The following is a 115,343-nucleotide window of genomic DNA, read 5'->3' on the forward strand; positions in this document are numbered from 1 at the left end:
AGATGAGCGTAGGCTATGCCACGCTCTATGGCGATATGGCCGGCGGCTTTGCCGTCATCAAAGATGTGCCGAAGACGATGGTGTATGAATTGGCGGCGCGACGCAACTGTCGCGGCACGGAGGCCGCGATACCCAAACGTATACTGGAACGGCCCCCTACGGCAGAGTTGCGCCCGAACCAAAAAGACGAAGACAGTCTGCCGCCCTATCCGGTGCTGGACCCGATCCTGAAAGCGTACGTGGAGGACGACCGGTCCGTCGACGACATGGTCGGGATGGGTTTTCCCAAGAAATCAGTCTTACGCGTCGTGTCCCTTGTTGATCGGAGCGAGTACAAGCGCCGGCAGGCTCCGGTTGGAATCAAGATCACGCACCGGGGATTGGGAAAAGACCGACGAATGCCGATTACAAACAGGTACCGGGGCATTGAATCGAGCGGATCATGAGGAGGTTCATGATGGGAGGTGCAAGCCGGTTACGGCTGTCGATGGCCGCATTGCTCATAGGGATCTGCGGCCGCGCGGCCGACCTGTGCGCTGAGGAGTTGCCTCCGGGGGCGGCGGGTGCAGTCAACAGCGGCGATACGGCCTGGATGCTCGCGGCGACGGCGTTGGTGCTCGGGATGGTCGTGCCGGGCATGGCATTTTTCTATGGCGGGCTTGTCCGAAGCAAGAACGTGATCGGCACGATGGTGCAGACGTTCGCGATCCTCTGCGTGGTGAGCGCCATCTGGGTCATCTGTGGTTACAGCCTGGCGTTTGGTCCCGATCGCGGCGGCGTGATCGGCGGTCTGGATTGGGTCGGATTATCCGGCGTGGGTGGCGCGCCCCATCCCGTCTACGCTCCGACGGTACCGCATGAAGCCTTCATGCTGTTTCAGATGCTGTTTGCGGCATTCACTCCTGTGCTGATTGCGGGGGCCTTCGCTGAGCGGATGCGCTTTGGCCCGGCGGTGGTGTTCGCCGCTTTATGGTCGCTCTTCGTGTATGTTCCGCTGGCGCATTGGGTCTGGGGAGGTGGATGGCTCAACAAGTTGGGCGTACTGGATTTTGCCGGCGGCACGGTCGTGCATATCAGCTCCGGGCTGAGTGCGCTGGCATGCGCCATGGTTCTCGGCAAACGCCGTGGTTGGCGCACCGACTACATGGCCCCGCACAATCTTCCGTTCGTCCTGCTGGGGACCGGTCTGCTGTGGGTCGGATGGTTTGGCTTCAATGGTGGAAGCGCGCGAGGGGCCAACGCCGTTGCGGTTGGCGCGATGACGGTCACACACGTGACGGCCATCTCTGCCGCGCTGGCTTGGATGGTCGTGGAGTGGCAGCACCGCGGAAAACCGACGGTGCTGGGAATCGCGAGTGGCGCATTGGCGGGCCTGGCGACATCGACGGCCGGTGCCGGCTATCTTCGTCCCGGATCCGCCCTGGTCGTGGGCATTGCTGCGGGCGTGTGTTCGTATGCCGCAATTGTTTGGAAGGGTAAGATCGGCTATGATGACAGCCTCGACGTCATGGGAACCCATGGCGTGGGTGGGATTCTTGGAACTCTGGCCGTTGGGCTCTTCGCCTCGAAAGCCGTAAATCCGTCCGCCGCGGACGGGTTGTTCTTCGGCAATTCCGGTCAGTTCGTCGTGCAGTGCATCGCCGTGGCGGCGTCTGTCATTTTTTCGTTTGTGGGCACGTACCTGATTTTGAAATTGGTCGAAGGAGCCGTCGGCCTGCGTGTCTCGCCTGAAGAAGAGGCGACTGGGTTGGATATCACGCAACATAATGAACGTGCCTATTCATGAGCGGGCGGTGCCGTCAATGCCTTTTCAACGTGTCGCAATGAGATCTCGTACCGCCGCCGGTTTCGGATTGCTCGTCTGGTTCAACAATGTCCCCAGCGCCATCTGACTTGCTAGGAGGCAGATATGAAATTGGTTGAAGCTATTATCAAACCGTTCAAACTAGACGAGGTCAAAGACGCGTTGCTGGAAATCGGCGTCCAGGGGATGACCGTCACCGAGGTCAAAGGGTTCGGCCGGCAGAAGGGACATAAGGAAACCTACCGGGGACAGGAATACACGATCGAGTTCGTGCCCAAGGTGAAATTGGAAGTCGCGATCCAAGACGCCCAAGTGGCCAAGGTGCTCGAGACCATCTCGCGGGCCGCGAAAACCGGCAGCATCGGTGACGGAAAGATCTTCGTGCGCGATCTGAGCGCGGCCGTCCGCATTCGGACCGGCGAAACCGGTGAAACCGCATTGTAAGTAGTTCCATGGAACACAATATGACATCAACAACGGCCGGTGCCGTCGCTTCGGGTGAATTTGCCATACTCTTGGAAGAGCACCGCCGGACTATTGCTGATCGGGTGCTGTCCGGAGCATCCGGGGCAGACACGCTGGCGGCGATGACGGAGTTTGTCGACAACTTGATCGTGGGGCGGTATCGAGATGCCATACGGCAGGCCGGCGGCGAACTGTCGGCCGTGGGAATGCGAAAGTGTTGCGTCATGGCGTTGGGCGGATACGGGCGGCGGGAGCTGGCGCCTCATTCCGATATCGACTTGATGTTCCTGTTTCGTCCGGGGTCTGAGAAACAGGTCGAAGCATTGATTCGCGCGATTCTGCACCCGCTCTGGGATTGCGGTTTTCAGGTCGGACATAGCATGAGGACGGTCGCCGACAGCATGGAGTTGGCCGAAACTGATTGCACCGTGAAGACCTCGATGATGGAAGCCAGGTTTCTGGCCGGCAGTTCGGACCTGTTTCAGGACTTCCATCGGCGGTACCTCAGGCGTGTGGTTTCAAAGAATACCGACCTCTATCTCGATCAGAAATTGGAAGAACGCCGTCGTGAATATGAAAAGTTTGGCGAGACGGTCTATCTGCTCGAACCGAACGTGAAGAAAAGCAAGGGCGGCTTGCGCGATCTGCACCTGTTGCAGTGGGCGGGGATAGCCCGATTTCAGGCTCCGACCATCCGGGAACTGTCCGACCGCGGCATTCTCTCCCGCGCAGACTCGCTCGCGCTGACCGACGCCCGTGATTTTTTGTGGCGGGTGCGGGCGCTCCTTCACGTCCATGCCGGGACCGCGCAGGAAATTCTGAATTTTGACGAGCAGGTCTGGCTCGCTCGGCATTTTGGGTTTCATGATCAGCCGCACCTCTTGGCCGTCGAGCAGTTCATGCAGCAGTACTATCAACATACGATGGGACTGCATGAACGCTGTTTGCGGTTCGTCGAACGGTGCCGCAGCGTCCCGTTCTGGCAGCGTGTGACGGGATTGCTGCCGGCTCCGCGAGTCGAGGAGTATTTCGTCATCCGTGGGGGTGTCCTGGGGGTGGCGGAGGAGCATCGAGTCAAGGTGCTGGACAGTCCGGCGCTGCTGGTCCGTCTGTTCGACGTGGCGAGAGCACAGCACGTACGCATTGCACCGCCGCTCCTGGAGGACATCCATCGCCATGTGGAGCAGGTGCCGGACGATGCGTACCGAACCCCTGACGTGAGCAAGACGTTCCTGAAAATCCTGGCGGGCCCGGGAACCACGGCGACGCTGGAAGCGATGCACCGCGCGCATCTGCTGGAAAAAATTGTCCCGGCGATGGGCACGGTGCGCGGGCTGATGCAATTCAATCAGTATCATAAGTACACCGTCGATGAGCACAGCCTGCTGGCGGTCGGGCGCGCCGAAGCGTTGGGCAAGGAATCTACGGTCTTGGGCGAGGTGTACCGAAGCATCAAGCGCAAGGACATTCTGCACCTGGCGGTGCTCATGCACGACTTGGGCAAGGGCCGTGAGGAAGACCACAGCGAAGTGGGAAAACGGTTGGCCGAGGAGGTGGCAGCACGGCTAAGCCTCGATGAACAGGAAACACGCACGCTCAGCTTTCTCGTGTACCGCCACCTGCTGATGGCGCATACCGCGTTCCGGCGGGACCCCAACGACGAAAAGGTCGTGTTGCCGTTTGCACGGGAGGTTGCCACCCCCGAAGTCCTGAAAAAGCTGCTCGCCTTGACCGCCGCCGACATTGCCGCGGTCGGGCCGGGCGTGCTGACCAAATGGAAAGAGTCGCTGCTCGTCGAGCTCTATGTCAGAACGATGCCGGAGGTTTCAGGAGACCGCGACACGGCGCAGGGTCCGGAGCGTTTGGGGCAGATTGTCGATGAGGTGACGCGCCAGCCGATGTTAGGCGGGAATCGCCTGGATCGGGCCTGGATCGAAGACCAGCTCACGCAGTTTCCGGATCGGTATGTCTACGGAACGGCTCCCGCAAGGATTGCCGCGCATATGGCGGCCGTCCAGCACCTGCACCTGGGCGACGTGCTGGTCGAATCAGATTTCAACGACGACCTGGCCATTTGCGAGTATTCCGTTATCACCAGGAATGATTTGACCCCGGGGATTTTTTCGAAGATCGCGGGGGTCATGACGGGCAGCGGGCTGCAGATTCTTGATGCCCAGATTCTGACCAGGCGCGATGGTGTGGTGGTCGACACGTTTCAGGTCACCGATCCGGACTATCTGGGAAAGCCTCCGGAAGACCGTCGAAAGACCGTCGGTGATCGAATCGCGGCAGTGTTGAAGGGATGGGACCACGTGGATGACGTATTGCGCCGCGGCGCCAGGCTGAGGACGACCAGGCCGTTGCCGAAGGCGCGCGAAGCGACCGAGGTCCGCATCGACAATGAAACGTCGGACGGCTTCACGATCATCGATGTCTTTGCCGATGATCGTCAGGGATTGCTGTACGTCATCACCAATGCAATTTTTCAGCTCGGGCTCTCCATTCATGCCGCGCGTATTTCGACCCGTTTGGACCAGGCCGCCGACGTCTTCTATGTGGCGGACCACGCGGGCAGGAAACTTCAAGATCACGCGCAGCTGGAGCGGGTGCGGGCAGGTGTCGAACAGGCGATCGAGCAGTTTCTCGAAGCGAAGGCGGCGTGAGGCCGACCGGGCACTTCCGTCAGGATGTCTGAAAGGAGGAGGGGAATGAACGTTCGTGAGGCGTTGGAGTTTGCGAAGAAGCAGAAGGTGCAGGCGGTGGATTTGAAGTTCGTCGATCTGATGGGGACGTGGCAGCACTTCACGATTCCGACCAGCGAACTGACCGAAGATCTGTTCAAGGACGGCAGCGGCCTGGACGGTTCGTCGATCCGCGGGTGGAAGGCGATCAACAACAGCGACATGCTGGTCATCCCCGATCCGGCGACGGCGTGCCTCGACCCCTTTACCGCCGTACCGACGCTCAGCCTGACCGGTAACGTGGTGGATCCGATTTCCCGAGAAAATTACGAGCGCGATCCGCGTTTCATTGCGCAGAAAGCCGAGAAATATCTACAGAGCACCAAGATCGGCGACACCTCGTTCTGGGGTCCGGAAGCGGAATTCTTTATTTTCGATCATGCCCGCTACGATCAGACCGGCCACAGCGGGTACTACTTCATCGATTCCGATGAAGGGGTGTGGAACATGGGCCAGGAGGGAGTCAATCTGGGCGCCAAGATTCGCCACAAAGAAGGGTATTTCCCGGTGGCGCCGACCGATACGCAGCAGGACATCCGGACCGAGATGATTCTCGAGATGGAAAAGGTCGGCATTGCGGTGGAGAAGCACCACCATGAAGTCGCGACGGCCGGACAAGCCGAAATCGACGTTCGCTTCGATACGCTGCTCAAGATGGCCGACAAAATGATGATGTACAAGTACATCGTCAAGAACGTCGCGCGCCGTCACGGCAAGACCGTCACATTCATGCCGAAACCGATCTTCGGAGACAACGGATCCGGGATGCATACGCATCAGAGCATTTGGAAGGACGGGAAACCGTTGTTTGCCGGGAAAGACTATGCCGGTGTGTCGCAGCTGTGCCTGTATTACATCGGTGGCATTCTCAAGCACGCACCGGCGCTTGCGGCATTCACCAATCCGACAACCAACTCGTACAAGCGCTTGACGCCAGGCTTCGAGGCCCCGGTGTTGCTCGCCTACTCGAGCCGAAACCGGTCGGCGGGGATTCGGATTCCCATGTATTCGCCCAGCCCGAAAGCCAAGCGGATCGAAGTACGGTTCCCGGATCCCGGATGCAACCCGTATCTGGCCTTCTCGGCGATGTTGATGGCTGGTCTGGACGGTATCGAGAACAAGATCAATCCGGGAGAGCCGGCCGAAAAGGACCTGTACGATCTGGAGGCGAAGGAGGCGGCAAAGATCAGGACCATGCCCGGCAGCCTCGATGAGGCGCTCAACAACCTTGAAAAGGATAACAAATTCCTACTCAAGGGTGGCGTCTTCACGGAGGACGTGATTGAAGCCTGGGTGAGCTATAAGCGGACCAAGGAAGTTGACGCCATGCGGTTGCGGCCCCATCCCTACGAGTTCTTCCTGTACTATGACTTGTAGGGGGGAGGAATCAAAAGGAACTGCTTGACGGCTGTGAATGTGCGTGGTATAGATTGACCCAGTCGATCGTGAACAAAGACGTTCCGGTCGATTTCAAATACTAGGCAAACGGACAAAGGCGTCCGTCATTCTGAGAATGAGTGGCGGGCGCCTTTTGATTTTGTCCCTGGGAAGTCCGGAAACCGGATTTCCCGCAGGACGTACAACGATTCGATGGGTCGGCGGAGACCCGTCTTCTGGACAAAGGCGTCCTTTTCCCGAGAGGGAAGAGGACGCCTTTTGTGTTTCAGGCCGTTCACGACGACCGCGGAGCGGAAAGGGGTGAGCCATGATGGATGAGCATGCGGAAACATCGGACGGATCCACGAAGACCCGCTCTTCGGAGGAGCATCTCGAGCGGACGCTGGATCAAGCGGTCACGGCCGCAGTGCTCGAGGCTGCCGGACCGACCAGGCGCCAACTCTTGATCGGCCTCGGAGCCGCGACACTCAGTGCACTCATCGCGGAGCTGTTTCCCCTGGACAAGCTGAAGGCGTTTGCCGCCGACCCGGCCGGCAAACCGGAAAAGACCGATGTGACGATCGGATTTATTCCGATCACATGCGGAACGCCCATCATCATGGCAGAGCCGCTGGGCTTCTATAAGAAGCATGGATTGAACGCAGCGGTGAAACGTGCGGCCGGATGGGCGATGATTCGCGACTGGGCGGTCAACAAGGAAGTCGATGCGGCGCACATGCTCACGCCGATGCCATTGGCAATCACGCTGGGCGCGGGATCCGTTCCCACGCCGATCTACATGCCCGCCGTCGAAAACATCAACGGCCAAGCCATTACACTGCACGTCAAACATAAACACGTTAAGACCGCCGAGGAGATGAAAGGGTTCCGGTTTTGCGTCCCGTTCGATTTTTCCATGCACAATTATCTGCTCCGATACTTTCTGGCGGAAGGAGGCGTGCATCCCGACAAGGACGTGCAGATCCGGGTCGTGCCACCGCCTGAAATGGTCGCCAATCTCAAGGCGGGAAACGTTGACGGGTATCTCGGACCCGATCCGTTCAATCAACGGGCGGTGTATGAGAACGTTGGGTTCATCTTCAAGCTCTCCAAAGAGATTTGGGACCGCCATCCCTGCTGTGCCTTTACCGTGACGAAGGAATACGCGACGACGTATCCGAATACCTTTCTGGCGATGTGGCGCGCGATCGTGGATGCCACCCACTATGCTTCGGATCCCGCGCATCGGAAGGAGATCGCGACGGCCATTGCGCCGACCAACTACTTGAACCAGCCGGTGACGGTGTTAGAGCAGGTGCTGACAGGCACGTATGCCGACGGGCTCGGCAGCATCAAGAAAGACCCGAGCCGCATCGATTTTGATCCCTATCCCTGGCATTCGATGGCCATTTGGATCATGACGCAAATGAAACGCTGGGGTCATCTGAAGGGGGATGTCAATTACAAGGAGGTGGCCGAGCAGGTGTATCGCGCGGCGGATTGCGACCGGATCGCCAAGCAGCTCGGATACCAGACGCATCAAGGCACGTCGATGAAGCATCTGATCATGGGCCGGGAGTTCGATCCAAATCAGGCGGAGGCGTATGTGAAAAGCTTCAAGATCAATAGCATGGCGTAGCACGGCTGAACGCAAGGAGGGTCAATGTACGCAGATGTGGCGGTGACGACCGATGGGCCATCGACGACGACGGAACAACGCGCGCGGTCTCTTCCTGTGAAAAAGAAACAATCCGTCGCCGGACGGGCGACGGGAAATCCCTATGTCATCTCGGGATCTCTTCTCATGCTGTTCCTCGTTGCCTGGCATCTGTTCACCCTTCCGCCGACGTTCGACGCGCGGGGACTGACGGAAGAACAACTCCAGTTGATGGAATTCAACGGAGACATCATGCGCACGCCGAGCGGGGCGTTCGATTGGAATCCGGAAAAGCAGAAAGTGAGCGGGATCCCGGGCCCGCTGGCCGTGCTGGACAAGGCGAGGGTCGAACTCGGCGAAGCCTTTGTCAAGAAGGGCACCAACGATCACGGTATCGCCTATCTGGTCGGATATACCGTGTCGCGATTTGCCGCGGGATTTCTGGTTGCCTCGTTGGTGGCGGTCGTGCTCGGAGTCGTGCTGGGATTGAACCGGGTGCTCTTCCGCGCCATGAACCCGTTTATTCAGATCCTGAAGCCGATTTCACCGCTGGCCTGGATGCCCCTCTTGCTCTATACGGTGAAGGATCCCAAGTGGACGGCGATGCTGGTCGTCTTCATGGCGGCGCTCTGGCCCACGCTGGCGACAACGGCATTTGGCGTGAATTCGTTGCGGAAGGACTATCTGCACGTGGCGTCGATTCTCCAGTTGTCCTGGTTCAAGCGGCTCTTTCTGGTGATCCTTCCGGGGGCGGCTCCCACGATCGTCAACGGGTTGCGCATCTCGTTCGGCAGCGCATTGGTTGCGGTCGTCCCGGCCGAGATGCTCCTCGGTGAGTTGGGCGTGGGGTACTTGAGCTGGATCGAATGGAACAATCTCGACATCGCGGGCGTCATATTTGCGATCCTGGTCGTCGGGGTCGTCGGCGTGGTCCTGGATTCGGGCTTCAACAAACTGGCCAGTATGGTCACCTATCAGGAGTAGATCATGTCATTTCTGCAAATCGACCACGTCAGCAAATGGTTTCCGAACCCGTCCGGTGAGGGACAGGTCTGCATCTTCAAGGATGCCACGGTCAAAATCGAGAAGGGGGAATTCGTCACGGTCATCGGACATTCCGGCTGCGGGAAGAGCACATTGCTCAATATCATCGCGGGACTGGAAACCCCATCGGAAGGGGGCGTGATCCTCAACGGCCGCGAGGCCTCAGGCCCAGGATTGGACCGGATGGTGGTGTTTCAAAACTTCGCGCTGATGCCCTGGATGACCGTGTATGAAAACATCGCGCTCGCCGTCCGGTCCGCCTATCCGGACTGGAGTAGAGAGCAGGTGGATACGCACGTTCGCAAATACATCACGCTCGTCGGTCTGAAGGGAGCGGAGGACAAACGACCCACGGCACTGTCCGGCGGCATGAAGCAACGAGTCGGACTCGCACGGGCGTTCTCGATTGAGCCCAAAGTGCTGTTGTTGGACGAGCCGTTTGCGCAGATCGATGCGTTGACCCGCGGCGTCATCCAGGAGGAACTGATTCAAATGTGGAACACCTCCAGGAATACGGTCTTCATGGTGACGCACGATGTGGACGAGGCCATTCTCTTGTCCGATCGTATTCTCCTCATGACGAATGGGCCGGAGGCTCGGATCGCCGAAATGGTCAAGGTGTCGATCCCGCGTCCCCGTTCGCGTGAAACGGTGATCGAGCATCCACACTATTACAAGATCCGAAACCACATCATCCACTTCCTGGTCCGGCATGCGAAGCACGGAACCGGCGAGGGACAGCCGTCGGGAACATCGACGAGTGCCGATCCAACAATAGTCGATTTCGAAGAGGAGGCGCTGGTTGCGCCGTGAGACGGTGCTCGCAATCGATAGGCCGTGGTTGGGCCAGCAGAGCAGATCAACATCCTGAGGGAGGATACGATGGACAAAGACGGGATCCGGAAGGCGATCAAGGAAAAGCGTCTGGCGAAGAAGGTGTCAATTGCGGATGTCGCCAAGACGGTCGGCAAGAATCCGACCTTCGTCGCAGCGGCGTTAAACGGCAATCATCGCTTCACTCCCGATGAGGCGGGAAAGATCGGCGGGCTATTGGGATTGGACGCCGAGCTCACCGCCGCGTTAAGCAAATTCCCTGTTCGGACGGATTTTCCCAACGCCACGGATCCCTTCAAGTACCGCCTGCTGGAAATTATCGGCGTCTACGGCGATTCGCTGCGTGACCAGGCGAACGAGATGTTCGGGGATGGCATCATGAGCGCCATCGATTTCACGCTCGACATGGAAAAAGTGACGGGCAGCCAAGGAGAGGCCCGCTGCAAGATTACGCTGAATGGCAAATGGCTGGAGTATAAAACATTCTGACCGGCAACGTGCGAACAACGATGTCATGTTCGTGGACGGAGACTCGATGATCGGTTGATGGATCAATACAGGTGACACGACGGATGAGGACAATGTCGTCCTCTCTCCGGATTCAAAACGGTGTCGTACGGACAAAGGCGTCCGTCATTCTGGGCGAAGAATGGCGGACGCCTTTGTGTTTCTAGGCAGGAATGTTCATCAGCGCGTGAAAGGAAGAGACGCATGGGGACTTGGACCGGAATGCAGTGGCGGTTGGCGGCAGCGGCAGGAGCGATGCCAGGAGCGTTCTTCATCGCGCCGGGGCTTGGATGGGCGCAGTCTCCGACCGGTACGGCTGCCCCTATCAGCGGGGCCGATACCGCGTGGGTCTTGCTTTCGTCCGCTCTGGTCTTGGCGATGATCGTCCCAGGTCTGGCGCTGTTTTATGGCGGACTCGTGCGCAGCAAGAACGTGCTCGGAACGATCATGCAGAGCTTCGTCATTCTCTGCCTCGTCAGCCTCTTGTGGGTGATGGGAGCGTACAGCCTGGCCTTCGGTCCCGATGTGAAAGGCGTCATTGGCGGTCTCGAATGGATCGGTTTGAACGGAGTGGGATTGACTCCGAATCCGACCTACGCGCCGACCGTTCCACACGAGGCCTTCATGGTCTTTCAGCTCATGTTTGCCGCGATTACGCCCGCCCTCATCACGGGCGCCTTCGCCGAACGGATGAAGTTCAGCGCGCTGCTGCTTTTCTCCGCACTGTGGTCCGTGTTCGTCTATTGTCCGGTCGCCCATTGGCTGTGGGGCGGGGGATGGTTGGCGAAGCTGGGAGCGTTGGATTTTGCCGGCGGTGCCGTTGTGCACATCAGTTCCGGCGTGAGCGCGCTCGTCTGCGCGGTGGTTCTGGGGCAGCGACAAGGATATGGAAGCGACTACATGGCCCCTCACAATCTGCCCATGGTGCTGCTGGGGACCGGGCTGCTCTGGTTCGGCTGGTTCGGATTCAATGCCGGGAGCGCCCTCGGCGCCAATGAAACGGCGGTCGTCGCGTTCGTTGCGACTCACACCGCGGCCGCAGCGGCGGCCATGAGCTGGATGGCCGTTGAATGGTGGCATCGCGGAACCCCCACCGTTCTGGGGCTCGCCAGCGGAGCGATCGCGGGATTAGCGACCATCACACCGGGGGCCGGGTACATGAACCCGATGTCCGCGCTCGCCGTCGGTTTGATTGCGGGAGGGCTGTCATATCTCGCCATCATGCGGAAGGGAAAATTCGGATACGACGATTCACTCGACGTCGTGGGAATCCACGGCGTCGCCGGAGTGGCCGGAATTCTGTTGACGGGGATGCTGGCCTCCAAGAGCGTGAACCCCGCCGGTGCGGACGGGCTGTTTTCCGGCGGGGGCGCGTTTTTTATCGCTCAGGCCGCGACCGTGATCGTGGTCGGGGCGTTTTCAGCCGTCGGCACGCTCGTCATCCTCAAGGTCACCAATCGTTTGGTGGGACTGCGGGTGACGCCGGACGAAGAACGGATGGGCCTGGACATCAGTCAGCACAATGAGCGGGCGTATTCGTGATGCTGAAAAGGCCTCCAACTTCGTCTCGGTCGGTCGCGCCCTTCAACGGACGGCGCTTTGGTACGTCTCGGGGTCCGACCTTCCCTGCGGCCTTGCTGGAAGTCCTTTTTGAGCATCACACAGGACATTGGAACGTTATCAACGTTTGGGTATGCATCGAGTGCTCTTAGCATAAAAGCTACCGGAACCGGACCAATTCATAAGGAGAGTGCCATGAACATCAGACAAGACGAGAGAGACGATGCATCGATGAGCAACCGGCGGTTGTTGGAACTGCTGCGCGAACGGGGACCTCAAACGCTCGACCATCTTTGCGCAATTTCAGAATTGGGATGGTCGCAAGTGCTGTTGGCGGTCGATCGTCTGAGCCGGACCCGTGAAGTCGTCCTTCACCTGATCGGTCCATGCGAGTACCACGTATCGCTTACGGGAGCGGACCGGTGACGCCTGGGGATCGCACGTTGTGGCTGCTGGCCTCGACGACATTACTCGTGCTGGTCGTGCCGGGAGTCTCATTGTTCTACGGCGGCATGGTCAGGCGGAAGAATGTCATGAGCACGATCGCGCTCCCATTCACGGCGCTGGCCATGGTGTCGATCGAATGGATGGCGACCGCGCCGCCGGTCGATCTGTCCGAAGACGCCGGCCCATTATGGTCGCTGTTTTGGGGGATCACGGCGTCGGTTGCGCTGGGGCTGGTGGCGGGAGGCGTCGTGGAGCGAGTCCGGTTTGCATTCTTCGTCGTCTTCGCATTGTGTTGGATTCCTGCCGTGTTTCTGCCGCTCGCACAATCGCTGTGGGGCGGCGGTTGGCTGAATCGATTCGGCTGTCTGGATTTTGCGGGAGGGGCGGTGGTCCACATCAGCGCCGGCGTCAGTGCGCTGGTCTTCGCGCTGACCATCGGTCCGCGCAAAGGCTACGGACGGATCGAAATGATTCCCAATCATCTTCCATTCTCATTCTGCGGAGCGGCGCTCATGTGGGTGGGTTGGTTCGGCTTCACCGGGTTTGCCGCCATGGCCTCGATGGAAATCGTCGCCTCCGCATTTCTCGCCATCCAGTTGTCCGCGGCGGCGGCGGCGTTGTCCTGGATGTCGATGGAATGGCTGCAGCGGGGCAAGCCCACCGCCTTGGGAGTCATGAGCGGCGCGGTCGCGGGCCTCGTTTCCATCGCGCCGGCCGCCGCCTACGTCGGTCCCTTGCCGGCAATCGTCATCGGGATCGGCGCCGGAGGCCTCTGCTACATGGTGGTCAACTACGTGAAACTGATTCTGGGCTATGACGATTCACTGGACGTGTTCGGCATGCACGGGGTCGGAGGGACCTGGGGCATGATTGCAACGGGACTATTTGCCAATGTCCAGGTGAATCCGGACGGGAGCGACGGATTGTTTTATGGCTATCCCTACCAGTTGTTGGCTCAAGCGGTAGCCGCCTGTGCGGCATGGGCACTGGCTGGAGGAGCCACGTGGGTGCTGGTACGGGTGCTGATGCTGATCATGCCGGCTCGTGTGAGCGAGGAAGCGGAAATGACGGGTTTGGACCTCGATCAACATGGAGAGAAAGGATACACAGGGTGAACTATGGCTATCGTGCATGATGATGCGGGTCGCCGCCGGTTTCTCAGCCAAGCCGTGATGGGGTTCGGCATGTTGTTCGGGATCGGCACGCTCGGGTTGCGGTTCGTGCAATTTCTCATTCCCAGCGGGAAAGAGAAGCCACTCGAAACGGTGTTGATAGGGGCCGCATCCAAGATCCCGATGGGCGAGGCGGTGTCGATGGACCTCGGCGGTCAAAAGTTACTGGTCCTCAAGACCGATGACGGGGTCGTCGCGTTTTCGAGGCGTTGTACCGATCTCGGTTGCTTGGTGTCCTGGAACAAAGAGCGGGAGCAGTTCATCTGCCCCTGTCACCAGGGCACATTCGACAAGACCGGGAGGAACATCTCCGGTCCTCCGCCGCGTCCATTGGACCGTTTCATGATCACGAAACGCGGAGAGCAGCTCTACGTGAGCATCCAGAGTGCGTAAGCCGACACTGCCTGGGCGTCGAAATCGGGTTTCTGTCGAAGGAGGACCGTCTCATGGCCACCCAGACCGCACACGCGGAACAGGACGTTAAACCTAAGAGTCTGATCGACTACATCCAGAAGGATCTGCCCGAACACCTGGACTGGTGGCCGTACACGCTGGGAGCCATTCCGATGACGTTGTTCGGCATCCTGGTCGGCACGGGCCTGTTGCTCACGTTCTATTACGTGCCGTCCACCGAGAGAGCCTATGAGAGCGTGGATCAGATCACGCATGAGATCTATCTGGGCTGGTTTGTACGCGGCCTCCACAAGACGTCGGTCGATCTCATGATTTTGTTTTTGCTGTTCCACGTCATTCGCGTCTTTCTGACGCGCGCCTACCAGGCGCCGGGTGAGCTCAAATGGGTCAGCGGCTCGATTGTGTTGTTTGTCACGTTTGCCATGGGCTTCACGGGATATTCGCTCGTGTTCGACAACGTGTCGTACTGGGGCATGACGGTTGTGACCAACATGATTGGGACTCTGCCCGTGATCGGCATGCCGCTATTGCATTTGTTGCGGGGAGGAGAGGACGTGTCAGGCGTCACGCTCCTCAGGCTCTACGACTTGCATACGAAGCTGCTGCCGGTTCTCTTGGGCGGCTTGGTGATCGGACATGTCGTGATCGTCAGATTGATGGGGTTCGTGGAGGTGAAGGAGAGCCGGCATTTCCATCAGTTCTATCCGGAACACACGTTGAAAATGGGGATGATCGCGGTCGGCCTGCTCGTCGTGATCGTGGACCTCGTCATGATCTTCCCTCCGGTTCTTGGCCCGCCGGCCAATCCGCAGGAAGTGGCATCCGATGTATCGCCTCCTTGGTATTTTTCTGCGCCGTTCATGTGGATCACGCTGCTGCCGGGACCGCTGGCCCTATGGACGTTGATCGGAGCGTCCGGCTTGTTCGTTGTCTATCCATTTCTCGATCGGGCGCTGGTTGAGCGCGGTGTGCCGATGGAATTGGTCAACCGTGTCGTCGCCACGGTCGCAGTGGCCGCGATGGTCGCGCTCATGTACCTGGATACACAGATGTAACCGTACCGCCGACGGCTTGTTTACGCGAAGACTGTTTTGCAAGGAGGATGTCATGAATGAGTTCGATAAGGTGACCGGCGATCCGGATTCGCAAAAGGAGCATGACGGCAGCGGCAAGAAGAACTTCACCCGCTACATGATCGGAGGACTCTGTCTGATTCTTTTTCTTGCCCTGACCGGAGTCGGATATGTCCAGGTCGAAGAGCGACGCGGGGGCGGCCTCCGTCCATTTGTCTCGGCGGAGAACAAAAAATGTATCGATTGTCACATGGCCAAAGACGTCGGGGTCGGCGGCATCAACGATTGGAAAACCAGTCGCCATGCGCCGAAAGGGATCGGCTGTGTCGAATGTCACAGGGCAGAAAAGGGCGATGCGGATGCCTATGACCACGAAGGGTTTCTCGTGTCGACCCTCGTGACGCCGAAGGACTGCATGCGATGTCATGACCGTGAGGCCAAGGAGTTCGACAAATCCCACCACGCAAAAGCGGCGCAGTTCGTCGGTTCGCTGGACAATTTTCTGGGGAACGTGGTCGAGGGGCCGGAGGTCGGTACGACCGGCTGTGCCGGGTGCCACGGCAGCGTTGTGAAAGTCATGGAAAACGGCAAGCTGCACCCCGCGACGTGGCCGAATTCCGGCATCGGCCGCGTCAATCCCGATGGATCGAAAGGCACCTGTTCGGCTTGTCATGCGCGGCACAGTTTCTCCATCGCACAGGCGCGTCAGCCCGAAAGCTGCGGCCGCTGCCACATGGGGCCGGATCATCCCCAGATCGAGGCATATATGGAAAGCAAACACGGTGTGATGTTCACGGCGAACAAAGACAAGATGAAGCTGGGCGAGCCAGCAGAAAAATGGCGTCCCGGCAAGGACTATATGTATCCGACCTGCGCGACCTGTCACATGAGCGCAACCGGGACACAGGAAGTCACGCACGACGTCGGCGACCGCATCAGCTGGACTCTGCGGCCAGTGGTGTCGACCAGGCTCGAAGGTCATGAATCCAGACGGAAAGCGATGACGCAGGTCTGCGCGTCCTGTCATAGCCCGGAGATCGTCGAACGGTTCTTCACGCAGATGGACAGCGGCGTGAATCTGTACAACGACAAATTCGGGAAGCCGGCGAAACTCGCGATGGACCGGCTCAAGGACATGGGCAAAATCACGCCCACGCCGTTTGACGAAGAAATCGAATGGATCTTCTATGAACTCTGGCATCACGAGGGAAGGCGGGCACGGCACGGGCTCACGAAAATGGCTCCGGACTTCGTCCATTGGCAAGGGTTCTACGAAGTCGCCAAGCATTTCTACATCAAGTTTCTTCCCAAGGTGAGGCAGTTGTCGCCGCAAGTGGCCAAGGAACTGCTTTCGCAAGAAACACATCGCTGGGCCGAGAAGGGCCTGACGAAGGAGGAAATCGCGCAGATGTTGGAGTTCTATGACAAGGAGATGCAGGGTAAGCGCGGCGGCGACGGAAAGCCGATGTAGCGTGGTGGAGGAGCCCCGGCCCTTCAGAATCTCCGCTGAATCGCGAAGGCGCGCCTCATGCCGCTGGAGGGCCGAAGCCGAGTCGCATGTCGGTGAAGAGCGAACCTTATCCAGGGAGATCTCGCCTCTTGAATCCTCCGTCTTAGAAGGGATTCAGAACTCCCGGCGACGATCCTCTACCTGCCGGTCGAAATACTGCCAGGGATTGAAATCTCTCCACATGTCCCTCTTGATGCGGCACCCTCGGGCGAATGCTGCAATGAGTTTCTGAGGGTTCGCTTGCAGTCGTTGCGGGGGAGCAACCGGCGCGACTTGGATGTTCAGATGGTACTGGGCGAGGCCGAAGAGAATCCCGTAGATCGGGTCCTCGAATTGGCAGCTGGCCCGGAATGCCGCGATCTCGATTTTTTCCAGCGCGCTGGTGTGAATTTCGGTGGTCATTATTCCTGGGTGACCTCAACCTGACCTCAAAACGACAGCAGCTCCAGAATCCTTTCATAACGTCTCGACGCCACATTGATCCCGCCGGCACCCTGCCGCAATCGAGTGCCGTACGGATCGGCACGAGCAGATACCTTCGCTGTGCCTATTCATTTTTTCTTTGGAGCGGAATTCACATTTTGTGAATTTGTTTGTCGTCCACGCCCACTCGATATATGAAAGGTATCCTTATGATTGCTTGCACAGATTGGACACGATGGATCGACGATCCAGGCTCAACAAGATCGGCGGCGTGCAGCAGTCCGATTCTTTTCATGGTCATCGCCGGTGTTTGTATCCGGGTTCGGCATCGCTCGAAAGGCGATGAGGGGAGACATCCCTTTACCGCTCTGACGGTCCGATTAATTTAACGAGGAGTCATACCTATGCGTTCCCCTTCGTTCCTCGCCGTTGCCGTTGCACTCTGGATCAGTGTAATCGTTCTGCCCTCATCCCTTTTTGGGAAGGAAACCGATGCCGATGTACCAGCGCACGACCAACTGGGGTCAGTTCTTGACTTTGCACGTGACAGAGACTCGGACCTGCTGCGGAGAATGTGGTGTGGCTTCGATCGCTTTCTGAATTTTCGAGGCTCGCGAAGAAGAATCAACTCTTGCGATCCAGCATCAACTCGGTTCCACTGCCACGCTGTTTGACGCTCCTCCCGCGAGGATACCTGACAGGGTAACGTCCTCCCCCCACGCTCGACTACGACCTCGAGAACCGCCTCCCCAGCATCACGGCCAATGGTCAGACGACGACCTTCGTCCATGACGGCGACGGGGGCGGGTGAAGAAAGTCGTGGGCGGCACCACCACGCGCTACATCAGCAAACTGTACGAATGTGAGACGACGGGGGCCGGCACCACGTGCACGCGGTTCATCTGGGCGGGCAATACGCGGATTGCCACGGTGGCCGTGAGCACGGGTACCGTGCAGTACTGGCATCCGGATCATCTGGGGTCCAGCACCGTCATCACCGACGGAGCGGGAGCCAAGGTCCAGTCGCTGGCGTATTATCCGTATGGCGGGACGCGGACGAATACGAGTTCGAGCACCCCACCGGTCGATGTGCCCTACAAGTACACGGGCAAGGAACTCGATGCCAGCACGGGCCTCTACGACTATGGAGCCCGACTGTATGATCCGGTCCTCGGACGCTTCATCAGTGCCGATACAATTGTGCCCAACCCGCGGGATCCGCAAGATCTCAATCGCTACACCTATGCGGGGAATAGTCCGTTCATGTACACGGACCCGACGGGGCACTTTAAACTCAATATCGGGAAATTCTTCCGACGCGCGCTCGGCGATGTGGGGACAACTTTGGTCGGAGTGGCGATTCAAGGGTTGGGCGCCTCAATTTTCGGCCCTGCTCACTTCCTTATTGGAGGCGCTGTCCTAACACAGTCTAAAACAGGCCGTGCTATTGTGGCCGCGGAAGCAGGTACTGCAGCGGGAGTATTTTGCGGACCAATATGTGGGGGAGCAGTTGGGGGAGCTTTTGGCGCAGCTCTTCAGGGCGGCGATATTGGAAGGGGTACAGCATTCGGTGCGCTCACAGGAGCAGTTTCTCTTGGTGCTGGCTGGTTTGCTGGCGGATTAATAAACGTCGATACAGGCTCGTATTGGGCCCAAATCGGCAAAGGAGTAGCGGTCGGAGCTCTAAAGGGTGCTTCGGTGTCTCTAGCAGTTTCCATTGCTCATGATAAATTAAGCGGAAATGCACTTTGGCAGTCAGCGGTTATGGGAAGCGTAATTGGAGGCGGCCTGGGAGCTGCCCGTCCAATCGTTCTGGGGCAGGACATCACAGATAGGCAAGAGATGCTCGGGGCGCGGATCGTAGCCGAGAACATTCAAGGAAGAGACTTCAGTGGCGTACGATTTGTGGAAGGAGGAATTCTGCAAGGACTAGGACCCCATGACGGTATAACTCTAGGAGGCCTAGTTAACTTTGATAGTGGGCGACTGGGTCAGTTTGATTGGGTAGGTCTTGTTGGTCATGAACTCGGACATGTTTCCCAACAGCAGGATGTTGGATTACTTCGATTCCAATTCAACTATGTGTTTGGCGACCATAGTGCGATTGAACTCGACGCAGATTTTAGAGCAGGATCAACCTGCTACGCTGGTGTTGGCCATTGTTAATCATCACTCAACGATTGGCTGGGGCTCTACTTTTGGCAATACTATTTGGTTGCCAAGTAGATGGCATCGTGATTGAGGTTCTGAAGCGAGATTCTAACGTCATATTGAATTTTCGGTACGATGGATCAGAGAATCCGGTAGGCATCACGGATATCCTCGTTCAAGAATCCAATAATGGTCCGATCGTATGGGACTTGAAGACCTATGATCCCTCTATGTTTGCGGAGAAACGGCGTGAGACGTTTGATCTAGAAAAGCTGAAGAAATCCCCAATAAAACTGCTCGTTCTTTCCCAATTGGTGTTGGGAATTGTCCCAAATGGGTTCAGACAGGATTTCCCTGTGTTAGAGGAGCAACCGAGGTTTGTGATCGGTAAATCATACGAGATATTTGTCCGTGGCGTTGGGCATCGCGGGCGAGAAAAGTTTACGTTCGACTGATCCATCGTCAGCTAGGGAAAACAAAGGGGTCGAGAGCACTGCTGTCCAAAAAATCTGCCCGTTAGGGTCTTTCCTACGTCAATCCCGAAAAAATGGGGTCATTCAAGTCAAGGAAGAGCAGCCGAATTGCCGCGCCTAAAACGAACCTCAGCTTCCTCTTACACACATAGATGACTATAAATAACGCTTCTGACGCGGTGATTTATTGAACACGATCCGCAAACAGTCGGTGACTGACGAAGCGGGGCATCCCGTCGGGGGTCTTGGCTGTAAGACCAAAATGGGGGTCAGTTCTTGACTGTGCACGTGGCAAAGACTCGGGTCTGCTGCGAAGAACGTGGTGCGGCTTCGATCGCGTTCTGAATTTTCGAGACTCGCGAAGAAAAGCCCAAAAGGGATCAAGTCTTGCGGTCCAGCATCGGCCGACATAGCCGAATGTCCGATTCCGCTTCCCACTCTGTCTTGATGATCCTCCCGCGGGCGATCACCTGAGGCCCCGACTACCACCCTCGACTACGACCCCGAGAACCGCCCCACCAGCATCTGAGGTGGCCCGGAAATAACGGACGCCTGGGTTAAGACTCACTTGTCTGTGCTCGAACTCCTAACCTCCTAAAAGTGCAATCCCAGCGGATGATATATTTTGTGGTGGCCGGTCGTCAGTTGCCTCCTCTTTTTCATTGAACCCTCTTGCGATCCCATCAGTCACTGCCTGTGTTTGGGAACGGTTCGTCTACGAAACGAAGGCGAACCTCGTCGGAGGTCTTGCTGTCGATCTACCCACCGGCCTTGCCGCACTGGAACAGGCACTGACTCCTGCCAGTGTAGAAATATTCCGAGATCGGCTGGGGGGGCACTGGCAGAGATCTATGGTGACAGACTACTGCAATGGCTCGATGGCACGATGCATTCCCACCCGGAAACGAAATCCCATGGGACTCAGCTGGTCTATATAGGTTTACGTGTCTTTGTTAAGCCAGCACGCTACGGTACAGTAGGTTGTCGTGAGGTGACGCTTCTTCCGGGTGGCGATGCCGACGTGCCAGTCGTCCTAAGAACATTGTCGATGCCACTTACTCCACCTTGAGGACTTCATGTCACGATGGTTCATATCTCTCCAGGTAAGGTACCTGCTGTTTTTCATGCTTCCTCTTTTTCTGATCAATTGCAGCGGTGGGTCCGATAGTTCGATTCCCCAGCCCGGCCCGACCAATAATGGCGGTGGCGGTTCCTCAGGCATCCCCAGTTTTACTCTTGAGCCCATGGTTGCCGCATCCGCCACGCAAATGGCATTTGCTCCGGGTGATCAGCTGTTTTACACCGATGGCAAGGGCGGGAACGTCTGGGTGATCGATACGGCCGGTGGGGCATGGCAGCGGCGCCCTCAGCCCTTCTATCACACGGAGGTAGGCCAGTTGGGGGAACAAGGGATTTCGGGCGTGGCTATTGATCCCGATTATGCCGCAAACAAATTCGTCTACATTTATTTCACGACGCCGCAATATAGTCGTCTCGTTCGGGTAACAGATACCAATGGTCGATCGAGCAATGAGCAGATACTTATTGACGGGATTCTTGCGGCGAATGTCCACAACGGTGGAGTGCTGCTGTTCGGAGCAGACGGCAAGCTGTATGTTACGACCGGGGACGCCACGCAGCAGCATGTAGCCCAAGATCCGGTGTCCCTAAACGGTAAGATTCTTCGTATCAATGCTGATGGGAGTGTGCCGTCTGATAATCCGTTCCCAGGCTCTCGAACGTGGCTCTATGGTGTGAGAAACAGCTTCGGATTGACGGTGCATCCGGCTACCAACGATCTCTGGTTTACGGATAATGGGCCCACGGTAGATGACGAGGTAAATCTCGCTGTGAAGGGAAGCAATTACGGGTGGCCTGAGACGACCGGGAAGGGCGATACCCGGTTTATCGATCCTGCTTTTGTCTTGGCTCAACCCGTTGGCATCACGAACATCGTGGCCGTACAGGCCACCCCGGTCTATCCCTCTCAGTATCACAACAATCTATTTTTTACAGACTTCGTGGAAGGGAAAATCCGTCGCCTCGTGTTAGATGCTTCCCTGAAAACGGTGGTCTCGGATTCAGTGGCCTTGGACATTCAACATGCCGCCGGTGCATTGATTGCCTTCAAGCAGGGACCGGATGGGTATATGTATGTCAGCGGTTCCTCATCGAGCGGGAGCAGCATTTACCGGGTTGCCCTGAATCCCAATGCGCCGCAATAGGCACGCAAAAGTTTCACGATTGGTGGGTCGGTCAGTTCATCCATGACTCAAATCGTCAGTTACTGGTGTGGAAGCTTCTTGCGTCCGCGCGACGACCGAAAGGGTCTTGAGGAAAGACTCCCGACCTCTTTGTTTTTCAGGGTCTGACCCCCCTTTATTTTCGCCACGAGCACAATCACAATATTTTCACTGCAAAACAAAACCTATCATAGACGAAAATCTTGGCATAATAATCGAGCAATTCATTTTTAGTTCCCATTGCCTGGTTAGGGTAATTGTCATGCATGAAAAGCGGTGGACCATCGCAATTTCGTTTGCGTTAGTATTCGGGATGTCAGTGGGAAGCACGGCCGTACTATTGATAAGTAGCATATATTGTTTTGATGGTGGCTTACCCATGGTATTTGAGTTTTGGGAAAATAATGGGGCAGGTTTCTCCGATGCATGGAAATGGGTGGGTTATGTGACCATTTTTGCAGGAGCGGGAGTAAGTATTATTGTGTGGCGATGGTTAATGTTAGGAACTGGGATCCTCTGAGAAGCGATGATCGGCTGTACCATGCCCGACCTTTGACCGGCTGCTTCCCTTCCAACATGCAGGTCGCTGTAACCTTTTATCCGCTCGAGACGACTGTGAAGCAGAATGTAGCCGAGCGGCGGCGCTGTGGAATGTCTCGCAATGAAAGAGAGGCCCTATATGAAATGGAGTGATGATGCACTGACCGCCAGTCGCAGCGTGGCCTTTGCCCGGAGCGTTGGAATCGTTGCAGTGATTTCGATCTTCTCTTTCAGCTCTCCGCCATCCCCCGCATGCGCCTTGAACACCCCTGAAGAGATCAACACCGTCCGGGTCTACAAGAAGATGTCCGCGGCGACCGTGCTCATCACTTCCGCGTATGCGAGTTCTCATCACGTGAACCAGGATCTGGGAAAGGGAATCGGCTCGGGCGTGCTCATCGACGATCAGGGTTTGATCGCGACGAATGCCCACGTCGTTCAAGGCGCTGCCAAGCTGACGGTGACGCTGCACGACGGCGCGCGTCTTCCCGCTGAGCTGATCGGCAGCGACATGGTCTCCGATGTGGCATTGCTGCGCGTCGCCGTTCAAAAGGGGAAGTACCCCCATGCCCACCTCGGCAACTCCGACAAACTGGAGGTCGGGCAGAAAGTCATCGCGATCGGCCATCCCTTCGGTTTGGGCTATGCGATGTCGACCGGTATCATCAGCGGATTCGGGAAGCTATGGGAAACGAAACAGGAAGTGTTTCAGGACCGCATCATTCAAACCACGACGCCGATCAATCCGGGGAACAGCGGCGGACCGCTGGTGGATTCGGACGACCGAGTGATCGGGCTCAATACGGCGATTCTCATGGGAGCGCAAAACATCGGATTCGCCATTCCCATCAACACCGTCAAAACCGTCATGGGGGAATTGCAGGCAAGCGGCCGCATCATCCGGCCGTGGCTGGGCGTCAAGGGAAAATTCGTTACGGAAGAGTTGCGGACGTTGATCGCCCTTCCCATCGTAGACGGGCTCATGGTTCAAGATGTCGAGGAAGGAAGCCCTGCCGCCAAAATAGGACTTCAAGCCGGCGAGTTGGATGTCGCGATCGAAGGGGAGCCATGGGTGCTCGGAGGGGACATTCTCGTGTCTGTAGACGGCCAGGATGTGAAATCGGTGGGACAGTATACCAAGGTCCTGCAGGGTCTCAAGGCCGATCAGACGATTGAATTGCGGGTGTTCCGAGACGGCGACTATCGGACCGTCAGCGCCAAGCTCGGCGAGCGACCGACGCCACCGCTGCCACAGCAGCGGGCAAAGACCGACGTGCCGCCTTTGATTCCCCAAGTGCTTCCGTATTCTCAGTTTTAGGGTCCTGTTCGTGAAGAACGTTTTCGTTGGAAGTGCGAATCATGACTCAATTCTATCCTAATAGGAGCAGAGTGAGATCCAGGAGAGACCCATGAGGCTATTTGGAGCGAGATCGGTGCGGTTGAGCGTCTTTGGCGAGGAGTAACGCGCCCAGGACTCCTGCATGTCCTCCTAAGCGGGGCGGCACGATATAACCATCGATTTCGTCCATAAGAGCTCGTGTGGGGAGATATTCATTGAGCAGTTCTTTCACTCTGCTTCGAATTAATGGAAAAAGAAACTGGCGCTGCATGACTCCGCCACCCAGGATGATGCGCCGTGGCGACAGGGTGCAGACCCACGTGTGGAGCGCCAGCGCGAGATAATGAGCTTCCAAGCTCCATGCAGGATGATTTTCCGGTAGCTCGTCGGGAGATATGCCCCAACGGGCGCGCATGGCCGTACCCGAAGCCAATCCTTCCAGGCAATCATTATGAAACGGGCAAATGCCGGCAAATGGGTCTTCCTTGAAATCGTGAGGCACCTTGATATGTCCCATTTCCGGATGCATGAGGCCATGGACGACCCGCCCGCCGACCATCGCGGCACCTCCGATGCCGGTTCCCACGGTCAGGTAGATGAAGTCTTGCATATCCAGTCCGGCTCCCCACCGTGCTTCGGCCAGCGCCGCCGCGTTCACATCTGTATCGATGGCCACAGGCACATTCAGCGCCCGAGCAAGGGCGCCGTTGATATCGATATTACGCCAGCCGGGTTTTGGAGTAGAGGTGATGTACCCGTATGTCTCTGAGTCGGGATCGAGGTCGACCGGGCCGAACGACCCGATTCCTATTGCGCTGAGCCCTTGCCTCGCGTGCTCGGCAAAGAATCGCACTGTATGCTCGATCGTCACGTCTGGAGACTCCGTGGGGATGGTGATGATGGTGAGATCATCCGGACTGGTCCCGATCCCGCAAACGAACTTTGTGCCTCCCGCTTCAATGCCACCGAATATGGACATTGGTGAAGAAGCTGGGGCGGGTCGTGCGATCTTCTCCAACAACGAGTCGCCTGAAGGAACATCGGCCGCACAACCGAAGACTGTGCCGGTGCTGCGCGCCTGTTCAAGCCCGGCTCGAGCCAAGGCGTCGGCCCGCTCGTTCTCCACATGGCCGGCATGACCTCTGATCCAGTGCCACTGGAGTGAATGGCGGGCAGCCAGCGCATCGAGCCTCCGCCACAGATCCTCGTTCTTCACCGGGTCTCTTCCCACCGTCTTCCAATTGCGCCGTTTCCAGCTATGAATCCATTCACTGATTCCTTTCTGGACATACTGTGAATCGGTATAGACCTGCGCCTCAATCGGCTCCTTGAACGATTGCAGGGCCTCGATGACGGCACGCAGTTCCATCCGATTGTTCGTGGTCGCGGGGTCGCCGCCGCACAGCTCCGTTTCGGCCCCATCGACGCGTAACAACGCTCCCCAACCGCCGGGACCAGGGTTTCCACTGCAGGCGCCGTCCGCATAGATTTCGATCATTCGTCGAGCCTTTGGATAAGATTGAAAACACGTTACGCGAAAGTGCGACAGGGTACTTTTCTATAGGACAAAGGTCAATTGGCAGACTCCGGCCGTCAACACCGACATGGCGAGGATTGCAAAGCCTTCAATGTTAATTGTTCGTCAATTTTGACAGGATCAATCGCTCGTATCCACAGTAGTAAATATAGGTTGATAGACTGGAAGGCAACCTCGAGCGGTCTCATATAAATGATCCTCTCATACTGTCCGTCGTGCGCATTGGTTGCTGTTTAGAGGCCGGCCTCGTGATTAAATGACGAGGAAGGTTCAGGGGTAGAACGTCAGCGAGAGATCGCACCTGCCGCGAAGAACGGATTGATGAAGTGACAAACGAGGGCGCGTGGGCTTCCGGCATCAAGCATCCAAGCGAATGTGTGTTACGTAGGAGTAGGTAGCGCTCACTCATTCACCAAGGAGGTTTCTCATGACAACGCGACTAGGAATCGTAGCCACGATGTGTTTGGCATTGGTGGCAATCGTAGCGGTCAGCTATGCCGATATGGGGCATGGAGCAGCACCGCTCAAGGCGGCTGCGGGGTCGAAGGCTGAGACCCATATCACTGAAGGGATCATGCATTACGAGAAGGGCCATATGGACGTGGCCAAGACGCACTTCGTGGAAGCCGCCAAGGCTGATCCGCAATCCGCCGAAGCTCATTTTGACGTTGCCCTGGTCCTGGACAAGATGGGCGACCATAAGAGCGCGATTGAGCATTTCAAGAAGGCTCAAGAGTTGGGGAAAAACAATCCAGACATCCAGAATTCTGAAATCCTCAAAAAGCACGTCAAGATGTAATCTGGCCGAGGCCCGGCGCCTTGTACGACGTGCCGGGCCTCACGGCCGATACCATCCATTCACAAGGTGGCTTAAATCTGCTGTGCGGGAAGGGGCCTAAAAGTTCGCGGGCTCGTGCGTCAAACGTTCTGGCAGACTCTTAACCTGTCAGCGCGACATTTTGGAACCAATTTGAATGCCGATATTATGTCTTGGCGCTCTGACTTGTGCCGCAGCGTGTCGCAACACGACTATGCCATCGATGAAGGTAGCTGAACCGCGTCGGGATTGCATTGTGACCGCTAAACATCAGGTTGCCGATGACGCCAAACAGATCACAGTCCACAAATCTCATGGACTCGTCAATCAAGAATGGCCGTACCGAGAGCATTTGCTCTAGCGGTTTCAAGCACTCTTCAAGTTCCTCGTGAAACGAGCCCTGGTTCGCATGCCATTGCGAAATGCAGCCTGAACCAAATTTCCGTTCTTTATGACGAAGCCACATGGTCCGGTCATGCACGTCGGGTAACCATGATTCGTAGTGGATGTCATTCAGTTTGAAAGCTACACCCTCTACATCCGATTCGATGTATCGGGATAGGATAGACTGAATCCCTTCCAGAGCAGGCGGGAAGAGATCCAAGCGAAACTTATCGTCGAGGTAGCGGGCTATCTCCTGCCCGAGTTCTGTCCTATCCCACACGATGGTCTTTCCGTCTTCAATGATAGGAATCTTGTAGTAGTTGCCTCCTGTTTTCTCGATGATGACCCGGCGATCGGAGTAGGGAAGGTCAACGACGCGGTGTTCTGCTTTGGCATAGCACAAAATCATTCTGATCGTGATACAGAACGGCGATACTGGATGATGATAGAGCGTAATCATGCCCCTTGCCCTGGTTCATCTGCCGATTCCCAAGCCGGGTTCCACGTCACTTCCCACAGATGCCCGTCGGGGTCCTGGAACGAGCCGGTGTACCCGCCCCAAAAGGCCTCGTGTGGCGGATCGGTGATGGTCGCACCTGCGTTCTTAGCCTGAGCGATGACCGTATCGACTTCAGCCTTGCTCGAGACGTTGTGTCCGAGGGACACCTCTGTGGCGCTTCGAGGCCCCAGAGGGACCTTGGCTTCGTGGGCAAGATCTTTTCTTGGCCATATGGCGAGTCGAAGCCCGTTGTGTAAATCAAAAAATGCCACGGCTCCGTGTTCGTATTCCGTTCCGACGATTCCCTTCGTGGACAACCCGAGCCCGTCCCTATAAAACGCGAGTGAGCGGTTCAGGTCATCAACCCCGAGCGTAATGACGGTGATGTGTGGCTTCATATGCGCGTTGGTACGATTCTCTTGTCTTTGCCCAAGTTCCAGATCGTTTCAGCTTTGCTGCCAATGTACCAGAAGCTAGCCGCCAATAGCGCAAAGAAGATAGCCTTGTGCAGGCTGTTCCAGAACAATTCGAAAAAGCGAGTATAGAGATTGACGCCCGCAAAGGTGATGCCAAAGCCTTTGGGGATATCGTTGTCGTGCCGCAGACCATGATAAATTGCCCGGCCGGCGACGCCTCCGAAAATAATGGACCAATGAAAGAGTTCGATCTGCTTGACGCGTTCCCAGACGTGCATGTCGGAGTAGTTGCCGAAGATCGACATGATCCATAGAGCGATGAAGAGATAGAGCAGTCCCGCCACCAGGGTGCTCCGATAGAACCGTTGCATCATCGGATGATGTCCCATGGCCAATGCAGAGCCGGTGAGCAAGGCGCCGAACAGCACGAACGCAACGGATAGTTCATGCCGAGATAATACGCTCCCCAACCAGACATGTAGCCGGTCTCCGCTCCCATCCAACTGCCCAGCGCCAGTAGGGCAAACACCCAGATGAGGTTCGATTCCAACATGGTTCCAAGAACCGCATAAACCAGAAATGAGAAGAGCAAGAGGAGGGAATAGTGTCCGGTGCCGGTATCCACAGTGAGTCCAAGTTGGGAGATGGCTCCGCCTGTGACGAGCACCGCGAGAAAAAAGATTGCTTCATTGCGGTAGACCTTATCAGGTGCATCCCTTCGCCTTGAAAATCCCCACCGATACAGGCCGGCTGCCACAACGGAAAGCAGAGCGTATTTATGAATGGCCGGCGCTTCGAATATGACCTTGAGCAAGTCCTGGAGCATGCGATCGGAAAGCGCCGCGCTCACCGACGAAACGATGGAGAAGAGGGCAATCCAGAACGAATATTTTGCAAGCTTTCGCCAATCGAAATACTGCACCTCGATCGTCGCAGCCAACGTTGCGGCTTGTGCACCGGGAATGACGCCGTCACGCTTCCATTGCTCGATCGCGTCGTGGACCACGGTGGCCTGCTTTCGGGGGAGCTTCATGAGGACCTCTTCAACGTGTGAGGAGCCGGCTGACGGTGGCGGGTCGAGAATGTGAGTGTATGTGGTTGTGTGCATCCCGTGGACGAACCATCATGTGCAGTATGTCTCAAGTTTCGGCAGGCTAGCGTTGAATGGGAACGTGTCAACGTGGAAGGGATTGAGGGAACAGCTATTGGAAGTGAGAACCGCATCAAAATGCAAATTCTAGGCAGCTAGTAAGGGGCAAAAGTTAAAAGCGGCTGGGCGTTCCAAGAGAGCATTACCGATTAATCGAGACGTACCAGCCTATTATCAGCTGTCAGTGTGATGCATTCGACGCGATCACGAAACCTTTTCTATAGGTGGTGACTTTTTCGAGATAGTTGCGGGTTTCTTGATAGGGAAGCTTGGCTTTCAACTTGTCGTAAAGCGTTGCCGGTCGGAGTTCGTTGATCTGCTGGATCGCGGTCGCACGATTCTTGGAAAATGTCTTGAAGACATTTCCGGCGCCGGTATTGTAGGCCGCGATCACGCAATATTCGCGTGACACCTGATTGGTCACGTCGTCCAGTTGGTCGAACATCAGGACGTTGAGAAACGCCGTTCCCAGCTCGACGTTCGCCTCGGGATCGAAAAGGTAATCGCGCGTCGGGATCACATCCTGGCCTTTTGCGCGGCGGTAGGCCTCTCGCCCACCGCTCGTGGGCACCAGCTGCATGAGGCCGTAGGCCGGCGCTGAACTGACCGCATAAGGATTGAAGTTGCTTTCTGTCCGGATGATCGCCAGGACCAGGCTCGGGCTCATCTTGTATTGCTCGGCGAACCGCATAACATACGGGCGGTATTTATCGGCCTGTTTCTGCGACAGGTTAGCCACCATCTTCATCGTGACATAGGTGGCCTGCTTCTTATTACCGTCCTGTTCGATGGTCCTCGTGCCGGTTTTCTTCTCGATCAGATAATCCGCGAACGAGTCGGCAGCCTCCGGTGTCTTAATCGGTTTGCCTTGCTGATCGAGGACAAGGCCCAGCAGATAGGGTTCTGTTGCGGCGTTCACCGGGATGTCCTTATCGGAGAATAGATCGACCACGCGCGGGTCCTGTGGCGTCAACAGCGTGGTCACGATCGCCCGGTTGAGGCTGTTGCGTGAGTCCTTATCGTCCAGCGTCTCCACCACGATCTCGGCCCTGTCGAAATCCACGATGGCTCGGCTCTTATAGCTTTGCGTATACTTCACGTATTTCTTCTTCTCGGGCAACGTGACTTCTTTGGGGCCCCACTTCTCGACGACCTTGCCCCTGAGTGCTGTATACAGCGCTTGGAAGTCGCGTTGTGCAGTCCTAAGATCGTTCAGCAATCGTTCGGGGTCTTTGGCATACTCATCGAGATGCCGCTTTGCAACCTGCGAAGGATTCTTGCCCTGAACGACGTCGAGCACCGTTTTTCCAGTGCGGCTGGCGAGTGCCTGCTCCGTGGCTGCGACCACGCGATCAGCGGATTCACAACTCAGAAGAGAAAGCGACAGCACAATCAATGCGAGAACGCGAGACGGCAGGCTGTTCATGGCGCGCATTCTACTACAGGAATGAGAAAGCGAATGCAGAATTTGGAAAAAGAGGGTAGGTATGGACGGAAGGACGGCTAATGTGTGGCGAGATCATGTCGCGGAAGTCTCTTCACCGAGGCTATCGAAATGAGCCAAAGTAGGAATGACGGACGCCTAAAGACCCTAAAAGCCACCGTTGAAACACGTTGGTGAGTCCCCTTGAGGAGTTATGGCTAGAGCGGAGCGGCTCTAGGATCAAGGGAAAATGTCCCTGGGATTGTGTAGGCAGGCAAACCGTCACACACTTAGATGTGTAGAGTCCGCGGTGTTGTGACACAATTCATTATTTGTACGTTGACTATCCTATGAGCGCGACCACAAAACTCGGTCCGATTCGAGTCCTCCTCGTCGACGATCATGCAGGAATTCGGCAAGCCCTGCGCAATATGCTCTCTACACATTCGGACATTCACGTGGTAGGGGAAGCCTTTGATGGTGAAGATGCCTGCCGTTCGATTGAACCGCTGAACCCTTCGGTCGTCGTCATGGATCTGAGCATGCCGCGTCTCAATGGTGTGCATGCCACGCGTTGGATCAAGAAGTACTATCCCCATATCGTCGTGGTGGGGTTGTCGGTCTTTGCGGACGATGAAGGAATGCAAACTGCGATGAAGGTTGCGGGAGCCGTCACGTTGATTTCAAAGGTGGCAGCGGTCGAACGACTTCATGAAGAAATCATCGAAGCCATGCAGAAACGATCATCGACATTTCATTGACAATAGCTGCAGCACGGATCCGCTATCGTTCTGTCTTTCCAAAAAATAATGGTTCACCGAGCTCGTCTTTAAGACAGAACAACATGGAAGGGTTGACTCGGTGACAGGCGGTGGTATGCATGAATATGATGCTCACACCGCCGGCTGATTTACCCATTCCACTCAGGCGTGTTTGAGAACTGCTCAGCAGTGGTACTGATAGTGCGCTCGCGCGCATAAGGTCTCTTATACTGGGTTGGGTTTGAGCCGACTGTCTGATCCGGTCACGCATGTTCGAAGGTCCGTTGATGAGAGTCGCAACGGACCAAGTTTGCGTAGCCGAGGGGGGCTGCGCCATGCGGGTTCAATCGTCGTGGAGCCTGCGATCCCGTATCCTCCAACTCCTCACACCTTCCCAAACATCCTCTCAAAAAACTCCCTCACCTTTTTCATATGCTCTTCAATATCGGTCTGCAGATGCCGCGCTCCGGCCTGCCAGTCGTCGGTCGTATAGCCGACGCGTCGGGCCAGGAAGATAAAGTCGTCCGAATCGGGATGGGGCAGGACCAGGTCCTTCGCATTGCCTCGCACCATGCGCAAGCCGTCGATGACCATGCGGACGAACAGATAGGCCTTCCGGAGATTGTCGCCGTCCTGCCGTGTCACGAAGCCACGATCGACCAGCGCCGCAAGCGCTTGAAGCGTATTGGAGGTGCGGAGTGTCGGGTGCTCATGGCCGTGCATAATCTGGAGGTATTGCACCGCGTATTCGATATCCACCACGCCACCCGGACTGTGTTTCACATTGACGGTGCCGCGTTCGACAAGTTGTTTCACTTGTTGACGGCGAAGATCGAGCGCTGTCGGCAAGTCCAAAGGCTCTCCGCTGTACACATAGTCGTCACGATGACGTTCGACCTGCCGGCCGAGTTGGGTATCGCCTGCAACATGACGCAGCTTGATCAGCGCCTGGCGCTCGAAGGGGGCCGCGAGTCCAGCCGGGCTATAATAGTTCGTGATTTCGTCAAGCGGGTTGCTGAGGGAGCCTTTACCTCCGTGAGGGCGAAGGCGCACATCCAAATGAAAGATGCCTTCTTGTTTTGCCTCAATCCAGCGTAACAACTCTTGCGCGAGACGTTCGAAGTATTCGCTATTTTCTATGCCTTGTTTGCCCGCGGTCCGTCCGGTTCCACCGTAGACGAACAGCACTTCGATATCCGAGGCATAGCCCAGCTCGCCTCCGCCGAACTTTCCCATCCCGAGGATGGCAAACGGGCAGGATTTCTTGTTGTGCAAGCGTGGCGGTCCGTAACGCTTGCTTAATGTATCGCGGCAATCTTTCAAGCTTCGTTCCAGGATCACCTCGGCGAGGTCGGTAAGGGCAAGCGAAAAATCGGCCAAACCGGTTCCGGGCTCGACGATGTGCTTCATGTCGATGCGGAAGAGTTCGCGGTCCTTGAAGCTGTTGAGAGCGGCCTTCTTGTCCTCGCCGGTCTTGGCGCGGCTCACGGTCCTGTCGAGTTCCTTCCGTAGCGAGGCTTTAGGCTTGATGAGCGGCGAGTCGCGGTAGTTTTGAAGCAGTGACAGCAGATTGTCGTGTTGCCGGCGGAGAAAATCCTCCCAGAGAAAATCGCTGGTGCCGAGCAGGCGGGCGAGCAGGGGAAACGTCCGCTTGTCGCTCACGAAGTCGAGTGCGCGGCTCTTGTGGGAAGAGCCGGCTTCTTCGACCAGGAGATCAAGGAATTGGTCAAACGCCTCCAGCGCCTTGGCTGGATTGGGAGCCCATGTCAGGGCATGGGTGAACTGTTTGATCAGCACGGCGGCGAGACGAAGTTGCTGCTGATCGGCCTCGTCTGTCAGTTTCCTGCCGTAGCGGTTGCGCACGTAGAAGCGGTCATGGAGTTTGCCCCCGTCGATCTCGAATTCGGCCTTGGTGACATAAATGTCGCGCATAGCGAGCGCATTGGCGAACGCATAGAGAAATGCGGGGGTATCGTCCGACCGAATCTCCATGATGGTATCGGTCGGTGACCGGCTGTTGTCGAACGCGATGTGTACCGTGTGCAACAAGCCGCTGAACGAGCTCTGGCGGCTACTCAGTTCCTCCACCAGGCGCCGATTGACCTGTTGCCGCGCCTCCTCGAATTGACCCGCATCAAGCAGGCGAATGAGGCGGGTCATTTCGTTGCGCAAACCGTTGCGTTCCGCTTCGTCGAATCTGCGACCCGGCAACGGGCGCACAGAGAAGACGTCGATGATTTTCTTACGGCTCAGTCCTGGCCGCTTCTTGAGACGCTTGGCCTGAGGCGATTCCGGTCTGGTGCTTTGGGCGGGCTGCGCCTGATCGGCAAAGGTGTAGATGCGACCCTCATCGATCGTCAGCCCGAAGACAGACAGGACACCACAAATAATTGCAAACTCGGAGAAGTAGTCGTAGGCAACGACCGTGACTTCCGTCCGGCCGCCGGGAAGGTCGGCAATCGACAGCTCGCAGGGATTTTCGGGGGTGAGCAGAGCGGCTGAACGGACATGCTCGACGACCCGTTCTGGCGGGATCTGAGAAAAGTATCCCTGATCCATCCTCGTGACGAAATCCTTGACTACGTCGTTCTCCACATCCTGGCATTGCCGTGCCAAGCTCGAAAGCCATTCGTCGCGGGATAGCGGGGTAACAGGCATCGTGCGGGAAGTATACCCGAAGCGCGAGTTTATTGTGCGCATGGAAGCGCCTCAGTATAATGCCGCCATGCCGAGACCCAACAAGCCGCGCGCCGTGTCACGGACTACTCCTGCCCCGTCTTTTGAAACGTCCAAACCTGATCCTCTCCCGTTGCTTCTCGCTGCCGGACTCGAGCCGGGACAAGCGGAAGGGATCTTGAGGCCGTATGGATTCCGATCCGTTGCAGAGGCGGATGCCAACCTGCAAGCGATGGCCGGGGATCCCCACACGAGACGGCAGTTGGCGGAGATCCTTGCGCCGATGCTGGAGGCAGTCAGCCGGACCGCCGATCCTGATCAGGCCTTGAATCATTGGGAGCGCCTGCTGAACGAAGTGAACCGGTCCGGCTTCCTGGATTATGTACGTCAGTTACCGCGCATGCTGGACGTGCTCTGTACGATCTTCGGAAACAGCGATGCGCTTTCCTTCGCCCTCATCCGCGACCCTGCTCTCGTGTATTGGCTCGGCGAGGTGTCGGTTCTTGAGAAGCCTTCGACCCGGACCGGGATGGAGCAGGAACTCGAAAAAAGCCTACGGTCCGTCCAGTCGCCTGAATTGAAGCTGGAAGCTCTGCGACGGTTCCGCCGTCGTGAAATGCTGCGTATCGGCGTGCGTGATCTGCTGCGTCTGTCGGATGTCCCTGCCACGACTGCGGCCTTGTCGGATGCGGCCGCCGTGCTTATCGATGCGGCTTATCGGACTGTGGATACCAATCTGAAAGTGCGGTACGGCACTCCGATGCATAAGAATCGATCGGGCAAATGGGTGGAAACTCGTTTCGTCGTCATCGGAATGGGGAAGCTCGGGGCGGGAGAGCTCAATTACAGTTCCGACGTCGATCTGATCTATGTCTACGAGTCTCTGAACGGAGAGACGAGGACGGCGCGAAGATCGACACAAGCGGGACTCCTCACGACGAGCGGGATCTCGAACGAAGAATATTTCGAGATGCTCTCGCGCGACCTGACGAAGGCGCTCACCGAACAAACCAAAGAGGGCTCGGTGTTCCGTGTCGATCTACGCCTGCGGGCGGAAGGGACCGTTGGCCGATTGGCGCGTTCACTCGAAGACTACGATCGGTACTATAAGACTCGCGGGCAGGTGTGGGAGCGACTCGCGCTCCTGAAGTCCAGTCCGATCGCGGGGTCTGTGGAGGTCGGGCGTGCCTTCATGCGCATCGTTCACCCATTCGTGTTCGGAGATCGGCGGGCGAAACCGGATACGGCATCCGCCCTGAAAGTCATCGAGGACGTGCGTTCCGTCAAGGATATGATCGATGCAAAAATGGCTGGCCGCGGACACGAGCGAAGAAACGTCAAGCTGGGAGTCGGAGGAATCCGCGAGATTGAATTTCTCGTCCAAACGATCCAAACGTTGGCCGGCCGCGCTGTTCCCGCGTTGATGGACCGCAGCACACTCGGCGGATTGAAGCGATTCGCAGCCGCAAAGTTGATTTCACCGCAGGAACGCGACGCGCTCATCGCCGCCTATATATTTCTGCGCGACGTCGAGCACAAACTGCAGATGGTGCTCGATCTGCAGACGCACGCGCTGCCGGATGAACTGGATGAATTGGAACGCTGTGCCATTCGAATGGGCTATGGCGAGTCTGGCCGCTCAACGGCCAGACGGCGGTTTGCCGCCGATCATGACGCCCACACCGCAGTGGTCCACGAATTCTTCAAGTCGCTCTTCTATGAACCGGGATCGTCCTCGCTGCTGAAGGCGACCTTACGGGCGATCAAGGGAGGTCGGTGAAGACGGGTGCGAATCCATACGGGACGATATCGAGCAGATCCGCTACACATTTCTCAGCGGCTTTGACGAGTGTTCACTCGTGCATTTGGTGCACACACTGGAGGTAATCTTGGCGTTGAGTTTTTCCTCCAGATAGTCTTCCATCCGCTGCCACAGCCCGGACGCAGTTTTCACGCGTTTGCATTTGGCGCAGAGGCAAAGCGTGCCGCGCAGGGTCTTGAGTTCCTGGACGGTCCTGCCCAGCGCCTGGGTTTGGGCATGCAGTTCATTTTCACGTTCGATGCGGCTATCGAATTCTTCCTTGAGGCTCATGGCCATGGAGACTCTGGCTACCAACTCGGCGGGAATGACCGGCTTTCGGATGTAGTCCGTCGCTCCAGCGGTATACGCCGCAGTGAGGTCCGACGCATCGGTCTTGGCGGTCACCACAATGACGGGGAGATGTTCGAGTCGTTCGTCCGATCGGATTCTCCGGCAGGCTTCGAGTCCATCCATGTCGGGCATGGACAGGTCCATGAGGACGATATCCACGCGATCCGAAGAAGCTCCAGCGCCGATTCCCAAGCGTGCCAGCGCTTGTGAGGCGGATTCGGCAAATACGATAGAACGGTATCCTGCGCGTTGGAGTGTCATGGCCAAGAGTTCGCGTTGCTCTTCAAAGTCGTCAACGATCAGTATGCTCATGTCGTCCTCATGTGGTGCCTATTGGGATCGGTTGGGGGTGTCTGTCACAGACTCCATGGCGCGTTCGGCCTTTCCAATGGCTCCGGCCAACGCTTCGATCAGTTCGGTCACTGTCTGGAGATCTTGGGCGGAGGCGGCCTTTTCCAAGCGGTTGCCGATGGAGCCGATGTCGTCCAATTGATAGGAGCCCGCCAGCCCTTTCATGCGGTGACCGATAAAGGCGATCTGCTCGAAGTGTCGTTCGGTAAGCGCGGTTTGTAAGGCTTCGACGTCGCCGCGCCGGTTCTTGAGGAACTTCGGTTTCATTTGGAGCAGGGCTTCGTCGTACGATCGGCTATCGAAATCCGCCACGGCTTGGCCGACTGACTGACTGGCCTGAGGCGTGGCGGTGGCGTAATGCTGGACGGTCTGTAAGATCACGTCCATTTTTATCGGCTTCGTGAGAAATTCATTGCAGCCGGCTTCCAGGCTTTCTCGCCTGGCTTCGTTCATCCCGTTCGCGGTGAGGGCAACGATCGGCGTCCGCGGCCGTCCCTGCTTCAACTCCCACTCACGGATCAGGCGCGTCGCGGTGAGCCCGTCCATATCGGGCATTTGGAGGTCCATGAAGATGAGATCATATGATCCAGACTGGAAGTGTTCGATGACGCGCTCGCCGCTTTCCGCGCATTGGAGTTGGTGCGGGGTATTGCGAAGGTACAGGCGTATGACCTGTTGTGATTCAATCGAGTCTTCCGCCAAGAGAATCTTGATGCCTTTCGGGGGAAGCATGTCCGCAAGAGAAGACTGCCGCATTGCCGATTTTGGGGCGGGTCTGGTCTCATGCGAAGGTTGCGGTGCCTGCACCGGGCGGAGCGGAATCGTGAAGGCGAACGCGCTGCCCCGACCTTGTATGCTTTCTACCCCGATGTGTCCCCCCATCAGGGCGACAAGTTGCTTGCAGATCGACAATCCCAAGCCTGCTCCGCCGTAGTGCCGGTTGGATTGCGAGTCTTCCTGAGTGAATCGATCGAAAATCATCTTGGTATGCGATGGATCAATGCCAATCCCGGTATCGGTGACCGTGAATCTGACCATCTCTCGTCTCGCGTCCTCGGGAGAAGACTCCACGCGTACGGTCACGGCCCCGGAAGCCGTAAACTTGATGGCGTTCCGGATAAGGTTCAACAGCACTTGCCGAAGGCGATAGGCATCCCCTTCGACGTGAATCGGCAGGCCCGGTTCGAGTTCCATCTTGAGCGCGAGGCCCTTCTGATTGGCTTCCGCCGTGAGCATAGCGACCGTTTCGCTCACGATTTCCGGGAGGATGAAGGGATCCTTTGCCAGTTCCAGGGTGCCGGACTCGATTTTGGCGGCGTTGAGCAGATCTTCGATGATCCGCAGAAGACCGTCGCTGGCTTTCATAGACAACTTGACCAGTTCACGCTGCTCCGCTTGCAGTCCGGAACGCAGGAGATACTCGGAAATTCCCATGATCGCATTCAGGGGTGTGCGCATTTCATGGCTCATGTTGGCCAGAAAGTCGCTCTTGGCTTTGTTCGCTCTCTCCGCGGCGAACCGCGCCTTGACCAGCGTCGTTTCGGCTTCCTTCCGCGCCGTGACATCTTCCGAGATTCCAAGCAGATACCGAGGGGTGCCATCGGCGTCGAACAGTGGAATCTTTTTCGTGTGCAGAAGACGGGTGTTGCCGTCACGCGTTCGAAGCGACTCTTCGGGAATGTCCAGCAGACGGCCGCTTGTCAGAGTTTCCCGGTCTTTTGCCGTGAAGAAATCGGCTTCTTCCGCCGGAAAGAAATCATAATCGTTTCGACCTACCAGTTCGGCGCGTGAGAGGCCCATCAAGTCCTCGCCGGCTTTGTTGACCCGGACGAACCGCAGGTCTTTCGCGTCCTTGACGAACACCATGTTGGGAAGGTGTTCGAAGAGAGATTCGACGAATGCGGTGGTCTGCCTGAGTGTTTCTTCCGTCTGTTGTCTGGACCGACGCGCACGGCTGTCGACATACAGCAATCCGGCCAGAATCCAAAGTGTCGCGATTCCCGCTGAGCGATTGATAACCGCCAACGATAGGGGTTCGCCGGAATGCGGCGGCAGAAATGGTTCTCCCATGATCGCGAGGGACCACAGCACGGTGGCCGTCAGCAGCGTTTCCGGCCCGTACCATCGCGCAACGAAGAAGGCCAAGACGAAATAGGGGAGCCAGAGAACGAACCCAATGGGAAAATACAGATCCGCCGCGAAGATGATGAGGCTGGCACCGGTCAGTACGGCGGGTGTAAGCCTATGAAGGGAAGACACCATCGACATGCAATCACTACGCGCAATGGTTAGGCGAATTGGCTGTTCGGCACCATGTCATTCCAGTATAGGCAGGGACGGCGCGGCCTCAAACGCATTTCGAGAAACACGCCTGGCCGGTGTGCGAATGGTGACGGACGAGTCTATCGAAGGCTGTGGCAGAGGTGAGGAATCAGAGATAGCGGAGGTCGCGTTCGCTGGACAGGGCCAGATAACTTTCGCCCCATTGTTCGGGGTTATCGATCGACCAAGGTTCGTCTCGATCGGATTTGAAGCGTAAGCCATAAATGCCGCCGAACACGAGATAGGCAAGGCCGGCTCCGGAATCTTCGACCGGCTGCGCATGAGCCGGGCAAACCGGCATGCCCGGGTCGTTGCCCCAGCCCGTGACCCAATACCATTCTCCAGCCGGATTTCGGTCAAAGAGCCTGATCTGGCCGATCGCTCTCGCAGGACCTGCCTCCTTGAAGCGCGCGAAGATGCCTTCTTCGCAATTGGCGCTCGATTCGACTTCCAGGATCATCATTGGACTCCAGGTGATTCTGACGGCGATTGTATCAAGGAAGGTGGCAGAAACACGAAGGGCCCGGTGGATGTCCACCGGGCCCTTCGTCGAACGTCGATAGCGGCCGGCTATCGATGTCGAGTTCTTAGTACATCCCTTCCATGCCGTGGTTGTGCCCGGCATGGCCGCCCGCGGCTTCCTTCTTCTCTTCAGGGATGTCGGTGATCATGACTTCGGTCGTGAGCATCAGGCCCGCGACGCTGGCGGCGTTCTGCAATGCGCAGCGCGACACCTTGGTCGGGTCGATGATGCCGGCCTTGATCATGTCCACGTACTCGTCTGTCGCGGCATTGTAGCCTGAGTTGGCATTCTTATCGTCGCGCACTTTGCCGACGACCACGGACGCTTCCCCTCCGGCGTTGTTGACGATCTGCCGGATCGGTTCTTCCAGCGAACGGCGCACGATATCCAAACCGACTTTCTGTTCAGCCGGGACATCCTTGATTGAGTCCAGTGCCTTGATGCAGCGGAGATAGGCCGTTCCGCCACCGGGAACGATGCCTTCTTCCACCGCCGCCTTGGTGGCGTGCAGCGCGTCCTCGACGCGGGCCTTTTTCTCCTTCATCTCGGTCTCGGTCGCGGCGCCGACGTTGATGACGGCCACGCCGCCGACGATCTTCGCCAAACGCTCCTGAAGCTTTTCACGATCGTAATCCGAGGTGGTCTCTTCGATCTGTGCCTTGATCTGCTTGACGCGGGCTTCGATCTTCTTCGGGTCCCCGTAGCCTTCGACGATCGTGCTGTTGTCCTTGTCGATCGTGACGCGCTTCGCACGGCCGAGGTCGGTCAACTTCACGTTCTCGAGCTTGATGCCGAGGTCTTCGGAAATGACCTGGCCGCCGGTGAGAATCGCGATGTCTTCCAGCATGGCCTTGCGGCGGTCACCGAAGCCTGGGGCCTTCACAGCCGCCACGTTCAACGTGCCGCGAAGCTTGTTGACCACGAGGGTCGCGAGCGCTTCGCCTTCGACTTCCTCCGCGATGATCACGAGCGGCTTGCCCATTTTGGCAACCTGCTCGAGGATCGGGAGGAGATCCTTCATGCTGCTGACTTTCTTTTCATTGATGAGAATGAGCGGCTCTTCGACTGAACATTCCATCCGCTCGGCGTTGGTGACGAAGTAGGGGGAGATATATCCGCGGTCGAACTGCATGCCCTCGACGACATCCAATGATGTGGTCATCGACTTGGCTTCTTCGACGGTGATGACGCCGTCCTTGCCGACCTTTTCCATGGCTTCCGCGATGAGGTCGCCGATGGTCTTGTCGTTGTTGGCGGAGATGGTTCCGACCTGGGAAATCTCGGTCTTGTTTTGACAGGGCTTGCTGAGTTTCTTCAACTCGCCGATCACGGCCTCGACGGCTTTGTCGATGCCGCGCTTGATTTCCATCGGATTCGCGCCGGCGGTGATGTTTTTCACGCCCTCGCGATAGATGGCCTGCGCCAGCACTGTCGCCGTAGTGGTACCGTCTCCAGCCGTGTCGCTGGTCTTGCTTGCGACTTCGCGGACGAGTTGTGCGCCCATGTTCTCGTACGGATTCTTGAGTTCCACTTCCTTCGCCACGGTTACGCCGTCCTTCGTGATGGTCGGGGCGCCGAACTTCTTGTCGAGAATGGCGTTACGGCCCTTGGGACCGAGTGTCGCCTTGACGGCGTCCGCCAGCTGATTGACCCCCTTCAAAATAGAGGCCCGAGCGGACTCGCTATACAATAGTTGCTTAGCCATACAATTCCTCCCTTAGGATATCGATCGTCTTGCAGATGATGGTGATGTTAGTTCGAGAAAATGCCGAGAATGTCTTCTTCCTTGAGGATCAGGCATTCCTCATCCTCGATCCGGAGCTTGCTGCCCGAATACTTGTCGAAAAGGACCTGGTCGCCGACCTTCACATTCTCGACTTTCTTCCCGACGGCCTGGACAATGCCTCGCTGCGGCTTTTCCTTGGCTGAATCCGGAACATAAATTCCGCCGGATGTGCGCTCCAGCTCCTCGGTGTAGGTGACGAACACGCGGTCGCCGAGCGGCGTGAAGCCCTTGGCAACGTTCTTCTTTTCCTTGGCGGCTGTACTCATATGCAGATCCTCCTCGTGAAAGTTAACTCGACGTATATCTATGATTTAGATCGGGTTCGCACTCGGTGGCGTCAGCCTGGCACCCAAAACGAGCAGAAGCCCTCATCCCACGATACTGAGGGAGAGATAGACTCTCCCATTTCCTAGTCAAGAGGGCCGGCAACAAATTTTATCCGGCCGCCAAAACCAGAAACGGTGCATCCTACCCGATGCATATCCGTAATAGCCAGGGGAAAATCAGATGGGGAATTGTAAGGGGGCTACAGGTGCAAACGGTCAAAATCCTTTACGTCCTTTTTAATGTAATCGCGCAACCGTTTGATGATTCGAGCCTCAAGCTGGCGGGTTCGTTCCTTCGTAATGCCATATTTGTCGCCCAGATCATCGAGGGTCAGGGGGCTGTCTGAAAGAATTCGGTTACGCAGAATGTCCTCATCCCGCTCTTCGAGGGTCTTTGCGAATTCGGCCAGTTTGGTTCGGAACAAGGTCTTGAGCTGCTCCTGTGCCAGCTGTTCGTCGGCCGGAACCTGCTGCGATGGGATGACATCGAGGAGGCTGCCGTCTTGATCCTCTCCGATCGGCTGATCCAGGGACAGTTCCCAATTGCCCAGCCGCTGATCCATCTCGACCACGTCGCGCTCACGAACATTGAGCCGGTCGGCCAAGAGCTTGGTATCCGGTGCGAATCCTTCCCGTTCGAGCTTGGCCTTTTCTTTCTTGAGATTGTAGAAAAGCTTGCGCTGGTCTTGCGTCGTGCCGATCTTGACGAGCCGGTAGGTGTTCAGAAGATACCGGAGGATATAGGCGCGAGACCACCAAGCCGCATACGCATGAAAGCGCACGTTCTTTGATGGGTCGAATTTTTTTATTGCCTGCATCAGGCCGACGTTGCCTTCCTGAATCAAATCCATATGATCGGCGCCTGTATGCAGATATTCAGAAGCGATGGCCACGGAAACGCGCAGGTTGGCCATGATGAGTTTGACTGCGGCTTCGCGGTTGCCGTGTGTCTGGTACTCTTCGAACAATCGCAATTCTTCTTCTTTGGACAGGTAGGGATGTCGCCGGACTTCAGCGAGATATTGCTGAAGCGCAGTGACAGGAACGACCGCCGTGCTGCCGTCGCGTCCGTCTGTCGGTGGAGCCTCTTTCTCCGGCAGGGGAAGGTCCCGCGCCTCCTCTTCCGAAAGCTCCACCACGTCGGGTTCGAGTAACTCTTCCTGTTCGTCTTCGTCTTTGCCTGACTTCGCCATATGATTGGCAGACTATAACAGAAGCTCCGGCGGTGACAACGCTTGCACCTGCGAAACTCCGTCCCTATGATGCGCGACCACACGTAGACGCTGTCTCCATGAATATTGTGACGATATTACGCAGCGGTCATTGGCCGTCGTTGGCCGGTGCCTGGCTGCATCTGACAATCAGTTTCATGGTGTGGTTGATGGTCGGGGCAATGAGTATCCCGCTTGTCCGCGACCTAAATCTCAGCGAGCACGAGACCGCCTGGCTGATAGCCTTGCCGCTGTTAGGTGGTGCGGTTTGCCGTGTCGTCGCCGGTTGGAGTGCGGATTGGATTGGAGCACGGCGGACGGCCGTGGCCATTCTGGCGGCCGAGGTGGCGACGCTCCTGTGGGGATGGCTGGGCGTCGAGGGATATCAGCAGGCCGTGTTGTTTGCATCGTGCCTTGGTATAGCGGGAGCGAGCTTCGCGGTTGCGTTACCCATTGCAGGGAGGGCGTATCCTCCGACTGCACAGGGATTTGTGTTGGGGCTTGCCGCCTCGGGGAACATCGGTACGGTGCTCATCCTATTTCTCGCTCCGCGCTGGACAATGACGATGAGCTGGCATGGGGTCTGCGGACTCATGGCCGGGGCCTCGGGGATCACACTGGTCGTGTTTCTGCTCCTCGTGCCGGCGGAAGGTCCGCGGCAGGCCGTGGGGTCGGCCGGGTGGTGGCATCATGCCGCAGGATTGATTCGCCGACGGACTGCCTATTGGCTCTGCTTTCTCTATGCCGTGACGTTCGGCGGCTTCGTTGGTCTCTGCAGCGTACTGCCCTTGCTCGTCCACGATGTCTATAAGATGGAAGCGGTCCAAGCCGGTGCGTTAGCGGCCGTCTGCGGACTCGTGGGCAGCCTGGTCCGCCCGCTGGGCGGCTATGTCGCAGACAAGCATGGCGGACTTCGCACGCTCTACATTGTCTTGCCCGTCGTAGCCGGATCCGTCGTTGCGGTCACGAGTCCTTCGCTATTCATGGCTGTTTCTATGATGGTTCTTTCCGCCGGCGCCATGGGATTCGGCAACGGGGTCGTCTTTCAATTGGTGGCCGAGTGGTTTCCGAAAGACATCGGTCTGGCTTCCGGAATCGTCGGAGCGGTAGGCAGCCTGGGAGGTTTTGGTCTCCCGATGATCATTGGGACGGTGAAAGGATTCACGGGAACCTATGATCTTGGCCTATGGATCTTTGCCGGATTCGCAATCAGTGCATGGGGAACGGTTATCGTTGCGCTGAAAGGACTGCATGGGTCGAGAACTGAGCCTTGACAGTCGATGCCAAAACAAGGTTATGTGGTAACGCGACTCCGGGGTAACTCCTGAATCTTTCATCACAAATCAGACCCTGATTCGGCGATCAAGAAGATGGCAACCAAAGAACGAGCGGGGACCGGGTTCGACAGCATCGAAGAGGCGATCCGCGACATCAGGAAAGGCAAGTTCATCATCCTGGTGGACGACGAAGATCGTGAGAATGAAGGCGATCTGGTCATTGCCGCCGAGAAAGTCGCACCGCAGGCGATCAATTTCATGGCAAAGCATGCGAGGGGGCTCATCTGCCTTGCGTTGACCCCGGAACGGGTTGAAGAGCTGCAGCTCCCGCCACAGGCCGTTGAAAACACGGCTACATTCGGCACCGCGTTCACCGTTTCCATCGATGCCAGGAAGGGAATTACCACCGGCATTTCAGCAGCGGATCGCGCGACGACCATTCATGTCGCCATCGACCCCAAATCCAAGCCGTTGGATTTGGCAAGACCCGGCCATATCTTTCCGTTGAAGGCTCAGCAAGGCGGTGTTCTCAAAAGGGCGGGTCAGACCGAGGGATCCGTCGATCTTGCGCGGCTCGCCGGCCTGAATCCCTCTGGCGTGATCTGCGAGATCATGAACGAAGACGGCACGATGGCGCGCGTGCCGGAGCTGCTAAAGTTTGCGAAAACGCACAAGCTGAAGATCATCACGATCAAGGCCTTGATCGAATACCGCATGCAGCGGGAAACATTCGTCAAGCGAGCGGCAAGCGCGCGTTTGCCGACGATGTTCGGCGAATTCGAAGCGATAGCTTTTGAGAATCAACTCGACGGCGCGACCCATATTGCGCTGGTAAAAGGGCGTGTGGATGATGGCCAACCCACGTTGGTACGGGTGCATTCAGGCTGCCTGACGGCCGAGGTTCTGGGATCCTTGCGCTGTGATTGCCGTGATCAGCTCCATAAGGCGATGGAGATGATTCAAAAAGAGGGACGCGGCGTCCTGCTGTATCTGAATAAGCAGGAAGGTCGAGGCATCGGCCTGCTGAATAAGATCAAGGCCTACGGGTTGCAGGATCAAGGTAGTGATACCGTAGAGGCAAATATCAAGTTGGGCTTCAAGCCCGACCTCAGGACCTACGGTGTCGGCGCGCAGATTCTGGTGAATCTGGGGCTCCATGCCATCAGGGTGATGACGAACAATCCGCGAAAAATTGTCGGCATCGATGGGTATGGCTTGAGCGTCGTCGAACGCGTGCCGATCGAGATCCAGCCGCATGACGGTAATGTGAAGTATTTGCGGACCAAGAAGAACAAGATGGGACACATTCTGAAAAAAGTGTGACGACTGGCGGCCGCACGGGGCGATCATATCTACGTACACGTATGAAATTGCACAAGGGCTCTCATAATGCCACTGGGCTCAGCATTGGCATTGTGGTTGCGAGATTCAACAAATTCGTGACGAGCAAGCTTCTGAGTTCCTGCATCGATGAGTTGACAAAACACGGCATTGCCCCGAGCGATATCGAAGTCGTGCGCGTGCCCGGGGCGTTCGAACTGCCGCTGGTGGCGCGGACACTGGCCGAGACGAAGCGATTCGATGCGGTGATTTGTCTCGGTGCGGTCATCCGGGGCGACACGCCTCATTTTGATTACATCAGTGCGGAAGCGAGCCGGGGCATCGGACAGGCGGCCCTCGATGCGGGCGTGCCGATCATCTTTGGAGTCTTGACGACCGACACGGTGGCGCAAGCCATCGAACGGGCGGATCCGGCGAAGTTCAACCGCGGTGGCGAAGCCGCCAAGGGCGCGATCGAAATGTCTACCGTCATGCGTTCCATTCGGGCGAGCCGCGGCGAGGGAGCCGCAGCCCGTGCAGCCGCAAAAAATGGAGGAACGGGTCGGACAGCGCGAAGGCGTAGAGCATAATCATGGGATCCCGCCACCAATCCCGTGAACGGGCGCTGCAGATTCTGTTTCAATACGATATCCACGGAAAACCCGGCGTCTGGCTCGATGAATTCTGGAATGAATGCAAGGCCGCGGACGATGTGAAGGCTTTTGCCGAACGGCTCGTGCAGGGTGTCTTGGAACACAAGAGCGAACTTGATGCGCTGATCGGCCGGTACGCGACGAATTGGAAAGTCAGCCGCATGCAGATCGTCGACCGCAACATCCTTCGGCTCGGCACCTACGAGCTGCTGTGGCTGGACGATGTGCCGGCCAAGGTCACGGTGAACGAGGCGATTGAGCTGGCGAAAGATTTTGGCGATGAGGAAGCCGCGAAGTTCGTCAACGGCATTCTCGACAAGGTGCTGACGGCGGAGCCGCGGTTGACGGAAAAACGGGCCGACCCGGACAAACCGGTCTGGAGGAGGGCGGGAGCGTGATCGAGCGGTATTCGCGGCCGGCGATGAAGGCCGTCTGGGACCTCAAGCACAAGTACGAAATATGGCTCGAAGTGGAACTGCAGGCCTGTGCGGCATTCGAGCGAGCCGGACAGGTCCCCCGCGGGACGTCTGCGAAGATCCGCAGGCACGCCAAGATCGATGTCGAGCGGATCGCCGAGATTGAGCTGGTCACGAAGCACGACGTGATCGCATTTTTGGAATCGCTCATGGACTCGGTGGGCCCGGAGCATCGGTTCCTCCATATGGGACTGACCTCATCCGATATCGTCGATACCTCATTGGCGGTGCAAATGACCGACGCGCTGGATCTCATTCTTGAAGGCGTCGGGAAGCTGCTTGCAGCGCTGAGGCGCCGGGCCAAGCCACACAAGCACAGTGTCATGGTCGGTCGCTCTCACGGTATTCATGGCGAACCGATTTCATTCGGTCTGAAGCTGGCGATTTGGTATGAGGAAATCGGGCGCCATCTGCGGCGGTTGAACGAGGTCCGACGCGACATCGCCGTTGGAAAACTGTCCGGAGCGATGGGGACGTTTGCCCATCAGGGGCCGGAGATCGAGGAATTTGTGTGTGCCAAGCTTGGGTTGACGCCGGACCCGGCTTCAAATCAGATCGTCCAGCGTGATCGCCACGCCGCCTATGCCGCGGCGCTGGCCCTCCTGGCCGCCACCATCGAAAAAATTGCCACTGAAATTCGCCACCTGCAACGCACGGAAGTGCTGGAAGCCGAGGAGTATTTTTCTGAAGGGCAAAAGGGCTCCTCGGCCATGCCGCATAAACGGAATCCGATCGTGTCGGAAAATCTCTGCGGGCTCGCCCGGGTCGTACGGGCGAATAGCCTGGCGGCGATGGAAAACGTCGCGCTATGGCATGAACGGGACATCAGCCATTCTTCGGTCGAGCGCATCATCATGCCCGACAGCACGATCGTGGTCGACTATATGCTTGCGCGGGTGACCGACCTCATCGAACGGTTGATCGTCTATCCTGAACGCATGAGACGGAATTTGGAATTGACCGGCGGCTTGGTCTATTCCCAGCGACTACTCCTGCTGCTCATCGAAAAAGGCGCCCAGCGAAAGGAATCGTATGAAGCGGTTCAACGCAATGCGATGGCATCGTGGAAGGGAGCCGGAGGGTTGCAGGAACTGGTCGCGAAAGACCCCTTCATCGCGCAGCATCTGACGAAACATGAAGTCGCGGAATGTTTCGATCCGAAATACTACCTGCGGCATGTCGATCACATCTACCGTCGGGTGTTTGGATCCTCGCGGCACAAGTCTCCAAAACGAACCCGAAAAGGAGCCAGACGATGAGACGATGGTATGGGACCTGCGCGGGATTGATTGCGTTAAGCATCGTATTCCTATCAGCGCCGGCCCTGGCTGCAGGGGATCGGGATACATTGCTCAGCGAGCCGGGGGTGTACGGAACGTTCGCCGTATTCAGCCTCGAAGACGGCTGGGGCAAACAGGACCTCACGACGCGCATCGCCCATCTGACGGCCATGAAAGGCGTGGTCGAGCAGCATCGTGAACGGATCGCCATCGACGTGTATCTGCTGCGAGGCCTTTCAGACCACGGCGATATCATGTTTCGCATCCATGCTCCGGAACTGCGCGATACCCAAAAGTTTCTGGTTGATCTGCAAAACAGCCTGTTCGGAAAATTTCTCGAAACCGTCGGGATCATGAATGGTCTGACCAAGAAGGCCAACTACGTTCCAGGCTTTTCCGATCAAATGAAGGCGGATCTGAAAGCGGCGAGCGAATCCGGCCCCACGCCTTACGCCATCGTCATACCGATCCGAAAAAGCGCCGAATGGTGGGGGCTCGATCAGGACACGCGAGCCGCGATGATGAAGGAGCATACGGAAGCCACCTTGCCGTATTTGAAGACCGTGAAGCGGAAGCTTTATCATTCCAGTGGAGTGGATGACCTCGATTTCATCACCTATTTCGAGACCTCCAAGCTCGAGGACTTTCATAGTCTGGTGCTGTCGCTTCAAAAGGTGAAAGAATATCAGTACACGAGGCGGTTTGGTCATCCGACGCTGCTGGGAACGGTCAAGTCGTTGGACGGGTTGATTGAAACTCTGGCGCAGTGATTGTGGGAGTTTCGGAACAGGGTGGGAGAGGGGTATGACGTCAGGAACCATGCTCTATGAAGGCAAGGCAAAGAAAATTTTTGCCACAGGCCACCCTGACCAGGTGCTGCAATACTTCAAAGACGATGCCACGGCGTTCAACGCACTGAAGCGGGGGACAATTCTCGGCAAGGGAGTCATCAATAACAAAGTGTCCGAGCGGCTTTTCCGGCTGCTCGAACAACAGGGAGTGCCGACGCATTTCATCGAACGGAAGAGCGATCGTGAGATGCTGACGAAGAAGGTCACGATCGTACCTGTGGAAGTGGTCGTGCGGAACGTCGTCGCCGGGAGTTTGGCCAAGCGGTTAGGATTAAAGGAAGGCGAACCGATTCATCCCCCGCTTGTGGAGTGGTACTACAAGAATGATGCGTTGGGTGATCCGCTGCTGTCCGACGAACACGTGCGGCTGCTCAATCTCGCGACACCCGAGCAGTTGGCCCAAATCAAGCGGCTCGCATTGAAGGTGAACGGCGTATTGCAGCCGTTTTTCGGTGAACGCAAGATGATTCTTGTCGATTTTAAACTGGAGTTCGGCGTCCATAAGGAGGCGCTGATTCTGGCCGACGAAATTTCGCCGGATACGTGCCGCTTCTGGGATCAGACGACTGGGGAATCGATGGATAAGGACCGGTTCAGGAAGGATATGGGAAGAATCGAGGAGGCGTATCAGGAGGTGTTGAGGAGGGTGTGCGGATGAGGTGATGCGGTGCCTACGGCCGCTCGCTCATGGCCTCTCGGAACGACCCTTCCGGACTCGGCCCGGCGGAAGCCTTCGGAAATTCCCTCGCGGACTCGGTCAGTTTCCGCGTTCCTCCCAGGCCGAGTCTCGATGGGGCCCCGCTCCTCCGGCCAATTCCGCTCGCCGCCGTACGGCACCGTTTGAGACGCTCCCCATCCTTTTGGAAGGGGAGTAGGAGGAAGAGATGCTTCGGGGGTTTTTGAATTACGGATTGGTGGCGGCGGTGCTGGTCTGGGCTGCTGTCGTCGGAATGATGGCCTATCGTTTGGAGGATTCACCATGGCGTTGGGCGTTCATCGCGCTGGTCTTCGGGGGGCTGCTGACCGTGGTCGGGATTTTCAAGATCAGACGGTATGTCGACAATATGAAAAAAACGGATGAGGAGAAGAGCGAGCATGAAGGCCAAAATTCACGTCACCTTGAAGCAAGGGATTCTCGATCCGCAAGGTAAAGCAATCGAGCACGCGCTGGATCATCTCGGTTTTGCCGGCGCCGCCAACGTGCGGGTCGGAAAGTATATGGAGCTTGAGGTCAAGGAAACCGACAGAGTGAAAGCCGAGGTTCAGGTGAAAGCCATGTGCGAAAAATTATTGGCCAATACGATTGTCGAAGAATATCGATACGAATTGGTGTAACCGTGAACATTGGCATCGTCGTCTTTCCGGGATCGAACTGCGACCATGATTGCGAGCACGTCTTTCGCGACGTGTTGGGGCAATCCGTCACGATGATTTGGCATAAGGAGACCTCGCTGAACGGTCTCGACGCTGTCGTGTTGCCGGGAGGGTTCTCATATGGAGATTATCTCCGTACCGGCGCCATCGCGCGATTTTCTCCCGTGATGCAGGCGATCAAGCAGTTTGCGGCGGGTGGAGGGCTGGTGCTCGGCATCTGCAACGGATTTCAGATTCTACTCGAGGCCGGTTTGCTTCCCGGTGTGATGCTGCGGAACCGTTCCCTCCACTTCATTTGCAAAGACATCTATCTGAAGGTGGAGAACGCGGCCACGTCATTCTCCGGACTATGCCGGTCCGGTCAGGTCCTAAAAATCCCGATCGCGCATGCCGACGGCAACTACTATACAGACCCGGTGACCCTGGCGGGGCTGCAGGCCAACGCGCAGATCGTGTTCCGGTATTGTACAGAGGAAGGAGAGGTGACGCCGGCCGCCAACCCTAACGGCTCGTTGGACCATATAGCCGGCATTCGCAATGCCGAGGGCAACGTGCTGGGAATGATGCCGCATCCCGAACGGTGCGCGGAGCCGGTCTTGGGAAATGAGGACGGGCGATTGATTCTGGCATCGATGGTCGAGACATTGAAGGCGCTGAAACGGCCGGGAACGGTCGCGGCGAATCGGTAGCGTTTCAGTCGTCCAGCGATCCCAGACATCCGGTCAGTGGTTGTACATCCTGTAGTCGATCCATGACGGTCCATGACGCGGAGCGCGAAACCGATGTGCAGTTTCAGGCGTGCGTCGCCTTGCAAAATAAGGCCCTGGTAGAGCTCCGCAAAGCGAGAAATTTCCGGCTTTCTTTTGCGGATTATCTGTGGGGCCGGCGGCTGACGCTGCTCTACGAGCGCTACCATGGTGTCTCGCACGAGATGGCGGAATTGCAGCAGTCCGTCGCGGAAATTCAACGGGACCTGAACGAATCGAAGGCGGCGGATCATCACTCGCGCATCGCGCTGCTGACCAATCAATTGCAGGGTCTTGCCTTGGTGATGTCTGAGTTTCGCGAGACCTTGTCCAGCCTGTCCAATCAGGTCATTGCGAGGCGCTCGCTGGGCATCTCAGTGCTGGCAATCTTGTTGGTGATTCCGCAAATGTGGCTGGCTTTGAGGCAGGTCGATATTTCCGAAGGGCAGGACGGCGTGCTCGCTCGCCAAGATCAAATGGCGCGCGAACAGCTCGACATTGCCAAACGTCAGCTAACCCTGTCGGAAAAGCAGGAGGAGACCAACGCGTTTCTTCTCGCGAAGCGCGCAAATCTCAAGCTGCTCGTCAATGACCGTGAGGGTGAGGTCATGCTGACGGATCATCGCGCCGAATTGAAGATCGTGATCGAAAATGCCGGGACGAAACCCGTGAAGGGATCATACTGCCATTTGCTGGTTCCTGCGCAATTGCGCCCGACGGCGACCGGCTCGCTGGACAAATATCACGAAGACGAGATTGGTGACGTCCTCTACTCCGTATTCCGTTGCCGTATCGCGGACAGCATTGCTCCACGGCACCACCATCAAGTCGGGGCCATTGTGGTCAATACGATGAAGGCTCCGGGCAGCCACAAGGTGCTGTGGGAGTTTTCCACTGAGGACGGCATCAATAAAGGCGAAGTGCATCTGCGTGCCCCCGTTTCGCGCAAGTAGTCGAATGGAACGGTAACATCGATTCATAGGTAGAGGACCAGACCTTTATGACCGCACACGCATCCACGGTAACCAAAGAGTTGATCGCGCAACATAATGTGAGCGAGGACGAGTACAAGAAGATCGTCGAGATTCTGGGACGCGAACCGAATCTGACCGAGCTTGGAATGTTTTCGGTCATGTGGTCGGAACACTGCTCGTACAAGAGTTCCCGGGTGCATCTGAAAAAACTACCAACCACCGGTCCCCGGGTCGTGCAGGGGCCGGGCGAGAATGCCGGGGCGGTCGATATCGGCGACGGTCTGTGCGTGGTCTTCAAGATGGAGTCGCACAATCATCCTTCCTTCATCGAGCCTTATCAGGGAGCTGCAACCGGCGTCGGCGGCATTCTTCGCGACATCTTTACGATGGGGGCCAGGCCGATCGCCTTGCTCGACTCGCTGCGATTCGGTGGACTGGATACGGTCAAGAATCGTCATCTGATGAAAGGAGTCGTCGCCGGTATTGCCGGATATGGCAACTGCATGGGCGTGCCGACGGTGGGCGGCGAGGTCCGGTTCGACGATATCTATTCGCTCAATCCGTTGGTCAATGTGTTTTGCCTGGGAATTGCGCAGCAGAACAGGATTTTCCGCGGCACGGCCGCAGGGGTAGGGAATCCGGTCATCTATTTCGGTTCGAAAACCGGACGGGATGGCATTCACGGCGCCACCATGGCGTCCGACTCTTTTGACGATTCAGCTGACCAAAAACGGCCGACCGTGCAGGTCGGCGATCCGTTCACCGAAAAACTGCTCTTGGAGGCCTGTCTCGAATTGATGGCGAACGATCTGTTAGTGGGCATTCAAGACATGGGGGCGGCCGGACTGACCAGTTCGTCCTGCGAAATGGCATCGCGGGCGGGGAACGGTATTGAACTGGATCTCACGCACGTACCCCGCCGTGAGCCGGGGATGACGCCGTACGAGCTCATGCTTTCCGAATCGCAGGAACGTATGTTGATGGTGGCAAAGGCGGGGAAGGAGCAGGAGTGCATCCGAATTTGCCAAAAGTGGGATCTCGAGGTGGCAGTGGTCGGCACGGTCACAGCCGACGGTATGCTGCGAATCAAGGATCAGGCTAAGGTCGTGGCCGAGATCCCGGCGAAGGCGTTGGCGGATGAAGGACCTCGGTACGAACGACCCTACCAGCCGCCTGCCTACCAGGATATGCTGACGAACCTGAATTATGATGCGATCGCCGACGTGAAGGATCCCGGCGGAGCATTGCTATCTCTGCTCGAGTCTCCGACGATCGCGAGCAAGCGGTGGATCTACGAGCAGTATGACCACATGGTGCGCACGAATACGATGGTCCGGCCGGGATCGGACGCCGCCGTTGTCCGTATCAAAGGGACGAACAAAGCGGTTGCCATGACCGTTGATTGCAACGGACGATACTGTTTGCTTCACCCATATGATGGCGCCCGGCTGGCCGTAGCGGAAGCGGCGCGCAATCTCGTCTGTTCAGGAGCTCACCCCATCGGCCTGACCGACTGCTTGAATTTCGGTAACCCGGAGCGGCCCGATATCATGTGGCAGTTTGTGCTGGGAATCGAAGGGATGAAGGATGCCTGCGAGCATTTCCAGATCCCGATCGTCAGCGGGAACGTCAGTTTTTATAATGAAACGAATGGGTTGTCGATTTATCCCACGCCGATGCTCGGTATGGTGGGCTTGATCGAAGATGCGGACCACATCATGACACAATGGTTCCAAGAGGAAGGCGACGCGGTTGTGCTGCTCGGTAACACGAGGGAAGACCTGGGAGGCACCGAGTATCTCAAGGTTGCCCATTCTCGTGAGCAAGGGTCGCCTCCATTTCTGAATCTCGATGCTGAGAAAGCCGTGCAGGATCTCGTACTCAAAGTAATCCATGAGGGACTCGTTCGATCAGCTCACGATTGTTCGGATGGAGGGTTGGCGGTTGCATTGGCTGAATGTTGCGTTTCGTCGCCGGGCACGAGGCGAGGGGCTGTGATAAAATTACATCTCGATTCGTTGCGGCGTGATGCCCTCTTGTTCGGCGAAAGCCAATCCAGAGTGGTGCTATCGATGAAGCCGGATTACGTGCAGGCGGTTTTGCAACGGGCAGCCGAAGCGGGTGTCCCGGCCGCAACGATCGGGACGGTTGGAGGAGATCGACTATTGATCGACGTGGAAAAGGGGCGGTGGACCGATGGCTGCCGCATCGATCTCCCGACCGAGACGCTGTATGACCGGTGGGCGAATTCACTTGGGCGGATATTGAGCCACGAGTAACACGGATGCAGACACAAAAAGATCTTCCCCTCGTCACCCCCGACAAGTTTCATGACGAATGTGCCGTGTTCGGCATCTATGGCCATGAGGAAGCCGCCAACCTGACCTACCTGGGTTTGTACGCCCTGCAGCATCGAGGGCAAGAGGCGTCCGGCATCGTATCGGGAGACGGGGAGCAGTTTTGCGTGCAAAAGGGAATGGGGCTCGTCGCCGACATTTATAATAAATCCGCGTTGGAAAAGTTGCCAGGCCACATGGCGATCGGCCACAACCGCTATTCCACGACCGGAGGCAATGATCTGAAGAACGTCCAGCCGCTGACCGTCAACTTCGCATTTGGTAATCTGGCGCTGGCCCATAATGGGAACCTCATCAACGCCCAGGTGCTGCGACACGAGTTGGAAGCCTACGGGGCGATTTTCCAGTCGACATCCGACAGCGAAGTCATCATTCACCTGATCGCCCATTCGCGAGCCGATACGTTCTTGGCGCGTGTCATCGATGCGCTCAGTCAGGTCCGCGGGGCATTTTCAGTCGTGCTGATGACCGACAACGGCCTGATCGCGGCAAGGGATCCCTACGGCCTGCGCCCACTCTGCATCGGAAAAATTCGGAGCAGTTGGATCGTCGCGTCCGAGACCTGCGCCTTCGATCTGCTCGATGCGGAATATGTCAGAGAAGTGGAACCCGGCGAACTGGTGGTGCTGAGCGAGCAAGGCATGGAAAGCCATCACCCGTTTCCGACCGTCAATCCGGCCATGTGCGTGTTCGAGTATGTGTATTTTGCAAGGCCGGACAGCAAGATTTTCGGAGCCAATGCCGTTTATGCCACGCGTAAAGCCCTCGGGAGACAGCTGGCCGAGGAGTCGTGGGTTCCGGCCGACATCGTCATCCCCGTTCCCGATTCGGGAGTCCCCGCGGCGCTCGGCTATGCCGAAGGCGGCGGCATTCGATTCGAGACCGGTCTGATCCGCAATCACTATGTGGGGCGCACGTTTATCGAGCCGGAACAGTCGATCCGGCATTTCGGGGTGAAGGTCAAGCTCAATGCGGTGTCGGAGGTTCTGGAAGGAAAGCGCGTCGTGGTGGTAGACGACTCGCTTGTGCGCGGGACGACGAGCCGCAAGATCGTGAAGATGATCCGTAATGCGGGAGCCAAGGAAGTGCATATGCGAATCAGTTCGCCGCCGATTATCTCTCCCTGTTTCTACGGGATCGATACGCCTACGAAAAAGGAGCTGATCGCCTCCAGCCATTCGACCGAAGAAATTCGGAAGTACATCACCGCCGACAGCTTGGCCTATCTCAGCCTCGACGGCATGTTGAAGGCGGCTCCTGGAACGCCGACTCAATACTGCAGTGCTTGCTTCACCGAGCGATATCCGATTTCTTTCACGAGGGCCGAAGAATTGCAGCTTGGATTGTTCGAGCCGTCCTCGTAGGCATTGCCGCGCACGGTCTTTCCACAAGAGCCTCTCCGTTACGCTCCAGCCCATGCATCCCCATGCGATACCGGCGAAAACTGGATTTCCCTCCGGTCCTTGCTACACTGAGGCGACCATGTCCGGTCTGGTGTCGAAATATGTGACCATCGCCCAAGCTGGTGCAACCATCCTCCGTGTCCGATGGCTGTCGAGACGAAGAAAGCTGCCGCAGGTGCTCGCGATATTGAGCCGGGCGGCGACGGTCACGGTTGGTTCCCGCACGCGTATCGACGATGCGGTGTATTACACCGATCGCTGGCTGGAATTATTCCCCTTTCAAGCCAGAGGCAATTGTTTCCCACGAACGCTGGCGCTGTACTCGATCGCCCGACGTGCGGGATATCCGGTCCAGTTTCACTGTGGCGTCCGGAGACGGGGATCAGGACTCGATGGACACGCGTGGCTGACGTTGAACGGCTCGGCATTTTATGAGATGAACGAGGATTGGAAGTCGTTCACCGTGACATTCTCCTATACGGTTTAACCAGGCCGGTACGGGCAACGCCACGGTCTCATGCGTCAACCCGTGAGGCCGCCGCCCGGGCGATGAGCACGATGCGATGAACACGATGTACGTCCTGACAGAACGGACCCGAGCGTTCGTGGGAACCCTTCGGCGGGCCCTGCATTTTGTGTGGCTGAGCAGTCCGGGTCTCACGATCAGCGGCACGCTGGTGCGGGTGATCCAAGGGCTGCTGCCGCTGGCGGTGTTGTACCTGACGAAACTCCTCATCGATGCGGTGACCCGAGAACTGAGCGGAGGGGCGCAGGAAAAATCCTTGGCGTCGATCGCCTTCTTTCTGGGCGGCCTCGCCGGTGCCGCCGCGCTCAACGCGCTGCTGACGGTCGTCGCATCATACATTTCCCGAGTCCACTTGCAGGTGGTAACCGATCACATGCATGCCCTCCTCCAAGCGAAATCGATCGAAGTCGATCTCGAGTACTATGAGAATGCGAACTATCAGGACACATTGCACCGGGCTCAACAGGAGGCTCCGTATCGCCCCACCGCCATTCTCAATTCCCTGCTGCAGCTCGTTCAGGACGGCATCTCGCTTCTGGCAATGGCGGCTGTCCTCTGGTGGCTCCATTGGTCCGTCATTCCCGTACTTATCGTGTCATCCGCTCCGTATTTTTTCGTCCGTCTCAAGCAATCGTCCTCCCTATTCGCCTGGGAGCGTGATCGGACTTCGCTCGAGCGAAAAGCCTGGTACTTCAATTCTCTCCTGACGATGGGCGTGTCCGCCAAAGAAGTCCGGCTCTTCGGTCTTGGGCCGCGCGTGCGGCGCTGGTTCCAAGATGTCCGAAGGATCCTACGGACGGAGCGGATTGCCCTGGAGCGTCGGTGGGCGTTGGCCAACTTGGCCGCCCACATGATCGGAGTGATCGGTGTTTTCGGTCTGTACAGTTTCGTGGCATTGCGGACGGTTCAGGGTACCCTGACGGTCGGAGACCTCGTGATGTACTTTCAGGCCGTTCAGCGGGCTTCGACTTTCCTCGAAGGATTGGGGTGGGGGCTGTCAGGACTCTACGAAAGCAATCTGTTCCTGTCGGCGCTCGATGACTTCATGGCTGTCAAGTCACGCCTGCCACTGGCATCGAACCCCGTGAGGTTCCCGGCTCCCATTCGAACCGGGTTGGTGTTTGAGAAGGTATCATTTCAATACCCGGAGGATGACAGGCTCGTGCTCCGGGACTTCACCTTGTCGATCGCCCCGGGCGAACACGTTGCGCTCGTCGGAGCGAACGGAGCGGGGAAGACGACGTTGGTCAAATTGCTCTGTCGACTATACGATCCGACGGCCGGCAGGATTACGATCGACGGCGTCGATATTCGTGACTATGCCATCGACAGCGTGCGCGGAGCCGTCAGCGGAATTTTTCAGGACTTTGGAAGATTTCAGCTGTCCGCCAAAGACAATATCGAGTTGAGCGTGACCGCGGGGAACTCGGATTTGGCCGCTGTCATGAGTGCGGCAAGGCAAGCGGGGATTCACGATGTCATTGAACGGTTGCCGCAGGGGTATGACTCACAGCTGGGTAGGAATTTCGACGGCGGACATGAGCTCAGCATCGGGGAGTGGCAAAAGGTGGCGCTTGCCCGAGCCGTGCTGCGCGAATCGCAGATCCTCATTCTCGATGAGCCGACCAGCGCCATGGATGCCAAGGCGGAGGCTGAGTTGTTTGAACGGTTCCACGAACTGGCTCGCGGGCGCATGGCGCTGCTCATCAGTCATCGCCTCTCGACCGTCAAGATGGCCGACCGGATTTACGTCATCGACAACGGAGGAATTGTCGAACAGGGCACCCATGACGAGTTGATACAGCTTCAAGGCTTGTATGCGACGTTGTTTCTGACCCAGGCCCGGTATTACCAGTAGTCTTCAGCTCAAACTGCATCGCAGTTTTACTTACCTGCCTAAGTAGGGGACTCTCCAACTTCTGGTGAGCTAGTCAGGTTGAGCATGCGGAGCTAGTCTCCGGTCAAGAACGCCGGAATGGTATGGCGTTTTGCCGGAGACACCTTCCCGTGATCCTCATTCTCGCCGACACAACAGATCCATGGGCAACGCTGCTGTATCGGGAACTGCGTCATAGCGCCGCAACGGTTGTTTGGATTCCCCCGGCACAGCTTCTGGAACGGGTGCGGCTGAACTGGTCGGTCCAGTCGAAACGCGGCATTCCCACCGGGTTTCTCAGTATCGATGACACAACGGTGCCGCTTTGCGAACTCACGGGAGTCTTCGCACAAACTCCGTTCACCCTTTCTGTTGACCCAGAGGGATTGGATCCGAACGATCGAGAATACGTGACAAAGGAGGCCACGGCGGCCTGGCTGGGATTGCTCAACGCGTTACCCTGTCCTGTCATGAACAGGCCTCTGCCGGGAGGCCGCCCGACCATTCTTTCCGGTCATTCCATCCTGGCAGGTCTCGTGGCTGAACACGGATTTGAGCTTCCGCCCTCCTTGTACACGATGAGCAAGGATGATGCGGTACACCGCTTTGCCGTCTGGAAGGGCGCCGTCTATCTCAAGCCGGTGGGTTCTCACGAGGCCGGGATCTACCTGCAGCCGCAGGACGGTGTCGAGCAGATCAAGCGTGTACTGGAGCACCAGGCCGTCACGATGCAGCAGGTGCCGGACGGTCGGAGGGTCACGGTGTATGTAGTCGGCGGCAATGCTGCGGCCACGTGCGTTCATTCCGATGACTGCTCTGGCACAGACTTCGCCTTGTCTCCGGTCCCGGCGGAATCCTGTACGAAGTTGACCCGTGCGCTGGGTCTGTCATTCGCGGAGTGCCACCTTGTTGTCACGTCCGGCAGGACGTGCTGCCTGGATATCAGTAGTACTCCCGCCTATTGGCGCTGCCCGCGAGAAGTGCGGCAGCGGTTGATTTCCCGGCTTGCCGATGGTTTGTCCGAACCGAGGAGCTTGTTGCTCGATGATTCTCTTGATGGGCTCCATGGCCGATCCGATACTCGCGAACACCTGTGCCAGACTCGCAGCCCGGAATGTTGAACTGTTGCTGATCGATCCGGACGCCGAAGGCGACGACTTGGAGATGATGTGGTCGATGGATCCGGGGTGTCCGGTGAACTGCCTGCAAATCGGAAACCGTACAATCGGCATCTCTGATATCGAGGCCGTCTATTTGCGGGGAATGGGCGGCCGGATGCCCCGAACCGTCAATGAACGGATGAGGCTTACCTGTTTATGGGAATTCGTAGACCGGCTGCCGGCATTGGTGGTGAATCCCAGACAGGCATCGCATACCAACATGTCCAAGCCGTACCAGCTGAGGCTCATTGCCTCGTACGGGTTCCAGATCCCCGAGACACTCATCACGATGGAACCGAACGAGGTCCGGGCGTTCTATCACGAGTACAACGGACGCGTGATTTATAAGTCCATCAGTGCGGAACGCTCGATCGTGAAAACTCTTACGACGGACGACTTCTCCAGACTCGACCGGATTCGACATTGCCCGATCCAACTTCAGGAAATGATTCCCGGCTTCGATATTCGGGTCCATACCGTGGGAGACCGCGTGTTTGCCACCGAAATTTGCTCCGGAGGTACGGACTACCGTTACGCCGAACGTGAAAATCTGACACGGTCGATGCGGGCGATGGAACTCGAAGCCTCCGTGGAGGCGCAATGTTTGAAAATGGCGAAAGGGTTGGGACTGAGCCTGAGCGGGATCGATCTTCGACGCACTTCCGACGGGGCCTATTACTGTTTTGAGGTCAATACCAGCCCCGGCTTCACCTTCTTCGAAAATCATACCGGCCAACGAATCGGAGACGCATTGGCCGACATGCTGTGTGCGGCGAGAGCATGAACATGGGTGCGAACGTGCGGAAAAGGAGGAAGCAGCACAATGGATCGACAGCCGTTTATCACTGCCGATTTGAGGCCGGATATGACCGTCGACAGCGGGCTTCACCGGTCTGCGATACGTGAAAGCGCCACGACTGTTCAACTGGCCGATGCGGCCGCCGCGATTCTCTCCGAGGAAGAGCTCCGCCAGGTGGACCGCGGTCGTCCGGGCCGGACGGAGGACATCATGGCCACGGTGCCTCAGCCGAATTCCAACGTGCAGGGGACGACGTTGGACGAAGAAACGGTCCTGCTGGATCTCAGCACCGGTCGTTACTACACACTCAATCGGGTGGGATCCGCCATCTGGCACGATTGCAACGGTGTGAATTCCCTGCGGGACATCCAGGAACGTCTTAGCTCGAGATTTGAAGCCCCGCTGGAACGCATTGCCGATGATCTCCTCGCTCTCGTGACGCAGCTGAGTCATGAGGGACTTTTAACATTGGAAAGGAGGTGAATGAAGAATGGAATCTCACAAGAAAGAGACCTACAGCGAGCCTGTGTTGACTGCTCATGAACTCCTGCGCGATATCACAGGCCAGAAGTATCGGGAGAAGGAAAGAGACAAGTTCAGCGACAAGAGCGGCGTCGAGAACTAGACAACGGTCTTGTTGTGCGAGGTTCATACCCAGCTGACCGGTCTTGACGGCCGGTCAGCGCCTGAAGTCGCGGCGGGTGTGAGATGTAACCAGTGAGGCAACCGATGGGCTCAATCACCGATGCGCGTACGTATCGATTTTGTCTGCACGGAGTGGATCTTCACTACGAGACCTCCATTCCCTCGCTGGCGGCTCCCGTGCTCTCCTTCCTTCGCCATTTTCATACGCCGCCGGTATCTGGCGGTGCGTCGCTGACGATTCGGTTCCAAGAGGCGAAGAGCCGCGAGCAGATTCCTATCAGAGCATCCGACTCTGCAAAGCTCCTGTTTTCCGGTACCAGACCGTCCATGGGAGATTCGCTGCGATCGATTTGGCGCTGCGATGTCAAGCAGGACGGTTACCTGCTCATCGCGGATTTCCACGAGCAGGGCTTGCTGGCCATTGATGGACCGGCCGGGACGGTGGAGGGGTATTTCGTAAAGCCGGATGCCATGCATGCGGACGTCTGTACCAGCTTTTTCCATTACGCGCTGACCGAGTTGCTCAAGCGCCGCGATCTCTTTACGGTGCACGCGACGGCTCTGGAATATGGAGGCCGGGGCGTCCTGATTCCCGGATACAGCGGGCAGGGTAAAACGACGTCGTTCCTGTCGCTCCTCCGTGCAGGCTATCGATACCTTTCGGATGACTACCCGTTACTCCGGGACCGTGGAACGCACATGGAATTGTTGGCATTTCCAATGAAGATCGATGTGACGGATCGTACGGTTACCATGTTCCCTGAGCTGCACAATGCTCCCCCAGGCGTGCTGCATCAGGGGATCTGCAAAAAGTACTTTCAGGTGGAAGACCTGTACGCGAATTCGATCGGCCAATCCTGCACGCCGGCCATGATTCTGTTCCCTCACGTCGTCGATGTGCCCCACAGCTGCCTGGAACCGCTTCCGAGGAGCCGTGCGCTCGAGGCGATCATGCCGCAGGCTCTGTTGGTCTATGACAAGGACGTTGCCGTTCGGGAATTCAAGGCGCTGTCTCATTTAGTCGAACAAGCCGATTGCTATCGGCTGCATTTCGGCCGTGACGTACTCGATTTGCCGAAATTGATTACCCCGCTATTAGAGATGCGGCGGAGCGCGTAACGGCCTCATGACAATAGACGGCGTTATCTGGGCTCTCAAGAAAATCGCGGAGTACTCGCTCGTGTCGGTTTCGTCCTGGGACGCGTTTTTCACCGGCATCGGGAGGGCGGCCCGGACGTTTACAGACCTGGAAAGCGGAATGGCCTGGCCCTATCTCCTCGCAAGCTTCACGATTGCCGCCGGCGTGTTCATGTACGCACGTCGGCGAGGTGAAGCAAAGCCAGGCACGTTTGTGTCGTTCTTATTCCCGCGCGAGGTCTACGGGCATACGTCCGCTGCGCTCGATTACCAGTTCTACGCGATCAACCTGGTTCTCAAGTTCCTGTTCTGGGTTCCGATCATGACAGGCATGGGCATGATCGGCTACAAGGCAATGGCTGCCATCCTCGTTGAATGGATGAAATGGGAGCCGCCAGCGCGGTTGTCGACGGGGCAAGCACTCGGCGCCGCCTTTGGGTTGTTTGTCCTGTATGACTTCGTCAATTACTGCAGCCATGTTCTCTTTCATAAAATTCCGGTCCTGTGGGCTTTTCACGAGGTCCATCATTCGGCACAGGTGATGACGCCAATCACCGCGTTCCGGGCGCATCCCATGGAATTATTATTCCCTGCGCTGCTGCAGATGCCGGTGATCGGATTCGCGGCGGTTTTCTACCAGAACGTGGCGCCGCGTGATTTGGAGGTCGATACGGTTTTTGGAATCGGTCTCTTCACATTCGCATTCGGCCTGCTCGGACACCATTTGCAGCATTCACACATCTGGCTGTCGTTTGGGCCGATCCTAAGCCGTCTGTACATCAGTCCTGCCCAGCATCAGATCCATCACAGCGTCGATGCGCGGCATCGGAACAGGAACTTCGGGGTGAAATTCGCCATATGGGACACGCTATTCGGGACGCTCTATGTCCCACCGGGTCGTGAGACGATTCAACTGGGTGTGCCGAATCAGAAAACAGTGGTATTCACGTCCGTTACACGGATCTACTTTCTTCCATTCGTCAGAGTCTGGACCTCGTTCAGAGGTGGTCAGGCGGGAAGAATCTGATGCCTGTTCAATCCGGCAGGGCCGCAATGCGCAGCGCGAGCACGAAATCGAAGGATTGTGACATCGGGCATGTGACCCAAGAGGCCAGGCTTTTGCTTGCGTGCTCGCGAACGTCAATGAGCGATGCCGCGCGGTCGCAGATCTTGAATTTGGCGACTACGATTGACAGCTGGCGGGCGGTCGTTGAGCTGGCCCGTTATCATGGAGTCGCACCGCTCATGTACCGCGCACTTCGTCTGGTCTGTCCGGACCTCGTTCCTAAAGAACCGCTGGATGCATTGAGAAGTTTAACCCAGGCGGGGGCGTTGTTGAACCGATCGCTCGCGCAGGAGTTGATTCACCTGTGCCAGGCGTTTGACGAGCAGAGCGTCCCCGTCATCCCGTTTAAGGGAGCGACGTTGGCGGTGGCGGCCTATGGCGATCTCGCCCTTCGTGACTTTGACGATCTGGATTTCATCGTGCCGAAGGAGCGCGCGTCGGATGCGCAACAGGTCTTGTGGGCGCAGGGGTATCGTCCCCGGGACCGCTCGCATGGTCCAATGCATGCCGAGGAGCCGTATCATGTCTTTGTGAAGAAGCAGAGCTTGTTGCGAATCGACCTGCAATGGACCATGGCGCACGAACGGTTCTCGTTTCGGCTCGACCGGCCTGAAATCTGGGACCATCTGTTGCCTGTTTCAATCGGCGGCGTTCAGATCCGTGCCCTCGCGCCTGAGGAATTGCTGATCGTGTTATGTGTCCACGGTTCGAAGCACGCCTGGGAACAGCTCAAATGGGTCGCCGACGTATCCGAATTGCTCCGCTCTCATCGGGTGGATTGGAGGCGGGTGTTTGCCGTGGCCAAGAAATGGAAATGCCGCCGGATGTTGGTGCTCGGACTGATGGTGGCGTATCGATTATTGGACGCTCCTCTTCCTGGTTCGGTTGTCGCTGGCCTTGCCCGCGAGGGCGAAGTGGCTGCGCTGGCGGGACGGATGCCCAAGAGCCTACTGACACGTCCGCAGGAAGGCATTGATGACCAGGACAACGCCGCACTGTATCTGTCTCTGAAGGATTCCCGGTGGAATCGATGGAATTTCGGATTAACCCTGCTCCGTGACGACCATCCTGTCGTGCATGATCCACCCGCTTGGCTTCGTGCAGGCTCCTCACTGACCATCTTGGCGGGGATATTCCAGCCGCTGCGCCGATGTGCGGCGCAGTCCCGACATGTCAAGCGACTGCTGAGAGCCGTAGGGAGACTTCATGAGCATGCCCCGTAAGCATGCCCTCCTCGTCACCACGCATCTCCTCACACATTATGAGTGGTCCCGTTGCTCCCGAAAAAAACTGCGTGGTAGGATAAGCTGCGCAGAACAACAAGACCGGTAGAGAGAGGTCTGCCGGTTCATCGGGGACTGAGTCGGAGGCCCTCCGGCCCCTGCGCGGATTCATCTGAATTTCCATTCATGCAGAAGGGAGGCGCGTTATGAAACGGCTGGTTCTCATCGCAGGCGTGCTGCTGTGTCCGCTGCTTGTGACACAGCTCCTTTTCGCCGCCGGCTTTTTTAAGATCGGAGAGAAAGCCCCCGGATTCCAACTCACGGCCATTACAGGCGAACCGGTTTCGCTGGATGCTGTCAAAGGGAAGGTCGTCGTGCTAGGGCTTTTTCATATTTGTGATCCCTGCATGATGCAAGGCACTAATCTGCAAAAGGTGTACGAGGCCACGCAAGGCAAGAACGTTGCCGTGATTGGTATCAATTCCAACGGCAATTCAAAGAAAGATGTCGGAGAATTTCTGTCCGCCTTTCCTGTGAAGGTGACCTATCCCTATCTCCTTGATCCGGGAAAAGTCACGGATAAGCTGTATGGGGGCGGCAAATTCATTCCCAACGTGTACGTCATCGATCAACAGGGGGTGATCAAGTGGCAACGCGTCGGGAATATGGACCTGGCTGGAGCGGATGTGATTCTGGCTGAAGTAGAAAAACTCCTCACGGCCGGTTCATCTGCGATGTAGACGAGGTCGGGCTGTGCCGGTGAAGTTGGAATCGAACCGACAACTGTGACCGAGCGAGAGGGATGCGCATGGATGAGATGGAACAGGGGAAACTCAAGTTTTTGGAAGTCGTGCAGGCCGTCGATGCGGCGGTCCAGACGGTCATCCCGGTCACGCCATCCAACAGCATGTTCTTAATCTCGTTGACCAAGGGTGCCAATAGAAAATTCATCACGGTGTCAGAAGACGACATTATCGACCTTCCCCATGAAGCCGACATCCTCACGAAGGTCACGAAGACGGTTCGTGATGCGGTTGCGGCGCTCTAGCGGGTTCAGCGCCATGGCAAAAAGCACTCGCACGGGCCGATAAGATCATGAAAGCCATTCTTCCCGGTATCTGGCAGTGGTCATGGTTTTCCGAAGAGAAACAGATCGATTTCAACGGGCTGTTTCTCAGCATCGGGGAACATAAGATCATTGTCGACCCTCCTCCCATGACCGCCGAAGCGACGACGCTCATTCGCCGGCAAGGAGGAATCGACTACATCGTCATTACCAACCGTGATCATGTCCGTGAGGCGATTGCGTGCCAAGCGGAATTTCATTGTCAGTTGCACGTGCCGGAGGGTGATGCGTCGCAGATGGATCTCACCCCGACGAAGACGTTCAAGGATGGGGAGCTGTTGGCCGGAGGCATGTGGGCGATTCGTCTAAAGGACCAGAAGTCTCCCGGCGAATGTGCCTTGTTCATTCCACAGGGGAAAGGCATCATGATCGTCGGGGACGCGTTGATCGGAAAACCGGCGGGCTCAGTCGGTATGTTGCCCGCGGAGAAATACGCCGATGTCTCCAAGGCCAAAGACGGGCTCACGCGGCTGTTGAAATATCAATTCGATAGTCTCCTCGTCGGAGACGGTGCATCCATACTTTCCGGCGCGAAATCAGTCGTGGAGAGTGCGTTGGTGACGGTATGACAACACTGAAGAACGGTCTGTCCGAAGACCTTAACCGTCAGGGAAACGAGCATTTCTCGCATGGCAACTATACCGATGCCTACACGTGTTATGCCAAAGCGCTTGAGTGCGACCGTCTTACCGGCGATCGGCGTGCTTTGGCCGCCACGCTTGGCAATCTCGGGAATATCTGTGCTGTCAGCGGCAGGCGGGAGGCGGCTCAGGAGTATTATCAGGAAGTATTGGAGCTGCAAAAGATTCTAGGCGACGAAAAAGGAATCGGTACGACATTGGCCAATCTGGGAAACTTGCGGGCCGATGCTGGTGAGTGGACCCGTGCCAGAGCCTATTATCTCGAGGCGCTCGATTTGATGACCAAGACTCGTGATGAAGCGGCGAAGGCGGTTCTCTATTCGGACTTGGGCTTGGTCTCACGGGAGACCGGTAAGTTTGACGATGCGGTCCGGCAGTACGAGCGCTCGCTGACGTTGATGCGCCGCTTGGGCAATCAAGGCGGAATCGCCGATGCCTGGCGAATGCTGGCCCGCACCTTTCTGATGCAGCAACGATACGATGACGCGATCGCCTGTTGCCAGACCAGCTTGTCCGTCGCGGAACGCTCCCGAGATGACCTGCGGACAGGCGGCGCCCGCTATATTCTCGCCCAATGTTATGAGGAACTCGGCCGGCTGGAGGAGGCCGGTGCGCTGTTGGAACAAGTCGTCGCGATGGATCGAAAGTACCAGCTGCCGAAATTGCAAGAAAATGTCGGACGGCTCGAACGTCTTCGGGAACGGGTTGCCGCTCTCGCATCCCTCGAATTGAAAGAATCCCGCTCATGAGCGACGCGATGTCACCGCTCTGGCCCGATGTGCGCCGAACGCTCGCCGAGTCATTCCCTCAAAGCTATGATCTTGAACCGGGAGGCGCCCTTGCACTGGATCTTGGACAGGACGGCTGGCTGCTGGAAATCAGGCCGGATGGGAAGGTGTTGTGCCAATACGGGGTAGCCATGGACGACGTGATGAGCCTCATGTCGGACGGCACGCCCGAAGATCTCGGTACCGACGAGGTGGCCAAGCAGGCGAAGTATTTCATCCAGCCTGCAGTCTCCAAGTATCGCGACCTGCTGTTGAAATCAGGATTTGCCGAAGAGTCGGAGATGAATGAAGAATATGTGGCCGTCTCCTTCGAACGCCCGGTCGATTTCCACAATGTCGGTAAAGTGCAGGATCTGATCCGGTGGTGCTGCAGGCAGATCGGCGGCAGCATGTGATGAAGGCGATCCGCACCTTCGAAGAATTCCGCGATGCGCTGCATGCCTACCGGCTGCCGCGCGTCATGATTGCCGCGCTCGAACTCAATGTGTTCACGACGCTCGATCGCCGGACATGGGCACTTCCCGATTTGGCTCGCGAACTGAAAGTCAGCGAACGAGGCCTTCGTATTCTATGCCGGACTCTTGCGACGGCTGGCCTGCTCGTGAAGTCAGGGAATCGATACCGCAATGGCCCTCTTGGCGCCACGGGGTTGAATGCGAACCACCCCTCTTTTCACGGAGCATACCTGGAATTGCTGAGAAACCATTGGCATAGTTGGTCGAGAGTGACGGAATCCGTTCGAACCGGCTTGCCGTTGGATCGCGACCATTCAGACGAGCCCGATTATCGACGGCAATTCACCTGGGCCATGCACCATCGGACGCTCGAAATCGCACCCAAGATTGCCGCTCATCTTTCCTTGAAGGGTGCCGGATCGTTATTGGACCTCGGCGGCGGCCCGGGAACGTATGCCCTCGCCTTTCTGGCGAAGAATCGGGGATTGCATGCAACCGTCTGCGACCGGCCGGCGGCGCTCGATGTCGCCAGGGAAATTGCGGCCACGCATACCGCAGGGAAAAGACTTTCTTTTATCCCGCTCGACCTGCTGTCGGATGAGATCCCGGGAACCTACGACGTCATTTGGTATTCAAATGTGCTGCACATCTATTCGCCTGAGGAAAACCGTACAGTATTCCGGAAGGCCAAGGCCGCGTTGAGTCCCGGCGGAAGGCTGATCATTCAGGATGCCTTTCTCCATGATCCTCAGGGGATCTATCCGGTGGATGCCAGCTTGTTTGCGGTGTCCATGCTGCTGTTCACGGAGACTGGCGACACATACTCCGTCAAAGATGTCACCGCGTGGTTGGCCAACGAAGGGTTTACCGCGATCCGGTCGCTCCGGATGAAGAAGGAGAACGAAGATTGGGAGGGTGGAATCCTCGAAGCGAGGAACGCTGCAGTGCCTGTACGAAGGAGACGCCGCCCATCACGATGAGGCCGACATCCAGTAGCCCGCTGAGGGCGTGCTCTAGATAGAGTCCATTCGAGATCTCTCCTGCCGCAACCATGCTTGTCACTGTTGCCAGGTCCAGGGCCAGGTTGATGGTTCCATACCCGACACATGCCATGGCCGTCCAAGCCCATCCGATCAGGACCAGACCTGCGAGCATGACCGGCATTACAACAAGATAGACGGACCACCAAAGCTGTCCTGTCGTAGAAGCTTCAACCATGCGAGGAGACTGCATGGTGACAGCGCCGATCAAGATCAATAGGGCTAGGACGGTGACAAGAAAGCGAGCATGGGGCATGGCGGGATCATAGCGGTCGCTTGCATTGGCCTGCAAGGGACCTGCATTGTGACCGCATGCAGCGGCAGGATGTACGGGATCGGCGTTATGAGGAATGAGCGACCGCAAACGAATCAATTGCTGATCTATGATGGGCGGTGCCGCATGTGCGTGACGGCGAAGGAGGGATTGGAACGACTGAGCGACGATGGTGGATCCCATCCCGTACGAATGATCACGTACCATAGCGACGAAGCGAGGCAGGCATTGAAAGGGTGCTATCGGGAGGGCAGACCTGAAGCCGCATTTTTAGTCAAACCGGACGGGACGATTTCAAGCGGACTCGATGCGTTTCTCCCTTTACTGCCGGGTTTAAAGGGTGGACGGTTTCTCGTCGTCCTTTTCCGTATGTCATGGGTGAGGACGTTGGGGAATGTCGTCTATCGAGTTATTGCCAAGCATAGGTACCGGCTGTTTGGCGAAGTTACAAAAGGTTCATCGTAGCGTATCGATCCTCGTCTTCCAGATCATCCTAATACACAGCCCCCGTTTTTCAACCCGTGGGCGGTGAATAACCTGTGATCTGTACAAATCTGTCCAACTGAACTTTCCCCCCCTTTCGGGGGTTGCACGCCTACAGCGGAGGAATTTACCCTAAAGCCCTCAACAGAGATACTCAGTCTCATAGGAGGGCCGACACAAGATGCGTATTCGCTCGGTTCTAGAGTTACTGAGAGTGTTACCGACACTGTTCATTTTCTCCGTTTCCCCCCAGCCTGTCTTCGTGCCTGCGAGGCGCCCGCATCAGGGCGTATTTCGCTATGCGGCATTCCTTCTTTTTGTAATCTTCATGTCCGGTTCAGCAGGTGCTGAAGAGTCCATTTCACCATCACAGCATACAAAGCATATCGTGGCGGCAGGCATTGGATTTCAGAATGCCGAATCTTCCTCTATCACTGTCCGAACCTACGATGCAGAATCAGGCGAGATTTTATCTGATGAAACGTATGACCTCGATATCAAAGAAGACGTCCATGCATCAGCTGGGCGAGGTCGTGAACGGATCTTTGCAGGAGGAGTGGGTGTCGAGCGTGACGGATTGAGTGAATTTTCCCTCCGTGTATACGACGCCGAAGACGGGAGGTTTCTCTGGGAGGGCCGACTGAACCTCAAAGTGGACAGTGGCGAACTCGACACTGTTCGCGTTACGGCTCGCGTCCAGCCCCGCGCGGTGCTCAGGTTTACATCGCAGGCTACTTCCGGCGCCGGTCAGCCCTATTTTCTCCTTCGAGCCATGAATCCGGAAACCGGACAACTGGCATGGTCCGATCAGTTTTCCGCCGCCTTGGGCGGCCCCGCGCGAGCGGAACGTGTTCACGATGCCACTGTGGAACCGGCGGGTGCCTCGGCACCCGATATCGATTTCCGTATCAGGATGTTCGACGAACAGGGTCGGCAGATGCTGTGGGAGGACAAGCTCAGCCCAGTGCTGGCTGAGGACACTGCATGGACCGGCCAGGGCAGCGAAGCGGCGCCGGGGTTTCTGCCCGGTTCATCTCTTGTCGATCAGGAACCGAAGAGGGGAGCAGATATTTAATGCTCGCGCCGTTGAGCCGAATAGAGTGTGGACGAAGCTGTTACCCTCGTTTTAATTCTCCGTTGAACCGATCCTTCCACCCCGATTCGAACTGCTCATACGACATTGACAGTTGAGATTGAATGGCGGCATTGAGGGACTGCCTGGCCTTCAGGTGGGTGAGCAGCTGATTGACACTGTGTTGACCAAATCGCTCGATCATATAATGGACAGCCGAATTGGCTTCGACATACGCCATGGCAGCCGTTTCAGGTGGTAAGTGTCCCCAAGCGCCTTCCAATGCTGTAAGGGGAATGAACGTCCAATCCTGACCCTGTGCCGGTTGAATACCGGACCATGTTTCTCCCGACAACTGCATAGCCAACCCTTCGTTCAGCCAGGTGGGAATGGCGGTACTGCCGAGTCCCAACAGATCGTGCAGCAAGGCGTGTGAGAATTCATGCCGCAAGACCCGTGTGAGCCATGCACGATCGGTGGTGGCGCCCTCGGTCGGAATCTGAATCCGTCCAAGGACAGAATCAAATAGCCCGTCTGCCCACAACGGGGAACCCGTTTCACTTTGGAATTCGGATTTGGTTTGCAGAACGACCGTGATCGGTTTCGATGGAAAGTGTCCGAACTTTTGTCCGATCTCACGATAGGCCTCTTCCAGGATTTCCTGCACGACGATCCAGGTATCCGGATCGGCTTGCCCATCGAACTTGACCGTAAAGTGGGTGCTATCCCGCCTTGTCAGCCGGTCCTCGGAGTCCTCCGTCCGCTTAATCTTTGCCGATACTGTCCGGAGATACGATTGTACTGCGGGATCTTTCCCGGATCTGTCAGTGGCGTGGTCAAGGTGCCGGGCTGCCTCACGCAGCCGGTCGTGTTCCCGCAGATAGTCCGCCATGGCGAGATGGGGAAACGGTTCATCCGGCGCGAGAGTGATCAAATGTTCAAGAAAATCGAGATTCATGGCCGGATCCCGCAGCTCCCAGTATGCATGCGCAAGGTTGAGGAGGATGACCGAGTTCTTGGGATCGAGGGAAGCCGCCTTCTTGAACGTATGAACTGAGATTTGCGTTCCACCGATCTTCTCTTGTTCGATTCCCAGATTATTCCACAGGATCGCGAGATACGGACGTACTGCGGGATCTGAAGCCATTTTGGATGGCGCATTGGCGAGTTTGGATTCGACCAGCTGCAGATTGCCCTTCTCCAGTTCATCGCGGACTTCGGCCAGCATATCGTGATGCCTTGTTTCCGGCACCACACTCGGATCGATCGTGCGCGTCTGCTTCGGAAGCGGTTCATTGGCATCCAGGTTGGAAGCATCTCCAGACGCCGGCGATTTCTCGGATGGCGGAGAATCCGATAGCGGAGGAGGGACATGATGCAAATACGTTGGTTTCAGCCAAGCCCCGTAAAGAATGATCAGGGTGACGACGATCGCCACCTTGTAGAGAAGCGGGGAGATGTTCCTGCGGTACATGAGCGCGGCCTTTCTATCAGAGACCGAGTGTAACATCGGAGTGAAACTGCGCAAAGATTTCACATGAAATCTGCTGAACAAGCGACTCAGAAGGGCCAGGTCGCGTTGAGCGGCCGCCAAGCCTGTGGTAGCATCCCGCGACATGTGGCGCTCAACCGAGCCCAAGCCCCCCGAGCCGTTTCGCCAATGGCTGGATCGTCTGGCTCGTCCGATCGAGTTCGCCAGCCGGGATGCGTGTGCGCACCTGCCCAACGTCAAAAATCTCGGAAGTTTTGTTTCGTCGCAAGTCATGCAGACCCTATCCGAGCATGTCTATCCGCGTGCGGTGGAGGCGGCGCTCCTGAAGCTCAGGGCGCTATTCGCCGACGATGTGCAGTTGTCGCTGCAAGAGCGCCAAGCCCGCCTGCAGGAGGCCATCGTCATCGTGAAGGCATTGCGGGGCATGGAGCGGGATTCCGACCGTGCTTGGCATGAGCCGGAACCCGTCGCAGTAGTCCGTGGGGAAAGACGGAGCGAACCCCAGGCCCTATGGACGCTTCCCATCCGATATGTGAAGGGCGTAGGCCCCAAACGGACTGCTCTTCTCCAGCGATTGGGAATTGAGACCGTGGAACAGGCGTTGTGGACGATTCCCTGGCGCTACGAGGACCGATCGGTCATGACTCCCATCGGACAGTTGACGCCCGGCATGCCGGCGTCGATTTGTGGGACCATCGTGCGGAGCGACGTCAAACGCGCCAAGCATCGCCGTTTGACGATCCTGGACGTCTATATCGAGGATACGACCGGCCGGATGCAGGCGGTATTTTTCAATCAGCCGTACCTGGAGACGCTGTTGACAGTCGGCACCCGTGTCATGATGAGCGGGCGCGTGGTTGCCGGAGCGCGGGGCTGGGTTGAGACCAGGATGGAAGTGTCCCAGTACGAAGTCGTTGGATCAGAATCCGAAAATCCTCTTCACGTGGGCCGGATTGTTCCCATATACCATGAGACAAAAGGATGGACTTCGCGGCAGATGCGACTCCTGATACGGGACCTGTTGGATGCGTATCTGGACAATCTGCAAGAGATTCTTCCTATTCCTGTACGCGCGCGCCAGCGTCTTCCTCCATACCATCAGGCTGTCGAGGAAATACATTTTCCAAAACGGGAGACCCAGGTCGAACAACTGGAGCGTGGTACGTCGCCGGCCCATCGTCGGTTGGCATTCGAGGAGCTGTTCGTGTTCCAGCTGGCGCTGGCGATGCGTCGACGCTCGGTCCAGGAGGAGACGAAGACGGTCCGGTTCAATCCGAAAACGCCGGGGATTCGCAGGTTAGCTCGTGCGTTGCCCTTCACCTTGACGGACGCGCAACAACGGGTCATTCGGGAAATTCTCGATGATATGGGCTCTCCTCGGCCTATGAACCGGCTGGTTCAGGGTGATGTTGGGTGCGGAAAGACCATTGTGGCGTTGCATGCGATGGTATTGGCCTGCGGATCGGGGTATCAGGCAGCCTTGATGGCCCCTACTGAAATTCTTGCCGAGCAGCACTATCGAAATATGAAAGGATTGCTGGAGTCGCTGGGGCTGTCGATCGTCCTCGTGAGCGGCCGCGGGCGCGGGGCGCAACGGAAAGCGACGCGGGAATTGGTGCGGTCGGGCAGAGCCCACGTGGCGATCGGCACTCACGCACTGATTCAAGAGGGCGTCACATTTTCCAAACTAGGATTGGCGGTCATCGATGAACAGCACCGCTTCGGAGTGCTCCAGCGAAAGAATCTCGGTGAAAAGGGGTATAAGCCGGATGTGCTCGTCCTGACGGCCACGCCGATTCCACGTACGCTGGCCATGACGGTCTATGGAGATCTCGATGTATCGACGATCGATCAGATGCCTCCTGCCAGAAAGCCGGTGAGGACATTTCTCTATTCGGAATTCCAACGGAGCCGGGCGTATCAAGTCGTGAAAGACGAGTTGCGCGCGGGCAGGCAGGCGTATGTCGTCTATCCGCTCGTCGAAGAATCCGAGAAAACCGACCTGCGGGCGGCGATGCAGGGAGCCGAACAGTTACAGCGCGGGGAATTGGCGGACTTCAAGGTTGCGGTGCTGCATGGCAGGATGAAACCGGAGGAAAAGGACCGTGTGATGACGGCGTTCAAGAACGGAGCTGTTCAGGTGCTGGTCTCTACGACGGTTGTGGAGGTCGGCGTCGATGTGGCCAACGCCACCGTGATCATGATCGAGCATGCGGAGCGATTTGGTCTGGCACAGTTGCATCAACTTCGCGGGCGTGTGGGGCGCAGCGAACGGCAATCCTATTGCCTACTGATGGCATCCCGGACCGTTGGTGTTGTGGGAGGAAAAGCCCGTTCGTCCGGGGAGCCTGCTTCTGCGGCCAGGGCCCGGCTGGAGGCGCTTGTACGATCGACCGACGGATTCGTGATTGCCGAAGAAGATCTTCGCATCAGGGGTCCAGGTGAAATGTTTGGGCTTCGGCAATGGGGCATGCCGGAATTCCACGTCGCGAACGTCGCCCGAGACGCCGATATTCTTCTGCAGGCACGGCACGAGGCCGTCGCCTTGCTCAAGCTGGACTCTCATTTGAACGCGCCAATGCATCGTGGCTTGAAGGAGGCTGTCCACCGGCGCTGGGAGAAGAAATTGGATTTGGGTTCGGTCAGCTGATGCCGAACGTGCCTCGCTTGTTGTGAACAACCGATTCGTCAAGGACGTGAACCATGGGACTGCTCCAACGCCTGAAGCATGATGTGAGGACCGGCTTGGCGACGCTGCGATGGGGTACCGCACAGGCGGCGAATCGTGCGTTGGAGGAAACGGAATTGCTTCGGTTGCGGCTACAGATGAGGAAGATCGATCAGCAGCTTGTTGAACTGTATCGCGATGTGGGTGAGCGGGCCGTCAGTTTGCGGGAAGCCGGAGAACCGGTGGAACGTGTCATGTACGATATGGAAGTGGGACGTCTCGTCAAGGAGATCCACCAGCTCAAGGATGCGAGTAGGAAGCTGGAATCCGATATGGCGGAGATCAAGAATTCCGAATGAGTGCAAAACGTCTGGCTGGTGTCGATATCGGTACATTGACCTGTCGGTTGCTCATCGCGGATGTTCCGGAGCGCGGTCCGCTCAACGAACTTCATTCCGAACGCCGAATCCTTCGTCTCGGTGAAGGGGTTGACGGGACGGGGGGCCTTGCCGAGCCAGCGATGGAACGTGTGATTCGATGTCTGATCGACTGGCGCAGAGTCATTGAGGACTACCGTGTGAGCGGGATGACCGCGGTGGCGACGAGTGCCGTACGGGATGCGAACAACCGGTTTGAATTTTTGGAACGCATTCGACGCGAGGCCGGGTTTAGCGTAGAAATCCTTTCCGGAGAAGAAGAAGCGCACCGCACCATGCTCGGCATTCGGGCAGGGTTACCGGAAGGAAGGGACGACGTTCTGGCGATTGATATCGGCGGAGGCAGCACGGAATTCATCCGTGCCCGGAAAGACGGTTCTCTCCATGCCAGATCGGTCGATATCGGTGTCGTACGGCTCTGTGAGCGGATGCTTCGACATGATCCGCCGACAGATGAGGAGGTCCGGTCTGCTCGCCGCTGGATACGGGAGTCGGTTCTCAATGCTCTCAGCAATTTCCCAAGCCAGGGGTGCCGTGGATTCGTCGGTACCGCCGGAACCATTACTTCACTCGCCGCGATGGCTCAAGGTCTTTCCCGTTACGAGCCCGCACGAATCCATAACTATCGATTGACCCTCGACGCCATCGTCGGTTTGGAAACCAAATTACTGGCGCTCAGCAGCGCAAATCGCGCCGGGTTGCCCGGCCTAGAGAAAGGGCGGGAAGAGGTGATTGCGGCTGGTGCGATCATTATACGTACGATCATGGAAACATTGGGGGAGACTATTTGTCTCGTCAGCGACGCAGGTCTCAGAGAGGGTGTGATCATACATCTCGGCATGCAGCCGACGGGGATGGAGATGTAATCGGATGAGATCTATGACTCGAGCCTGCACGTTCTTGCCACGGAGTGGTAGCGACTCACAACGTAGCAATCGGTAATTCCTCTGCAATCCAACCGGCTATCTTTGCGAATACCAGCGGTAGCCCTTGTTCTCCGTGAACGCGGCCTTCGGCGTTGCGCCTGGCTTTTCCAGCAAAAGGACCTTGAAATCGATCAACCCAAACCAGGCGGGATCAGCCACGTCATGGTAGTGGGTTCCTTGCAATTTTGACAACATGTCTCCCAGAGCCTGGCACAGTTCGCCCTCGGTGTACGCTCGGACGACGAAGGGTTTGTCGAGGGCCTGACAGAACCGTTGAATCGTGTAGGCCGCTCCGGTGCAGAGCACCTTGGTATCCGGCTTCATCGTAAGAAACTGAGGAAGCGAGACATAGTGCTCCTGAAATCCCAGCCAACGTACGGCCTGGCGCAAGTGCTCATACTGGACTTCATATTCCGTGTGTCCCGGCAATTTTACCGGTGCCGGCCATCCCTCTTCGATTCCGAATTCCGTGAGGAAGGCCCGCCCTCCGGGTTTGAGCACCCTCCACAGTTCGGAAACAAAGCGGAACGGTCCAAGGTTGAAAATGACATCGTCCGGTACGTCGGACCCGATCGGCAGACGGACCCGCCTGATCCAATCGAGCGCTTCTTGATGTTGGGGGGTCTCGCCGATGCCAGAAAGTAATTCCTGTTTTGTCAGTTTGACCGGGGTCATATCGGCCATATTCTCGTTGTCCACGACCAGATCGATTGAATGGTCTTTGAACGGAAGCCACTCTCCGTTGGCCTGGGTCCCGGCGCAAGGCCAGCCTCCAGAGCGGGCCCGCGCGATTTGCAGCCTGAGAAACGGTCTGGTGATATCGACCGAATAATATTTGAGTCCCTGCTTTTCGAACGGCAACAGTTCTTTGCCGAGTTCACGGGCAACATACCCCAAGCCGCCTCCCACTTCGACGATGACCTTGGGCTTGGGAGTAAACCAACCGAGACGACGAAATTTTTGCATGAGGAGCCGGCCGTAGGTCAAGCCCTGCAAGGCCTCGGTCGGTTCACGGAACAGGTGGGAGACCGTCGTTTCGATTGCATCGAAATGACCGTCGTCTTCTCCGCTGTCCTTGAGGTCGTGTACGTGGAAGTCCTCCAGATGTTCTTCGCCCTCGAACCCTTCCTTTCCGGACCACCCCTCACGGATCTGCTGAAGGAGGAGGTCCCACTTTGCGGCATGACGGTGACCCCCAGGAGGATTTTCTCCAAAGTAGCAGAGCGAGTAGTTGGGAAGCGCCCATCGTTCAAGATGCCATTGCCCCGGTTGACCGTCAGGGCCGCAGACTTTGCTTCCGTATTTCGCCAGCAGATGTCCGAGAGTGGTATGTCCGTTCATGGCCCTGAGCATTTCAAGTCCATGGCGATTGAGTCTGATCAGCGGAAGATTGTCATCGAGCGGCGCGAACCACCATTCGTCGTCCCGGTGCTGATACGCCACCAGGTCCGGAATATGCCATGCCAGGAGATTCAGCACATCTCCGGTGAGGCTTTTCGGCTCGTGTGCGACGACCTCGGGTTTCATAGGCGTAATGGTCGTGGAAGCCTACACGAGCAGGTTCAGTGGCTGCAAGGAGTGACCAGGCTCAACGATCAAAGTTGAGAAGGAAGAGGGGCGGATTCCGTGATTGTCAAAGTCCCGCGCATGATTGGATGGACCCGGCAAATGTATGGATAGTTTCCGGGAGCGAGACCTGGAAGCGTGAAGGTGTCGTTGGGCAGAACGATGCCGGAGTCGAAAGCACAAGACGCGCCGTCCTCAAGGCAGCCCATGTGGGTAATCGTATGCTCTGTCGGAGTCGGATTTTCCCATCTGATGGGAACACCCGTGGATACTGTTGCAGATTTGGGGACAAAATACGGAGATCCACTGTCGATGATGATTGCCGTATAAGAGGGCGTTGCCGCGGTGATGGGCCAAGCTGTCAATAGCATGGCGATACACGCAAATATGATGATTTTTAGTCTCATGGCGACTCTAGTAACCATTCTAACACGACAATCAATGGGATAAACCCCCCTTGTCCGTCCAGGAGTGCCATTTGTCCTTGACCTAGTCCGGAGAGTTATACGATTCTGGCTGGTGCGGTCCAAGCGAGGATCAATGCCACAACCCCGTAAATCCAGAGCCTTTCGCATCGAGGTTTTCATATGGGCGCTGGGCCTCTCGCTTGTAATTCTTCCGGACGGAACGGCGAAGTCGTTTGTCATGATAGCCCCGGGCGAGGGCGTCAATGTGGCTTCCGGTGAAAGCGTTCCGGTTGCCATACAGGCGGGTCAAGAAGCCAGCGTAAAACATGTTGCATTTTATTGGTATCGATGGGATGAGGAACCACTTGCCACTCGTCGGGGCTCTCCGGCTTCATTTGCCGGAGCAATAGAAGACCGTTCAATTTCAGGAAACGTGAAGGTGCCTGCTGAAGGCATCGGGATGATGCGGCTTCTCGCTGTGGGAGAGGTGAGCCGGGGACGGCTCGACGGTTATGAAGAGTTCGATGAAGTGACGGTACTCGTCGAACCCAGAGCATCGCTGAGTTCGGTAGAATTTTCGATACAACAGCCCTGGCGCCTGGACACGATCGGCAAGCGATGGGAGGTGCCCGTCGTCGGACAGTTCGATGACGGTGTCGTGCGTCCATTGGCTGGGTTACGCGCGGGGAGCCGGTTCAGCTCTTCCGACGAACGGGTGATCAGTGTGGATCAATCCGGTTGGCTTCGGGTGAGGGGAAACGGCCGGGCGCACCTGACGGTCGAGAATCGCGGGAAAGTGGGAACCCTTGAAGTGCTCGTTCATGCGGACGACAGCCCGAACAGGGAACCGATTGCACAAGTGGAAAAGGAATTGCGCGTCAAGTCCGGCAGCCTCGTGATTCTCAGCGGTCTTCGCAGCAGCGATCCTGACGGTGATCCCTTGAAATACGAATGGAGACAGCTCCGCGGGCATCACGTGCCGCTCACCAATGTCGACCAGGTCAAGGCCACGTTCATCGCTCCGCCGGTCTCGGAGAGCAAGCGCTTTCAATTCGCCCTCACGGTGACGGATATGGCCGGTCCCGATCTTGTGAAAGGAGCGCAAAGTCGTCCGGCCCTGATCACGGTGTGGGTCGATCCGTAACCAATCAGCGAGCTCACGCCATTTCGTCGTCACGAAGAAGTGAAATCAAAAGAGCCCGTTGCAAGAGCCCATAGGTTCATGCTAGATGAAAACTTGAAAACGCTATCCACTCTGTAATGTGGATGAGAGAGGAGTCGATCAATGGCAAAAGCAAAGAAACGGCCTGCAGCGGCATCGGCCAAAAAGGCCAAACCGAAGGCCTCCGCGAAGTCTTCGCCAAAAAAATCCGCCGCCAAGCCGGCAAAAAAATCCACCGCAACATCCGTGACGAAATCAGCTCCCTCGGCGCATAAGCCTTCCAAATCCGATCCGACGCCCTCGGTGAAGAAAAGCGTCAAGCCGGAGGCCGACGTCGAGCAGAAGAAATCGGCGATATCACGGCTGGCTTCGGCCGCTGAACCGAAAGACGCTGATCTTGACGAAGAGGAACTCGAAGACGATGAACTCGAAATATCCGGTGAAGGCGACGACATGGACGAAGAGGAAATGGAGGAAGATATCGCCTTGGACGATAACGACGAAGACGTCGACTATCTCGAAAAATCGGACGATCTGTTGGATGACTCGGACGACTATCGCCATTGACCATGTTGCGATTTCCCACCTCGATCACGATCCGCACCGTCCCTGCTTCGACGTGGCCGCGCTGAATTATTAACCGTGATTCCAATCCTTGATGCGGTCTCGCGACACATTCCGGATTACAGACAGAGTGAATCGACGTGAGTCACTTTTTGTTCATCGCAGGCGCATTGCGTGAGCGAACGTCCGAGGAGAGCGCGGATTTACAGCTCTCACGCGGAGTATGGGGATTGTGTACCGCGCTGATCCGCGCCAATCTCGCCAAGTATCTCGAACCCCGATCCAAAGGATTGGTGTATGTGCTCAAAGCCGGACTGAGCGCCGAATTTGAGATTTCTTCACCGGTGCATGACTTCGCCGATCTCGACGAATTTGTGAAAGATGAATTCAAAACCGAGGCGAGGTTTGGATTTGTCCATATCGCGGATGTGAAGCGCTATGCCCTCTCATCCCCCGAAAGTCAGGCCGTTCTACTGTCCGTCCTGTGTATTGCCGACCCCGCCGAGTTATCGAGACGATTGAGCCTGGGGATGCATCGATTGACACAGGGAGAATATGATGCGATCCGGACGCGGTTGCTGGAAACCGGGACCGGGGCGGCTTAAGGGCGGCGGCCCGTCATCAAGAGATACGCATCATCGATCGTATCGACCTCTTTGACGTCGATATTCAATTCGAAACCCACACTCTGCAGATTCCATTGCGGGTCGTATATTTGCCCGCGGGGCACCAAGACCGTGCGGTATCCCTCTCGTTTGGCTGCCCGTATTTTATCGGGTAGATTGCCGACCCGCCCGATCCGTCCCTCGGTTTCAAGCGTTCCGGTCAGTGCGATTCCTCTCTGAATCGTGTCTCCGTTGAAGAGCGCGAGAAATCCGACGGCCATCACCGCGCCGGCACTCGGACCGTCGCTGCCGACCGGCTGGTAGGCAATCCCCTGCACGGAAACGGTACCGCTGTGTCTGACGGGTGGCGTCCGGTTCACCGCGTAGGAAAAGGCATCAGCCATGGCGCCTAAGTGCGTGTCCCCAAATTTCACTCCGGCGAGAATCCATTGGAGTCGGACGGGAGACGGCTCCGCCTTCTTGTCCCATCGGACGAGGAGCACTTCAAATATACCCTGTTGATTGAACGGAATGGCTGCGAGCACAGGGATTTCCAGAACCTGTTCGGCAAGACTTAGCCGTGGCAGCCATAACGTCAACATGAAGAAGATCGGGATGATTCGTGCGATGCGCGTGCGCATGGTAGGTGGAGAGAGTCTAGCAACTTGGTCGGTCTCTACCAACGATTTCGATGTTTGTTCCCTTGCCTTGATTCCCGGCATTTCGTATAAGAGCCGCAACATGAACCGATATATTCTGAGCGCGCTCTTGGTTGGACTGATCGGAACAGTGCTTCAAGGAGCCGTATGGGCGGGAGGGTGCCGGATCGACGATTCAAGGCTCCAGACCGCCTCGTCCTTCAAACTTCATCTCGGCGACGACTGCACTGAGCGGGACCGTCAGGCCAGAACCGTGGCTGCCGCCGATATTCTGGCCGCGATGGCGAAGGGAAGAGCCGTCGATTTGTCGGGAGTCGTCGTCAGCGGCGATCTGTCGCTCGATAGCCTGCCGCTGGCGCCGTTGCCGGCCGACCTCGAGCCTGTCATTGGGCAGCGAGAAGAGGCGCGGGTGATTGCCGGTTCGTGGTCGATCGTGAAATCAGTGGTCCGTGGGACGATTCGTCATCGCTCGCCTCAAGGGATTTTGGTCGTCAAAGGGCCCGTGACATTTTCGGAAACCCGTTTCGAGCAGCTTGTCGACTTGTCCCGCGTGGTGTTCCTGGAACCTGTGATCTGGTCGGCAGCGGTCTTTCTGCAGGAAAGCTATTTCGTGCAGGGAAAATTCCTGCGGGATGTGTTTGCGGAACAGACGGCGTTCGGTCCCCACACCAGGTTTCACCGCTCACATTTTCATGGACCGGTGAGCTTTCAACAATCGGGGTTCAGCGGGATGGCGGAGTTTCTGGAAGTTGAATTCGATCGGGACGCGAATTTCTCCCGCACATACTACAAACTCGGGACGGGATTTTCCGGCAGCCGGTTCCATGGTTTGGCCGATTTCTCCGAGACACGCTTTGACCGTGAGGCGTTCTTCACGTTCACTCGATTCGGCGGCGATGCGTTTTTCAATCGAGCGACCTTCCGGTCCACCGTCGATTTTGACGACGCGGAATTCATGGGTCGTGACGATTTTTCAAAAGTGCTGTTCGAAGGCGAGGCCACATTTCTGCGAGTGAAGCGCCCCACTACCAGTCCGGAAGTCCTGGGAGTCGGCAATCCTCAGGTGCAATATGTGATCACACTCTCCCTCTTGGTCTTCAGCGCCATGCTTATCGCCTACCTCATTCGTTCACGGTAAAAATCAAAATCCATGCCAACCACAACTAATAGATCTAGACTTGCCGTCTGTCACCAATCCTGGTATAAAACCGTCTGTGGATAGCGAATTCGACGGCGCAGAACAAACCGAGCTGCCCTACCAGGTTCGCATCGATAATTTCGAAGGCCCCCTTGATCTCCTGCTTCACCTCATCAGGAAGAATGAGATCAACATCTACGATATTCCGATCGCGCTGATCGCACGACAATATCTCGACTATATCGAGGCCATGAAGGATCTGAATCTCACCGTGGCGGGAGAGTTTCTCGTCATGGCGGCCACGCTGCTGCAAATTAAATCCAAGATGTTGTTGCCGGTGGATGAAACCACGGAGGACGAAGACGATGGACCCGATCCGCGCGAAGAATTGGTCCGGCGTTTGCTCGAATACAAAAAGTTCAAGGAGGCGGCGCGTCAACTCGATACACAGGAACGCATGTGGCGGGATGTCTTCGGCCGAACTCCGCCGCCGCCGGATGAAGTCGAAGCGGATGAGGCGCTGCTCGACAATGTAGGACTGTTCGACCTGGTCGATGCCTTGCAAGCGATTCTCGACCGGAACCCCGGGAAGAAACTTCTGGAAATCATTCCCGACAACCTCACGGTACGGGATCGCATGAACGCGATTCTCGAATCGCTGGAGGGACAGGAATCGGTGAGTTTCGTTTCACTCTTCGAGCAGTCCTGCCATCGGATGGTGATCATCGTGACGTTTCTCGCGCTGCTGGAACTCATTCGGCTTCGCACCGCCCGGGTTTTTCAAACCGAAAGCTTCGGGCCGATCCTCGTGTCGCGCGCGTTCTCGTTGGTGCCGGATCCCGCTGAGTTGGATGAATCTGAATGGAGGTAGGCGATGAGTCCGACGGACGTACAGGATGAACCGGTGACGGAGACGATTGAATCCCTTGCAGAGGCAGGCGAGGTTCTCGTTTCTGCGGAGGGACCAACCGGGGAGCAGGATGCGACGAACCCGGCGTGCGAGCCTCCGGCTCAGGAAGATGCGTGTCAAGGCCGCGCGCTCACCTCAATCGTTGAGGCGCTGTTGTTCGTATCGGGAGAACCGGTATCCCTGTCCAAGTTGACTTCCGTGATCGGTACGGTATCCAAAGCCGAGGTTGAGCAGGCATTGAAGACCCTTGAGGAACAATTCAACCGGGACGAGCGGGGGATACAGCTCGTGAAGGTGGCGGGAGGGTACCGTTTGGTGACCAAAGCCGACGTCGCCCCATGGCTCAAAAAACTGGACAAGGCGAAAGCCTCGCAGAGGCTGTCCCGGTCGGGTCTCGAATCGCTCGCCATCATCGCGTACAAGCAGCCGATCGTGCGCGCGGAAATAGAGGAGATTCGAGGCGTCGAGACCTCCGGAGTCATCCGCACCTTGCTTGAACGCAAACTGGTCCGCATCGTCGGTCGGAAGGAAGTGCCGGGCCGGCCGATCATGTACGGAACGACGAAGTTTTTTCTCGAACATTTTGGGCTCCAAGATCTCAGCCAGCTTCCTCCGCTTCGTGAATTCAAAGAACTGGGCGAGGCCGAGCAAGCCATGCTCCCGATCGAAGAGACGACGATTATCGGGCAGGATGAAACGGATGAGAGTGCGCATTCGGGTGACAGGCAGCAGGACGTCGAAGAGGAAGGAACAGGTTCTGATGTACAAGGACGAGGCTCTGAGGTAACGGGTGAGCCCGGTGGGGCGTTGCTCGAACAAGAGGCGATAGAGCAGACGTAGCTAAGCCGTCTCCTTTAAGGCGTGCCGTCAATGCTCCAACAATGGCGTCGCCATCTCAGTCCTGCAATCGCGATTTACCTGCTCATATTTGAGAATGGCGCTGCTGAGCGGCCGTTGACTCCTCTCTTCACGCTTTGTTAGACTTCTCATTCCTGATCTAAGTCATTGAAAGACACTACATTATTGGGTTCAACCCTTTCAGGTAATTAGAGGCACCACCTATGTTCAAATCATGGTTATGGGATGAGATGTTTCGATTCGATCGACTGCATTCGACCATTGACGGAACGCAAGGAGAGTGGGGCGCGGGTGACTCGATTGCCGAAGAAGAAGAGCTCCCTCAGGCACCCACCAACGTCGGGGCAAAGTGCGGGAATGGGCGAATCACGATTACCTGGGATCCTGTTCCCGAGGCGATGTACTACAACCTCTATTTTCAAACGACCAAGGGGGTCCAGATCAAGTTTTCTGAGCTGACCAGACCGATCGCCAGCGCCGATGATTTCAAGTCGGTGATCGGGGTCAAGAAGGAAAAGGCCACCTGCCTCGAAGGGGCGCAATCGCCGTTCGTTCACGATGATCTGGCCAACGGGACTTGTTACCACTACGTGGTGACAGTTGTAACTCCCAAAGGAGAGAGCCTGGAATCTCAGGAAGTCATGGCGATTCCCGCTCCATATCTGATCGCGATGAGCATCGGACAGGAGGGAGTGGATGAGGGCGAGCTGAGTTCTCCGACCGGCATCAGCTTGGATAAAGACGGCAATATCTATGTGGCCGATACCGACAATCATTCCATCCAAAAATTCGATCCATCCGGAAAGTTTGTCGCACGGTGGGGCGCGGAGCCTTCTTCACAGGAAGGCAGCTTTTATTACCCCCGCGGTCTGGCGGTAGGATCAAATGACACGTTGTACGTGGCCGACAGCGGAAACAATCGAGTACAGAAATTCGATCTGAACGGCAATGTGATGCAGGCATGGGGAAAGTTCGGGTTCGCCTGGCGCGGAGCCGAAATGGGTAAGTTCGATGCTCCCTGGGGGGTGGCGACGGATCAGGAAGGCAACCTCTACGTCTCGGATACCACGAATTCGCGCATTCAGAAGTTCAAGTCGGATGGAACGCCGCTTCTGAAGTGGGGGCGGGACGGGAGTTTCGACGGGGCATTCTTTTTCCCACGCGGAGTCGCGGTCGATTTCGTCGGCAATATCTATGTGGCCGACGAGAGCAACAATCGCATTCAGAAATTCGACCCTCGCGGCAGTTTTTTGACCAAATGGGGCCGTGAAGGCGCGGGGCCCGGTCAATTCAAATCTCCATGGGGAGTAGCCTGTGACGCGCTGGGCAACGTCTACGTGGTGGATACCGGCAACCACCGAATTCAGAAATTCGACGGCAATGGGACGTTTCTGTGCGCGTGGGGAAACCGAGGGAAAACCGAGGGGCAGCTGAATTTTCCCTACGGCATCGCGATCGATAAGGAAGGTTCCGTCTTCGTGGTGGACAGCGGGAACAACCGCATCCTGAAATACGTGCCGACCGACGAGGAACTGAATCGCGGAAAGGACGAAGCCGCGCAGACGAAGGAAGCAGGGCCGACTCAGCCGCCGCACAGCGTGGCGGTCAAGGCCGGCGATACAGAAACCTTCCTGAGCTGGATGGAAGTACCCAACGCGGTTTCCTATAACCTCTATTTCAATACATCGGCCAACCTTTCCATACAGAGCGCAACGAAGATTGAGGGAATCACCAATCCCTTTTCGCACACCGGCCTGACCAACGACATTCCCTATTATTACGCCGTCACGGCGGTCTTCGAGGACGGGGTGGAAAGCGTATTGTCGAGCGAGGTGACCGCGACTCCGGTTTTGATCGACATCACGGCCCCGCAGAACGCCTACGCCGTCATCAATCACGGTGCCTTCATGACCAACTCACCGGAAGTCGTGGTCACCATTTCGGCCAACGACATCGATACGGGGGTGGGCGCCTATTTCATTTCAGAAGCTCCGATGACTCCGGTGGCGGGCACTCCCGGATGGGTGGAGGTGATCCCCGCGATTAAGTTCGGGGCCACGATTCCATTCATCCTGTCGTTCGGGGACGGTCAGAAAACGATCTATGTGTGGTTCAAGGACGTGGGCGGCAATGTCTCAACGCCTGCGACCGCCAATATATTGGTCAACACTTCGGGATATCTGTGCGTCTCGCGATGGGGACGTCCTGGTCGCGGCGCCTCCCTCCTCCACGGAGGTGAGTTCATGGCCCCCATATACGGATTGTGCGTCGATCAACAGGGATCGCTGTTCGTGGTCGATAACGGCAATAACCGGGTTCAAAAATTCGACAGCGCGGGAAACTTCATCATTCTTTGGGGCAATTTCGGGGGAGCCAACGCGAACTTTCATAATCCGACGGGGATCGCCTGCGACGGCAAAGGAGATGTCTGGGTCGTCGATACGAACAATCACCGCGTGCAGAAGTTCGACGGAAAATTGGGCGGCTATCTGATGAAGTTCGGATCGCGTGGAAACGGCGAGGGCCAGTTCAACGCGCCCTGGGGCATTGCCGTCGATCGCGTACGCGGGTACGTGTACGTCGTCGATAGCGCGAATTTCCGTGTGCAAAAGTTCGATATGCAGGGAGAGTTCGTGATGTCTTGGGGAAGTTTCGGCAACGGGGACGGGCAGTTTTATTTTCCGCGAGGCATCGCCGTCGACCAGTCCGATGGGTCAGTGTATGTCGTGGACATGGGGAACCATCGCATTCAAAAATTCGATACCAGCACGAATGTGCTGCCCCAACTCCTCGCCAAGTGGGGAGGCAGTACCGAGGGCGGGCATGCCAGCAGCCCGCAGGCGCAGGAGGCCGGACAGCTTCGTTCACCGTGGGGCATCGCGGTCGATGGAGTTGGCGATGTGTACGTAACCGATACCGGCAATCATCGAGTCGAGAAATTCGACAGGGAAGGGAATTTTATCACGCAATGGGGCGGGTACGGGAACGGCGACGGACAATTCAATTTTCCCTATGGCCTCTGCGTGGACGCCAAGGGCAGCGTGTTCATCGTCGACAGCGGCAATACCAGAGTGCAGCAATTCATGCCCGCCGACGAGGGCAGCGAGCGGCTTCAGGAAGAGGCTGAAGCGGCCGCGGAAATCGAAAAGGCACAGGGGACGACGTCAGCCTAGAGACAGGATCATGCTCGACCAAGAACCGCGCCTCGGTTTGACATATGATGACGTCGTATTGATACCGGCGAAGTCGGCGGTCGTCCCGAACGAAGTCGACGTCCGAACTCAGCTCACCCGCAATATTCAGATCAATATTCCCATAATCAGTTCGGCCATGGACACCGTCACCGAATCCCGCATGGCCATCGCCATGGCGCGTGAAGGGGGGCTGGGCATTATTCACCGGGTGCTGTCCCCGGCCGATCAGGCCGCGGAAATCGATCGAGTCAAAAAATCAGAAAGTGGGATGATCCTCGACCCGGTGACGATTTCTCCTGATCAAACCATTCGCGATGCGCACCAGTTGATGGCGAAGTATCGTATTTCCGGCATCCCCGTCACCAAAAACAAGAAGCTCGTCGGTATCCTGACCAACCGGGACCTGCGGTTTGAAACACGGTTGGATCTGAAGGTATCCCAGGTCATGAAGCGGGACAAACTGGTCACGGCTCCCGAAGGCACGAGCCTGGAAAAGGCCCGCGAGATCCTGCACGAGCACCGCATCGAAAAACTGCCGGTAGTGAACAGACAGGGCGAGTTGAAAGGTCTTATCACGATCAAAGACATCGAGAAGCGCATCAAGTATCCCAACGCCTGCAAAGATTCGCACGGCCGCTTGCGCGTGGGGGCCGCGGTCGGCGTCGGTGCAGATGCGGAAGAACGGGTCGCGCAACTAAAAAAAGCCGGTGTCGATGTGGTAGTGGTCGATACGGCTCACGGCCATTCCCAGGCCGTACTCGATATCGTGAAGCTGATCAAGAAGCAACATCCGGGACTGGAAGTCGTCGCGGGCAATATCGCCACCGCGGAGGCGGCTAAGGACCTTCTCAAAGCCGGGGTGGATGCGGTCAAGGTCGGAGTGGGACCCGGTTCCATCTGTACCACACGGATCGTTTCTGGATCTGGCATGCCGCAATTGACGGCAATTGCCGACTGTGCCAAAGCCCTGGCGAGCAGCGGAGTGCCAATCATCGCCGATGGCGGCATTAAATTCTCGGGCGATGTGAGCAAGGCGTTGGCCGCGGGAGCCTCTTCCGTGATGCTCGGCGGGCTGCTTGCCGGCACGGAAGAGTCTCCGGGTGAAACAGTACTGTACCAGGCGAGAACGTACAAAGTGTACCGAGGCATGGGCTCAATCGGCGCCATGGAGCGCGGCGGCGGAGACCGGTATGGCCAGGGTGGACGGCCGGCGCCAAAGCTCGTGCCGGAGGGAATTGAGGGACGGGTTCCTTACAAGGGCCCGCTCTCCGCGGTGATGTATCAGTTGGTCGGAGGCGTGAAAAGCGGGATGGGATATTGCGGATGCAAAACGATCCCGGAGCTTCAGCAAAATGCGGCTTTTATCAGGCAGACTCCCGCAGGTCTCCGTGAAAGCCATGTGCACGACGTCATTATTACGAAGGAAGCACCGAACTACCGAATGGACTGGGAATAGGACATTCGCCGTCACGCCGGATCCGGATCTCGTCCCACCACCATTGCTCGCGTGAACGTGGCTCTGACCGCTCTTAACGCACTCCATGGAACCTTCGCACGATAGAATTCTGGTCCTCGACTTCGGATCTCAATACACGCAATTGATTGCGCGCCGCATTCGGGAAGCCGAAGTGTATTCGCAGATCCTGCCGTGCACGGCCCCGCTTGCGACCATTCTCGCGTATCGGCCCCAGGGCATCGTCCTCTCGGGTGGTCCGGCCAGCGTCTACGAGAGGAAGGCTCCGACCGTTGACAAGGAACTCTTCGAGCAAGGCATTCCTATCCTTGGTATCTGTTACGGCATGCAGCTTGTCACCCATCTTTCCGGAGGGAAGGTCGCTAAATCGACACACCGAGAGTATGGGCGAGCCGAACTCGTGATCGACGATCGCGGCGATCTTTTCAAAGGCATCGGCGAAGGCCCATCCGCAACCGTGTGGATGTCGCACGGAGATAGGATTGAGCACATCCCTCCCGGGTTCCAGATTCTGGCGCATACGGCCAATTCTCCCATTGCGGCGATGAAACAGGCCGATGGGTCTCGACGCGTCTATTGTCTTCAGTTTCATCCGGAGGTCGCGCATACGCCCGCGGGAGCGGCGATGATCAAGAATTTTGTCTATGACATCTGCGGCTGCAAGCCGACGTGGACCATGCAGTCGTACGTGGAGACAGCCGTTCACCATATTCGTGAGCAGGTCGGGAAAGACCGGGTCATCTGCGCGCTCAGCGGCGGCGTCGACTCGTCGGTTGCGGCGGCGCTGACTCACCGCGCCATTGGCGATCAATTGACCTGTCTGTTCGTCGACAACGGGGTCCTCAGGGCCGGTGAACGCGATCAGGTCCAGAAGACCTTTGCCTCGCAACTTCATCTGAACCTCAAGATGCTCGATCGAACCAAACAGTTTCTCACTGCTCTCAAGAACGTGACCGATCCGGAACGCAAAAGGAAGATCATCGGTCGGCAGTTCATCAGGCATTTTGAACACGAATCCAAAAAGCTCAAAGGTGTGAAGTTTCTGGTTCAAGGAACGCTCTATCCCGACGTGATCGAAAGCGTGAGTTTCAAGGGACCGTCGGCCACGATCAAGACGCATCACAATGTGGGCGGGCTGCCTGCGCGCATGCGATTAAAACTCATCGAGCCTCTCCGTGAATTATTCAAGGACGAGGTGCGTATTCTGGGCGCCGAACTGGGGCTCCCAGACGAGATCGTCTGGCGTCAGCCTTTTCCGGGACCCGGGCTCGCGATCCGAATACTGGGCTCCGTGACGGATGTCCGGTTGGCCATGTTGCGTGCCGCGGAAACCATTGTCGATCAGGAAATCAGGAGCGCGGGTCTTTACCGGGACATCTGGCAAGCTTTTGCGGTGCTGTTACCTATTAAAACCGTTGGGGTCATGGGAGATCAGAGAACCTACGAGCATGTGATCGCAGTCCGTGCGGTGACCAGTCTCGACGGCATGACCGCCGACTGGGCTCCGATTCCAAACGAGGTGCTCGGCCGCATATCCAACCGGATCATCAATGAAGTGAAGGGCGTCAACCGGGTCGTGTACGATATCAGTTCCAAGCCGCCCAGCACGATCGAGTGGGAATAGGCTGAGCCGGACGGTCCGCGGGGAAGTTGATGGAAATTCGTTTGCAAAAACTGATCGCCGGAACTGGAATCGCATCCCGCCGCAAGGCCGAGGAGTTGATCGCAGCCGGACGAGTCGCGGTCAACGGCAAGGTGATCACCGAATTGGGGACCAAGGTGGAACCGGGTCGAGACCACGTCAAAGTGGATGGGAAGCACCTCAGCGCTCCTCAGCCGTTTGTCTATCTGTTGTTGAACAAACCCAAGCACGTCATGTCGACCTTGGATGATCCGGGCGGGCGTCCCACGGTCAAAGATTATCTTCGAGGAGTGTCGGTACGGGTGTTTCCGGTCGGCCGGCTGGATTTCGACAGCGAAGGTCTCATGCTGTTGACCAACAACGGAGACCTGTCGCAAACCTTGCTTCATCCCCGCTATCATGTGGCCAAGACCTATCTCATCAAGGTGAAAGGCATCTTGACGGATGAGGAGATCGCACGTCTGGAACAGGGTGTCCGGCTCGAAGATGGCATGACCGGTCCCGCGCTTGTGAAGAAGGTCCGGAAGGCCGAACAGAATTCATGGTTGGAAATCACGATTCGTGAAGGACGCAAACATCAGGTCAAGCGGATGCTGGAATCGGTCGGCCACAGGGTGACCAAGCTGACGCGGGTGAAAATGGGACCGCTTATCCTCGGGAATCTCGAACCCGGGGAGTTTCGCTTTCTCAGCGACCGGGAAGCCAATGCCTTGAGGGAGCTGGTCGAGAAACGCAAGGCGGAGACTGAACAGCCGCAGGGTGCGTCTTCCGCGCGGCCGGCCAGGCGCGAAGGGTGGGCGAGACCGAAACGCACGAAGCGCCATACATCGAGGAAGGTGAAAGTGGCATGAAGTTGAGAACGCACCGCTGCGGTGAACTGAACGCATCCCATGTCGGCAAGACCGTCGTTCTGAACGGCTGGGTCCAGCGGCGCCGGGATCACGGGACGGTGATATTCATCGATTTGCGTGATCGGACCGGCCTGACGCAGGTGGTGTTCAATGCGGAGAGAAATCCGGACGTGCATCGGGCTGCGCATGCGCTCCGTAGCGAGTGCGTCGTGTCCGTCACCGGGCAGGTCATGGCCAGGCCTGACGAATCCAAAAACCCTCACCTCTCCACCGGCGAAGTTGAAATCTTCGTGGACGACGTCGAGGTCCTCAACGAGGCGAAAACGCCTCCGTTTCTCATCGAGGACGACGCCGAAGTGACGGAAGCCGTCCGGCTCAAATACCGCTATCTCGATCTCCGCCGTCCGCGAATGCAACGATTGTTGGCGTTGCGCCATGCGATCACCCAAGCCACGAGAAGCTACCTCAATGCGCAAGGATTTCTGGAGGTCGAGACTCCAATGCTGACGAAAAGCACGCCCGAAGGCGCGCGTGATTATCTCGTGCCGAGCCGGGTCAATCCCGGACAGTTCTTCGCGTTACCCCAGTCCCCGCAGCTGTTCAAACAGATCCTGATGGTCGGCGGCGTAGACCGGTATTATCAGATCGCACGATGCTTTCGCGACGAAGACTTACGCAACGACCGCCAGCCGGAGTTCACCCAGATCGATCTGGAAATGTCGTTCGTGGACCGCGAACAGGTCATGACCCTCATGGAGCAGATGATCGTCACGGTGTTTCGCGAGGCCGGAGGTGTGAATCTGCCCACACCGTTTCCCAGAATGACCTACGCGGAAGCCATCGGGCGTTACGGCTCCGACAAGCCGGACCTGCGCTTCGAGATGCCGTTGTACGATGTCACCGCCTTCGCCGCCGCCAGCGAGTTCAAGGTGTTCAAGGACGCGGCGACAAAGGGGGGAATCGTCAAAGCCTTGATCGTCAAAGGTGGAGCGGCGATGGCCCGAAGCCGCATCGATGCCTTGGCCGAAACTGCCAAGAGCTTCGGCGCGAAAGGACTCGCGTGGTTAAAAATCACCGGGGAGGGCCAACTCGAGTCCGTCATCGCGAAGTTTCTCGATGCCAAAGCGTTTGGAACCGCGCTGCCGGAAGCCAAGCCCGGTGATCTGGTGCTGTTCGGCGCCGACAAGCCTGCGGTCGTCCACGACGTGCTCGGGAGAATCAGGCTTCTTCTCGGGGAGGAACTCCACCTGATCGAGACATCGGCATGGAGACCCGTCTGGATCACCGAATTTCCCCTGCTCGACTATTCACCGGAAGAGAAGCGGTATGTGTTCATGCATAATCCATTCGCCGCTCCGATGGACGAAGATCTGAAGCTCCTCGACAGCGAACCGTTGAAAGTGCGGGCCAAGGCATACGACATGGTCCTGAACGGGAACGAGATCGGGGGAGGGAGCATCCGAAACCATCGGAGCGACATCCAGATGCGGATTTTGGACCTGCTCGGCATCGACAAGGATCAGGCGCATGCCAAGTTTGGGTTTCTCCTGGACGCGCTGGAGTATGGGGCGCCCCCGCACGGCGGCATCGCGTTTGGCCTGGATCGGCTGATCATGCTGCTGGGAGCTGCCGAGTCCATACGCGATGTAATTGCATTCCCCAAGACCCAACGGGCGCAATGCCCATTGACCGATGCTCCATCCGCCGTCAGCCCCGATCAGTTGAAGGAGTTGCGGATCAAACTCGATTTGGTCGAATAGGAGGCTGATCTATCGTATGGCCGGCAATACGTTTGGTCGAGTCTTCACCGTCACGTCGTTTGGAGAAAGCCACGGGGTTGCGATCGGCTGCGTCGTCGACGGGTGCCCTCCCGGCCTTCCGATTTCCCCGGAAGAGATTCAACAGGATCTTGACCGCCGCAAGCCCGGCACGTCTCGTCACGTCACGCAACGGCAGGAAACGGATCGCGTCGAGATTCTCTCGGGCGTGTTCGAAGGCATCACGACGGGAACACCGATCGCGCTGCTCATCCGCAATGAAGATGCACGAAGTCGTGATTACGGAAATCTTGCGGAGACCTTCCGGCCCGGCCACGCCGACTATACCTACTGGCAGAAATATGGAATCCGGGATCATCGGGGAGGCGGCCGCGCGTCCGCACGCGAAACGGCCGTGCGGGTTGCCGCTGCGGCCATCGCACGGAAATGGCTGCGCGAGAAATATGGTGTGCGAGTGCGCGGCCATCTCAGTCAATTGGGACCGCTCGACGTTCCGTTCAAGAGCTGGGATGCTGTCCACGGGAATCCATTCTTCTCGGCCGATCCGGATCGCGTGTCTGAACTGGAAGCGTTTATGGACGAACTCAGAAAATCCGGTGACTCAGTCGGCGCGAAGATCACGGTAGTCGCCGAAGGGGTGCCGGTCGGATGGGGCGCGCCGGTCTATGCCAAGCTCGATGCCGACTTGGCTGCCGCCATGATGAGCATCAACGCGGTCAAGGCCGTAGAAATTGGGGCGGGCTTTCGCGCCGTCGAGCAAAGGGGTTCCGAACATGGAGACGAACTGACGCCGGACGGATTCACGACCAATCACGCGGGGGGAATTCTCGGAGGGATTTCAACCGGCCAGGATATTGTGGTCACGATCGGGATCAAACCGACGTCCAGCATCCGCATTCCCCGCCGGTCCATCGACAAGGCCGGCCGTGCCACTACCATCGAAACCAATGGGCGGCATGACCCCTGCGTCGGGATCCGTGCGACGCCGATCGCCGAGGCGATGCTGGCGCTGGTGCTCATTGACCACTCGCTGCTCCACCGGGCGCAGAATGCCGACGTTACCACCTCGACGCCGAAGATTGCCGCGAGAGCGGCTGAGACGACCGGCTCCAAGAAGAGCCGGAAGCCGGCGAGAGTGAATTCCGAGCCGAACGAGGCCTGACTTACCGCCAACTCATGCCGTCGCCTCACCGCGTTCCGATTCTCGACATTCAACACGCCACGGTCTATCAAGGCGACACCTGCGTCTTTCGTGATTTCTCACTGACCCTGCAAGAGGGCGAGCACATTGCGATCGTGGGTCCGAACGGAGCGGGCAAGTCGACGCTTCTCAAACTGCTTCTGGGTCACGTGCATCCGATGCCGCTGGATCAGACGCGCCTGCGCATATTCGGGCAGGAACTCTACAGCGTGTGGGACGTCAGGACGCGCATCGGAATCGTCTCACACGATCTTCAGCAAGACTACCTGGCCTCCGCAGAAGGGTTGAACGTCGTCCTGTCGGGCTTTTATGCGAGCAATGATACCTACGATCACCAAACATTCACCGATCGACAGATCACCAGAGCCAAGGAGCTGTTAGACGAACTCAACATAGGCTCATTAGCCGCCAGGCGGTTTGGACAGCTCTCGACTGGCGAGCAGCGGCGATTCCTGCTTGCGCGCGCGCTCGTTCACGATCCGCCGGTGTTGGTATTGGACGAGCCGACCAGCGGTCTGGATCTGAAAGCCTGTTTCCAATATCTCGATCTGTTGCGGGCGCAGATTCGTAAAGGCAAGACGGTGATGCTGGTGACGCATCATCTGCACGAAATTCCGCCGGAGATCGAGCGGGTGATTCTTCTTCAATCGGGGGCTGTCATGGCTGACGGCCCGAAGGCGCTGATCTTGACCGACAAAAACCTGGGGCGTCTGTTCGATTGTCCGGTGACGCCCGTACAGGCCAACGGCTGGTACCAGGCTTTCCCAGGACGTTGAAACGACCGCCGGCGTCGTTCTCACATCGTTCAAAGGCTCAACGTGTGGCCCCGGGCAAGAGCGGCTTTGGCCGCTCGGGGCGGGCGGGTGCGACCCGGGAAGACGACTGTTCCCACAGTCGGTGGGTGGGCAGGTGGAAACAGAGTACGATTCGCCTCAAAACACCGGACGCTCACCGACTCGCGCCCGTCCGCAAACGTGGCGCTCATTATTCTTCGCGCCGCGGACCTCTCTGCGGCCTTTGCCGAGCAGGCCGTTTGAACGTCCTGGCGAGAGCACATGTTCGCAGCCCTGAGGACGGGGTCGGGAACCATTCGCATACCAGCGTCCAAGGGTCTACCGGACCTCTTTTCTGCTCCCTGTGCTCTGGCTAAGAGTTGTCTCGGAATGGGACCAACGTCAATCCACAATGATGTCCTGCAAGCCCCACTTTCGTCCGAGAACCTCTTTCAAAGGGGTCGTTTCGACGAACGTACGGTACGAGAAGAACGAGCCTCTGTTGTTGATCGAACCCTACGCCAGTGTTATAGTGCCGCTGGTTTCACCGCAGATGGAGTCCATTTGGCACGTCGTCATTGATGAAGACAACCCTTCTCCATCGCATCACCATCGAGCCCGGGAAATGCGGCGGGCGTCCTTGTATCCGCGGGCTGCGTATCCGTGTGCAGGACATCCTCGATATGCTGGCGGCTGGTACCTCCGAGAAAGAGATCCTACATGACTATCCATACTTGGAGCGCGACGACATCCGCGCAGCCATGGCCTATGCCGCCGCTTATTTGAACCATAGTATCGTGCCTGCACGGTCTGGATGAAGTTCCTCGTTGACGCGAATCTCCCACCCGGCCTTGCCGTTTGGCTCTGCGAGCATGCACACGAATCGATTCACGTTAGTGATCAGCCTGGTTTGACTCTCGACGATCGCGCGGTCTTCGAATTCGCCCGCCGAAACGACTATATCATCATGACAAAGGACGAGGACTTTGCCACGCTGGCCATACTTGTCGATGGTCCGGCAGCGGTTGTCTGGTTGCGATTGGGCAATGCCACTAATATTGCCCTTCGGAATTGGTTGGAACCGCTGCTTCCGGATATCCTGCAGCGCCTTGCCGCCGGCGAAACACTTATCGAGATTGTCTGACACCACCAGAGCCATCACTGTACGATTGCAAGGCCTGAGGTGGCTCCTTTTCGTCCATTGAGAGTGCTCCCGACCCCTTTCTTCCTGCGCAAATGGCGACAACCAGGATGCGACTGAGTCGCGCGAGTATAGTGGAGAGGAGAGGAGAAGTCTCGCATAGACGCGTCTCATTTTTTCCGACGAGTCGCGTGCAGATGCGTATGTGTCCTTGACCAGAGCCTCCGAGATGGGCGACCCCTTAAATTTTGTCCTTCACCTTTTAGTTTCTGCAAATTCTTTGTCGGAGCCAGGAAATTTCGCATGATGGCACTTTGCAATCAAGAAGACTGAGGCTATAACCCCTTGCATCTTCGTTGGTCGGTTGACCTCTTGCCCCAACTTGATCACAGTTCGCTCACAATGTACATTCAACGTGTGCACAGGAGGATGCCATGGGAACCGTCAACGTCAAAGAAACTCGGCTTCAGCTCAAGGCATTACTCGACCGTGTTGAAGCCGGTGAAACGATCACCATCGTTCGACACGGAGCCGTGGTCGCCAAGTTGGTGCCACCCGCGAAACGGCCCAAACACCTACCGTCACTCGCAGCTCTCCGCCGTACGATCAGGCCGAAAGGCGGCTCCTTAAGCCGCATCGTCCAGCAGGCCAGGACGGAAGAACGCGCGTGACGACCTACGTCGATACCAGCGTACTCGCGGCCTACTATTGCCCTGAACCCATCAGTCTTCTTGCAGAGCGGACGCTGTGAACCTCACCTCGCCGACGATCAGGGACCTGACATCGGTACAGCTAACCTCAGCCGTCTCACGAAAGATAAGAGAGAAAGCCTTGTCCCGTGAAGAAGGCGCCCGCATTCTCACGCAATTCGAGACGCACCTGCAGGAAGGATACTGCCGCATTCTACCCGTACGGACACGTGACTACAGGATGGCCAGATCGTGGCTGACCCAATTGCAGGACATCCTCCGCACGCTCGATGCCCTGTATCTGGCAGTCGCCGAATCCTCCGGAGCCTCTACCCTAACCGCAGACAAGCGGCTAGCGGCAGAAGCACAGGCCCTCGGCCTTTCCGTCAAACTCCTCACCATCACCCCTCGCCGCTAACCTCGACTAGAAGCGCACAGCTGGCACTATCGCTACTGTCGACAGTGTAGCCAGGCTGGGATTCTCTGGCAAAGTACGTCGCCACTTTTTTTAAAATGTCCCGCTCCTCGGTGACGCGCGCTAACTCGCGTTTGAGCCGCGCGATCTCGGTGGTGCGTTCTTTCCATGCGCCAGGTCTGGGAAATGCTCCTACGCCACGGGCCCGAAGTTCGGTCTGCCACTTGTAGAGCTGATTGCGGGCGATCCCTAGTTCCCGAGCAAGCGCCGAAGCCGGACGACTCCCGCTCTCGAGCAGTTGCACCGCCTCACGCTTGAACTCGGGGGTAAAGCGCTTTCGTGAACTCATCGGACACCTTCTCGGGGAATCCTGTCCCCAGTCAAAAGTGTCTGTTATTCCGGGGCCATCTCAACCTGACCCTGTTTGTTCGACTATTAGTCGGCTCATCGACTCCGCTTTGTGCTTGGGTATGCCTGGACCGCCTCATTCACGAAGGTTGCTTCGTAATCGCTACGGCTCAATATGGTGTCATATAGACCAACGTCCTCGCCCTCGTGCTTGTTGATCCCGGTGTAGCTCAAGCTGGAATCTCGTAGCGCTTAAACTTATACACTGCGTCATTCAGTAGGGCGCTGTTAAAGATTCCCAGGCCGACGAGCAACTCGAAGTCCTTCATGGTCAATCCTGTGACCTTCCTGAATAGTCCAGGTTCAAGTTGCGTAATTACATCCTTCAACGACCGCTCTCGATAGTCGGTCAGGTACATGAAGATGGGAATCCGCGTGGCGAACTTGATGAGCTTCTCCTGAATTTGCTTCCGAAGGTTCTTGTACTCCTTCTCTTCTTTTGTCAACTCCGTCTTTTCGTTGGCCTCCTTACGGACCTTCTTCACCGCGTCGGACTTGTTGATGATGGTCTCGATCTCCTGATTGAGATTACGAAATCCCTCGATGCTCATCAGGGCATCCATCGCCTTTTTGTTGTCCATCAGGCGACGCAAGGTACCGTTGTCCACATTGACCAGCAGCGCGCTTTCCCAGCGACGGGCCAACAAGGTTGCAGTCGTGCCACTCATCGCCATGTCGAGAATGCCGGCGGCGTCAATCTGCTTCATGGAACTGCCGTCATAAGCCAGTACCGGCAGGAAGCTGATGAACTCTGCCACCTTTTTTCTGGGCTTACCTCATTCACGTTCAAGCGACAACTGTAGTCGGCAATCTGTCGCAGCGCCCGGTCCGGGGCAAAGTCGAAGACGTAGCACTCCTGCTGGACTCGAACTCTTGATCCGTTCACCCGGCAGCCAGCGTGACCGTGAAAGTCAGATCCGCGTCGACCCTCCGCACTTTGACGGACACGCGCTGCCCGGGGCTGGTCCGTTCGATCAAATAGGTCTTGAGCTGCGCCGCATCCAGAATTTCCGTGTCTTCGATCGCCAACAGCACGTCGTGCTTTTGGATACCTGCCGACTTGGAGGGTTCGGATACATCTTTCACGGCCATCCGCCATTTTGTTCCATCTTTGACGGGCGTCATGTGAATGCCCAACTTGGAAAAGGCCAGCGGCTTCCCGTCGATTGCGGCGTTGACAATACGCTCGGCAAGCATCGCGGGGATAGCGAACGCCATTTGACTGCAATGCACGCGCGTTTCTTCTTTTTCCGTCTGAATCACGGCGTGCATGATTCCCACGACTTCGCCTGTGAGGTTGAAGAGCGCACCTCCGGAATTTCCGCTACAGGCAGAGAGATCGGCTTGAATCAAACGAGTTTCGACCGTTTGTAAGAACGTATTGATGTTTCCCAGGCGACCGAAGGCCATTGTCGGTCCCCATCCCATGGGATAACCCACTGTAAACACCTCGCTCCCCGCACGTATGTCTCCTGTGGCGAAGCCGGCGAAGGAAGTCAAGATCGCCCGGTGTGCTTCGGGAATCCTATAGACCACTATGTCGAGGAATGCGCTCTCTCCGACGAGTTGTGCAACCAGTTCGTTCAGATCGGTGGTCAGGACATGAATGGTTTTTGGAACGATCTGTCCGGACGGACTGTTCTTTTCAACTGCATGCCGGGCGGTGACGATGTAACCGTCTTTGAGATGGAATCCGGTTCCTCGGACCGTGATCTTGCCCAGTTTGGCGGGAGTACGAGGATCTTGCGTATCTTCGAGAATGCCTACAGTCGCCCGTTTCGCGCGCTCCAATGCTTCAAACGGTATCGACTCGGCGAGCACGGATTGCCCAGTGCTCACCAGGAGGCATCCTGTGGTTACGAGAACAGAGCAAATAGCGGAGCGAAGAGGCATACTCGATCCTTTCAACGTATGATGATTGGGATTGTTGGGAAGATTTTACTTTTTCCGAAAGCCGAAGAAAACGCCCGCGGCAGCGGCACCGGCCGATGGAAGATAGCCGGAAACCGCTTGCTTGAGCCCTTCTGCGCCATGATGAACGGCGGTAATTCCCTGGCTGATCTGAGCTTCCACCGAGGGCCAATCCACCTCTACCCAGCCCGTGCTTTTCAACATGGCGATGGCGGCCATCGCGGCTCCGGCGATAAGCGTCCCAATGCGGAGAAACCGCCGGAAGGCCCAGCCGATGAAAAAGCCTCCAACGTAGGATCCGCCGAAGCGGGCGACGGCCGGAGAGGAGTAGTCGGTAACCCAGGAGGCCAAACCGGCCACCGTGGCTGCGCCTGCGGCCACAACGGATTTGGCATTCCAGGGGGCATCGGCCAGCAATGTCTCCCAGAATCCATGAGGTGGATCATGGGAAAGATGATGCTCCCGCTCGATATCGACTTCCATCTAAAGACGATGTCCCGAAAAGGTATCGCAGGCTCTCGGGTCTCCTGATTCCAGTCCCTTGCGCAGCCAAGACACCCGCTGCTCGGATGAGCCGTGAGTCCAGCTCTCGGGCCGGACCGTACCTCTCGACATTCGCTGGAGCTTGTCGTCTCCGATCGCAGAGGCCGCTCGCAGGCCTTCCTCGAAATCGCCTGGTTCGATCAAGTCGCGTTCGTGTTTGGCATGATAGCCCCACACTCCGGCAAAACAGTCGGCCTGCAATTCCATGCGGACAGAGAGCGCGTTGCCTTCCGCTTCCGAGGCGCGGCGCTGGAGGTTGGTCACTCTCTCGGCTATGCCGAGCAGGTTTTGGACGTGGTGTCCGACCTCATGGGCGATCACATAGGCCTGCGCAAAATCGCCGGGGGCGCCGAGACGCTGGGATAATTCGTTGAAGAATGACAGATCCAGGTACACCCTCCGGTCTCCCGGACAATAAAACGGGCCGACAGCTGATGACGTCATTCCGCAGGCCGACTGCACCCCGCCGCTGAAGAGAACCAAACGGGGATCCTGATAGGAATTGCCGATGGTTGGGAGCAGCTGTTCCCATGTCCGTTCGGTGTCGGCCAATACGACTGAAGCAAACTTGCCTAACTTGTCCATGACGGGACCAGTCGGTGCTGTTTCCTCCACTGAAGATGGTGCCATTTCCTGCATGCCGTTGAGCATGCTGATCAACGCGAGGGGATTCATGCCGGTGAAATAACTGACGGCTAGAACTAAGACCAGCCCGCCGATTCCCAATCCGCCGGCACCTGCGACCGGTCCCATGCCCCTGCGGTCTTCAACGTTCTGGCTCTCTCGTTGGCCTTCCCAGCGCATGAGGGTTCCTTACGGATTTGCCACAGCGGTATGAAACCATATCCGGCTCCTATGATCAATCCCGAGGCAGGAGCACTATCGCAGGCGAGGGAACAAGATGGCAAAGGGTTCCGGCCCTATTGATGCCAGGCGGCATTCCTTTTATCATAGCGTCGGCAATTCTCGGCCGGCCAAACACGGAGGTGAAATATGAATGAGCCGAAAATGAAGGCGACCGGATTTCTATTGGGTTGCCTGGCGCTGCTCGCAGGCGCCTGCACGACGTCACCGACCGGAACCACGAAGGATATGTTCGATTTCACGTCGAGTACCACTCCAGGAGCGTGGTATAGCCAGGACGGCGTGCTGAATCCGGAATACCGGCCGATCGCATTTGCTACCTACAACTATCAAACCGTGAAGCGCGACATTGCTCGCGGCGGAGGAGAGCATCTCGTTTCGCTTGCCACGTTATTGGGCGTCTCGCCGTCGGGAGTTCAGGAATTCGGCATGCTGGCTCAATCGCAGTATGCCAACTTTGACTCACCTCGAATCACCCCGGAGCAGCTTCTGTCCTCGATGCAGAGCATCGTGGAGAATCACCCGCACCTGGCGCGAGTATACGTCGCTCAGTGAGCGGTAGGGCCTGACCGGAATTCGCTTTGCAAATGTGCGCGGTGTCGGCACAGTGCCTTCATCCGCAGCCAGGGCAGCGCCAGGGATGAAAGAGTCGTCGGACGGTTCTTCTGAGGTTTCTGTTGTATCTATTCGAGCTATTGGGCTCTGACATCCGCTGCACCCTGGTTTCTCCACTCCAAGGCCACCTGCCTAGACGGAAGATTCAGCTTGAAGGATTCTTGAGTTCGAGGCAGCTGATCGACCCGTCTGTCCGACGGTATGTCCCCTAAACCCCATCGCCAGCGAATAACCTCACCCCGTGTGAAGTCAACATGGATGATAGAGCCGTACCCCCCTCCGCTCATGCCGCAATAGCATAGAAAGACAGCTTGTGCATTTAGATTGATGCCGAAGATCTCTGACGATAGCATGACTTTGCGAATGCGGTGGTCACTCAAACCGACGTGGAGGAATGATGAACGGTGCAGGGTCCGGAAGTGGCGTATCCAAGATGAGTGGAAAGAAGCGGCTGCTGTTCCTGATGATCATTCTTCTCGTAGTTGTCCTGGGCCCATTGTGCATTCTCGAGATTGGGCTCCGCGTGAGCGGCTTCAAGGTCCCGGAGGATCCTTTTCTCAGTTTTGGGTCCGTGCCGGATTTCTTCGTGAAAAGGGAAGTCGATGGAAAGTTGTACTATCAGGTGGCTCATCGCGACGTGTATAGCGAGCGGCTGACGTCCTTCCCCGCCGAAAAAGGACCGAATACCTTCCGCGTCATCTGTCTGGGCGCATCCGCCAGCGCCGGATGGCCGCACCAGGGCGATGAAATCTATTCGGCATATCTGCAGCAGGCCCTGCAGCGGGCCTTCCCCGATCGTAGGATCGAAGTTCTGAATCTCAGCGCGCATGCGTATGCGGCGTACCGAGTGCGTCTGATTTTTGAGGAGACACTGGAATTTCAGCCTGACGCATTTGTCATCTGGAGCGGAAATAATGAATTCCTCGAACGGCGGGTGTATCGCACGGGATACGCCTGGGCCGAGCCGGTCTTTGCCCTTGCGAATAAGTCGCTTCTGTATCGCGGATTCAGAGGCAGCCGTGTCGGCCGATGGCTCTTTCCAGAGAATACCCTGAGCGCGCACGAGCGCGGCCATCACCTCTTTACGATGTGGTCGAAGCTCGAGCAGGTTGCCGTGGCCTTACGGATGGACCCCGCGCAGTTCGATGCGGTCAAACGGCATTTCGAAAGCAGCATGGAGTCTATGGTTGAACAGGCCGAGGCCAGAAACATCCCCGTCATCTTGACGGCCGACCCGACGAATCTGCGCGAATGGCATCCGGCCGTCTCTTGTAACTCAGTGACAGGGGCCAAGCTGGAGCAATGGCAGTCTCATTATCATGAGGGACGCCGTGAACTGATGGCCGGCCGCCATGCCCAGGCCGTCACGGCACTGGAAGCCTCCGTCGCGCTCGATCCGCAATATGCCGAGGGATATTTCTATCTCGGCCGTGCTTTCGAGGCCGTCAAACAATTCGACAGGGCCTATTCCTATTACCGCCTGGCGCGTGATTATGACTGTAATCCCTTCCGGTCGATCTCAGCATTCGAGGAGTCGGTTCGCCGCATCGCCGAGCGCCATGCCAATGTGACCGTCGGCGGTCTTGGAGATGCCTTCTATCGGGCGACGGCTCCTGCTATTCCGGGATTCGACTTGTTCGTGGACCACGTCCATCCGACGAAGCCGGGGAATCTCGTGGCAGCCGAAACCGTGTTCAACGCCCTGGTCAAAACAGGACGGCTTGGTGCGACGGCCGGCGTTCCTCGCTTTACCCATGTCCCCAAGATTGCGGAACCGGGAGGCAAGCCCTATGACGACTGGGAAGATGCCGCGATGCAGGCCCTGCTGGTCCGTTTCTACATGTCTCAGCATCAAAGCGAAAGCATCGTTCACCGATCCCGCTTCCTTCTTGAGAGGCCGGCATTGCGCGCGCAGTTGACGCCAAAGGATATTGAATTTCTCGAAAAGGCCGTGCCGATGTTTACCGAGATCGTCCAGAGTGAGGAACGGTGGATACGTGGAGAAGCACCGGATCCGCGAGAGCCGAATAAGGCCAAGCTATTGGAATTTTACAAGACGACGTTTGAAGGCTACGAGGAGTACAAACAAAAGTACGGCAAGCCCGCAAGCTAGGATGAGCCGGATCCAGAAACGTGCGAGAACGGAAACGCTTGCGCTGAACAAACCGTACGGAGTGCTGCCTTCTTTTACTGATCCCGAGGGACGCCCGACGCTCTCGCGGTTCGTCGATGTGCCGGGTGTATACCCAGCCGGGCGCCTGGACCGGGACAGCGAGGGCCTTTTGATCCTCACTTCCGATGGGATGCTGGCGCATCGGATCACCGACCCTCGTCATAAGCTTCCCAAAGTCTATTTCGTGCAGGTCGAACGTGTTCCGGGCGAAGCGGCTCTGCAAGAGCTGCGCGACGGAGTGCTCCTCGGCGAAGTTCGGACAAGACCGGCCCATGTCCGGCTGCTCTCGGAGGAGCCAACACTTCCGGAGCGTCCGGTTTCGATCAGGTTCAGAAAATCCGTTCCGACAGCATGGTTGGAAATGACGATCCATGAAGGCATGAACCGCCAGGTCCGTCGCATGACCGCGGCAGTGGGACATCCAACCCTGCGGCTGGTGCGCATCGCGATCGGTCCGGTCCAACTCGGGAATTTGGCATCCGGCGAATGGCGCCCGTTGACCGGTTCTGAACTCGCGTTGCTTCGACCGGAACGCCCGCATCCACCTTGATTCCGGCCTGAGCGCATCTCGATAGTCAGCGCAGCGGTTGCTCCAAAAATTCCCCCAGCACGCTGCGAAACCGTTCAGGATCCTCAGCCATCATGAAGTGCCCCGTATCGAACTGCACAAGCCGCGCGCCGGCAATTTGTGATTGAATCCCCCGTGCGATCTCGGGTGTGGCCACATCGTCCTTTGCTCCGACCACGACGAGAGTAGGAACCTGAATCGCGCTCAACTTGCCGTGTACGTTGGCCTGAGCCATGCTTGTCAGCGCCTCCCGCAAGACGGTTCCATTCCACGTCGGAATTCGATCCAGAAGGGGCTGGTAGAGCGAAGGAGCGGTGTGTGGCGGGAAACTTTCCACGATGATCTGTTTTGAGACCTCATGATAATCCCGCGATCGTCCGATGCTCGGCAGATCTTTGTCCAAGATCATGGCCCCGTCGGTCGTCGAAACCAAGACCAGCGCGCGGACCCGGTCGGGATGATCCAGCGCGAGTTGCTGGAGTATCATTCCGCCCATCGATACGCCGACCCACACCGGCCGCCCGATGTTGAGGTGGTCCGCCAAGGCGATTAAATCTTCGGAAAAATTTTTGATCGTGAAGCCCGTCGGCGGCTTGTCGGAGTCTCCATAGCCACGCAGATCGACCGCGATGCCGCGAAACTTCGGGGAATAGGCATTGAGATATGCCGGGAAAATATTGCTGGTGGTCACCACGCCATGGACAAAAATGACTGGTTGACCAGTTCCGGTATCGAGATAACTGAGTTGCACGCCGTTGACGACCGCGGAACGTCGCAGCGGAGTGTGCGTCCCGTCCGTGGCAGCGCCTACAGCATCCATGCGGTCGGAGGCTCGGGGCGCGCATGCCATGGTGTTGAAAATCAAAGCGAGCAGCAGGCTGATGACGATCGTCATAGCAACTCCTTCTGAACATGCTGTTGGACCTTCATGCCGATGGAAACGCTTGCCGTCCATCGAGCATGGCGGAAGGTCAAGGATTCGCCAACATTGCCGTCTGAACCGGCAGCCGGGTCAGGATCATTTTGGGAAGGCAGGAAGCCAGAGCTCGGTTGGCCTCGACCGTATAATGATTGTCTTCGAGAAAACGGCGCTCAGGTGGAACGGCCAAAATGCAGGGCGTGGCGTCGATATATTCGAGTCCCGCCTCCTGGAAGAATCGTGGGGCCGGCAGAATGCGATAGGCCGACCGCCCGATCGTCGAGGGCTCGAGGTCGCGGCGGTCCGGCAAGTAGACCAGCAACGGAAGCGCTCCATCGCGACGAACGGCATCCACGAAATCCTTGATGATCTGTTGTCCGAGCCTGCGGATTTCGACGGCGAAGGCATTCTGCTTTTGCTGCGGCGGACTGTAGGACCATGATGTGAGAGCACGGAAAAGAAACGAGCGTTGCAAAAGCCGCCAGGAGCCGCGCTCCCATTCGGACGCGTTGTAGTTGATGTCGTATTCGAGAAACGGGAGAGCATGAACGTCCCGTTGAGCGAAGATCGTGTCGGGAGACGGCAACGGCGTGTTGAGAAGGGAGAGGTGCCCGTCCCTCACGACCGGTCTCGGCCTCGCATAGGGCAGCGCGAGCATGTCCGGATAGGGCAGGAAATTATAGATGAAGCCGTCTCGAACGAAGTCATGCGAAATGACGCTCAGCACGACGATATCGGGATGTGAAGGCCTGACATCGCGTTCGTATTTCAAGCGCGCTTGATTGACGCTGTAGCCAATGACGCCGAAGTTGACGACGTGGAACCGGGCTCCGAGTCGTGGCTTGATCAGAGATGCCCAGCTGTCTTCATAGGCCACGCGGTAACCGAATGTGTACGAATCTCCCAAGAGCGCGATACGGAAAGGTGTACGGCGTGGCTGGACTCCGATCGGATCGGAGACCGACCATGTCAGGACCGGTTCACCGGGCTTGGAACTGCGGAGCCCCTCGAGACTGCTGGCATACAAGCCGTCGGTGCTGTGCCGATTTCTCCCGATCCGCCATCCAAGAATAGGATCGAATTCGTGGTAGGGCCCGTCGGGATCGTGCTTATCCAGTTCCGCTCGAAACTGTTCCGATGTCCGGCCCCAGCTTCTCATCATGGGTTCTGCGATATGCAGGGCCGGCTGTCTCATGACGATTTCGTGAACGACTCGAAGAGCGACTTCTCCCACCGCGGCCGCGGCGATCACCGTGATGATATTCATGGCGATGAGCAGGCGGGCCTGTCGGCCATAGCCTGCCGGCAGGCCTCGAAGGTATCCGACTAGCCAGACTGTCGAGGTAGCCAGCAAGAACGCGGCGGCGAGGCAGAGCATGCCGGGCAAGGATCCCAGGAATGGCATCAGGCCTTCGATCGAAGAGAAGCGGTAGAGCGTGACGACAAACAGGACGGAACAGACATCGATGACCACGAGAAGGATGGAGATAGGCCGGAGCATATGAAGAAGGGGTTATCGAGTTCTGATGATTTTGCCGATAATACCGATTCCGATGCCGAGCAGGATATAACCGATCAGCACGTTCAGGATCACCACGCCCTGACTGATCATGTTCGAGGGCTGGTGGTCCACCAATCCGAGGGCGGCCGTCACATTGACTGAATAATATATGCCGGACCAGACGGGAATCCAGTGAACCACCGTCATATCTTCCATCGGCTGAAGCCAATGAATCCGGAAGAACCATTCGTACAACAGACTAAAGATCCCGATAGTGCCGAGCACCCACAGTCCCCAGCGCGAGAAACTGGTTCCATAGTTGCTGGTCGCTTTCCAGGCCAGCTGGGCCCACGGATGCCTGCCTTGCATCTTGGCCCATATGACCCTGGCATTCCGCTCGTTCAGATATTCCGTTTCCGACCAATCCAACTCGCCGGCCTCCGCGAAACAGTGATTGGCACGCGAGTACGATCGTACCGCAAAGTGCTGAAGATCATGCCGGACGGGGTCATCCACAGCGGTGTGCGCCGCGCGTTCTCCCATGTGGCCCGCGTTGGAATAGGCACGTCCGGCCTGCGTGAACTGTTCGAGGCGATGCAGCTGGCAGCCCGCCTGATGATAGGCATGCGAGGATCGCGCCTGATCGCGGGTTTCGAGGAAGTTTGCCGCTGCAAGATAATAGAAGGCCGACTGCATCACATCGTCCCGGGCGTCCTTGCGTCCGAACGACTCGGCCTTCCGCAGCACCGCGTCGGCCGACTGCGTCTTCTCAAGTTCGGTCGTCCCTTCACGGAAATATTCCTGCGCGACAGGATCGGTGATGATGTGTTCGCCCATGGAGCAATGTGCCGATGTGAAGAGCGCGAGTCGTCGCTATGTTACTCCAAAAGCAAAGATGCAGGGAAGAGACGAATGCCCTATGTCTCCGTGACCTCGCTGACGATCGTATGGTAGCCGCTTGCGCCGGCCGGTTGCGGCCGAATCAGTTCGGCGATCTGCAATTGGCCCTTGGTATCCGTGGCACGCACGACGGTTTGGTATTTCCCCTGCTTCGGCGGACGCCAGGTATAGTTCCAAATGACCCACGAATAGGGAGACATCGGCGGCTCGATCTGACACTCGTTCCACGTCCGGCCGGCATCGAAGCTGATTTCCACCTTGCCGATGCTGTTTGGGCCGCCGAAGGCGATGCCCCGAAATTTCTGTTCGGTCCCGCGCAGGCTCTGGTAATGCCCGGGCGAGTCGATCCTGGAAAAGATCTTGATGGTCCCGTCGTCGGTCCAACCTTTACGCTGCCAGTACCCGAGATAATCGCCCGGAAACACTTCGATCTCGACGATCCACTTGACGTTCTTGATTCCGTACAGGCCCGGCACGATCAGTCGCACCGGGAATCCGTGCTCCTTCGGGAGTTTCTCGCCGTTCATCAAATAGGCAAGCATCACGTCGTCCTGCATGGCACGTTTGAACGGGATGCTGTCATCGTAGCCGTCGATCCCGCGAAAAATGACGTCTCGCGCCGTTTCCTCGTCAGCCCCGCATTCTTGAAGGAGTTTCTTGAGCGAAATGCCGCGCCACGTGGCATTGCCCAGACTGTCGCCGCCGGGAAGCGTATCGATGCACATGAGCGTGGCCACTTGGTCGTAGGAGTCGCGATTGAGCAAATCGCGCCAGCCGAGCGACAGCGGATTGTTGACCGCGCCTTTCACGGCGAGTTTCCACTGCTCGATGTTGACCTCGCGGGACATGGAGACGGCGGAGTCGGCGTAGTTGACGACGTAAAATTTGGAGTTTGGCGTGAAGTACACCGTGTCACGCGCAGGAACTGCGAACATGCGTCCAAACACTCCGCCCATCGCGTCACAGCCGCCGGTCATGGCCGCCAGTGCTCCGAGGCCCGTCGCTTTCAGAATGGTTCGGCGTGAGAATCGCATCCAAGCTCCAAGTTCATGTGACCCTATGCCCATTATCGTATATGAACGTCAATGGCCGCAACGACGGATGGATCGATCCACCGCGACTCCGTCATTGCGTCTCACGCGTCTCGTTGTTCGTGGGGATGTACTCGATAGATGAGAAACTTGGCCGGGTGACTGGAATCTGTATAGATCAGTTGCCAACCATCGACCGCTTGTTTCTCGATGAGTCCGTACGGGGAGACCGAATCAAAGTGGCGGGTCAATATCGGTTGTAGCCGGAGGTCACCTTCATGAATGATCGCGTAGCTGTTCCGGGCAGCCCCACGATCTTGAAGAGCGGTCTTCAGGAACGACACATCGGCCTCCGGAAAAAACAGGCTATTTGCATGCCAGATCTTGATCTGTCCTTTAAAACCGACATGCCAGGCATATCTCCAATACGGATTTGCAGTACTCATGAGTATCAGATCGTTGGATTGCGTATTCGACTCAGCCCACCTCGACATGTCCTCAAAATCTTGCCCAAACGAAAAATGACGCTCCGGAGTTCGAACACCTGAAATGCCCAGAGCAACCACGATCAACAGCAGACCGGCGCCGTTGACATGGACGATCGCTTGCTTGAGCGACGAGGGGTGCGTGCCCGCGAGCCATTTCGTTTGGAAGAATGCCGCGAGCCTCAGGAAGCCTTCCGCAGCATAGAGACAAATGACCGGTATGAGGGGCATGACAAATCGTATTGCCGGCACAACTTGGAAATACCAGACGAATGGCAGGATAAACGCGCCCAGAAACAGGGAGACAAGCACCTTCCGGGTGCGATCGCGCGAAAAAACCAAACCCAGACCGCTCAATAGAAGAACGGCGATGGAGAATGCCATTTGAGGAACGGGCAGGAGCGTGTCCATACTCTGACGGATGAGCCGACCTTCGCCGATCATCCCGGTTACGACCCGGTCAACGATCTGACGCCAGGAATGGCTTGAAAGATAGGACTGCCACGTCGGAGGATCCGTGATATGCCATGTCTGTTCGGGCAACGTACGGATGACCGAGAAGTGCGGATCGTAGAGATCCGCCCAGGAGTCCAACCACAACACATGACTATTGATTCCCCCATACGTGACATTTCCGTATACCAGGCTATTGCGCACAAGTAACGGAGACGCCGTGAGGAGAAACATGACCGCAAATACAGCCAGCCGGAGGTTGAAGGCTCGACGAAAGCCAAACTGCAGGAGGTGTGTCGCGACATAGACAGGAACAAGGAGCAAACCCGTTCCCTTTGTCATGAACGCCAAGCCTGCGCATCCTCCGGCAAATGCTGCCCACGCGCCGCTGCGGGTCTGCTCCATCGCTCGGATGCTTCCATACAGAAACAATAAGATGAACAGAATCAGCGCCGTCTCACATGAGACGTGCGACGCGCCCTGATAGAAGAGTTCATTGAGCGCCAACAGCGTGGCGCCTCCGGTGCCCGCCGCAAGGCCGAACAAACGATATCCGACAAAGAAGCATGCCAAAACGGCAAGCCATCCCATCGCCAGTGATATCAATTTGGCATGTTCGAAAAATGCAAGGTCGCGGCTGGCAAACGGTGACAGCAGTAATGGATAAAGAGGGTGTTGGTTATTCGCAGTATACGTTCCGGAAAGGCAGAGTTGCAGGAAGTTCGTGGCGCCTCCATGTTGACTGATGAATAAGCCAATCTGCAGATACGGCGCCGTGTCTTCCCAATCAGGATCAGTCGCTTGATGGATATCGTTCAGGCCAATCAACCACACGACCAGGGTCAACAGGACCGGTATGATGACCAGACTGAGCCGTTCGCTTCTTGGAGATATTCGATCCAGCGGTTCCCTGGACTCGTATTCGCTGTTCGATATTCCCGTCGCCCCATGACTCGGACTCGCACCCATGCGTTACGATCCTTGCCTAATCAAAAAACCGGAATCGGACAATCGTGTAGAGAGCTGCTATTCCGTCCTTCCAGCCGATTTTTTTTCCTTCCCGGTACGTGCGTCCATGGTAACTAATGGGCACTTCGTACAGCCTATATCCCCGTTTGGCAATCTTCATTGTGAATTCCGGCTCAAAACCGAATCGGTCCGACTTGAGGAAGAGATCACGTAAGACCTCCCGTCTGAATACTTTGTAGCCGACTTCCATGTCGGACAGGTTGAGATTACTCAAAACATTGGAGAGCAGTGTCAGGAGCTTGTTTCCCATGTAATGCCAGAAAAATAAGACCCGGTGCGGTCCACCAAGAAAACGTGATCCATACACGACATCGGCGTGACCATCGAGAATGGGCTGCAAAAGAACTGGATATTCTGCAGGATCATACTCAAGATCGGCATCTTGGACGATGATCACATCGCCTCGGACCGCCTCAAAACCGGTCCTGAGCGCGGCGCCTTTGCCTTTGTTCTCCTGGTGGTACAACACCCGTACGTTTGATTGTTGCACGCTGATCTCGTGCAGCCTGCCTGCCGTACCGTCGCTTGAGGCGTCGTCAACAATGATGATCTCTTTATCGATAGGGACTTCTTGGACGCGTGCAATGATTTCATCAATGGTGGAGATCTCGTTGAATGCCGGAATGACGACCGATATCTTCATGAAAGCGTGTGAGCGTAAAAGATGGACTCGCCGCCCTGCTTGCTTTTTTCATTGCTATCGGAGGAAATCGACAACATGGCGCATCCACACAATGTAAGAATGAATTGTACACAGCCTAAAGACTCTATGCATGGATAGTTTCAGGGGAGAATGCAGCAATCTTAACCAGATGGCTCAGCCCAATGACCCGTGTCATGCAGACGCTCATTACATGTATTTCTACTAAATCGTTGTACATGATCGATAGAAGGATGTGTGCTATTAGGAATAGCTGCAGATGTCCGGGGATCCGTGAATCGTGGAAGACCGGCATCCTGACGGTCACCGTCAGGATGAGGAAGGGTGAATGACCCGTGACTGACAAGAAGGCGGCTAAGCAGAAAGTATTTTCTGAGTGGAGGTTGACTCTCGGGGTCTATGCCTGTGTCATCCTGACCATCATCTTCGTGGTCAGCCTCTATAGGATCAAAGGGCACTCTGATGTCGTGACTTTCCTGGGCAGTAGGCCGGGAGCGATCAGTGTGGGGGCGGCTCTGCTATTCGTTGCAGCAGCCGTTGCCGTATTACGGATCTGTCTACATGCGTCCCGGCAGGGTATCACCAAGTGGCGTTACGTCATCGTGATGCATGTTGCGGTGATACTCATCAGCATTTTTATCGCCGAAATCTTTCTTCGGTCCGTGGTTCACGAGAATAAAATCGGGGAGCGTCTTGGCTCCATGTTGCTCTATCCAAGGCAGTGGGATCGCACGGTTAGGGCATATCAGCGGCTCGTACAACGAGCCAAGTCTCATCCCACATATTACGTGTTCGATGAGACCTTGGGGTTTACCGTAGGAAAGAGTCGGACGAGCGAAAGAGGACCCTATTTGAGCAGTGTTGAGGGTCTTCGAAGCGGGCGCGCCGGCGAATCGTTTGAACGGCCGTCGCCCGGTTGCCGAATCGCCCTGTTAGGAGATTCTTTCACGTTTGGAGAAGTTGTTCCCTACGAAGACACGTGGGGATACAGGATGCAACAGCGCCTCGGATCGCAATGCCAAATCCTGAATTTTGGCGTCGGAGGATACGGAGTTGATCAAATGTACTTGCGATATTTGCAAGACGTTCGTGCCTGGCGACCGGATCTGGTGATCCTCGGATTCATCGACCATGACGTGATTCGAACGATGGCAATTTATATTTTTCTCATGTTTCCAGAAGGCGGGATGCCTTTTTCAAAACCACGGTTTGTGTTGAAAGACCACGGTCTCGAAGTTCTGAATACCCCGCTTCCCCGTATCCCTGAAATACTGGCCCGCCAGTCCATTCATGAGCTTCCGTTCATCGACTACGACGTGAATTATAAAGAGACGGAATGGGATCGTCCGATAGACAGGTATGTTGATGCTTCCTACGTCTTGAGATTGTTCCTGTCTATGTATCCGCTTCACGAACGGGAACGGCCGGAGATCTCACGGATACAAACCGAACGTATCAACCGAATCATCTTCGAAAAATTCACGAACGATGTGAAGGCAGACCATGCCGTGCCGATTCTGGTCTATCTGCCAACGGAAACGGACTTTCCGCGTCCCCGGTGGGAACCCATCGCGCTCAAGATTGTGAGGGAGGCAGGTCTTCCCTATCACGATCTTCGCGCATGTGTCGGCTCAGCCGGAGTGTCGAAGTTGTTCAATCCGGCGGAAGTCGGAGGACATTATTCTCCCTATGGCAATCAAGTGGTGAGCGATTGTCTCTTCCGGGAAGTACCGGAACTCAGAGCCAGACTGATCCCGCCGGTCCATCAATCCTTGGGCGCGATGCAATGATCGGCATGACGCTCTTTGCACAGGCGGTACCGCGCCTGTGCAACCCAAAACTCGAGCGCCTTATGGACGTCGTCCCATGAGTCGAATGAATCTGCGTCCAGCCGTTTCTTGCCGACACGGCGATCGGCCGATGCGCCCAGCACTTCTCCCGTGATGGAATCCGAGAGTTTCAACTCCAAGCTGGCGTCTCCCACGAACAACGGCTTGCCCGTACCGATGTTTTTCAACAGGGATGCGACAGCGAATGCGTTCATGGGCGCCGGGATGGTGGATACGGCGCGCAACACCACGTAGGCTGGGTCAGCACGGGTAATGGCAACTTGCGCATGCAATACGCCCGGCCCCGGTTCCGAGACCATTTCATAGTCCTGCGACATGCTCTGGTAGGCCATGGTGTAGAGAAGATCGGCAATTTTCTGCGCTTGAGCCTGGCGATCGGGATTGGTCGTCGGTTCGCTCCAGATCTGTACGTGATCGAGCAGCATTTTCTTGTAGGTTCCTCGTGGAATGGTCGCGACCTTGGGATTCTTGTAGACGAGGAGCGATTCTCCATCTTCTCCCTTGTGCATCAGCGGATAGAGGTTACCCAGGAAGCCGCTGGTATCGACTGAGCGAGCCTGCTTCGTTGGGGCGCAGGCAGCGAAGGAGATGATGACGAGCACACAGATCACACGACGGCATAGGCGCATGGCAACCTCCTTGTCCACTCGATGAGCGGGAAAAGCGTAGGGCAGGGAGGACTGAATAGCAAGTGTCCGGCTTGACGCTTTGCCGAGGGGATTGTATAAGTAATCCCCTTAAAAAACAGAGAAGGACTGCCATCTTGGCACGTTCACGACACGCAGACGCCCTCAGGTCGGGCCCCCCCTGTCTCATCCTCTCTTGCTTGTTTCTCACGGTCCTCGCCGGCTGTGAGCGCAAGGAAGCGGTGTCCGCCTCGCCTCCGGATGTGCTGGTGACGGAAGTCGTCCGTCGAGACGTGCCCGTCATTGTGGAAGGTATCGGCACCACTGCCGGCATGGTGGATGCGCAGATCCGCGCCAAGGTGCAAGGCTATCTGCTTTCGCGCAACTACATTGAAGGGGCCTACGTCAAAACAGGCGATGTCCTCTTCAAGATCGATGCGCGTCCTTATCAGGCCTCGTTCGATCAAATGAAGGGGGAACTCGCACGGGCGGAAGCGGCGTACAAGAAAACGAAGCTCGATGTGGCGCGTGATACTCCTCTCGCCAAACAGGGTGCCGTCAGTCAAAAAGAGTTGGACGATTCCATTCAAGCCAATGAGGCCAACAAGGCTTCGGTCTATTCTGCCAAGGCCAATCTCGACAAGGCCAAGCTGAACTTCGACTGGACGACCATCATGTCGCCGGTGAACGGGGTGGCCGGCATCGCCAACGCGCAAATCGGCGACTTGATCATGGAGAATACGATTCTCACGACCGTATCGCAGGTCGATCCCATCAAGGTGTTGTTTCCCATCAGCGAAAAGATGTATTTGCGGTTCGCCGACCGCATCCAAAAGGTCGCTGCCGATCCGATGGGTGACCACCCGAACCGGCCGGAGCTGGAGCTGATTCTGACCGATGGAACGGTATATCCCCACAAGGGGAAGGTGGCGCTTGCCGACCGACAGGTTGATACGAAGACGGGGACAATCACGATCGTCAGCTACTTTCCGAACCCTGGAAACGTGCTGCGTCCCGGCCAATATGCAAAGGTACGAGCGACGATCGAGACGCTTCGGGAAGCCTTGCTCATCCCGCAGCGCGCCGTGCAGGAGCTTCAAGGCAGCTATCATGTGGCGGTGGTGGAAACCGACAACAAGATCGCCGTCAAGAGCGTGAAGCCCGGTGTGCGCATCGGGACGCAATGGGTCATCACCAGCGGGTTGAATCCCGGAGAGCAGGTCGTCGTCGAAGGGCTCCAGAAAGTCCGCAGCGGGGTCGTGGTCTCCCCCAAGCCCGTTCCTCCCGAACCTCCCATCACGGATACTGAGGCCATTTCTCCGTCAACCCGCGCCGGAACCTAGCACATGGTGAGATTCTTCATCCATCGGCCGATCGTGGCCATGGTGATTGCGATCATCACAGTGCTGGTGGGCATCGTGTCCGTTCTCCGCCTGCCGGTTGCGCAATTCCCGAACTTGGTTCCCCCGGAAATCCAGGTCCAGACAACGTATCTCGGCGCCGATGCCCTCTCCGTTGAGCAGGCAGTCGCCACGCCGCTCGAACAGCAGATCAACGGCGTCGACCACATGCTGTACATGTATTCCACCAGCGCGGGCAGCGGGCAGATGACGCTGCGTGTCGCCTTCGATCTCGACACCGATCCCAACACCGATCAAGTGTTGACGCAGATGCGTCAGACCATCGCCGTGCCCCAGCTCCCCGAAGCCGTTCAGCGATACGGCATCACGAATCCAAAAGCCTTGAGCACTCCGCTCATGATGCTGTCGTTGTATTCCCCCAAGGGCACCTATGACGCGACCTTCCTAGCCAATTACGCTTTTATCAACATCAACGATCCGCTGACGCGGGTGACCGGCGTGGGCCAGGTGCAGCTCTTTGGAGCCGGCCAGTACGCGATGCGGCTGTGGGTCAAACCCGATCAACTGGCCAAGTTGGGACTGACGGTTATCGATTTGACGAATGCCATCAACACGCAAAATACCGTGAATCCCGCGGGCCAAGTCGGCGCGGAGCCGGCGCCGCCGGGACAGGAGTTCACGTACACGGTGCGCGCACAGGGCCGCCTCGTGACAGAGGAGGAATTCGGCAACATCGTCGTGCGTGCGAATAACGACGGATCGTTCGTGCGGATCCGGGATGTTGCACGCATCGAGCTCGGCGCGCAGGTGTACAACGTTCTTGGCCGCATGAACGGGTCTCCTGCCGCCGTCATTGCCGTCTATCAACTTCCCGGCTCCAATGCCATCGACACCGTCCAGCGGTTACGTACGCTCATGGCCGAGATGCGGGAGCGGTTTCCGGACGATCTGGATTACGTGGTGTCGCTGGATACGACGCTGGCGGTGCGGGAGGGGCTGCACGAGATTCTGACGACGCTGTGGGAGGCCATTGTGTTGGTCATTCTCGTGGTGTTCGTGTTTTTGCAGAGCTGGCGGGCGACGTTGATTCCGCTCTTGGCCGTGCCGGTGTCGCTGATCGGCACGTTTGCGATCTTTCCGCTGCTGGGCTTTTCCATTAATACGTTGTCCCTCTTTGGGTTGGTGCTGGCGATCGGGTTGGTGGTGGACGATGCGATCGTGGTGGTGGAGGCGGTGGAGCATCACATCGAGCAGGGCATGGGCCCGCACGAGGCGACCTTGAAGGCGATGGAGGAGGTGTCGGGGCCGGTGATCGCGATCGCGTTGATCCTGACGGCGGTGTTCGTGCCGACGGCGTTCATTCCGGGGATTACGGGGCGGCTGTATCAGCAGTTTGCGGTGACGATCGCGGTGTCGGTGCTGCTGTCGGCGGTGAACGCGCTGACGTTGAGTCCGGCGCTGGCGGCGTTGCTGTTGAAGCCGAAGCGGCCGCTGGGGGGCTGGCTGGGCGGATTCTTCCGCTGGTTCAACGGGGCGTTTGAGCGGCTGACGGAGCGCTATGTCGGCGTGTGCGGGGTGCTGATGCGCAAGGCGGGGCGGACGATGGTCGCGCTGGCGCTGATCACCGTAGCGGCCGGGGTGCTCGGCAGCCGCCTGCCCGGCGGCTTCATCCCGCTGGAAGACACGGGATATTTTCTCGTCAATGTGCAATTGCCTCCGGCGGCGTCGCTGCAACGCACGGATGTCGTGATGAGACAGGTCGATG

Annotated in this window: 102 protein-coding genes and 3 pseudogenes (2 of these 105 only partly in view); 77 read left to right on the plus strand and 28 right to left on the minus strand. The window is 57.1% G+C overall.

The annotated features are described in order from the left end of the window. The 15 genes from W02_RS19335 to W02_RS19405 form a co-directional block, all read left to right on the plus strand. A protein-coding gene (locus W02_RS19335) for an NAD+ synthase (protein ID WP_173050738.1) crosses the window boundary here: on the plus strand, positions 1-446 show its end. It extends 1,345 nt beyond the left edge of the window; only the last 446 of its 1,791 coding nucleotides appear in the window; its start codon lies off the left edge, out of view; its stop codon occupies positions 444-446. 8 nt (positions 447-454) lie between these two features. Then, the gene (locus W02_RS19340; RefSeq protein WP_232068596.1) at positions 455-1,786 is read left to right on the plus strand and encodes an ammonium transporter; all 1,332 of its coding nucleotides are present in this window, start codon (positions 455-457) and stop codon (positions 1,784-1,786) included. A gap of 123 nt (positions 1,787-1,909) precedes the next feature. Then, a complete protein-coding gene (locus W02_RS19345; protein ID WP_173050741.1) occupies positions 1,910-2,248 on the plus strand; it encodes a P-II family nitrogen regulator in 339 nt (112 codons plus the stop codon). Positions 2,249-2,268: 20 nt separating this feature from the next. Next, complete coding sequence (gene glnD, locus W02_RS19350; RefSeq protein ID WP_232068597.1) at positions 2,269-4,932, plus strand: [protein-PII] uridylyltransferase; 2,664 nt, start codon at positions 2,269-2,271, stop codon at positions 4,930-4,932. Positions 4,933-4,977: 45 nt separating this feature from the next. Further along, the gene (gene glnA, locus W02_RS19355; protein WP_173050745.1) at positions 4,978-6,387 is read left to right on the plus strand and encodes a type I glutamate--ammonia ligase; all 1,410 of its coding nucleotides are present in this window, start codon (positions 4,978-4,980) and stop codon (positions 6,385-6,387) included. Between the two features lie 328 nt (positions 6,388-6,715). Beyond that, on the plus strand, positions 6,716-8,026 hold the full coding sequence (locus tag W02_RS19360) for a CmpA/NrtA family ABC transporter substrate-binding protein (RefSeq protein ID WP_173050747.1): 1,311 nt from the start codon (positions 6,716-6,718) through the stop codon (positions 8,024-8,026). A gap of 24 nt (positions 8,027-8,050) precedes the next feature. Beyond that, entirely contained in the window at positions 8,051-9,028 is a 978-nt protein-coding gene (locus W02_RS19365; protein ID WP_197742073.1) for an ABC transporter permease, read from the plus strand. Between the two features lie 3 nt (positions 9,029-9,031). Continuing rightward, entirely contained in the window at positions 9,032-9,901 is an 870-nt protein-coding gene (locus W02_RS19370) for an ABC transporter ATP-binding protein (RefSeq protein ID WP_173050749.1), read from the plus strand. A gap of 69 nt (positions 9,902-9,970) precedes the next feature. Then, positions 9,971-10,411: a cyanase gene (gene cynS, locus W02_RS19375; protein ID WP_173050751.1), complete on the plus strand. Its 441-nt coding sequence runs from the start codon at positions 9,971-9,973 to the stop codon at positions 10,409-10,411. Between the two features lie 222 nt (positions 10,412-10,633). After that, positions 10,634-11,971, plus strand: a complete 1,338-nt coding sequence (locus tag W02_RS19380) for an ammonium transporter (protein WP_232068598.1) — start codon at positions 10,634-10,636, stop codon at positions 11,969-11,971. A 213-nt stretch (positions 11,972-12,184) separates the two neighbouring features. Continuing rightward, positions 12,185-12,415 (plus strand): hypothetical protein, encoded by a 231-nt coding sequence (locus tag W02_RS19385; RefSeq protein WP_173050753.1) that lies wholly within the window; start codon positions 12,185-12,187, stop codon positions 12,413-12,415. Further along, the gene (locus W02_RS19390) at positions 12,412-13,551 is read left to right on the plus strand and encodes an ammonium transporter (protein ID WP_173050755.1); all 1,140 of its coding nucleotides are present in this window, start codon (positions 12,412-12,414) and stop codon (positions 13,549-13,551) included. Before W02_RS19385 ends, W02_RS19390 begins: the two co-directional genes overlap by 4 nt. Before the next feature lie 3 nt (positions 13,552-13,554). Then, positions 13,555-14,001, plus strand: coding sequence for a ubiquinol-cytochrome c reductase iron-sulfur subunit (locus W02_RS19395; RefSeq protein ID WP_173050757.1), 447 nt, complete (start codon positions 13,555-13,557; stop codon positions 13,999-14,001). Between the two features lie 53 nt (positions 14,002-14,054). Continuing rightward, positions 14,055-15,077 carry a cytochrome b N-terminal domain-containing protein gene (locus W02_RS19400; RefSeq protein WP_173050759.1) on the plus strand — a complete coding sequence of 341 codons (1,023 nt, stop codon included), beginning with the start codon at positions 14,055-14,057 and terminating at the stop codon, positions 15,075-15,077. A 52-nt stretch (positions 15,078-15,129) separates the two neighbouring features. After that, on the plus strand, positions 15,130-16,566 hold the full coding sequence (locus W02_RS19405; RefSeq protein WP_173050762.1) for a multiheme c-type cytochrome: 1,437 nt from the start codon (positions 15,130-15,132) through the stop codon (positions 16,564-16,566). A gap of 153 nt (positions 16,567-16,719) precedes the next feature. Here the strand turns inward: W02_RS19405 and W02_RS19410 are convergent, their stop codons facing one another. Then, complete coding sequence (locus W02_RS19410) at positions 16,720-17,007, minus strand: hypothetical protein (protein ID WP_173050764.1); 288 nt, start codon at positions 17,005-17,007, stop codon at positions 16,720-16,722. A gap of 828 nt (positions 17,008-17,835) precedes the next feature. Between W02_RS19410 and W02_RS19415 the strand changes: the two genes are divergently transcribed. The 4 genes from W02_RS19415 to W02_RS19430 all read left to right on the plus strand — a co-directional run bounded on the left by W02_RS19415 (position 17,836) and on the right by W02_RS19430 (position 23,753). After that, complete coding sequence (locus tag W02_RS19415; RefSeq protein WP_173050766.1) at positions 17,836-19,194, plus strand: RHS repeat-associated core domain-containing protein; 1,359 nt, start codon at positions 17,836-17,838, stop codon at positions 19,192-19,194. A 68-nt stretch (positions 19,195-19,262) separates the two neighbouring features. Continuing rightward, the gene (locus W02_RS19420) at positions 19,263-19,634 is read left to right on the plus strand and encodes a hypothetical protein (protein WP_173050767.1); all 372 of its coding nucleotides are present in this window, start codon (positions 19,263-19,265) and stop codon (positions 19,632-19,634) included. Positions 19,635-20,728: 1,094 nt separating this feature from the next. After that, positions 20,729-21,877, plus strand: coding sequence for a sorbosone dehydrogenase family protein (locus tag W02_RS19425; RefSeq protein WP_173050769.1), 1,149 nt, complete (start codon positions 20,729-20,731; stop codon positions 21,875-21,877). A gap of 697 nt (positions 21,878-22,574) precedes the next feature. After that, positions 22,575-23,753 (plus strand): S1C family serine protease, encoded by a 1,179-nt coding sequence (locus W02_RS19430; RefSeq protein WP_173050771.1) that lies wholly within the window; start codon positions 22,575-22,577, stop codon positions 23,751-23,753. 97 nt (positions 23,754-23,850) lie between these two features. Here W02_RS19430 and rnhA read toward each other — a convergent pair whose 3' ends face one another. Next, complete coding sequence (gene rnhA / locus W02_RS21685) at positions 23,851-25,272, minus strand: ribonuclease HI (protein ID WP_232068599.1); 1,422 nt, start codon at positions 25,270-25,272, stop codon at positions 23,851-23,853. 466 nt (positions 25,273-25,738) lie between these two features. Between rnhA and W02_RS19445 the strand changes: the two genes are divergently transcribed. Beyond that, positions 25,739-26,110 (plus strand): tetratricopeptide repeat protein, encoded by a 372-nt coding sequence (locus W02_RS19445; protein WP_173050774.1) that lies wholly within the window; start codon positions 25,739-25,741, stop codon positions 26,108-26,110. Between the two features lie 184 nt (positions 26,111-26,294). Here W02_RS19445 and W02_RS19450 read toward each other — a convergent pair whose 3' ends face one another. The 4 genes and pseudogenes from W02_RS19450 to W02_RS19465 form a co-directional block, all read right to left on the minus strand. Continuing rightward, a complete protein-coding gene (locus W02_RS19450) occupies positions 26,295-26,972 on the minus strand; it encodes a glutathione S-transferase family protein (RefSeq protein WP_173050776.1) in 678 nt (225 codons plus the stop codon). Continuing rightward, entirely contained in the window at positions 26,969-27,409 is a 441-nt protein-coding gene (locus tag W02_RS19455) for a VOC family protein (RefSeq protein ID WP_173050778.1), read from the minus strand. Before W02_RS19455 ends, W02_RS19450 begins: the two co-directional genes overlap by 4 nt. Continuing rightward, a pseudogene (locus W02_RS22290) lies at positions 27,406-28,460 on the minus strand (DUF2157 domain-containing protein). The gene W02_RS19455 and the pseudogene W02_RS22290 overlap by 4 nt, the downstream one beginning before the upstream one ends. Before the next feature lie 298 nt (positions 28,461-28,758). Next, complete coding sequence (locus W02_RS19465) at positions 28,759-30,003, minus strand: murein transglycosylase domain-containing protein (RefSeq protein WP_173050780.1); 1,245 nt, start codon at positions 30,001-30,003, stop codon at positions 28,759-28,761. A gap of 347 nt (positions 30,004-30,350) precedes the next feature. Here W02_RS19465 and W02_RS19470 point away from each other — a divergent pair, with 347 nt between their 5' ends. Beyond that, positions 30,351-30,761: a response regulator transcription factor gene (locus W02_RS19470; RefSeq protein WP_173050782.1), complete on the plus strand. Its 411-nt coding sequence runs from the start codon at positions 30,351-30,353 to the stop codon at positions 30,759-30,761. A 384-nt stretch (positions 30,762-31,145) separates the two neighbouring features. Here W02_RS19470 and W02_RS19475 read toward each other — a convergent pair whose 3' ends face one another. Beyond that, positions 31,146-33,461, minus strand: coding sequence for a hypothetical protein (locus W02_RS19475; RefSeq protein ID WP_173050784.1), 2,316 nt, complete (start codon positions 33,459-33,461; stop codon positions 31,146-31,148). Between W02_RS19475 and W02_RS19480 the strand changes: the two genes are divergently transcribed. Continuing rightward, positions 33,460-35,217 (plus strand): hypothetical protein, encoded by a 1,758-nt coding sequence (locus tag W02_RS19480; protein ID WP_232068746.1) that lies wholly within the window; start codon positions 33,460-33,462, stop codon positions 35,215-35,217. The genes W02_RS19475 and W02_RS19480 overlap by 2 nt on opposite strands. A 42-nt stretch (positions 35,218-35,259) precedes the next feature. Here the strand turns inward: W02_RS19480 and W02_RS19485 are convergent, their stop codons facing one another. From W02_RS19485 to W02_RS19510, 6 genes are all read right to left on the minus strand, one after another. After that, positions 35,260-35,901 (minus strand): PleD family two-component system response regulator, encoded by a 642-nt coding sequence (locus W02_RS19485; protein WP_173050788.1) that lies wholly within the window; start codon positions 35,899-35,901, stop codon positions 35,260-35,262. 18 nt (positions 35,902-35,919) lie between these two features. Beyond that, positions 35,920-38,202, minus strand: coding sequence for an ATP-binding protein (locus W02_RS19490; RefSeq protein WP_173050790.1), 2,283 nt, complete (start codon positions 38,200-38,202; stop codon positions 35,920-35,922). A 169-nt stretch (positions 38,203-38,371) separates the two neighbouring features. Beyond that, positions 38,372-38,725 carry a hypothetical protein gene (locus W02_RS19495; protein WP_232068600.1) on the minus strand — a complete coding sequence of 118 codons (354 nt, stop codon included), beginning with the start codon at positions 38,723-38,725 and terminating at the stop codon, positions 38,372-38,374. 124 nt (positions 38,726-38,849) lie between these two features. Continuing rightward, entirely contained in the window at positions 38,850-40,490 is a 1,641-nt protein-coding gene (gene groL / locus W02_RS19500) for a chaperonin GroEL (protein ID WP_173050792.1), read from the minus strand. A gap of 47 nt (positions 40,491-40,537) precedes the next feature. Beyond that, positions 40,538-40,837, minus strand: coding sequence for a co-chaperone GroES (locus W02_RS19505; protein ID WP_173050793.1), 300 nt, complete (start codon positions 40,835-40,837; stop codon positions 40,538-40,540). 260 nt (positions 40,838-41,097) lie between these two features. Next, a complete protein-coding gene (locus tag W02_RS19510) occupies positions 41,098-42,090 on the minus strand; it encodes an RNA polymerase sigma factor RpoD/SigA (protein WP_173050795.1) in 993 nt (330 codons plus the stop codon). A 98-nt stretch (positions 42,091-42,188) separates the two neighbouring features. Here W02_RS19510 and W02_RS19515 point away from each other — a divergent pair, with 98 nt between their 5' ends. The 29 genes and pseudogenes from W02_RS19515 (at position 42,189) to W02_RS19650 (ending at position 69,133) form a co-directional block, all read left to right on the plus strand. Continuing rightward, positions 42,189-43,382 (plus strand): nitrate/nitrite transporter, encoded by a 1,194-nt coding sequence (locus W02_RS19515; protein WP_173050797.1) that lies wholly within the window; start codon positions 42,189-42,191, stop codon positions 43,380-43,382. Positions 43,383-43,478: 96 nt separating this feature from the next. Continuing rightward, positions 43,479-44,708 carry a bifunctional 3,4-dihydroxy-2-butanone-4-phosphate synthase/GTP cyclohydrolase II gene (locus W02_RS19520; RefSeq protein WP_173050800.1) on the plus strand — a complete coding sequence of 410 codons (1,230 nt, stop codon included), beginning with the start codon at positions 43,479-43,481 and terminating at the stop codon, positions 44,706-44,708. 41 nt (positions 44,709-44,749) lie between these two features. Beyond that, positions 44,750-45,208: pseudogene (ribH, locus tag W02_RS19525) on the plus strand (6,7-dimethyl-8-ribityllumazine synthase); the annotation flags it as partial. 89 nt (positions 45,209-45,297) lie between these two features. Continuing rightward, entirely contained in the window at positions 45,298-45,756 is a 459-nt protein-coding gene (gene nusB / locus W02_RS19530) for a transcription antitermination factor NusB (protein WP_173050804.1), read from the plus strand. Then, entirely contained in the window at positions 45,753-47,093 is a 1,341-nt protein-coding gene (gene purB / locus W02_RS19535) for an adenylosuccinate lyase (protein WP_173050806.1), read from the plus strand. The genes nusB and purB overlap by 4 nt, the downstream gene beginning before the upstream one ends. Beyond that, the gene (locus W02_RS19540; RefSeq protein WP_173050808.1) at positions 47,090-47,884 is read left to right on the plus strand and encodes a chlorite dismutase family protein; all 795 of its coding nucleotides are present in this window, start codon (positions 47,090-47,092) and stop codon (positions 47,882-47,884) included. The genes purB and W02_RS19540 overlap by 4 nt, the downstream gene beginning before the upstream one ends. Positions 47,885-47,918: 34 nt before the next feature. Further along, complete coding sequence (purC, locus tag W02_RS19545) at positions 47,919-48,623, plus strand: phosphoribosylaminoimidazolesuccinocarboxamide synthase (RefSeq protein ID WP_173050810.1); 705 nt, start codon at positions 47,919-47,921, stop codon at positions 48,621-48,623. A 437-nt stretch (positions 48,624-49,060) separates the two neighbouring features. Next, the gene (gene purS / locus W02_RS19550; protein WP_173050812.1) at positions 49,061-49,300 is read left to right on the plus strand and encodes a phosphoribosylformylglycinamidine synthase subunit PurS; all 240 of its coding nucleotides are present in this window, start codon (positions 49,061-49,063) and stop codon (positions 49,298-49,300) included. 2 nt (positions 49,301-49,302) lie between these two features. Continuing rightward, positions 49,303-50,028: a phosphoribosylformylglycinamidine synthase subunit PurQ gene (gene purQ, locus W02_RS19555; RefSeq protein WP_173050814.1), complete on the plus strand. Its 726-nt coding sequence runs from the start codon at positions 49,303-49,305 to the stop codon at positions 50,026-50,028. A 62-nt stretch (positions 50,029-50,090) separates the two neighbouring features. Then, on the plus strand, positions 50,091-51,038 hold the full coding sequence (locus W02_RS19560; protein WP_173050816.1) for a hypothetical protein: 948 nt from the start codon (positions 50,091-50,093) through the stop codon (positions 51,036-51,038). Between the two features lie 47 nt (positions 51,039-51,085). Next, positions 51,086-53,338, plus strand: coding sequence for a phosphoribosylformylglycinamidine synthase subunit PurL (gene purL / locus W02_RS19565; protein ID WP_173050818.1), 2,253 nt, complete (start codon positions 51,086-51,088; stop codon positions 53,336-53,338). A 5-nt stretch (positions 53,339-53,343) separates the two neighbouring features. After that, entirely contained in the window at positions 53,344-54,780 is a 1,437-nt protein-coding gene (gene purF / locus W02_RS19570) for an amidophosphoribosyltransferase (RefSeq protein WP_173050819.1), read from the plus strand. A 118-nt stretch (positions 54,781-54,898) separates the two neighbouring features. Next, positions 54,899-55,306: a lasso peptide biosynthesis B2 protein gene (locus W02_RS19575; protein ID WP_173050820.1), complete on the plus strand. Its 408-nt coding sequence runs from the start codon at positions 54,899-54,901 to the stop codon at positions 55,304-55,306. Between the two features lie 76 nt (positions 55,307-55,382). After that, a complete protein-coding gene (locus tag W02_RS19580; protein ID WP_197742076.1) occupies positions 55,383-57,203 on the plus strand; it encodes an ABC transporter ATP-binding protein in 1,821 nt (606 codons plus the stop codon). A gap of 149 nt (positions 57,204-57,352) precedes the next feature. Continuing rightward, positions 57,353-58,342 carry a hypothetical protein gene (locus W02_RS19585; RefSeq protein ID WP_173050821.1) on the plus strand — a complete coding sequence of 330 codons (990 nt, stop codon included), beginning with the start codon at positions 57,353-57,355 and terminating at the stop codon, positions 58,340-58,342. Then, complete coding sequence (locus W02_RS19590; protein WP_173050822.1) at positions 58,266-59,165, plus strand: RimK family alpha-L-glutamate ligase; 900 nt, start codon at positions 58,266-58,268, stop codon at positions 59,163-59,165. Before W02_RS19585 ends, W02_RS19590 begins: the two co-directional genes overlap by 77 nt. Before the next feature lie 39 nt (positions 59,166-59,204). Then, positions 59,205-59,663, plus strand: a complete 459-nt coding sequence (locus W02_RS19595; RefSeq protein ID WP_173050823.1) for a PqqD family protein — start codon at positions 59,205-59,207, stop codon at positions 59,661-59,663. Between the two features lie 7 nt (positions 59,664-59,670). Continuing rightward, positions 59,671-59,805 carry a hypothetical protein gene (locus tag W02_RS21845; RefSeq protein ID WP_255458538.1) on the plus strand — a complete coding sequence of 45 codons (135 nt, stop codon included), beginning with the start codon at positions 59,671-59,673 and terminating at the stop codon, positions 59,803-59,805. Positions 59,806-59,909: 104 nt separating this feature from the next. Continuing rightward, entirely contained in the window at positions 59,910-60,944 is a 1,035-nt protein-coding gene (locus W02_RS19600; protein WP_173050824.1) for a hypothetical protein, read from the plus strand. 7 nt (positions 60,945-60,951) lie between these two features. Next, on the plus strand, positions 60,952-61,989 hold the full coding sequence (locus W02_RS19605) for a sterol desaturase family protein (RefSeq protein WP_173050825.1): 1,038 nt from the start codon (positions 60,952-60,954) through the stop codon (positions 61,987-61,989). A gap of 116 nt (positions 61,990-62,105) precedes the next feature. Beyond that, complete coding sequence (locus W02_RS19610; RefSeq protein WP_173050827.1) at positions 62,106-63,251, plus strand: nucleotidyltransferase family protein; 1,146 nt, start codon at positions 62,106-62,108, stop codon at positions 63,249-63,251. 206 nt (positions 63,252-63,457) lie between these two features. Further along, positions 63,458-63,991: a peroxiredoxin gene (locus W02_RS19615; protein WP_173050829.1), complete on the plus strand. Its 534-nt coding sequence runs from the start codon at positions 63,458-63,460 to the stop codon at positions 63,989-63,991. 68 nt (positions 63,992-64,059) lie between these two features. After that, positions 64,060-64,299: a hypothetical protein gene (locus W02_RS19620; RefSeq protein ID WP_173050830.1), complete on the plus strand. Its 240-nt coding sequence runs from the start codon at positions 64,060-64,062 to the stop codon at positions 64,297-64,299. 47 nt (positions 64,300-64,346) lie between these two features. After that, complete coding sequence (locus tag W02_RS19625; protein ID WP_173050832.1) at positions 64,347-64,946, plus strand: hypothetical protein; 600 nt, start codon at positions 64,347-64,349, stop codon at positions 64,944-64,946. Then, positions 64,943-65,767: a tetratricopeptide repeat protein gene (locus tag W02_RS19630; RefSeq protein WP_173050834.1), complete on the plus strand. Its 825-nt coding sequence runs from the start codon at positions 64,943-64,945 to the stop codon at positions 65,765-65,767. Before W02_RS19625 ends, W02_RS19630 begins: the two co-directional genes overlap by 4 nt. Continuing rightward, positions 65,764-66,201 (plus strand): hypothetical protein, encoded by a 438-nt coding sequence (locus tag W02_RS19635; RefSeq protein ID WP_173050836.1) that lies wholly within the window; start codon positions 65,764-65,766, stop codon positions 66,199-66,201. Before W02_RS19630 ends, W02_RS19635 begins: the two co-directional genes overlap by 4 nt. After that, complete coding sequence (locus W02_RS19640) at positions 66,168-67,241, plus strand: methyltransferase (RefSeq protein ID WP_173050838.1); 1,074 nt, start codon at positions 66,168-66,170, stop codon at positions 67,239-67,241. The genes W02_RS19635 and W02_RS19640 overlap by 34 nt, the downstream gene beginning before the upstream one ends. 403 nt (positions 67,242-67,644) lie before the next feature. Continuing rightward, positions 67,645-68,040 (plus strand): thiol-disulfide oxidoreductase DCC family protein, encoded by a 396-nt coding sequence (locus W02_RS19645; RefSeq protein WP_173050840.1) that lies wholly within the window; start codon positions 67,645-67,647, stop codon positions 68,038-68,040. A 406-nt stretch (positions 68,041-68,446) separates the two neighbouring features. Beyond that, the gene (locus W02_RS19650) at positions 68,447-69,133 is read left to right on the plus strand and encodes a hypothetical protein (RefSeq protein ID WP_173050842.1); all 687 of its coding nucleotides are present in this window, start codon (positions 68,447-68,449) and stop codon (positions 69,131-69,133) included. Between the two features lie 40 nt (positions 69,134-69,173). Here W02_RS19650 and W02_RS19655 read toward each other — a convergent pair whose 3' ends face one another. Then, positions 69,174-70,748, minus strand: coding sequence for a hypothetical protein (locus W02_RS19655; RefSeq protein ID WP_173050844.1), 1,575 nt, complete (start codon positions 70,746-70,748; stop codon positions 69,174-69,176). Here W02_RS19655 and recG point away from each other — a divergent pair. The 3 genes from recG to W02_RS19670 are packed head-to-tail and all read left to right on the plus strand — an operon-like array spanning position 70,747 to position 74,593. Then, on the plus strand, positions 70,747-73,272 hold the full coding sequence (gene recG / locus W02_RS19660) for an ATP-dependent DNA helicase RecG (RefSeq protein ID WP_173050846.1): 2,526 nt from the start codon (positions 70,747-70,749) through the stop codon (positions 73,270-73,272). The two genes, W02_RS19655 and recG, sit on opposite strands and share 2 nt — an antisense overlap. 53 nt (positions 73,273-73,325) lie before the next feature. After that, a complete protein-coding gene (locus tag W02_RS19665; protein ID WP_173050848.1) occupies positions 73,326-73,649 on the plus strand; it encodes a hypothetical protein in 324 nt (107 codons plus the stop codon). Further along, positions 73,646-74,593 (plus strand): Ppx/GppA phosphatase family protein, encoded by a 948-nt coding sequence (locus tag W02_RS19670; RefSeq protein ID WP_173050850.1) that lies wholly within the window; start codon positions 73,646-73,648, stop codon positions 74,591-74,593. The genes W02_RS19665 and W02_RS19670 overlap by 4 nt, the downstream gene beginning before the upstream one ends. 96 nt (positions 74,594-74,689) lie before the next feature. Here W02_RS19670 and W02_RS19675 read toward each other — a convergent pair whose 3' ends face one another. Further along, positions 74,690-76,180, minus strand: coding sequence for a class I SAM-dependent methyltransferase (locus W02_RS19675; RefSeq protein ID WP_173050852.1), 1,491 nt, complete (start codon positions 76,178-76,180; stop codon positions 74,690-74,692). A 579-nt stretch (positions 76,181-76,759) separates the two neighbouring features. Between W02_RS19675 and W02_RS19680 the strand changes: the two genes are divergently transcribed. From W02_RS19680 to W02_RS19690, 3 genes are all read left to right on the plus strand, one after another. Then, a complete protein-coding gene (locus tag W02_RS19680) occupies positions 76,760-77,770 on the plus strand; it encodes a hypothetical protein (RefSeq protein ID WP_173050854.1) in 1,011 nt (336 codons plus the stop codon). Positions 77,771-77,911: 141 nt separating this feature from the next. Next, entirely contained in the window at positions 77,912-78,355 is a 444-nt protein-coding gene (locus W02_RS19685) for a hypothetical protein (protein ID WP_173050856.1), read from the plus strand. Between the two features lie 137 nt (positions 78,356-78,492). Beyond that, positions 78,493-78,957, plus strand: coding sequence for a hypothetical protein (locus W02_RS19690; RefSeq protein WP_173050858.1), 465 nt, complete (start codon positions 78,493-78,495; stop codon positions 78,955-78,957). On the opposite strand, the gene W02_RS19695 is transcribed toward W02_RS19690, so the two are convergent. Further along, positions 78,954-79,700 (minus strand): S16 family serine protease, encoded by a 747-nt coding sequence (locus tag W02_RS19695; protein WP_173050860.1) that lies wholly within the window; start codon positions 79,698-79,700, stop codon positions 78,954-78,956. The two genes, W02_RS19690 and W02_RS19695, sit on opposite strands and share 4 nt — an antisense overlap. Here W02_RS19695 and W02_RS19700 point away from each other — a divergent pair. The 14 genes from W02_RS19700 (at position 79,699) to W02_RS19765 (ending at position 95,683) form a co-directional block, all read left to right on the plus strand. Continuing rightward, complete coding sequence (locus W02_RS19700) at positions 79,699-80,754, plus strand: pentapeptide repeat-containing protein (protein WP_173050862.1); 1,056 nt, start codon at positions 79,699-79,701, stop codon at positions 80,752-80,754. The two genes, W02_RS19695 and W02_RS19700, sit on opposite strands and share 2 nt — an antisense overlap. 40 nt (positions 80,755-80,794) lie before the next feature. Further along, entirely contained in the window at positions 80,795-81,625 is an 831-nt protein-coding gene (locus W02_RS19705; protein WP_173050864.1) for a ScpA family protein, read from the plus strand. 3 nt (positions 81,626-81,628) lie between these two features. Next, complete coding sequence (gene scpB, locus W02_RS19710; protein ID WP_173050866.1) at positions 81,629-82,504, plus strand: SMC-Scp complex subunit ScpB; 876 nt, start codon at positions 81,629-81,631, stop codon at positions 82,502-82,504. Between the two features lie 221 nt (positions 82,505-82,725). Next, positions 82,726-85,695, plus strand: coding sequence for a 6-bladed beta-propeller (locus tag W02_RS19715; RefSeq protein WP_173050868.1), 2,970 nt, complete (start codon positions 82,726-82,728; stop codon positions 85,693-85,695). A 10-nt stretch (positions 85,696-85,705) separates the two neighbouring features. Then, positions 85,706-87,172, plus strand: coding sequence for an IMP dehydrogenase (guaB, locus tag W02_RS19720; protein WP_173050870.1), 1,467 nt, complete (start codon positions 85,706-85,708; stop codon positions 87,170-87,172). A gap of 85 nt (positions 87,173-87,257) precedes the next feature. Then, positions 87,258-88,814, plus strand: a complete 1,557-nt coding sequence (gene guaA, locus W02_RS19725; RefSeq protein WP_173050872.1) for a glutamine-hydrolyzing GMP synthase — start codon at positions 87,258-87,260, stop codon at positions 88,812-88,814. 29 nt (positions 88,815-88,843) lie between these two features. Next, positions 88,844-89,683, plus strand: coding sequence for a pseudouridine synthase (locus tag W02_RS19730; protein ID WP_173050874.1), 840 nt, complete (start codon positions 88,844-88,846; stop codon positions 89,681-89,683). Next, positions 89,680-91,443: an aspartate--tRNA ligase gene (gene aspS / locus W02_RS19735; RefSeq protein WP_173050876.1), complete on the plus strand. Its 1,764-nt coding sequence runs from the start codon at positions 89,680-89,682 to the stop codon at positions 91,441-91,443. Before W02_RS19730 ends, aspS begins: the two co-directional genes overlap by 4 nt. A 16-nt stretch (positions 91,444-91,459) precedes the next feature. Continuing rightward, positions 91,460-92,623 carry a chorismate synthase gene (aroC, locus tag W02_RS19740; RefSeq protein ID WP_173050878.1) on the plus strand — a complete coding sequence of 388 codons (1,164 nt, stop codon included), beginning with the start codon at positions 91,460-91,462 and terminating at the stop codon, positions 92,621-92,623. A gap of 14 nt (positions 92,624-92,637) precedes the next feature. Next, positions 92,638-93,438, plus strand: coding sequence for an ABC transporter ATP-binding protein (locus W02_RS19745; protein WP_173050880.1), 801 nt, complete (start codon positions 92,638-92,640; stop codon positions 93,436-93,438). Positions 93,439-94,016: 578 nt separating this feature from the next. After that, positions 94,017-94,253 (plus strand): DUF433 domain-containing protein, encoded by a 237-nt coding sequence (locus W02_RS19750; RefSeq protein WP_173050882.1) that lies wholly within the window; start codon positions 94,017-94,019, stop codon positions 94,251-94,253. After that, entirely contained in the window at positions 94,250-94,579 is a 330-nt protein-coding gene (locus W02_RS19755) for a DUF5615 family PIN-like protein (RefSeq protein ID WP_173050884.1), read from the plus strand. Before W02_RS19750 ends, W02_RS19755 begins: the two co-directional genes overlap by 4 nt. A 431-nt stretch (positions 94,580-95,010) precedes the next feature. Continuing rightward, positions 95,011-95,247, plus strand: coding sequence for a type II toxin-antitoxin system Phd/YefM family antitoxin (locus tag W02_RS19760; RefSeq protein WP_173050886.1), 237 nt, complete (start codon positions 95,011-95,013; stop codon positions 95,245-95,247). Between the two features lie 160 nt (positions 95,248-95,407). Then, on the plus strand, positions 95,408-95,683 hold the full coding sequence (locus tag W02_RS19765; protein WP_173050888.1) for a type II toxin-antitoxin system VapC family toxin: 276 nt from the start codon (positions 95,408-95,410) through the stop codon (positions 95,681-95,683). On the opposite strand, the gene W02_RS19770 is transcribed toward W02_RS19765, so the two are convergent. The 5 genes and pseudogenes from W02_RS19770 to W02_RS19790 form a co-directional block, all read right to left on the minus strand. Then, the gene (locus W02_RS19770) at positions 95,667-96,029 is read right to left on the minus strand and encodes a transposase (protein ID WP_173050890.1); all 363 of its coding nucleotides are present in this window, start codon (positions 96,027-96,029) and stop codon (positions 95,667-95,669) included. The genes W02_RS19765 and W02_RS19770 overlap by 17 nt on opposite strands. Before the next feature lie 95 nt (positions 96,030-96,124). Then, positions 96,125-96,953 (minus strand): annotated as a pseudogene (locus W02_RS22295) (restriction endonuclease); the annotation flags it as partial. 17 nt (positions 96,954-96,970) lie between these two features. After that, positions 96,971-97,927: a S1C family serine protease gene (locus W02_RS19780; protein WP_173050892.1), complete on the minus strand. Its 957-nt coding sequence runs from the start codon at positions 97,925-97,927 to the stop codon at positions 96,971-96,973. A 99-nt stretch (positions 97,928-98,026) separates the two neighbouring features. Then, positions 98,027-98,482: an FUN14 domain-containing protein gene (locus tag W02_RS19785; protein ID WP_173050894.1), complete on the minus strand. Its 456-nt coding sequence runs from the start codon at positions 98,480-98,482 to the stop codon at positions 98,027-98,029. After that, positions 98,483-99,346, minus strand: coding sequence for a neutral zinc metallopeptidase (locus W02_RS19790; protein ID WP_173050895.1), 864 nt, complete (start codon positions 99,344-99,346; stop codon positions 98,483-98,485). A 189-nt stretch (positions 99,347-99,535) separates the two neighbouring features. Here W02_RS19790 and W02_RS19795 point away from each other — a divergent pair, with 189 nt between their 5' ends. From W02_RS19795 to W02_RS19805, 3 genes are all read left to right on the plus strand, one after another. Next, on the plus strand, positions 99,536-99,961 hold the full coding sequence (locus tag W02_RS19795; protein WP_173050896.1) for a DUF3015 family protein: 426 nt from the start codon (positions 99,536-99,538) through the stop codon (positions 99,959-99,961). A gap of 493 nt (positions 99,962-100,454) precedes the next feature. Further along, on the plus strand, positions 100,455-102,134 hold the full coding sequence (locus W02_RS19800) for a bacterial transcriptional activator domain-containing protein (protein WP_173050897.1): 1,680 nt from the start codon (positions 100,455-100,457) through the stop codon (positions 102,132-102,134). A gap of 1 nt (position 102,135) precedes the next feature. Then, positions 102,136-102,744 carry a pseudouridine synthase gene (locus tag W02_RS19805; protein ID WP_173050898.1) on the plus strand — a complete coding sequence of 203 codons (609 nt, stop codon included), beginning with the start codon at positions 102,136-102,138 and terminating at the stop codon, positions 102,742-102,744. A gap of 25 nt (positions 102,745-102,769) precedes the next feature. Here W02_RS19805 and W02_RS19810 read toward each other — a convergent pair whose 3' ends face one another. The 6 genes from W02_RS19810 to W02_RS19835 form a co-directional block, all read right to left on the minus strand. Beyond that, complete coding sequence (locus W02_RS19810; protein ID WP_173050899.1) at positions 102,770-103,657, minus strand: alpha/beta fold hydrolase; 888 nt, start codon at positions 103,655-103,657, stop codon at positions 102,770-102,772. Positions 103,658-103,733: 76 nt separating this feature from the next. Next, positions 103,734-105,182, minus strand: a complete 1,449-nt coding sequence (locus tag W02_RS19815; protein ID WP_173050900.1) for an SGNH/GDSL hydrolase family protein — start codon at positions 105,180-105,182, stop codon at positions 103,734-103,736. A 12-nt stretch (positions 105,183-105,194) separates the two neighbouring features. Continuing rightward, entirely contained in the window at positions 105,195-106,019 is an 825-nt protein-coding gene (locus W02_RS19820; protein WP_173050901.1) for a hypothetical protein, read from the minus strand. A gap of 80 nt (positions 106,020-106,099) precedes the next feature. Next, the gene (locus tag W02_RS19825) at positions 106,100-107,116 is read right to left on the minus strand and encodes a molybdopterin-dependent oxidoreductase (protein ID WP_173050902.1); all 1,017 of its coding nucleotides are present in this window, start codon (positions 107,114-107,116) and stop codon (positions 106,100-106,102) included. A 101-nt stretch (positions 107,117-107,217) separates the two neighbouring features. Further along, complete coding sequence (locus W02_RS19830; protein ID WP_173050903.1) at positions 107,218-109,020, minus strand: glycosyltransferase family 39 protein; 1,803 nt, start codon at positions 109,018-109,020, stop codon at positions 107,218-107,220. Positions 109,021-109,036: 16 nt separating this feature from the next. Then, positions 109,037-109,723 carry a glycosyltransferase family 2 protein gene (locus W02_RS19835; protein WP_173050905.1) on the minus strand — a complete coding sequence of 229 codons (687 nt, stop codon included), beginning with the start codon at positions 109,721-109,723 and terminating at the stop codon, positions 109,037-109,039. A 353-nt stretch (positions 109,724-110,076) separates the two neighbouring features. Between W02_RS19835 and W02_RS19840 the strand changes: the two genes are divergently transcribed. Further along, on the plus strand, positions 110,077-111,531 hold the full coding sequence (locus tag W02_RS19840; RefSeq protein WP_173050907.1) for an SGNH/GDSL hydrolase family protein: 1,455 nt from the start codon (positions 110,077-110,079) through the stop codon (positions 111,529-111,531). Here W02_RS19840 and W02_RS19845 read toward each other — a convergent pair. After that, entirely contained in the window at positions 111,507-112,220 is a 714-nt protein-coding gene (locus tag W02_RS19845; RefSeq protein WP_173050909.1) for a DUF3313 domain-containing protein, read from the minus strand. The two genes, W02_RS19840 and W02_RS19845, sit on opposite strands and share 25 nt — an antisense overlap. Positions 112,221-112,354: 134 nt before the next feature. Between W02_RS19845 and W02_RS19850 the strand changes: the two genes are divergently transcribed. Both W02_RS19850 and W02_RS19855 read left to right on the plus strand, forming a co-directional pair. After that, positions 112,355-113,560 carry an efflux RND transporter periplasmic adaptor subunit gene (locus W02_RS19850; RefSeq protein WP_197742078.1) on the plus strand — a complete coding sequence of 402 codons (1,206 nt, stop codon included), beginning with the start codon at positions 112,355-112,357 and terminating at the stop codon, positions 113,558-113,560. Positions 113,561-113,563: 3 nt separating this feature from the next. Continuing rightward, on the plus strand, positions 113,564-115,343 hold the 5' portion of the coding sequence (locus W02_RS19855) for an efflux RND transporter permease subunit (RefSeq protein ID WP_173050911.1). 1,388 nt of this gene lie beyond the right edge of the window; the window shows 1,780 of its 3,168 coding nt (coding positions 1-1,780); its start codon is at positions 113,564-113,566; the stop codon falls past the right edge of the window.

The sequence above is a fragment of the Nitrospira sp. KM1 genome (assembly GCF_011405515.1).
Classification (GTDB): Bacteria; Nitrospirota; Nitrospiria; order Nitrospirales; family Nitrospiraceae; genus Nitrospira_C.

Coding starts and splice junctions, on each gene's coding strand:
- W02_RS19590 (WP_173050822.1), top strand. CDS start 58,266: ATGATTCTCTTGATGGGCTCCATGGCCGATCCGATACTCGCGAACACC.
- glnA (WP_173050745.1), top strand. CDS start 4,978: ATGAACGTTCGTGAGGCGTTGGAGTTTGCGAAGAAGCAGAAGGTGCAG.
- W02_RS19845 (WP_173050909.1), bottom strand. CDS start 112,220: ATGCGCCTATGCCGTCGTGTGATCTGTGTGCTCGTCATCATCTCCTTC.
- W02_RS19795 (WP_173050896.1), top strand. CDS start 99,536: ATGAATGAGCCGAAAATGAAGGCGACCGGATTTCTATTGGGTTGCCTG.
- W02_RS19385 (WP_173050753.1), top strand. CDS start 12,185: ATGAACATCAGACAAGACGAGAGAGACGATGCATCGATGAGCAACCGG.
- W02_RS19665 (WP_173050848.1), top strand. CDS start 73,326: ATGGGACTGCTCCAACGCCTGAAGCATGATGTGAGGACCGGCTTGGCG.
- W02_RS19510 (WP_173050795.1), bottom strand. CDS start 42,090: ATGGCGAAGTCAGGCAAAGACGAAGACGAACAGGAAGAGTTACTCGAA.
- W02_RS19520 (WP_173050800.1), top strand. CDS start 43,479: ATGGCAACCAAAGAACGAGCGGGGACCGGGTTCGACAGCATCGAAGAG.
- W02_RS19675 (WP_173050852.1), bottom strand. CDS start 76,180: ATGAAACCCGAGGTCGTCGCACACGAGCCGAAAAGCCTCACCGGAGAT.
- W02_RS19450 (WP_173050776.1), bottom strand. CDS start 26,972: ATGATTACGCTCTATCATCATCCAGTATCGCCGTTCTGTATCACGATC.
- glnD (WP_232068597.1), top strand. CDS start 2,269: ATGACATCAACAACGGCCGGTGCCGTCGCTTCGGGTGAATTTGCCATA.
- W02_RS19410 (WP_173050764.1), bottom strand. CDS start 17,007: ATGACCACCGAAATTCACACCAGCGCGCTGGAAAAAATCGAGATCGCG.
- W02_RS19685 (WP_173050856.1), top strand. CDS start 77,912: ATGGCAAAAGCAAAGAAACGGCCTGCAGCGGCATCGGCCAAAAAGGCC.
- W02_RS19770 (WP_173050890.1), bottom strand. CDS start 96,029: ATGAGTTCACGAAAGCGCTTTACCCCCGAGTTCAAGCGTGAGGCGGTG.
- W02_RS19655 (WP_173050844.1), bottom strand. CDS start 70,748: ATGTCGCGGGATGCTACCACAGGCTTGGCGGCCGCTCAACGCGACCTG.
- W02_RS19605 (WP_173050825.1), top strand. CDS start 60,952: ATGACAATAGACGGCGTTATCTGGGCTCTCAAGAAAATCGCGGAGTAC.
- W02_RS19560 (WP_173050816.1), top strand. CDS start 50,091: ATGACGGTCCATGACGCGGAGCGCGAAACCGATGTGCAGTTTCAGGCG.
- W02_RS19600 (WP_173050824.1), top strand. CDS start 59,910: ATGGGCTCAATCACCGATGCGCGTACGTATCGATTTTGTCTGCACGGA.
- W02_RS19610 (WP_173050827.1), top strand. CDS start 62,106: ATGAGCGATGCCGCGCGGTCGCAGATCTTGAATTTGGCGACTACGATT.
- purC (WP_173050810.1), top strand. CDS start 47,919: ATGACGTCAGGAACCATGCTCTATGAAGGCAAGGCAAAGAAAATTTTT.
- W02_RS19635 (WP_173050836.1), top strand. CDS start 65,764: ATGAGCGACGCGATGTCACCGCTCTGGCCCGATGTGCGCCGAACGCTC.
- W02_RS19480 (WP_232068746.1), top strand. CDS start 33,460: ATGGAAGCGCCTCAGTATAATGCCGCCATGCCGAGACCCAACAAGCCG.
- W02_RS19825 (WP_173050902.1), bottom strand. CDS start 107,116: ATGCGATTCTCACGCCGAACCATTCTGAAAGCGACGGGCCTCGGAGCA.
- W02_RS19730 (WP_173050874.1), top strand. CDS start 88,844: ATGGAAATTCGTTTGCAAAAACTGATCGCCGGAACTGGAATCGCATCC.
- W02_RS19805 (WP_173050898.1), top strand. CDS start 102,136: ATGAGCCGGATCCAGAAACGTGCGAGAACGGAAACGCTTGCGCTGAAC.
- W02_RS19810 (WP_173050899.1), bottom strand. CDS start 103,657: ATGACGATCGTCATCAGCCTGCTGCTCGCTTTGATTTTCAACACCATG.
- W02_RS19745 (WP_173050880.1), top strand. CDS start 92,638: ATGCCGTCGCCTCACCGCGTTCCGATTCTCGACATTCAACACGCCACG.
- aspS (WP_173050876.1), top strand. CDS start 89,680: ATGAAGTTGAGAACGCACCGCTGCGGTGAACTGAACGCATCCCATGTC.
- aroC (WP_173050878.1), top strand. CDS start 91,460: ATGGCCGGCAATACGTTTGGTCGAGTCTTCACCGTCACGTCGTTTGGA.
- W02_RS19515 (WP_173050797.1), top strand. CDS start 42,189: ATGAATATTGTGACGATATTACGCAGCGGTCATTGGCCGTCGTTGGCC.
- purL (WP_173050818.1), top strand. CDS start 51,086: ATGACCGCACACGCATCCACGGTAACCAAAGAGTTGATCGCGCAACAT.
- rnhA (WP_232068599.1), bottom strand. CDS start 25,272: ATGATCGAAATCTATGCGGACGGCGCCTGCAGTGGAAACCCTGGTCCC.
- W02_RS19645 (WP_173050840.1), top strand. CDS start 67,645: ATGAGGAATGAGCGACCGCAAACGAATCAATTGCTGATCTATGATGGG.
- groL (WP_173050792.1), bottom strand. CDS start 40,490: ATGGCTAAGCAACTATTGTATAGCGAGTCCGCTCGGGCCTCTATTTTG.
- cynS (WP_173050751.1), top strand. CDS start 9,971: ATGGACAAAGACGGGATCCGGAAGGCGATCAAGGAAAAGCGTCTGGCG.
- W02_RS19475 (WP_173050784.1), bottom strand. CDS start 33,461: ATGCGCACAATAAACTCGCGCTTCGGGTATACTTCCCGCACGATGCCT.
- W02_RS19485 (WP_173050788.1), bottom strand. CDS start 35,901: ATGAGCATACTGATCGTTGACGACTTTGAAGAGCAACGCGAACTCTTG.
- W02_RS19620 (WP_173050830.1), top strand. CDS start 64,060: ATGGATGAGATGGAACAGGGGAAACTCAAGTTTTTGGAAGTCGTGCAG.
- W02_RS19360 (WP_173050747.1), top strand. CDS start 6,716: ATGATGGATGAGCATGCGGAAACATCGGACGGATCCACGAAGACCCGC.
- W02_RS19505 (WP_173050793.1), bottom strand. CDS start 40,837: ATGAGTACAGCCGCCAAGGAAAAGAAGAACGTTGCCAAGGGCTTCACG.
- W02_RS19495 (WP_232068600.1), bottom strand. CDS start 38,725: ATGATGATCCTGGAAGTCGAATCGAGCGCCAATTGCGAAGAAGGCATC.
- W02_RS19465 (WP_173050780.1), bottom strand. CDS start 30,003: ATGAACAGCCTGCCGTCTCGCGTTCTCGCATTGATTGTGCTGTCGCTT.
- W02_RS19470 (WP_173050782.1), top strand. CDS start 30,351: ATGAGCGCGACCACAAAACTCGGTCCGATTCGAGTCCTCCTCGTCGAC.
- W02_RS19830 (WP_173050903.1), bottom strand. CDS start 109,020: ATGGGTGCGAGTCCGAGTCATGGGGCGACGGGAATATCGAACAGCGAA.
- guaA (WP_173050872.1), top strand. CDS start 87,258: ATGGAACCTTCGCACGATAGAATTCTGGTCCTCGACTTCGGATCTCAA.
- nusB (WP_173050804.1), top strand. CDS start 45,298: ATGGGATCCCGCCACCAATCCCGTGAACGGGCGCTGCAGATTCTGTTT.
- recG (WP_173050846.1), top strand. CDS start 70,747: ATGTGGCGCTCAACCGAGCCCAAGCCCCCCGAGCCGTTTCGCCAATGG.
- guaB (WP_173050870.1), top strand. CDS start 85,706: ATGCTCGACCAAGAACCGCGCCTCGGTTTGACATATGATGACGTCGTA.
- W02_RS19820 (WP_173050901.1), bottom strand. CDS start 106,019: ATGGGCGAACACATCATCACCGATCCTGTCGCGCAGGAATATTTCCGT.
- W02_RS19670 (WP_173050850.1), top strand. CDS start 73,646: ATGAGTGCAAAACGTCTGGCTGGTGTCGATATCGGTACATTGACCTGT.
- W02_RS19615 (WP_173050829.1), top strand. CDS start 63,458: ATGAAACGGCTGGTTCTCATCGCAGGCGTGCTGCTGTGTCCGCTGCTT.
- W02_RS19540 (WP_173050808.1), top strand. CDS start 47,090: ATGAGACGATGGTATGGGACCTGCGCGGGATTGATTGCGTTAAGCATC.
- W02_RS19490 (WP_173050790.1), bottom strand. CDS start 38,202: ATGGTGTCTTCCCTTCATAGGCTTACACCCGCCGTACTGACCGGTGCC.
- purF (WP_173050819.1), top strand. CDS start 53,344: ATGCAGACACAAAAAGATCTTCCCCTCGTCACCCCCGACAAGTTTCAT.
- W02_RS19760 (WP_173050886.1), top strand. CDS start 95,011: ATGGGAACCGTCAACGTCAAAGAAACTCGGCTTCAGCTCAAGGCATTA.
- W02_RS19695 (WP_173050860.1), bottom strand. CDS start 79,700: ATGTTGCGGCTCTTATACGAAATGCCGGGAATCAAGGCAAGGGAACAA.
- W02_RS19405 (WP_173050762.1), top strand. CDS start 15,130: ATGAATGAGTTCGATAAGGTGACCGGCGATCCGGATTCGCAAAAGGAG.
- W02_RS19755 (WP_173050884.1), top strand. CDS start 94,250: ATGAAGTTCCTCGTTGACGCGAATCTCCCACCCGGCCTTGCCGTTTGG.
- W02_RS19455 (WP_173050778.1), bottom strand. CDS start 27,409: ATGAAGCCACACATCACCGTCATTACGCTCGGGGTTGATGACCTGAAC.
- W02_RS19400 (WP_173050759.1), top strand. CDS start 14,055: ATGGCCACCCAGACCGCACACGCGGAACAGGACGTTAAACCTAAGAGT.
- W02_RS19340 (WP_232068596.1), top strand. CDS start 455: ATGATGGGAGGTGCAAGCCGGTTACGGCTGTCGATGGCCGCATTGCTC.
- W02_RS19680 (WP_173050854.1), top strand. CDS start 76,760: ATGCCACAACCCCGTAAATCCAGAGCCTTTCGCATCGAGGTTTTCATA.
- W02_RS19575 (WP_173050820.1), top strand. CDS start 54,899: ATGTCCGGTCTGGTGTCGAAATATGTGACCATCGCCCAAGCTGGTGCA.
- W02_RS19370 (WP_173050749.1), top strand. CDS start 9,032: ATGTCATTTCTGCAAATCGACCACGTCAGCAAATGGTTTCCGAACCCG.
- W02_RS19595 (WP_173050823.1), top strand. CDS start 59,205: ATGGATCGACAGCCGTTTATCACTGCCGATTTGAGGCCGGATATGACC.
- W02_RS19630 (WP_173050834.1), top strand. CDS start 64,943: ATGACAACACTGAAGAACGGTCTGTCCGAAGACCTTAACCGTCAGGGA.
- W02_RS19790 (WP_173050895.1), bottom strand. CDS start 99,346: ATGCGCTGGGAAGGCCAACGAGAGAGCCAGAACGTTGAAGACCGCAGG.
- purS (WP_173050812.1), top strand. CDS start 49,061: ATGAAGGCCAAAATTCACGTCACCTTGAAGCAAGGGATTCTCGATCCG.
- W02_RS21845 (WP_255458538.1), top strand. CDS start 59,671: ATGGAATCTCACAAGAAAGAGACCTACAGCGAGCCTGTGTTGACTGCT.
- W02_RS19625 (WP_173050832.1), top strand. CDS start 64,347: ATGAAAGCCATTCTTCCCGGTATCTGGCAGTGGTCATGGTTTTCCGAA.
- W02_RS19715 (WP_173050868.1), top strand. CDS start 82,726: ATGTTCAAATCATGGTTATGGGATGAGATGTTTCGATTCGATCGACTG.
- W02_RS19425 (WP_173050769.1), top strand. CDS start 20,729: ATGTCACGATGGTTCATATCTCTCCAGGTAAGGTACCTGCTGTTTTTC.
- W02_RS19365 (WP_197742073.1), top strand. CDS start 8,051: ATGTACGCAGATGTGGCGGTGACGACCGATGGGCCATCGACGACGACG.
- W02_RS19785 (WP_173050894.1), bottom strand. CDS start 98,482: ATGGAAGTCGATATCGAGCGGGAGCATCATCTTTCCCATGATCCACCT.
- W02_RS19750 (WP_173050882.1), top strand. CDS start 94,017: ATGAAGACAACCCTTCTCCATCGCATCACCATCGAGCCCGGGAAATGC.
- W02_RS19700 (WP_173050862.1), top strand. CDS start 79,699: ATGAACCGATATATTCTGAGCGCGCTCTTGGTTGGACTGATCGGAACA.
- W02_RS19835 (WP_173050905.1), bottom strand. CDS start 109,723: ATGAAGATATCGGTCGTCATTCCGGCATTCAACGAGATCTCCACCATT.
- W02_RS19445 (WP_173050774.1), top strand. CDS start 25,739: ATGACAACGCGACTAGGAATCGTAGCCACGATGTGTTTGGCATTGGTG.
- W02_RS19380 (WP_232068598.1), top strand. CDS start 10,634: ATGGGGACTTGGACCGGAATGCAGTGGCGGTTGGCGGCAGCGGCAGGA.
- scpB (WP_173050866.1), top strand. CDS start 81,629: ATGAGTCCGACGGACGTACAGGATGAACCGGTGACGGAGACGATTGAA.
- W02_RS19395 (WP_173050757.1), top strand. CDS start 13,555: ATGGCTATCGTGCATGATGATGCGGGTCGCCGCCGGTTTCTCAGCCAA.
- W02_RS19815 (WP_173050900.1), bottom strand. CDS start 105,182: ATGCTCCGGCCTATCTCCATCCTTCTCGTGGTCATCGATGTCTGTTCC.
- W02_RS19580 (WP_197742076.1), top strand. CDS start 55,383: ATGAACACGATGTACGTCCTGACAGAACGGACCCGAGCGTTCGTGGGA.
- W02_RS19800 (WP_173050897.1), top strand. CDS start 100,455: ATGAGTGGAAAGAAGCGGCTGCTGTTCCTGATGATCATTCTTCTCGTA.
- W02_RS19430 (WP_173050771.1), top strand. CDS start 22,575: ATGAAATGGAGTGATGATGCACTGACCGCCAGTCGCAGCGTGGCCTTT.
- W02_RS19345 (WP_173050741.1), top strand. CDS start 1,910: ATGAAATTGGTTGAAGCTATTATCAAACCGTTCAAACTAGACGAGGTC.